This window comes from Pantoea sp. X-Soil-OKNW-713, from assembly GCF_059730685.1.
Genome location: NZ_AP035995.1, coordinates 3902356 through 4015629, shown reverse-complemented (window position 1 = coordinate 4015629; position 113274 = coordinate 3902356). Strand labels below are relative to the sequence as shown.

Annotated in this window: 114 protein-coding genes, 5 tRNA genes and 4 rRNA genes (2 of these 123 cut by a window edge); 81 read left to right on the top strand and 42 right to left on the bottom strand. The window is 53.8% G+C overall.

The genetic code is table 11. The features are described 5' to 3' along the window. The 18 genes from rplE to AC6I8R_RS18645 form a co-directional block, all read left to right on the top strand. Positions 1-400 carry the 3' portion of a 50S ribosomal protein L5 gene (gene rplE / locus AC6I8R_RS18730; protein WP_013510763.1) on the top strand. Its footprint begins 140 nt before the window's first position, so 400 of the gene's 540 nt are visible here — the last part of the coding sequence; its start codon lies off the left edge, out of view; it ends in the stop codon at positions 398-400. Positions 401-414: 14 nt separating this feature from the next. After that, positions 415-720 carry a 30S ribosomal protein S14 gene (gene rpsN / locus AC6I8R_RS18725; RefSeq protein WP_006120592.1) on the top strand — a complete coding sequence of 102 codons (306 nt, stop codon included), beginning with the start codon at positions 415-417 and terminating at the stop codon, positions 718-720. Between the two features lie 32 nt (positions 721-752). After that, positions 753-1145, top strand: a complete 393-nt coding sequence (gene rpsH / locus AC6I8R_RS18720) for a 30S ribosomal protein S8 (RefSeq protein ID WP_013510762.1) — start codon at positions 753-755, stop codon at positions 1143-1145. A gap of 12 nt (positions 1146-1157) precedes the next feature. Further along, positions 1158-1691, top strand: a complete 534-nt coding sequence (gene rplF, locus AC6I8R_RS18715; RefSeq protein WP_013510761.1) for a 50S ribosomal protein L6 — start codon at positions 1158-1160, stop codon at positions 1689-1691. Positions 1692-1700: 9 nt separating this feature from the next. Continuing rightward, positions 1701-2054, top strand: coding sequence for a 50S ribosomal protein L18 (gene rplR / locus AC6I8R_RS18710; protein ID WP_013510760.1), 354 nt, complete (start codon positions 1701-1703; stop codon positions 2052-2054). A 14-nt stretch (positions 2055-2068) separates the two neighbouring features. After that, on the top strand, positions 2069-2569 hold the full coding sequence (rpsE, locus tag AC6I8R_RS18705) for a 30S ribosomal protein S5 (protein WP_013510759.1): 501 nt from the start codon (positions 2069-2071) through the stop codon (positions 2567-2569). A gap of 5 nt (positions 2570-2574) precedes the next feature. Continuing rightward, complete coding sequence (rpmD, locus tag AC6I8R_RS18700) at positions 2575-2754, top strand: 50S ribosomal protein L30 (protein ID WP_021186404.1); 180 nt, start codon at positions 2575-2577, stop codon at positions 2752-2754. 3 nt (positions 2755-2757) lie between these two features. Continuing rightward, positions 2758-3192: a 50S ribosomal protein L15 gene (gene rplO, locus AC6I8R_RS18695; RefSeq protein ID WP_013510757.1), complete on the top strand. Its 435-nt coding sequence runs from the start codon at positions 2758-2760 to the stop codon at positions 3190-3192. 7 nt (positions 3193-3199) lie between these two features. Then, positions 3200-4531 (top strand): preprotein translocase subunit SecY, encoded by a 1332-nt coding sequence (gene secY, locus AC6I8R_RS18690; protein WP_013510756.1) that lies wholly within the window; start codon positions 3200-3202, stop codon positions 4529-4531. 32 nt (positions 4532-4563) lie between these two features. After that, positions 4564-4680, top strand: coding sequence for a 50S ribosomal protein L36 (gene rpmJ, locus AC6I8R_RS18685; protein ID WP_004160566.1), 117 nt, complete (start codon positions 4564-4566; stop codon positions 4678-4680). Positions 4681-4826: 146 nt separating this feature from the next. After that, positions 4827-5183 (top strand): 30S ribosomal protein S13, encoded by a 357-nt coding sequence (rpsM, locus tag AC6I8R_RS18680; protein ID WP_013510755.1) that lies wholly within the window; start codon positions 4827-4829, stop codon positions 5181-5183. A 16-nt stretch (positions 5184-5199) separates the two neighbouring features. Further along, complete coding sequence (rpsK, locus tag AC6I8R_RS18675) at positions 5200-5589, top strand: 30S ribosomal protein S11 (protein ID WP_004160563.1); 390 nt, start codon at positions 5200-5202, stop codon at positions 5587-5589. Between the two features lie 32 nt (positions 5590-5621). Then, positions 5622-6242: a 30S ribosomal protein S4 gene (gene rpsD / locus AC6I8R_RS18670; protein ID WP_013510754.1), complete on the top strand. Its 621-nt coding sequence runs from the start codon at positions 5622-5624 to the stop codon at positions 6240-6242. A gap of 25 nt (positions 6243-6267) precedes the next feature. Then, a complete protein-coding gene (locus AC6I8R_RS18665; RefSeq protein WP_007891688.1) occupies positions 6268-7257 on the top strand; it encodes a DNA-directed RNA polymerase subunit alpha in 990 nt (329 codons plus the stop codon). Between the two features lie 40 nt (positions 7258-7297). Next, positions 7298-7684 carry a 50S ribosomal protein L17 gene (gene rplQ / locus AC6I8R_RS18660; protein WP_003850180.1) on the top strand — a complete coding sequence of 129 codons (387 nt, stop codon included), beginning with the start codon at positions 7298-7300 and terminating at the stop codon, positions 7682-7684. A 112-nt stretch (positions 7685-7796) separates the two neighbouring features. Beyond that, positions 7797-8168, top strand: coding sequence for a DnaJ family domain-containing protein (locus tag AC6I8R_RS18655; protein ID WP_021186402.1), 372 nt, complete (start codon positions 7797-7799; stop codon positions 8166-8168). Position 8169: 1 nt separating this feature from the next. Further along, positions 8170-8613, top strand: a complete 444-nt coding sequence (gene zntR, locus AC6I8R_RS18650; protein WP_415173407.1) for a Zn(2+)-responsive transcriptional regulator — start codon at positions 8170-8172, stop codon at positions 8611-8613. Between the two features lie 43 nt (positions 8614-8656). After that, the gene (locus AC6I8R_RS18645; protein ID WP_208724287.1) at positions 8657-8857 is read left to right on the top strand and encodes an alternative ribosome-rescue factor A; all 201 of its coding nucleotides are present in this window, start codon (positions 8657-8659) and stop codon (positions 8855-8857) included. 37 nt (positions 8858-8894) lie between these two features. Here the strand turns inward: AC6I8R_RS18645 and mscL are convergent, their stop codons facing one another. From mscL to def, 5 genes are all read right to left on the bottom strand, one after another. Then, positions 8895-9305: a large-conductance mechanosensitive channel protein MscL gene (gene mscL / locus AC6I8R_RS18640; RefSeq protein ID WP_021186399.1), complete on the bottom strand. Its 411-nt coding sequence runs from the start codon at positions 9303-9305 to the stop codon at positions 8895-8897. 117 nt (positions 9306-9422) lie between these two features. Further along, positions 9423-10799, bottom strand: a complete 1377-nt coding sequence (trkA, locus tag AC6I8R_RS18635) for a Trk system potassium transporter TrkA (protein ID WP_021186398.1) — start codon at positions 10797-10799, stop codon at positions 9423-9425. A gap of 30 nt (positions 10800-10829) precedes the next feature. Continuing rightward, on the bottom strand, positions 10830-12116 hold the full coding sequence (rsmB, locus tag AC6I8R_RS18630; RefSeq protein ID WP_021186397.1) for a 16S rRNA (cytosine(967)-C(5))-methyltransferase RsmB: 1287 nt from the start codon (positions 12114-12116) through the stop codon (positions 10830-10832). Between the two features lie 48 nt (positions 12117-12164). Next, a complete protein-coding gene (fmt, locus tag AC6I8R_RS18625; RefSeq protein WP_021186396.1) occupies positions 12165-13109 on the bottom strand; it encodes a methionyl-tRNA formyltransferase in 945 nt (314 codons plus the stop codon). Positions 13110-13130: 21 nt separating this feature from the next. Further along, entirely contained in the window at positions 13131-13643 is a 513-nt protein-coding gene (gene def / locus AC6I8R_RS18620; protein ID WP_021186395.1) for a peptide deformylase, read from the bottom strand. Between the two features lie 117 nt (positions 13644-13760). Here def and dprA point away from each other — a divergent pair, with 117 nt between their 5' ends. From dprA to AC6I8R_RS18590, 6 genes are read left to right on the top strand one after another with little or no spacing between them, the layout of a single operon-like run. Further along, a complete protein-coding gene (dprA, locus tag AC6I8R_RS18615) occupies positions 13761-14885 on the top strand; it encodes a DNA-protecting protein DprA (protein ID WP_415173405.1) in 1125 nt (374 codons plus the stop codon). Beyond that, complete coding sequence (gene smg / locus AC6I8R_RS18610) at positions 14857-15330, top strand: DUF494 family protein Smg (protein WP_021186393.1); 474 nt, start codon at positions 14857-14859, stop codon at positions 15328-15330. Before dprA ends, smg begins: the two co-directional genes overlap by 29 nt. 24 nt (positions 15331-15354) lie before the next feature. After that, complete coding sequence (locus AC6I8R_RS18605; protein WP_415173404.1) at positions 15355-15900, top strand: DNA topoisomerase family protein; 546 nt, start codon at positions 15355-15357, stop codon at positions 15898-15900. A 5-nt stretch (positions 15901-15905) separates the two neighbouring features. Next, positions 15906-16481 (top strand): L-threonylcarbamoyladenylate synthase type 1 TsaC, encoded by a 576-nt coding sequence (gene tsaC / locus AC6I8R_RS18600; protein ID WP_415173409.1) that lies wholly within the window; start codon positions 15906-15908, stop codon positions 16479-16481. Positions 16482-16484: 3 nt separating this feature from the next. Next, complete coding sequence (gene aroE, locus AC6I8R_RS18595) at positions 16485-17303, top strand: shikimate dehydrogenase (protein ID WP_208724282.1); 819 nt, start codon at positions 16485-16487, stop codon at positions 17301-17303. After that, complete coding sequence (locus AC6I8R_RS18590; RefSeq protein WP_415173403.1) at positions 17300-17557, top strand: DUF1488 family protein; 258 nt, start codon at positions 17300-17302, stop codon at positions 17555-17557. The genes aroE and AC6I8R_RS18590 overlap by 4 nt, the downstream gene beginning before the upstream one ends. On the opposite strand, the gene AC6I8R_RS18585 is transcribed toward AC6I8R_RS18590, so the two are convergent. Then, positions 17524-18078 (bottom strand): gamma carbonic anhydrase family protein, encoded by a 555-nt coding sequence (locus tag AC6I8R_RS18585; protein ID WP_021186388.1) that lies wholly within the window; start codon positions 18076-18078, stop codon positions 17524-17526. The genes AC6I8R_RS18590 and AC6I8R_RS18585 overlap by 34 nt on opposite strands. Positions 18079-18544: 466 nt before the next feature. Here AC6I8R_RS18585 and AC6I8R_RS18580 point away from each other — a divergent pair. From AC6I8R_RS18580 to rrf (AC6I8R_RS18555), 6 genes are all read left to right on the top strand, one after another. Beyond that, a 16S ribosomal RNA gene (locus tag AC6I8R_RS18580) occupies positions 18545-20086 on the top strand. An 85-nt stretch (positions 20087-20171) separates the two neighbouring features. Next, a tRNA-Glu gene (locus AC6I8R_RS18575) sits at positions 20172-20247 on the top strand. A 215-nt stretch (positions 20248-20462) separates the two neighbouring features. Further along, a 23S ribosomal RNA gene (locus AC6I8R_RS18570) occupies positions 20463-23365 on the top strand. A 105-nt stretch (positions 23366-23470) separates the two neighbouring features. After that, positions 23471-23586 (top strand): 5S ribosomal RNA (gene rrf, locus AC6I8R_RS18565). 14 nt (positions 23587-23600) lie between these two features. Further along, positions 23601-23676 (top strand) — tRNA-Thr (locus AC6I8R_RS18560). A 33-nt stretch (positions 23677-23709) separates the two neighbouring features. Further along, positions 23710-23825 (top strand): 5S ribosomal RNA (gene rrf / locus AC6I8R_RS18555). The 16S, 23S and 5S rRNA genes sit together here with 2 tRNA genes alongside, the layout of an rRNA operon. Before the next feature lie 201 nt (positions 23826-24026). On the opposite strand, the gene AC6I8R_RS18550 is transcribed toward rrf (AC6I8R_RS18555), so the two are convergent. The 15 genes from AC6I8R_RS18550 to AC6I8R_RS18480 all read right to left on the bottom strand — a co-directional run bounded on the left by AC6I8R_RS18550 (position 24027) and on the right by AC6I8R_RS18480 (position 37362). Next, the gene (locus tag AC6I8R_RS18550) at positions 24027-24788 is read right to left on the bottom strand and encodes an amino acid ABC transporter ATP-binding protein (RefSeq protein WP_415173393.1); all 762 of its coding nucleotides are present in this window, start codon (positions 24786-24788) and stop codon (positions 24027-24029) included. Positions 24789-24796: 8 nt separating this feature from the next. Further along, positions 24797-25897, bottom strand: coding sequence for an amino acid ABC transporter permease (locus AC6I8R_RS18545; protein ID WP_021183609.1), 1101 nt, complete (start codon positions 25895-25897; stop codon positions 24797-24799). A 15-nt stretch (positions 25898-25912) separates the two neighbouring features. Then, entirely contained in the window at positions 25913-27091 is a 1179-nt protein-coding gene (locus tag AC6I8R_RS18540; RefSeq protein ID WP_021183608.1) for an amino acid ABC transporter permease, read from the bottom strand. 66 nt (positions 27092-27157) lie between these two features. Then, positions 27158-28183: an amino acid ABC transporter substrate-binding protein gene (locus AC6I8R_RS18535; protein ID WP_013510735.1), complete on the bottom strand. Its 1026-nt coding sequence runs from the start codon at positions 28181-28183 to the stop codon at positions 27158-27160. A 545-nt stretch (positions 28184-28728) separates the two neighbouring features. Next, positions 28729-29025, bottom strand: a complete 297-nt coding sequence (fis, locus tag AC6I8R_RS18530; protein ID WP_003855228.1) for a DNA-binding transcriptional regulator Fis — start codon at positions 29023-29025, stop codon at positions 28729-28731. 24 nt (positions 29026-29049) lie between these two features. Then, positions 29050-30015 (bottom strand): tRNA dihydrouridine synthase DusB, encoded by a 966-nt coding sequence (gene dusB / locus AC6I8R_RS18525; RefSeq protein WP_036625605.1) that lies wholly within the window; start codon positions 30013-30015, stop codon positions 29050-29052. A 293-nt stretch (positions 30016-30308) separates the two neighbouring features. Beyond that, positions 30309-31190 (bottom strand): 50S ribosomal protein L11 methyltransferase, encoded by an 882-nt coding sequence (prmA, locus tag AC6I8R_RS18520; protein WP_415173394.1) that lies wholly within the window; start codon positions 31188-31190, stop codon positions 30309-30311. 11 nt (positions 31191-31201) lie between these two features. Continuing rightward, positions 31202-32647, bottom strand: coding sequence for a sodium/pantothenate symporter (gene panF / locus AC6I8R_RS18515; RefSeq protein WP_021183605.1), 1446 nt, complete (start codon positions 32645-32647; stop codon positions 31202-31204). Next, on the bottom strand, positions 32637-32879 hold the full coding sequence (locus AC6I8R_RS18510; protein WP_021183604.1) for a YhdT family protein: 243 nt from the start codon (positions 32877-32879) through the stop codon (positions 32637-32639). Before AC6I8R_RS18510 ends, panF begins: the two co-directional genes overlap by 11 nt. Before the next feature lie 74 nt (positions 32880-32953). Then, a complete protein-coding gene (accC, locus tag AC6I8R_RS18505) occupies positions 32954-34300 on the bottom strand; it encodes an acetyl-CoA carboxylase biotin carboxylase subunit (protein WP_021183603.1) in 1347 nt (448 codons plus the stop codon). An 11-nt stretch (positions 34301-34311) separates the two neighbouring features. After that, positions 34312-34782 (bottom strand): acetyl-CoA carboxylase biotin carboxyl carrier protein, encoded by a 471-nt coding sequence (gene accB / locus AC6I8R_RS18500; RefSeq protein WP_021183602.1) that lies wholly within the window; start codon positions 34780-34782, stop codon positions 34312-34314. A 21-nt stretch (positions 34783-34803) separates the two neighbouring features. After that, the gene (gene aroQ / locus AC6I8R_RS18495) at positions 34804-35256 is read right to left on the bottom strand and encodes a type II 3-dehydroquinate dehydratase (protein WP_021183601.1); all 453 of its coding nucleotides are present in this window, start codon (positions 35254-35256) and stop codon (positions 34804-34806) included. A 232-nt stretch (positions 35257-35488) separates the two neighbouring features. Continuing rightward, positions 35489-36091 carry a protein-methionine-sulfoxide reductase heme-binding subunit MsrQ gene (gene msrQ, locus AC6I8R_RS18490; protein WP_021183600.1) on the bottom strand — a complete coding sequence of 201 codons (603 nt, stop codon included), beginning with the start codon at positions 36089-36091 and terminating at the stop codon, positions 35489-35491. After that, positions 36092-37096 (bottom strand): protein-methionine-sulfoxide reductase catalytic subunit MsrP, encoded by a 1005-nt coding sequence (gene msrP / locus AC6I8R_RS18485; RefSeq protein WP_415174784.1) that lies wholly within the window; start codon positions 37094-37096, stop codon positions 36092-36094. Positions 37097-37131: 35 nt separating this feature from the next. Further along, on the bottom strand, positions 37132-37362 hold the full coding sequence (locus AC6I8R_RS18480; RefSeq protein WP_497832683.1) for a hypothetical protein: 231 nt from the start codon (positions 37360-37362) through the stop codon (positions 37132-37134). A 29-nt stretch (positions 37363-37391) separates the two neighbouring features. On the opposite strand from AC6I8R_RS18480, the gene csrD reads away from it, so the two are divergent. From csrD to tldD, 8 genes are all read left to right on the top strand, one after another. Further along, positions 37392-39338, top strand: coding sequence for an RNase E specificity factor CsrD (gene csrD, locus AC6I8R_RS18475; protein ID WP_415174783.1), 1947 nt, complete (start codon positions 37392-37394; stop codon positions 39336-39338). 310 nt (positions 39339-39648) lie between these two features. Continuing rightward, positions 39649-40692, top strand: a complete 1044-nt coding sequence (gene mreB, locus AC6I8R_RS18470) for a rod shape-determining protein MreB (protein WP_003855260.1) — start codon at positions 39649-39651, stop codon at positions 40690-40692. Positions 40693-40887: 195 nt separating this feature from the next. Next, positions 40888-41913 (top strand): rod shape-determining protein MreC, encoded by a 1026-nt coding sequence (gene mreC / locus AC6I8R_RS18465; RefSeq protein WP_021183597.1) that lies wholly within the window; start codon positions 40888-40890, stop codon positions 41911-41913. Then, complete coding sequence (gene mreD, locus AC6I8R_RS18460) at positions 41910-42398, top strand: rod shape-determining protein MreD (RefSeq protein WP_013510723.1); 489 nt, start codon at positions 41910-41912, stop codon at positions 42396-42398. Before mreC ends, mreD begins: the two co-directional genes overlap by 4 nt. 8 nt (positions 42399-42406) lie before the next feature. Next, positions 42407-43000, top strand: a complete 594-nt coding sequence (locus AC6I8R_RS18455) for a Maf family protein (protein ID WP_497832682.1) — start codon at positions 42407-42409, stop codon at positions 42998-43000. Continuing rightward, positions 42990-44459, top strand: coding sequence for a ribonuclease G (rng, locus tag AC6I8R_RS18450; protein ID WP_021183595.1), 1470 nt, complete (start codon positions 42990-42992; stop codon positions 44457-44459). Before AC6I8R_RS18455 ends, rng begins: the two co-directional genes overlap by 11 nt. 166 nt (positions 44460-44625) lie before the next feature. After that, positions 44626-48441, top strand: coding sequence for an AsmA2 domain-containing protein YhdP (yhdP, locus tag AC6I8R_RS18445; protein ID WP_497832681.1), 3816 nt, complete (start codon positions 44626-44628; stop codon positions 48439-48441). A 65-nt stretch (positions 48442-48506) separates the two neighbouring features. Then, positions 48507-49952 carry a metalloprotease TldD gene (gene tldD / locus AC6I8R_RS18440; RefSeq protein ID WP_208724272.1) on the top strand — a complete coding sequence of 482 codons (1446 nt, stop codon included), beginning with the start codon at positions 48507-48509 and terminating at the stop codon, positions 49950-49952. Between the two features lie 99 nt (positions 49953-50051). Here the strand turns inward: tldD and aaeR are convergent, their stop codons facing one another. Beyond that, positions 50052-50969, bottom strand: a complete 918-nt coding sequence (gene aaeR, locus AC6I8R_RS18435; protein WP_036625599.1) for an HTH-type transcriptional activator AaeR — start codon at positions 50967-50969, stop codon at positions 50052-50054. Positions 50970-51238: 269 nt separating this feature from the next. Between aaeR and aaeX the strand changes: the two genes are divergently transcribed. The 4 genes from aaeX (at position 51239) to AC6I8R_RS18415 (ending at position 54799) form a co-directional block, all read left to right on the top strand. Further along, a complete protein-coding gene (aaeX, locus tag AC6I8R_RS18430) occupies positions 51239-51442 on the top strand; it encodes a p-hydroxybenzoic acid efflux pump operon protein AaeX (RefSeq protein WP_013510717.1) in 204 nt (67 codons plus the stop codon). A gap of 8 nt (positions 51443-51450) precedes the next feature. After that, entirely contained in the window at positions 51451-52380 is a 930-nt protein-coding gene (aaeA, locus tag AC6I8R_RS18425; protein ID WP_021183591.1) for a p-hydroxybenzoic acid efflux pump subunit AaeA, read from the top strand. A gap of 9 nt (positions 52381-52389) precedes the next feature. Next, positions 52390-54342 carry a p-hydroxybenzoic acid efflux pump subunit AaeB gene (gene aaeB, locus AC6I8R_RS18420; protein ID WP_415174780.1) on the top strand — a complete coding sequence of 651 codons (1953 nt, stop codon included), beginning with the start codon at positions 52390-52392 and terminating at the stop codon, positions 54340-54342. A 187-nt stretch (positions 54343-54529) separates the two neighbouring features. Next, positions 54530-54799 (top strand): barstar family protein, encoded by a 270-nt coding sequence (locus AC6I8R_RS18415; protein WP_036625663.1) that lies wholly within the window; start codon positions 54530-54532, stop codon positions 54797-54799. A gap of 57 nt (positions 54800-54856) precedes the next feature. Here the strand turns inward: AC6I8R_RS18415 and yhcN (AC6I8R_RS18410) are convergent, their stop codons facing one another. The 4 genes from yhcN (AC6I8R_RS18410) to argR form a co-directional block, all read right to left on the bottom strand. Beyond that, positions 54857-55120, bottom strand: a complete 264-nt coding sequence (yhcN, locus tag AC6I8R_RS18410; protein ID WP_013510713.1) for a peroxide/acid stress response protein YhcN — start codon at positions 55118-55120, stop codon at positions 54857-54859. A 103-nt stretch (positions 55121-55223) separates the two neighbouring features. Beyond that, positions 55224-55496, bottom strand: coding sequence for a YdgH/BhsA/McbA-like domain containing protein (locus tag AC6I8R_RS18405; RefSeq protein WP_013510712.1), 273 nt, complete (start codon positions 55494-55496; stop codon positions 55224-55226). Positions 55497-55585: 89 nt separating this feature from the next. After that, positions 55586-55849, bottom strand: coding sequence for a peroxide/acid stress response protein YhcN (gene yhcN, locus AC6I8R_RS18400; protein WP_021183588.1), 264 nt, complete (start codon positions 55847-55849; stop codon positions 55586-55588). A gap of 491 nt (positions 55850-56340) precedes the next feature. After that, on the bottom strand, positions 56341-56811 hold the full coding sequence (gene argR / locus AC6I8R_RS18395; RefSeq protein ID WP_013510710.1) for a transcriptional regulator ArgR: 471 nt from the start codon (positions 56809-56811) through the stop codon (positions 56341-56343). Positions 56812-57240: 429 nt separating this feature from the next. Here argR and mdh point away from each other — a divergent pair, with 429 nt between their 5' ends. Further along, a complete protein-coding gene (gene mdh, locus AC6I8R_RS18390) occupies positions 57241-58176 on the top strand; it encodes a malate dehydrogenase (RefSeq protein WP_021183586.1) in 936 nt (311 codons plus the stop codon). A gap of 35 nt (positions 58177-58211) precedes the next feature. On the opposite strand, the gene mscM is transcribed toward mdh, so the two are convergent. From mscM to rsgA, 3 genes are all read right to left on the bottom strand, one after another. Then, a complete protein-coding gene (gene mscM, locus AC6I8R_RS18385) occupies positions 58212-61553 on the bottom strand; it encodes a miniconductance mechanosensitive channel MscM (protein ID WP_497832680.1) in 3342 nt (1113 codons plus the stop codon). A gap of 14 nt (positions 61554-61567) precedes the next feature. Next, entirely contained in the window at positions 61568-62464 is an 897-nt protein-coding gene (gene asd / locus AC6I8R_RS18380) for an archaetidylserine decarboxylase (protein WP_021183584.1), read from the bottom strand. Between the two features lie 214 nt (positions 62465-62678). Next, positions 62679-63728, bottom strand: coding sequence for a small ribosomal subunit biogenesis GTPase RsgA (gene rsgA, locus AC6I8R_RS18375; RefSeq protein WP_021183583.1), 1050 nt, complete (start codon positions 63726-63728; stop codon positions 62679-62681). 102 nt (positions 63729-63830) lie between these two features. On the opposite strand from rsgA, the gene orn reads away from it, so the two are divergent. The 4 genes from orn (at position 63831) to AC6I8R_RS18355 (ending at position 64820) form a co-directional block, all read left to right on the top strand. Beyond that, positions 63831-64379: an oligoribonuclease gene (orn, locus tag AC6I8R_RS18370; RefSeq protein WP_021183582.1), complete on the top strand. Its 549-nt coding sequence runs from the start codon at positions 63831-63833 to the stop codon at positions 64377-64379. Positions 64380-64541: 162 nt separating this feature from the next. After that, a tRNA-Gly gene (locus tag AC6I8R_RS18365) sits at positions 64542-64617 on the top strand. Between the two features lie 26 nt (positions 64618-64643). Continuing rightward, a tRNA-Gly gene (locus AC6I8R_RS18360) sits at positions 64644-64719 on the top strand. Positions 64720-64744: 25 nt separating this feature from the next. Further along, positions 64745-64820: transfer RNA gene (locus AC6I8R_RS18355), tRNA-Gly, on the top strand. Positions 64821-65245: 425 nt separating this feature from the next. On the opposite strand, the gene queG is transcribed toward AC6I8R_RS18355, so the two are convergent. Continuing rightward, positions 65246-66385, bottom strand: coding sequence for a tRNA epoxyqueuosine(34) reductase QueG (gene queG / locus AC6I8R_RS18350; RefSeq protein ID WP_208724268.1), 1140 nt, complete (start codon positions 66383-66385; stop codon positions 65246-65248). Here queG and nnr point away from each other — a divergent pair. The 15 genes from nnr to AC6I8R_RS18275 all read left to right on the top strand — a co-directional run bounded on the left by nnr (position 66384) and on the right by AC6I8R_RS18275 (position 84333). Continuing rightward, positions 66384-67901, top strand: coding sequence for a bifunctional ADP-dependent NAD(P)H-hydrate dehydratase/NAD(P)H-hydrate epimerase (gene nnr / locus AC6I8R_RS18345; protein ID WP_415173825.1), 1518 nt, complete (start codon positions 66384-66386; stop codon positions 67899-67901). The genes queG and nnr overlap by 2 nt on opposite strands. Positions 67902-67904: 3 nt before the next feature. Further along, on the top strand, positions 67905-68381 hold the full coding sequence (gene tsaE / locus AC6I8R_RS18340) for a tRNA (adenosine(37)-N6)-threonylcarbamoyltransferase complex ATPase subunit type 1 TsaE (protein ID WP_021183578.1): 477 nt from the start codon (positions 67905-67907) through the stop codon (positions 68379-68381). After that, entirely contained in the window at positions 68378-70027 is a 1650-nt protein-coding gene (gene amiB, locus AC6I8R_RS18335) for an N-acetylmuramoyl-L-alanine amidase AmiB (RefSeq protein WP_021183577.1), read from the top strand. Before tsaE ends, amiB begins: the two co-directional genes overlap by 4 nt. Positions 70028-70070: 43 nt before the next feature. Further along, positions 70071-71912, top strand: coding sequence for a DNA mismatch repair endonuclease MutL (mutL, locus tag AC6I8R_RS18330; RefSeq protein ID WP_497832679.1), 1842 nt, complete (start codon positions 70071-70073; stop codon positions 71910-71912). Continuing rightward, complete coding sequence (miaA, locus tag AC6I8R_RS18325) at positions 71905-72855, top strand: tRNA (adenosine(37)-N6)-dimethylallyltransferase MiaA (RefSeq protein ID WP_208724263.1); 951 nt, start codon at positions 71905-71907, stop codon at positions 72853-72855. The genes mutL and miaA overlap by 8 nt, the downstream gene beginning before the upstream one ends. A gap of 102 nt (positions 72856-72957) precedes the next feature. Then, positions 72958-73269 carry an RNA chaperone Hfq gene (gene hfq, locus AC6I8R_RS18320; RefSeq protein ID WP_021183576.1) on the top strand — a complete coding sequence of 104 codons (312 nt, stop codon included), beginning with the start codon at positions 72958-72960 and terminating at the stop codon, positions 73267-73269. A gap of 80 nt (positions 73270-73349) precedes the next feature. Next, positions 73350-74630 (top strand): ribosome rescue GTPase HflX, encoded by a 1281-nt coding sequence (gene hflX, locus AC6I8R_RS18315; RefSeq protein WP_021183575.1) that lies wholly within the window; start codon positions 73350-73352, stop codon positions 74628-74630. Between the two features lie 80 nt (positions 74631-74710). Then, positions 74711-75952: an FtsH protease activity modulator HflK gene (gene hflK, locus AC6I8R_RS18310; protein WP_021183574.1), complete on the top strand. Its 1242-nt coding sequence runs from the start codon at positions 74711-74713 to the stop codon at positions 75950-75952. A 3-nt stretch (positions 75953-75955) separates the two neighbouring features. Continuing rightward, positions 75956-76960 carry a protease modulator HflC gene (gene hflC, locus AC6I8R_RS18305; protein ID WP_021183573.1) on the top strand — a complete coding sequence of 335 codons (1005 nt, stop codon included), beginning with the start codon at positions 75956-75958 and terminating at the stop codon, positions 76958-76960. Positions 76961-77018: 58 nt separating this feature from the next. Beyond that, positions 77019-77216, top strand: coding sequence for a DUF2065 domain-containing protein (locus AC6I8R_RS18300; protein ID WP_013510694.1), 198 nt, complete (start codon positions 77019-77021; stop codon positions 77214-77216). Positions 77217-77385: 169 nt separating this feature from the next. Beyond that, on the top strand, positions 77386-78684 hold the full coding sequence (locus AC6I8R_RS18295; protein WP_208724262.1) for an adenylosuccinate synthase: 1299 nt from the start codon (positions 77386-77388) through the stop codon (positions 78682-78684). 191 nt (positions 78685-78875) lie between these two features. Continuing rightward, positions 78876-79319 (top strand): nitric oxide-sensing transcriptional repressor NsrR, encoded by a 444-nt coding sequence (nsrR, locus tag AC6I8R_RS18290; protein WP_021183570.1) that lies wholly within the window; start codon positions 78876-78878, stop codon positions 79317-79319. Between the two features lie 16 nt (positions 79320-79335). Beyond that, the gene (gene rnr / locus AC6I8R_RS18285) at positions 79336-81774 is read left to right on the top strand and encodes a ribonuclease R (RefSeq protein WP_021183569.1); all 2439 of its coding nucleotides are present in this window, start codon (positions 79336-79338) and stop codon (positions 81772-81774) included. Positions 81775-81884: 110 nt separating this feature from the next. After that, positions 81885-82619: a 23S rRNA (guanosine(2251)-2'-O)-methyltransferase RlmB gene (gene rlmB, locus AC6I8R_RS18280; protein ID WP_021183568.1), complete on the top strand. Its 735-nt coding sequence runs from the start codon at positions 81885-81887 to the stop codon at positions 82617-82619. Positions 82620-82704: 85 nt separating this feature from the next. Then, positions 82705-84333 (top strand): isovaleryl-CoA dehydrogenase, encoded by a 1629-nt coding sequence (locus AC6I8R_RS18275; RefSeq protein WP_497832678.1) that lies wholly within the window; start codon positions 82705-82707, stop codon positions 84331-84333. Here the strand turns inward: AC6I8R_RS18275 and bsmA are convergent. Both bsmA and AC6I8R_RS18265 read right to left on the bottom strand, forming a co-directional pair. Then, positions 84307-84633 carry a biofilm peroxide resistance protein BsmA gene (bsmA, locus tag AC6I8R_RS18270; RefSeq protein ID WP_021183566.1) on the bottom strand — a complete coding sequence of 109 codons (327 nt, stop codon included), beginning with the start codon at positions 84631-84633 and terminating at the stop codon, positions 84307-84309. The two genes, AC6I8R_RS18275 and bsmA, sit on opposite strands and share 27 nt — an antisense overlap. Positions 84634-84688: 55 nt before the next feature. Further along, a complete protein-coding gene (locus AC6I8R_RS18265) occupies positions 84689-86620 on the bottom strand; it encodes a methyl-accepting chemotaxis protein (RefSeq protein WP_415173830.1) in 1932 nt (643 codons plus the stop codon). 161 nt (positions 86621-86781) lie between these two features. Between AC6I8R_RS18265 and yjfP the strand changes: the two genes are divergently transcribed. Then, positions 86782-87531 carry an esterase gene (yjfP, locus tag AC6I8R_RS18260; RefSeq protein WP_497832677.1) on the top strand — a complete coding sequence of 250 codons (750 nt, stop codon included), beginning with the start codon at positions 86782-86784 and terminating at the stop codon, positions 87529-87531. A 49-nt stretch (positions 87532-87580) separates the two neighbouring features. Here yjfP and AC6I8R_RS18255 read toward each other — a convergent pair whose 3' ends face one another. Beyond that, positions 87581-87787 carry a hypothetical protein gene (locus tag AC6I8R_RS18255; protein WP_021183563.1) on the bottom strand — a complete coding sequence of 69 codons (207 nt, stop codon included), beginning with the start codon at positions 87785-87787 and terminating at the stop codon, positions 87581-87583. Between the two features lie 388 nt (positions 87788-88175). Between AC6I8R_RS18255 and rpsF the strand changes: the two genes are divergently transcribed. Genes rpsF through rplI form a run of 4 tightly spaced genes read left to right on the top strand, consistent with a single transcriptional unit; the run spans position 88176 to position 89615 of the window. After that, on the top strand, positions 88176-88571 hold the full coding sequence (gene rpsF / locus AC6I8R_RS18250) for a 30S ribosomal protein S6 (protein ID WP_013510684.1): 396 nt from the start codon (positions 88176-88178) through the stop codon (positions 88569-88571). A 48-nt stretch (positions 88572-88619) separates the two neighbouring features. Next, positions 88620-88895, top strand: a complete 276-nt coding sequence (gene priB, locus AC6I8R_RS18245) for a primosomal replication protein N (protein WP_051337944.1) — start codon at positions 88620-88622, stop codon at positions 88893-88895. A gap of 4 nt (positions 88896-88899) precedes the next feature. Then, positions 88900-89127, top strand: coding sequence for a 30S ribosomal protein S18 (gene rpsR, locus AC6I8R_RS18240; RefSeq protein ID WP_000135199.1), 228 nt, complete (start codon positions 88900-88902; stop codon positions 89125-89127). A gap of 38 nt (positions 89128-89165) precedes the next feature. Further along, entirely contained in the window at positions 89166-89615 is a 450-nt protein-coding gene (gene rplI, locus AC6I8R_RS18235) for a 50S ribosomal protein L9 (protein WP_021183561.1), read from the top strand. A 46-nt stretch (positions 89616-89661) separates the two neighbouring features. Here the strand turns inward: rplI and AC6I8R_RS18230 are convergent, their stop codons facing one another. After that, positions 89662-90306, bottom strand: coding sequence for an OapA family protein (locus AC6I8R_RS18230; protein ID WP_021183560.1), 645 nt, complete (start codon positions 90304-90306; stop codon positions 89662-89664). A 216-nt stretch (positions 90307-90522) separates the two neighbouring features. Here AC6I8R_RS18230 and bamJ point away from each other — a divergent pair, with 216 nt between their 5' ends. After that, a complete protein-coding gene (bamJ, locus tag AC6I8R_RS18225) occupies positions 90523-91143 on the top strand; it encodes a BamJ family beta-barrel-assembly machinery protein (RefSeq protein WP_021183558.1) in 621 nt (206 codons plus the stop codon). Positions 91144-91180: 37 nt separating this feature from the next. Here the strand turns inward: bamJ and AC6I8R_RS18220 are convergent, their stop codons facing one another. After that, the gene (locus AC6I8R_RS18220; RefSeq protein WP_415175262.1) at positions 91181-93127 is read right to left on the bottom strand and encodes a bifunctional 2',3'-cyclic-nucleotide 2'-phosphodiesterase/3'-nucleotidase; all 1947 of its coding nucleotides are present in this window, start codon (positions 93125-93127) and stop codon (positions 91181-91183) included. Between the two features lie 283 nt (positions 93128-93410). Here AC6I8R_RS18220 and cysQ point away from each other — a divergent pair, with 283 nt between their 5' ends. Then, complete coding sequence (gene cysQ / locus AC6I8R_RS18215) at positions 93411-94157, top strand: 3'(2'),5'-bisphosphate nucleotidase CysQ (RefSeq protein WP_021183556.1); 747 nt, start codon at positions 93411-93413, stop codon at positions 94155-94157. Positions 94158-94224: 67 nt separating this feature from the next. Here cysQ and AC6I8R_RS18210 read toward each other — a convergent pair whose 3' ends face one another. Continuing rightward, the gene (locus AC6I8R_RS18210) at positions 94225-94779 is read right to left on the bottom strand and encodes a YtfJ family protein (protein WP_021183555.1); all 555 of its coding nucleotides are present in this window, start codon (positions 94777-94779) and stop codon (positions 94225-94227) included. A 318-nt stretch (positions 94780-95097) separates the two neighbouring features. On the opposite strand from AC6I8R_RS18210, the gene AC6I8R_RS18205 reads away from it, so the two are divergent. Then, complete coding sequence (locus AC6I8R_RS18205) at positions 95098-95304, top strand: DUF1107 domain-containing protein (protein WP_021183554.1); 207 nt, start codon at positions 95098-95100, stop codon at positions 95302-95304. A 46-nt stretch (positions 95305-95350) separates the two neighbouring features. On the opposite strand, the gene paeA is transcribed toward AC6I8R_RS18205, so the two are convergent. Continuing rightward, complete coding sequence (gene paeA / locus AC6I8R_RS18200) at positions 95351-96694, bottom strand: polyamine export protein PaeA (protein ID WP_021183553.1); 1344 nt, start codon at positions 96692-96694, stop codon at positions 95351-95353. Between the two features lie 451 nt (positions 96695-97145). Here paeA and tamA point away from each other — a divergent pair, with 451 nt between their 5' ends. From tamA to AC6I8R_RS18175, 5 genes are all read left to right on the top strand, one after another. Further along, the gene (gene tamA / locus AC6I8R_RS18195) at positions 97146-98885 is read left to right on the top strand and encodes an autotransporter assembly complex protein TamA (protein WP_021183552.1); all 1740 of its coding nucleotides are present in this window, start codon (positions 97146-97148) and stop codon (positions 98883-98885) included. Then, entirely contained in the window at positions 98882-102652 is a 3771-nt protein-coding gene (gene tamB / locus AC6I8R_RS18190) for an autotransporter assembly complex protein TamB (RefSeq protein ID WP_497832676.1), read from the top strand. The genes tamA and tamB overlap by 4 nt, the downstream gene beginning before the upstream one ends. 2 nt (positions 102653-102654) lie before the next feature. Further along, entirely contained in the window at positions 102655-103011 is a 357-nt protein-coding gene (locus AC6I8R_RS18185) for a gamma-glutamylcyclotransferase family protein (protein WP_036625570.1), read from the top strand. 93 nt (positions 103012-103104) lie between these two features. Then, positions 103105-103476 (top strand): glucosyltransferase domain-containing protein, encoded by a 372-nt coding sequence (locus AC6I8R_RS18180; protein WP_415175259.1) that lies wholly within the window; start codon positions 103105-103107, stop codon positions 103474-103476. Beyond that, positions 103395-103805, top strand: coding sequence for a hypothetical protein (locus AC6I8R_RS18175; RefSeq protein ID WP_415175265.1), 411 nt, complete (start codon positions 103395-103397; stop codon positions 103803-103805). Before AC6I8R_RS18180 ends, AC6I8R_RS18175 begins: the two co-directional genes overlap by 82 nt. Before the next feature lie 154 nt (positions 103806-103959). On the opposite strand, the gene ppa is transcribed toward AC6I8R_RS18175, so the two are convergent. The 3 genes from ppa to AC6I8R_RS18160 form a co-directional block, all read right to left on the bottom strand. Beyond that, positions 103960-104490 carry an inorganic diphosphatase gene (gene ppa / locus AC6I8R_RS18170; protein WP_021183548.1) on the bottom strand — a complete coding sequence of 177 codons (531 nt, stop codon included), beginning with the start codon at positions 104488-104490 and terminating at the stop codon, positions 103960-103962. A gap of 100 nt (positions 104491-104590) precedes the next feature. Beyond that, entirely contained in the window at positions 104591-105040 is a 450-nt protein-coding gene (locus AC6I8R_RS18165; RefSeq protein ID WP_021183547.1) for a DUF441 domain-containing protein, read from the bottom strand. Positions 105041-105110: 70 nt separating this feature from the next. Next, a complete protein-coding gene (locus AC6I8R_RS18160) occupies positions 105111-105524 on the bottom strand; it encodes a lysozyme inhibitor LprI family protein (RefSeq protein ID WP_415175258.1) in 414 nt (137 codons plus the stop codon). Positions 105525-105697: 173 nt separating this feature from the next. On the opposite strand from AC6I8R_RS18160, the gene AC6I8R_RS18155 reads away from it, so the two are divergent. Then, positions 105698-107257, top strand: coding sequence for a methyl-accepting chemotaxis protein (locus AC6I8R_RS18155; RefSeq protein WP_497832775.1), 1560 nt, complete (start codon positions 105698-105700; stop codon positions 107255-107257). Positions 107258-107327: 70 nt separating this feature from the next. Here AC6I8R_RS18155 and fbp read toward each other — a convergent pair whose 3' ends face one another. Beyond that, entirely contained in the window at positions 107328-108335 is a 1008-nt protein-coding gene (gene fbp / locus AC6I8R_RS18150) for a class 1 fructose-bisphosphatase (protein WP_021183544.1), read from the bottom strand. A 169-nt stretch (positions 108336-108504) separates the two neighbouring features. Here fbp and mpl point away from each other — a divergent pair, with 169 nt between their 5' ends. After that, positions 108505-109860, top strand: a complete 1356-nt coding sequence (gene mpl / locus AC6I8R_RS18145; protein ID WP_497829631.1) for a UDP-N-acetylmuramate:L-alanyl-gamma-D-glutamyl-meso-diaminopimelate ligase — start codon at positions 108505-108507, stop codon at positions 109858-109860. 79 nt (positions 109861-109939) lie between these two features. On the opposite strand, the gene yjgA is transcribed toward mpl, so the two are convergent. Further along, positions 109940-110485, bottom strand: coding sequence for a ribosome biogenesis factor YjgA (gene yjgA, locus AC6I8R_RS18140; RefSeq protein ID WP_021183542.1), 546 nt, complete (start codon positions 110483-110485; stop codon positions 109940-109942). Between the two features lie 115 nt (positions 110486-110600). Here yjgA and pmbA point away from each other — a divergent pair, with 115 nt between their 5' ends. The 4 genes from pmbA to AC6I8R_RS18120 all read left to right on the top strand — a co-directional run. Next, positions 110601-111941: a metalloprotease PmbA gene (gene pmbA / locus AC6I8R_RS18135; RefSeq protein WP_021183541.1), complete on the top strand. Its 1341-nt coding sequence runs from the start codon at positions 110601-110603 to the stop codon at positions 111939-111941. A 69-nt stretch (positions 111942-112010) separates the two neighbouring features. Then, positions 112011-112397, top strand: coding sequence for a cytochrome b562 (gene cybC / locus AC6I8R_RS18130; protein WP_021183540.1), 387 nt, complete (start codon positions 112011-112013; stop codon positions 112395-112397). Between the two features lie 254 nt (positions 112398-112651). Beyond that, a complete protein-coding gene (locus AC6I8R_RS18125; protein WP_021183539.1) occupies positions 112652-112984 on the top strand; it encodes a hypothetical protein in 333 nt (110 codons plus the stop codon). 19 nt (positions 112985-113003) lie between these two features. After that, on the top strand, positions 113004-113274 hold the 5' portion of the coding sequence (locus AC6I8R_RS18120; RefSeq protein ID WP_152521872.1) for an SFCGS family glycine-rich protein. 92 nt of this gene lie beyond the right edge of the window; the window shows 271 of its 363 coding nt (coding positions 1-271); its start codon is at positions 113004-113006; its stop codon lies beyond the right edge, outside the window.

Below are 113274 nucleotides of genomic sequence, written 5' to 3'. Positions count from 1 at the left end.
GAAACTGCTGGATAACGCAGCAGCTGACCTGGCAGCAATCTCCGGTCAAAAACCGCTGATCACCAAAGCACGCAAATCAGTTGCAGGCTTCAAAATCCGTCAGGGCTATCCGATCGGCTGTAAAGTAACTCTGCGCGGCGAGCGCATGTGGGAGTTCTTTGAGCGCCTGATCACTATTGCTGTACCGCGTATCCGTGACTTCCGTGGCCTGTCTGCGAAGTCTTTCGACGGTCGTGGTAACTACAGCATGGGCGTTCGTGAGCAGATCATCTTCCCAGAAATCGACTACGACAAAGTCGATCGCGTTCGTGGTTTGGATATTACCATTACCACTACTGCGAAATCTGATGATGAAGGCCGTGCTCTGCTGGCTGCCTTTGACTTCCCGTTCCGCAAGTAAGGTAGGGTTACTTCATGGCTAAGCAATCTATGAAAGCACGCGAAGTTAAGCGTGTGAAATTAGCAGACAAGTTCTTCGCAAAACGCGCTGAACTGAAAGCGATCATTTCTGATGTGAACGCTTCTGACGAAGATCGTTGGGATGCCGTTCTCAAGCTGCAGAGTCTGCCGCGTGATTCCAGCCCTTCACGTCAGCGTAACCGCTGCCGTCAAACAGGTCGTCCGCACGGTTTCCTGCGGAAGTTTGGGTTGAGCCGTATCAAGGTCCGTGAAGCCGCAATGCGCGGTGAAATCCCGGGTCTGAAAAAGGCAAGCTGGTAATTGTCACCATTTGAATCACGGGAGTAACACAGATGAGCATGCAAGATCCGATCGCGGATATGCTGACCCGTATCCGTAACGGTCAGGCCGCGAACAAAGTTGCGGTCTCTATGCCTTCCTCCAAGCTGAAAGTGGCAATTGCCAACGTGCTGAAGGAAGAAGGCTATATTCAAGATTTTAAAATCGAAGGCGACATCAAGCCGGAACTGGAACTGACTCTTAAGTATTTCCAGGGTAAAGCTGTTGTAGAAAACATTCAGCGTGTTAGCCGTCCAGGTCTGCGCATCTATAAGAAAAAAGATGAGCTGCCAAAAGTAATGGCTGGTCTGGGCATCGCTGTAATTTCTACATCTAAAGGTGTTATGACTGATCGTGCAGCGCGCCAGGCTGGTCTTGGTGGCGAAATTATCTGCTACGTAGCGTAATCGGAGGAAAACATGTCTCGTGTTGCAAAAGCACCTGTCGTTGTTCCTGCCGGCGTAGAGGTAAAACTCAACGGTCAGGAAATTTCGATCAAAGGTAAAAACGGCGAGCTGACTCGTACTATCAACCAAGCTGTTGAAGTTAAGCATGCAGACAACGCCCTGACTTTCGCTCCGCGCGAAGGTTATGCGGATGGTTGGGCACAGGCAGGTACTGCTCGTGCGCTGCTGAACGGCATGGTTATTGGTGTTACCGAAGGCTTCACCAAGAAGCTGCAATTGGTTGGTGTTGGTTATCGTGCAGCTGTAAAAGGCAACTCTGTGAGTCTGGCCCTGGGCTTCTCTCACCCTGTTGACCATGCACTGCCGGCTGGCATCACTGCCGAATGCCCAACTCAGACTGAAATCGTGCTGAAAGGCGCTGATAAGCAGCTGATTGGTCAGGTTGCAGCTGATCTGCGCGCCTACCGTCGTCCTGAGCCTTACAAAGGCAAGGGTGTTCGTTACGCCGACGAAGTCGTGCGTACCAAAGAGGCTAAGAAGAAGTAAGGTAACACTATGGATAAGAAATCTGCTCGTATCCGTCGTGCGACCCGTGCACGTCGCAAGCTCAAAGAGCTGGGTGCTACTCGCCTGGTGGTACATCGTACCCCGCGTCACATTTACGCACAGGTAATCGCCCCGAACGGTTCCGAAGTTCTGGTTGCTGCTTCTACTGTAGAAAAAGCTATCGCTGAACAACTGAAGTATACCGGTAACAAAGACGCCGCTGCAGCTGTAGGTAAAGCTCTGGCTGAGCGCGCTATCGAAAAAGGCATCAAAGATGTTTCTTTCGACCGTTCCGGTTTCCAATATCATGGTCGCGTCCAGGCACTGGCAGATGCTGCTCGTGAAGCTGGCCTTCAGTTCTAAGGTAGAGGTCTAAGATGGCACACATCGAGAAACAAGCTGGCGAACTGCAGGAAAAACTGATCGCGGTAAACCGTGTATCTAAAACTGTTAAAGGTGGTCGTATTTTCTCCTTCACAGCACTGACTGTGGTAGGTGATGGTAACGGTCGCGTCGGTTTTGGTTACGGTAAAGCGCGTGAAGTTCCAGCAGCGATCCAGAAAGCGATGGAAAAAGCCCGTCGCAATATGATTAACGTCGCGCTGACGCACGGCACCCTGCAGCACCCGGTTAAAGGTGCACACACGGGTTCTCGCGTGTTCATGCAGCCGGCTTCTGAAGGTACCGGTATCATCGCCGGCGGTGCAATGCGCGCCGTTCTGGAAGTCGCTGGAGTTCATAACGTTCTGGCTAAAGCGTATGGTTCCACCAACCCGATCAACGTGGTTCGTGCAACTATCGACGGCCTGGGCAACATGAAGTCTCCGGAAATGGTCGCTGCCAAGCGTGGTAAATCCGTTGAAGAAATTCTGGGGTAATCACGATGGCAAAGACTATTAAAATTACACAAACCCGTAGCTCAATCGGCCGCCTGCCTAAGCATAAAGCCACTCTGGTTGGCCTGGGTCTGCGTCGTATTGGTCACACCGTAGAGCGTGAAGACACGCCGGCAGTACGCGGTATGGTCAACGCGATTTCCTACATGCTGAAAGTGGAGGAGTAAGAGATGCGTTTAAACACTCTGTCTCCGGCCGAAGGGTCTAAACACGCTTCTAAGCGTCTGGGTCGTGGTATCGGTTCTGGCCTCGGTAAAACCGGCGGTCGTGGTCACAAAGGTCAGAAGTCTCGTTCTGGCGGTGGCGTACGTCGTGGTTTCGAGGGTGGTCAGATGCCTCTGTACCGTCGTCTGCCGAAATTCGGTTTCACCTCTCGCAAAGCAATGGTCACTGCAGAAGTTCGTCTGTCTGACCTGGCGAAAGTTGAAGGCGGTATTGTTGACCTGAACACGCTGAAAGCAGCAAACATCGTCGGTGTTCAGATTGAATTCGCGAAAGTGATTCTGTCTGGTGAAGTTTCTGCACCGGTAACGGTTCGTGGTCTGCGTGTCACCAAAGGTGCTCGTGCTGCAATCGAAGCTGCTGGCGGTAAAATCGAGGAATAAGTAGCAGATGGCTAAGCAACCGGGATTAGATTTTCAAAGTGCCAAAGGTGGCTTTGGTGAACTGAAGCGCAGACTCTTGTTTGTTATCGGTGCACTGATTGTCTTCCGTATTGGCTCTTTTATTCCGATCCCTGGTATCGATGCCACTGTACTTGCCAAACTGCTTGAGCAACAGCGTGGCACCATCATTGAAATGTTCAACATGTTCTCTGGTGGTGCTCTCAGTCGTGCCTCAATCTTCGCGCTGGGTATTATGCCGTATATTTCGGCCTCTATTATTATCCAGCTGCTAACGGTGGTTCATCCGGCGTTAGCGGAGATTAAGAAAGAAGGGGAGGCTGGCCGTCGTAAGATTAGCCAGTACACCCGTTATGGCACGCTGGTTCTGGCTGTATTCCAGTCGATCGGTATTGCTACCGGTCTGCCGAATATGCCTGGAATGCAGGGCCTGGTGATTAATCCGGGCTTTGCCTTCTACTTTACCGCTGTTGTAAGTCTGGTTACCGGGACAATGTTCCTGATGTGGCTGGGCGAACAGATTACTGAACGTGGTATCGGCAACGGTATTTCGATCATTATCTTCGCGGGTATTGTTGCGGGTCTCCCGCCGGCCATTGGCCATACCATCGAGCAAGCGCGGCAAGGCGACCTGCACTTCCTTCTGTTGCTGTTGGTTGCAGTTCTCGTATTTGCAGTGACCTTCTTCGTTGTTTTCGTAGAACGTGGTCAACGCCGCATTGTGGTGAACTACGCTAAGCGTCAGCAAGGTCGTCGTGTTTATGCTGCACAGAGCACACATTTACCGTTGAAAGTGAATATGGCAGGGGTTATCCCGGCAATCTTCGCTTCCAGCATTATCCTGTTCCCGGCGACGATAGCATCCTGGTTCGGGGGCGGTACCGGTTGGAACTGGCTGACAACAATTTCGCTGTATTTGCAGCCAGGACAGCCGCTTTATGTGCTACTCTATGCGACTGCAATCATCTTCTTCTGTTTCTTCTACACGGCGTTGGTTTTCAACCCGCGTGAAACAGCAGATAACCTGAAGAAGTCTGGTGCATTCGTACCGGGAATTCGTCCGGGAGAGCAAACGGCGAAGTATATCGATAAAGTAATGACACGTCTGACCTTAATCGGCGCACTGTATATTACTTTTATCTGCCTGATCCCGGAGTTCATGCGTGATGCCATGAAGGTTCCCTTCTACTTTGGCGGTACTTCACTGCTCATCGTAGTGGTTGTCATCATGGACTTTATGGCTCAAGTGCAAACTCTGATGATGTCAAGTCAGTACGAGTCTGCATTGAAGAAAGCTAACCTGAAAGGCTACGGCCGTTAATTCAGGCGCTTGAGAAGTTACGGAGAGTAAAAATGAAAGTTCGTGCTTCCGTCAAGAAATTATGTCGTAACTGCAAAATCATCCGTCGCGACGGTGTCGTACGTGTGATTTGCAGTGCCGAGCCTAAGCATAAACAGCGCCAAGGCTGATTTTCTCACATATTTTTCTTGCAAAGTCGGGTTGAGCTGGCTAGATTAGCCAGCCAATCTTTTGTATGTCGATGCGTTTCCATTTGAGTATCCTGAAAACGGGCTTTTCAGCATGGTTCGCATTTATTTAATTATAGGAGTGCATAGTGGCCCGTATAGCAGGCATTAACATTCCTGATCAAAAACACACCGTTATCGCATTAACTTCGATTTTCGGTATCGGCAAAACCCGTTCTAAAGCTATCTGTGCTGAAACGGGCATCGCTGAAAATGTTAAGATCAGTGAGCTGTCTGAAGAACAAATTGATCAGCTGCGTGATGCAGTTGCTAAATTCGTTGTAGAAGGTGATCTGCGCCGTGAAATCACCCTGAGCATCAAGCGTCTGATGGACCTTGGTTGCTACCGTGGTTTGCGCCATCGTCGTGGTCTGCCAGTACGCGGTCAGCGTACCAAGACCAACGCACGTACCCGTAAGGGTCCGCGTAAACCGATCAAGAAATAATCGGGGTGAGTAAATAATGGCAAAGGCACCAGTTCGTGCACGTAAACGTGTAAGAAAGCAAGTCTCAGATGGCGTGGCTCATGTCCATGCTTCTTTTAACAACACCATCGTTACCATTACTGATCGTCAGGGTAACGCACTGGGTTGGGCAACCGCCGGTGGTTCCGGTTTCCGCGGTTCACGTAAATCTACTCCGTTTGCTGCTCAGGTCGCTGCAGAGCGCTGTGCAGAAGCCGTGAAAGATTACGGTATTAAGAACCTGGAAGTTATGGTTAAGGGTCCGGGTCCGGGTCGCGAATCTACTATTCGTGCTCTGAACGCCGCTGGTTTCCGCATCACTAACATTACTGATGTGACTCCGATCCCTCACAACGGTTGTCGTCCGCCGAAAAAACGTCGCGTATAACGCCTCGTTTTTAGGATAGTTGGAGAAAGAAAATGGCAAGATATTTGGGTCCTAAGCTCAAGCTGAGCCGTCGTGAGGGCACTGACTTATTCCTTAAGTCTGGTGTTCGCGCGATCGATTCCAAGTGCAAAATTGAACAAGCCCCTGGTCAGCATGGTGCGCGTAAACCGCGTCTGTCTGATTACGGCGGTCAGTTACGTGAAAAACAGAAAGTTCGTCGTATCTACGGCGTGCTGGAGCGTCAGTTCCGTAACTACTATAAAGAAGCAGCGCGTCTGAAAGGCAACACCGGTGAAAACCTGTTAGCTCTGCTGGAAGGTCGTCTGGATAACGTAGTTTACCGTATGGGTTTTGGTGCCACTCGTGCAGAAGCACGTCAGCTGGTTAGCCACAAATCTATCCTGGTGAACGGCCGCGTTGTTAACATCGCTTCTTATCAGGTATCTCCGAATGATGTCGTAAGCATCCGTGAGAAAGCCAAAAAGCAATCTCGCGTGAAGGCCGCTCTGGAGCTGGCTGAGCAGCGTGAAAAGCCAACCTGGCTGGAAGTTGATGCGACTAAGATGGAAGGTGTGTTCAAGCGTATTCCTGAGCGTACTGATCTGTCTGCGGACATTAACGAACACCTGATCGTCGAGCTTTACTCTAAGTAAAGCTTAGTACCAAAGAGAGGACACAATGCAGGGTTCTGTGACAGAGTTTCTAAAACCGCGCCTGGTAGATATCGAGCAAGTGAGTTCGACGCACGCCAAGGTGACCCTTGAGCCGTTAGAGCGTGGCTTTGGCCATACTCTTGGCAACGCACTGCGCCGTATTCTGCTTTCTTCCATGCCGGGTTGCGCGGTGACCGAGGTTGAGATTGATGGCGTGCTCCACGAGTACTCCACCAAAGAGGGCGTACAGGAAGATATCCTGGAAATCCTGCTTAACCTGAAAGGGCTGGCGGTAAGAGTTCAGGGTAAAGATGAAGTCATCCTGACCCTGAATAAATCTGGCATTGGCCCTGTGACTGCAGCCGACATTACCCACGACGGTGATGTCGAAATCGTCAAGCCGCAGCATGTGATCTGCCACCTGACCGATGAAAACGCATCTATTAGCATGCGTATCAAAGTTCAACGTGGTCGTGGTTATGTGCCGGCTTCTGCCCGAATTCATTCGGAAGAAGATGAGCGCCCAATCGGCCGTCTGTTAGTAGACGCTTGCTACAGCCCTGTAGACCGTATCGCCTACAATGTTGAAGCTGCGCGTGTTGAACAGCGTACCGACCTGGACAAGCTGGTCATCGAAATGGAAACCAACGGCACAATCGATCCTGAAGAGGCGATTCGTCGTGCGGCAACCATCCTGGCAGAACAACTGGAAGCTTTCGTTGACTTACGTGATGTACGTCAGCCGGAAGTGAAAGAAGAGAAACCAGAATTCGATCCGATCCTGCTGCGCCCTGTTGACGATCTGGAATTGACTGTCCGCTCTGCTAACTGCCTTAAGGCAGAAGCTATCCACTACATCGGTGATCTGGTACAGCGTACCGAGGTTGAGCTGCTTAAAACGCCTAACCTGGGTAAAAAATCTCTTACCGAGATTAAAGACGTGCTGGCCTCTCGTGGTCTGTCTCTGGGCATGCGCCTGGAAAACTGGCCGCCGGCAAGCATCGCTGATGAATAACCCGATCACAGGTTAAGGTTTCACTGAGAAGGATAAGGTCATGCGCCATCGTAAGAGTGGTCGTCAACTGAACCGTAACAGCAGCCATCGTCAGGCTATGTTCCGCAACATGGCTGGTTCTCTGGTTCGTCATGAGATCATTAAGACGACTCTGCCGAAAGCCAAAGAGCTGCGTCGCGTAGTTGAGCCGCTGATTACTCTTGCCAAGACCGACAGCGTAGCTAATCGTCGTCTGGCATTCGCCCGCACTCGTGATAACGAGATCGTGGCAAAACTGTTTAACGAGCTGGGCCCGCGTTTCGCGAGCCGTGCCGGTGGTTACACTCGTATTCTGAAGTGTGGCTTCCGTGCTGGTGACAACGCTCCGATGGCATACATCGAGCTGGTTGATCGTCCAGAAGCTCAAGCAGAAGCTGCTGCAGAGTAATTTGCAGTAACGTAAAAAACCCGCTTCGGCGGGTTTTTTATTGCCTGCGGTTTCTTCCCATTTTCCCCCCTTCCGCTATGCTGATGGCAGTTATCCCTGTCAGGAGCACCTCATGTGGCTAATTGATCAACTCGCAGAACAACACATCCTTGCTGCTCAGGAAAAAGGCGAACTGAGCAATTTGCGTGGTGAGGGTGCACCATTGCAGTTGGAAGACGATAGCGCGATACCCGAAGAGCTGCGAATGGGATATCGGTTATTGAAAAATGCCGGTTTTTTACCGCCAGAGCTGGAAATGCGTCGCGAAGCTCTGGAAGTAAAAGATCTGCTTCGTGAGCTGGATCCTGACGATCATCAGGCCCGCGAGCTGTCGAAAAAACTGAGCTTACTGGAGCTAAAACTGCGCCAGGCAGGAATGAGTACTGCATTTCTGCATGGGGATTATTGTGAGGCGATTAAGCAGCATCTGAGGCAGGAGAAATAATATGTACCGTATCGGTCAGTTGGCGAAGATGGCTGATGTTACCCCTGACACCATCCGCTTTTATGAAAAACAACAAATGATGGATCATGAGGTACGCACTGAAGGTGGTTTCCGTTTGTATAGTGACGATGACTTGCAGCGCCTGCGCTTTATCCGTTACGGACGTCAGCTAGGTTTTAGCCTTGATGCTATTCGTGGATTGCTATCGATCCGTATCGATCCCGAACATCACACTTGCCAGGAGTCAAAAGCCATTGTGGCGAAGCGCCTTGATGAAGTCAGCACGATGATCGTTGAGTTACAAACGATCCAGCGTTCACTGCAACGCCTGTCTGAAACCTGCTGCGGTGATTTACATAGCAGCGCTTGCTGCTCAATTCTCGAAGCTCTCGAAAAAGGTGAAGAACCGCATCCGGAAATTTGTTGTGGCAAGGATTGTATTTAACGTGGATAAGCCTATAGTTGCGCTGTCAATCATTGGAGGAAATATGAGCCGTTATCAGCATCAAAAAGGGCAGATAAAAGACAACGCCATCGAGGCGTTACTACACGACCCGCTGTTTCGCCAGCGTATTGAGCAGAATCAGAAAGGGAAAGGCAGCTATCGGCGTAAAGACAAACACGCGAAGCGAGGTAACTGGGAGGCCAGTGGTAAGCAAAGAAGTTTACCACTGGCCTTCTGGTTTTAAGGATAAAAAAAACCGCCTGGTCAGGCGGTTTTCTCTATCAGATTTTGGTGTTTTGTTGCTTGAGCAGGTCACGAATTTCCGTCAGTAACAACTCTTCATTTGTTGGCTTCGGATCGGCTTTTTCAACTTCTTTCTTCTTGTACAATTTGTTCATCAGTTTGATGGCGATAAAAATAGCCAACGCGACGATAACGAAATCAAAAATACTCTGAATAAAAACACCATATTCCATGATCACGGCAGGCGCTGCACCTTCCGCTGGTTTTATGATCCACTTAAACTGTTTAAAATCGACCCCACCAATCAGTAACCCCAGCGGTGGCATAATAATATTCGCCACCAACGATGAAACAATCTTGCCAAACGCGGCACCGATAATTACACCGACTGCGAGGTCAACCACGTTGCCGCGCATCGCAAAATCACGAAACTCTTTGAAAAAACTCATTGTTATCTCCTTGCCTTGGCCAATGTCTAAAGTCTATCAAACCTTTTAACATTTGCCATGACAACAAAGGATTAAGTTGGATTATCACCGCGGGCAACAAAAGCCTGCCCGCAGCAATTAAAGGAAGAAGGGACTTGGCTGGAACAGGCGTTCCACATCGGGCACAAATTTCTTATCGGTCAGGAACATAATTACATGGTCCCCTTGCTCGATACGCACATTTGCATTGGCGATGATCACTTCATCACCGCGTACCACTGCGCCAATAATCGTACCCGGTGGCAATTTGATGTCTTCGATCAGACGTCCAACTACGCGTGAAGTGGTTTCTTCACCGTGAGCGATTGCTTCAATCGCTTCGGCAATCCCTCGACGTAATGAGGAAACACCGACAATGTCTGCTTTACGGACGTGCCCGAGCAATGCAGAAATGGTGGCTTGCTGTGGTGAGATGGCGATATCGATCACGCTGCCTTGCACCAGATCGACATAGGCACGACGCTGGATCAACACCATGACTTTTTTCGCCCCCATTTTTTTTGCCAGCATCGCTGACATGATGTTGGCTTCATCATCATTGGTGACAGCGATGAAGAGATCGATTTGATCGACATGCTCTTCCGCCAGTAACTCCTGATCGGAAGCATCACCGTAGAAAACGATCGTATCCTGAAGCTGCTCCGCCAGTTCTGCTGCACGCTGCGGATTTCGCTCAATCAGCTTAACGCTGTACTGTTTTTCCAGCCGTTGTGCCAGGCCAAAGCCGATGTTGCCGCCGCCGACCAGCATGATGCGTTTGTACGGTTTTTCCAGCCGCTGCATCTCACTCATCACGGCGCGAATATGCTGGCTGGCGGCGATAAAGAAGACTTCATCACCAGCTTCGACGATGGTCGAACCCTGCGGGCGAATGGGACGATCCTGACGAAAGATCGCCGCCACGCGCGTATCAATATGCGGCATATGCTCGCGCAGAATAGAAAGTGGGTTACCGACCAACGGGCCGCCGTAATACGCCTTCACCACTGCCAGGCTCACTTTTCCTTCGGCAAAATTAACCACCTGCAAAGCGCCGGGATATTGGATCAGACGGTAAATATTGTCGATTACCAGCTGCTCAGGCGAAATCAAATGATCGATAGGGACAGCTTCTGGCACGAACAACTTATCGGCATCGCGCAAATAGTCGGCAGCACGGATACGCGCAATACGATTGGGGGTATTGAATAATGAGTAAGCGATCTGACAAGCGATCATGTTGGTTTCGTCTGAGCTGGTAACCGCAACCAGCATATCAGCATCCTCAGCACCCGCTTCCCGCAGGATGCGCGGATGAGAACCATGACCGTGCACCACGCGCAGATCGAATTTGTCCTGCAACTGACGTAAACGCGTGGGATCACTATCCACCACGGTGATGTCATTGTTTTCCCCGACCAGGTTTTCCGCGAGGGTTCCGCCGACCTGGCCGGCGCCAAGGATTATAATTTTCATCGCTTTAAGCTCTTGTCAGATTGCGCCGTACTATTTTTTCATCAGCTTAGCGTAGAAGAAACCATCCCCGCCATCTGTCGCAGGAAACACCTGCCAGCCATTATCCTGACCTTGCGGCAGCGCTTCTGCAATGGCATCGGGATGTGCTGCCAGGAAAGCACTGATTTGCTGATGATTCTCTTCCGGCAGAACTGAACAGGTTGCATAAAGCAATGTGCCACCACGCTTCAGCCGAGGCCAGACTGCGTTGAGGATTTCCTGTTGCAGGCTGGCCAGCTCAGCGATATCACGATCGCGTCGCAGCCATTTGATATCGGGATGGCGGCGGATCACACCCGTTGCCGAGCAGGGTGCATCCAGCAGGATACGGTCAAATTGTTGCTCACCACACCAGTCAGCTGGCGTTCGCCCATCACCCTGACGCACATCCGCCTGCATGCCGAGACGTTGCAGGTTTTCTCTCACGCGCGTCAGACGTTGTTCATCAATATCGACGGCCAGCACGTTCGCCTGCGGCGCAATTTCAAGGATATGGGTGGTTTTGCCGCCAGGCGCAGCGCACAGGTCAAGAATCGATTCGCCATCTTGTGGTTCAAGCAGCAAAGCACAGCGTTGTGCGGATAAATCCTGTACCGTCACCCAACCCTGTTCGAAACCAGGCAGTTGGCCGACTGCGGTTGGCGCTTCCAGGCGAAGGGCATCCGGAGCATCTCCGGCGAAGGCATGTTTTTCGGTCGCTTCAAGCAGTGCTAACCAGGCATCACGGGCGTGATGTTGACGGTTGACGCGCAACCACATCGGTGGCCGCTGATTGTTGGCTTCGACAATCTGCTGCCATTGTTCGGGCCATGCGGTTTGTAAACGTTTGAGCAACCACCCCGGATGTAAATAACGTTGCGTACCCTGATCAACTTCTGCAACCAACGTTTCCTGCTGCCGTTGAAACTGGCGCAGCACACCATTCAGCAAGCCTTTCAGGTTTGCGCGTTTTAGCTCTTCCGCGCCAGCCACGGTTTCAGCCAGTGCGGCATGCGGAGGGACGCGGGTATAAAGCAACTGATACAGGCCGACCATGATCAGATAATGAAGAACACGCTGCTTACCTGTTAAAGGTCGCTCCATCAGCTTGCCAATCAATGCTTCGAGCTGCGGTAGGGTACGCATTACACCAAAGCAGAGTTCCTGTAGCAGCGCCCCGTCCTTATCGGACAGATTTTTCTGTGCGCCGGGCAAAATGGCGCTGAGCGATTCACCCTTATCCACTACGCGTTCAATTAATTGCGCGGCGAGGCTACGCAGGTTTGTGTTTTTTTTCATGCGATTCATTCATTAAACAAAAAGCCCGGTATTAACCGGGCTACGGGATCAGGCCAGAATGCTGCCAGGCGTGAACCATTCACGACGTGAGTTAAGCAGATCCTGTGCAGACATGGCTTTTTTACCGGCAGGTTGCAGCGAGAGCAGGTTCAGAACGCCGTCAGCGGTCGCAATCTGGATACCTTGCTTATCGGCATGGAGGATTTCGCCGGGCTGTTTTCCCTGATGCGGCAGTACACTGGCTTGCCAGACTTTCACCGGTTGATCATCAACCATGAAATAGCTCATCGGCCAGGGATTAAAGGCTCGAATGCAGCGTTCAAGTTGTGCGGCAGAAAGCGTCCAGTCGAGGCGAGCCTCTTCTTTGCTCAGTTTCTCTGCGTAGCTGACCAGCGCTTCATCCTGTTTCTCTGGTTGTGCGCTGCCATTTGCCAACTGCTCCAGCGTTTTGAGCATCCCTTCAGGACCGAGCTGAGCCAATTTGTCATACAGGGTGGCACTGGTGTCCTGCTCGGTAATCGGGCAGGCAAGTTTATGCAGCATATCACCGGTATCCAGGCCCACATCCATTTGCATGATGGTCACACCGGTTTCAGCATCGCCAGCCCAGAGTGAACGTTGAATTGGGGCGGCACCACGCCAGCGCGGCAGCAATGAGCCGTGGACGTTGATACAACCAAGGCGCGGCATATCCAGCACCGCCTTCGGTAAAATCAGGCCGTAAGCCACCACCACCATCACATCAGCCTGCAATGTGGCAACCAGTTGCTGGTTCTCTTCAGGTTTGAGTGACTTTGGTTGGAAAACCGGAACGTCATGCGCCAGCGCCAGCACTTTTACCGGGCTGGGAGTCAGTTTGTTGCCTCGTCCGGCAGGACGATCGGGCTGGGTAAACACGCCAACCACCTGATGCTCAGAAGCAAGCAGCGCGTCAAGATGACGCGCTGCAAAGTCAGGTGTACCGGCAAAGATGATTTTTAACGGTGCAGACACAGTTCAACCTTCTGTTTGCACTCAGGATGCGCGTGCATTCTGGCGTGCCAGTTTTTCCAGTTTCTGTTTGATGCGCTGACGTTTCAGCGGTGACAGATAATCAATAAACAGTTTGCCATCGAGGTGGTCGATTTCGTGCTGAATGCAGATTGCCAGCAAGCCGTCGGTTTCCAGTTCGAAAGTATTACCGTCACGATCCTGAGCACGGACTTTCACCCATTCAGCACGCGGGACGAAGGCACGTTGTTCCGGAATGGAGAGACAGCCCTCTTCAATACCGGTTTCGCCGCCTTTCTCCAGCAGCTCTGGGTTGATCAAAACCAGGCGTTCTTCACGGCTTTCTGACACATCAATCACGATAATGCGCTGATGAATATCCACCTGCGTTGCCGCCAGGCCGATGCCCTCTTCGGCGTACATTGTTTCAAACATGTCGTCGACGATACGCTGTATCCCGGCGTCTACGGTTTTTACCGGCGCCGCGATTTTGCGAAGGCGATCATCAGGGAAATGTAATACCTGCAAAACTGACATAAATATCCAGATCTGTATGCGTTAAAGAAAAGATTACTGCCTCATATTGTAGACTTTTTGAGGCATGATTGACAGCATTCCACCGCATCAAGGCACAGGTCGAACAGGGAGTGAGACATGGATAAAATTGAGTGGATGCTCAGGCTGGCTAATGTGAAAGGCCTCAGTGGCCATCAAATTCTTCGCCTGGCGAATATGCTGCATAGCGCCAGCCATGTGGATGATGATTTGCTGACGATGCAACGGCTAAACGAAACGCAGCGAAAACAATTTAATACACTCTGTCCACGACAACTCACGCGAACCCGGCGCTGGCTGGAAAATCCACAGCATCAGCTGCTTTCTGTTCTGGATAATACTTATCCCCCGGCATTGGCTGAAATCAGCCGTTTCCCACCCTTGTTATATGTGATGGGCAATGCCGCAGCCTTGCATACTCCGCAACTCGCCGTTGTCGGCAGTCGCCAATGCTCACATTATGGCAAGGAGTGGGGTGGTTGGTTTTCACAGCAGCTGGCGGCGAAGGGGTTAACCCTAACCAGTGGGCTGGCGCGGGGGATTGATGGCGTTGCACATCGTGCGGCGCTCAACGCCTCCGGCAAAACCGTCGCCGTGCTGGGAAGTGGGTTGAAGCACATTTATCCCAGAAACCATCAAAATTTGGCTCAGGAGATCATGAACAATGAAGGTGCCCTGGTCTCCGAATTCCCGTTGGATACGCCTCCTTATGCCACGAATTTTCCACGCCGCAATCGCATCATCAGTGGTTTGAGCATGGGGGTATTGGTGGTGGAAGCCTCCTTGAAAAGCGGCTCACTGGTTACGGCGCGCTATGCATTGGAACAAAATCGCAATGTCTATGCGTTACCCGGTTCCTTGGGGAGTGAAGGCAGTACAGGAACGCACTGGCTGATACAGCAAGGTGCATTGCTGGTCTCCCATCCTGATCAGATTCTCGACGATCTCCATTCGTCCCTTCACTGGCTCCCCCCAACTCAACCAGAAACAATATATTCACAAGACAGTGACGATGTTCCATTGCCATTTGCGGACGTGTTGGCTAACGTAGGTGATGAGGTTACACCTGTTGACGTCGTCGCTGAACGTGCCGGCCAACCTGTGCCAGTTATCTCAGCCCAGTTGCTGGAGCTGGAGTTAGCAGGATGGATCGCAGCTGTACCCGGCGGCTATGTCCGATTAAGGAGGGCATGCCATGTTCGACGTACTTATGTACTTGTTTGAGACCTATATCCATAACGAAGCCGAAATGCGCGTTGACCAGGATAAACTGACCGATGATTTAACCGATGCCGGTTTTCATCGTGAAGATATCTATAATGCGTTGAATTGGCTTGAGAGACTGGCTGATTACCAGGATGGCTTGGTTGCGCCGGTATTGCTGGCGAACGACCCGCTCTCAATGCGTATCTACACGGAAGAAGAGGGCCAGCGTTTAGATGCTGAATGCCGCGGTTTTATTCTGTTCCTGGAACAGATCCAGGTGCTGAATATGGAAACACGCGAAATGGTTATCGAACGAGTGATGGCACTCGATACCCTCGATTTTGATCTGGAAGATCTCAAATGGGTGGTGCTGATGGTGTTGTTCAACATCCCCGGATGTGAAAATGCCTACCAGCAGATGGAAGAACTGTTATTCGACGTCAATGAAGGTATGCTGCATTAATTTGCGATTAATGCATCGGGTTATATGAGTAAATCAGCACTTTTTACCGTGCGTAAACACGACCCATGCCCCGCTTGCGGGGCAGAATTAGTGATACGTGCCGGCAAACATGGCCCATTCCTTGGGTGCGTCAACTATCCAACCTGCGACTATATTCGCCCGCTGAAAAATCAGGGTGACGGTCATATTGTCAAAGTGCTGGAGGGACATGCCTGTCCACAATGTGGTGCTGATAAAGTACTGCGTCAGGGGCGGTTTGGTATGTTTGTTGGTTGTAGCCACTATCCTGAATGTGATTACACCGAAACGATCGATAAGCCTGATGAGACCGCGATCGCTTGCCCACAGTGTCAAAGTGGCAAGCTGGTGCAGCGCCGCTCGCGTTATGGCAAAACTTTTCATGCCTGTGATCGCTATCCCGACTGCCAGTTTGCCGTGAACGCGACGCCTGTTGAAGGTGTTTGCCCGCACTGTCAGTTCCCTTTATTAATTGAAAAGAAAACCGCGCAGGGCATGAAACGTTTCTGCGCCAGTAAGTGCTGCGGCAAACCCGTAGTGCAGGACAACTGATGACTATGACGCAACAACATGCTTTACCGGGCAGTGTCGATTTCTGTATTGAACAACTGCAACAGCAGGCGGTTATCGCTTATCCCACTGAGGCGGTCTTTGGTCTGGGGTGTGACCCGGATAGTGAAAGCGCGGTGATGTCACTGTTGGCATTGAAACAGCGCCCGGTTGAGAAAGGACTGATCCTGATTGCTGCTGACTATGCCCAGCTGGAACCGTATGTGGCCGATCAGGAGCTTTCGGTGGTGCAGCGTGAGCGTATGTTTGCCAGCTGGCCTGGGCCGGTGACTTATGTGGTTCCGGCGTCGCCACATACGCCACGTTGGTTAACCGGACGTTTTGACTCGTTGGCGATTCGTGTTAGTGATCACCCTGATGTACAGGCGCTGTGTCGGCGTTTTGGTAAACCACTGGTTTCAACCAGCGCCAATCTGTCCGGCGAGTCGCCTTGCCGCACCGCAGCTGAGGTCGCTCAGCAATTCGGCGCGGAATTTCCGGTGCTGGTGGGAGAAACCGGGGGCCGTCTTAATCCTTCAGAAATCCGCGATGTGATCAGCGGCGAACTTATCCGTCAGGGCTAATTTATGGACAACTTTGCCGTTTTTGGGAACCCAATCGCGCACAGCAAATCGCCTTTTATTCATCGTCTGTTCGCTGAGCAAACGGGTATCGATCACCGCTATGGCCGGATATGTGCGCCATTGGATGGGTTCCCACAGGCCATTAGCGAGTTCTTTGCATCAGGAGGGAAGGGCGCCAATGTGACCTTGCCTTTCAAAGAACAGGCGTGGGAGTTTGCGGATGAGCTCAGTGAGCGCGCTGCGCTTTCCGGCGCAGTCAATACGTTGAAGAAAGATGCGCAGGGGCAGATTATTGGTGATAACACCGATGGCATTGGTTTACTGAGCGATCTTGAACGACTGGACATGATCCGCCCTGGCGATCGTGTATTGCTGGTGGGAGCGGGTGGCGCGGCGCGTGGTGTCATTTTGCCTCTGCTTTCATTAGGTTGTTCACTCACGGTCACAAATAGAACGGTTGAAAAGGCAGAGTTGCTGGCAGAAATCTTCCGCCACAGCGGTGCCATCCATGCCTGTGGTTTCGAGGCACTGGCGGGGCAGTCATTCGATCTGATTGTGAACGCCACCTCCAGCGGAGTGGAGGGTAAAGTGCCGCCATTACCGGTTTCATTGATTTCTCACCATACTCGTTGCTATGACATGTTCTACCAACAAGGTCTGACGCCATTCTTGCTCTGGTGTCAGCAACACGGAGCGCAGCAACTCGCCGATGGGTTAGGCATGCTGGTGGGGCAGGCGGCGCATGCTTTTCAGTTGTGGCATGGTGTGATGCCAGAAATCGCGCCTGTCATTAAACAGTTAAAAGAAGCGATGCAGTCGTGAATCAGGCTATCCAGTTCCCTGATCGCGAAGAGTGGGATCAGGCGCGTCTGGCGATATGTTTCCCTGTACAGGTCAACGGTATGGGACTGATGTGTGCGATCTCGGCGGATGAACTGCATTACAGATTCGGCGAGGGGGAAGCGATGGCGCTGTTTAGCGCCAATCGCTGGGATCTGGAAGATGAAGCCGAACAGCTTATCCTGGATGATGAAGTCGATCCTCAAGGTTGGGTCTGGCTTTCCTGCGCAAGATAATCATTTTTCCAGCCAACATAGTTGTTTGCCGAGTAACGCAATCCCTCAATCTCGGCTTCATTCAGTGGCCGAATTTGCTTCACCGGGCTGCCTAAATAGAGGTAGCCACTTTCCAGGCGTTTTCCGGGGGGAACCAGGCTACCTGCCCCAATCATCACATCTTCTTCTACTATTACGCCGTCCAGCAGAATCGAACCCATGCCAACCAGAACACGATCACCAATGGTACAGCCATGCAACATGGCTTTATGGCCGACGGTAACGTCTTCTCCAATCACCAGCGGATAGCCTGTCGGGTTGCTGGCTGATTTATGCGTGACATGAAGTACGCTGCCATCCTGAATGTTGGTGCGCGCGCCAATGATCACCTGATTCACATCTCCGCGAATCGCGACCAGTGGCCAGATACTGACATCGTCTCCCATGATGACATCGCCGACCACAACGCTGCTTTTATCGATCATTACCCGATCGCCAATTTGTGGGTAGCTGCTTTTATAGGGACGTAAGGCTGTTGACATGATCTTTCTCCTTTTACTCATTTATCCCTAGCCTGAGCGCGATCAGGGCGGCAGACAAGCTGATTTTTGAGCGGATCGTTCGTGATCTCAGCAGAAAGGATGAAAACTCGCCACTCGAATAAAAAGATCGAAAAAAGGGGTTGTGCAAAAAATTCGGATCCCTATAATGCGCCTCCACTGACACGGCAAAGCGGCAACGCAGACGGTCAGCGAGGGACGAAGTGATTCATCCCGCCAGAGAAAAATCTCGAAAAAGAGATTGACTCTGAAGGAGGAAAGCGTAATATACGCCACCTCGCGACAGACGGTTAACCCGCTGTTCGCACTGCTCTTTAACAATTTATCAGACAATCTGTGTGGGCACTCGCAGGATTGATATCAAAAGTCTACGGACTTAAAAAATATCAAGTCTCAAGAGTGAACACGTAATTCATTACGAAGTTTAATTCTTTGAGCATCAAACTTTAAATTGAAGAGTTTGATCATGGCTCAGATTGAACGCTGGCGGCAGGCCTAACACATGCAAGTCGAACGGTAGCACAGAGGAGCTTGCTCCTTGGGTGACGAGTGGCGGACGGGTGAGTAATGTCTGGGGATCTGCCCGATGGAGGGGGATAACTACTGGAAACGGTAGCTAATACCGCATAACGTCGCAAGACCAAAGTGGGGGACCTTCGGGCCTCACACCATCGGATGAACCCAGATGGGATTAGCTAGTAGGTGGGGTAACGGCTCACCTAGGCGACGATCCCTAGCTGGTCTGAGAGGATGACCAGCCACACTGGAACTGAGACACGGTCCAGACTCCTACGGGAGGCAGCAGTGGGGAATATTGCACAATGGGCGCAAGCCTGATGCAGCCATGCCGCGTGTATGAAGAAGGCCTTCGGGTTGTAAAGTACTTTCAGCGGGGAGGAAGGGATGATGTTTAATACGCATCGTCATTGACGTTACCCGCAGAAGAAGCACCGGCTAACTCCGTGCCAGCAGCCGCGGTAATACGGAGGGTGCAAGCGTTAATCGGAATTACTGGGCGTAAAGCGCACGCAGGCGGTCTGTCAAGTCGGATGTGAAATCCCCGGGCTTAACCTGGGAACTGCATTCGAAACTGGCAGGCTAGAGTCTTGTAGAGGGGGGTAGAATTCCAGGTGTAGCGGTGAAATGCGTAGAGATCTGGAGGAATACCGGTGGCGAAGGCGGCCCCCTGGACAAAGACTGACGCTCAGGTGCGAAAGCGTGGGGAGCAAACAGGATTAGATACCCTGGTAGTCCACGCTGTAAACGATGTCGACTTGGAGGTTGTGCCCTTGAGGCGTGGCTTCCGGAGCTAACGCGTTAAGTCGACCGCCTGGGGAGTACGGCCGCAAGGTTAAAACTCAAATGAATTGACGGGGGCCCGCACAAGCGGTGGAGCATGTGGTTTAATTCGATGCAACGCGAAGAACCTTACCTGGCCTTGACATCCAGAGAATTTGGCAGAGATGCCTTAGTGCCTTCGGGAACTCTGAGACAGGTGCTGCATGGCTGTCGTCAGCTCGTGTTGTGAAATGTTGGGTTAAGTCCCGCAACGAGCGCAACCCTTATCCTTTGTTGCCAGCGATTCGGTCGGGAACTCAAAGGAGACTGCCGGTGATAAACCGGAGGAAGGTGGGGATGACGTCAAGTCATCATGGCCCTTACGGCCAGGGCTACACACGTGCTACAATGGCGCATACAAAGAGAAGCGACCTCGCGAGAGCAAGCGGACCTCATAAAGTGCGTCGTAGTCCGGATTGGAGTCTGCAACTCGACTCCATGAAGTCGGAATCGCTAGTAATCGTAGATCAGAATGCTACGGTGAATACGTTCCCGGGCCTTGTACACACCGCCCGTCACACCATGGGAGTGGGTTGCAAAAGAAGTAGGTAGCTTAACCTTCGGGAGGGCGCTTACCACTTTGTGATTCATGACTGGGGTGAAGTCGTAACAAGGTAACCGTAGGGGAACCTGCGGTTGGATCACCTCCTTACCTGAAGATACTTTCCTTCGAAGTGCTCACACAGATTGTCTGATAAAAGTCATGAGCAAGCCGTCTTGACGACGACACCCCCTGTGTCCCCTTCGTCTAGAGGCCCAGGACACCGCCCTTTCACGGCGGTAACAGGGGTTCGAATCCCCTAGGGGACGCCACTTGCTGGTAATGAGTGAAAGGCGTTACCCACGATACTTCAGAGTGTGCTGATTCAGCATGCTGCGAAGTATTTGCTCTTTAACAATCCGGAACAAGCTGAAAATTTGAAACGACACGTTGTTTCATTTCTCCGTAATAAGAAATGAAAACGATGTGTTCGAGTCTCTCAAATGCTTGCAGTCTGCATGCGTTGCAAAACGTCTGTGGGTTGTGAGGTTAAGCGACTAAGCGTACACGGTGGATGCCCTGGCAGTCAGAGGCGATGAAGGACGTGCTAATCTGCGAAAAGCGTCGGTAAGGTGATATGAACCGCAACAGCCGACGATGTCCGAATGGGGAAACCCAGTGCACTTGTGCACTATCGTTAACTGAATACATAGGTTAACGAGGCGAACCGGGGGAACTGAAACATCTAAGTACCCCGAGGAAAAGAAATCAACCGAGATTCCCCCAGTAGCGGCGAGCGAACGGGGAACAGCCCAGGACCTGAATCAGTTTGTGTGTTAATGGAAGCGTCTGGAAAGTCGCGCGATACAGGGTGACAGCCCCGTACATGAAAATGCACAGATTGTGAGTCCGATGAGTAGGGCGGGACACGTGGTATCCTGTCTGAATATGGGGGGACCATCCTCCAAGGCTAAATACTCCTGACTGACCGATAGTGAACCAGTACCGTGAGGGAAAGGCGAAAAGAACCCCGGCGAGGGGAGTGAAACAGAACCTGAAACCGTGTACGTACAAGCAGTGGGAGCCTACTTGTTAGGTGACTGCGTACCTTTTGTATAATGGGTCAGCGACTTATATTCTGTAGCAAGGTTAACCGTATAGGGGAGCCGCAGGGAAACCGAGTCTTAATTGGGCGTTAAGTTGCAGGGTATAGACCCGAAACCCGGTGATCTAGCCATGGGCAGGTTGAAGGTTGGGTAACACTAACTGGAGGACCGAACCGACTAATGTTGAAAAATTAGCGGATGACTTGTGGCTGGGGGTGAAAGGCCAATCAAACCGGGAGATAGCTGGTTCTCCCCGAAAGCTATTTAGGTAGCGCCTCGTGAATTCATCTCCGGGGGTAGAGCACTGTTTCGGCTAGGGGGCCATCCCGGCTTACCAACCCGATGCAAACTGCGAATACCGGAGAATGTTATCACGGGAGACACACGGCGGGTGCTAACGTCCGTCGTGAAGAGGGAAACAACCCAGACCGCCAGCTAAGGTCCCAAAGTCATGGTTAAGTGGGAAACGATGTGGGAAGGCCCAGACAGCCAGGATGTTGGCTTAGAAGCAGCCATCATTTAAAGAAAGCGTAATAGCTCACTGGTCGAGTCGGCCTGCGCGGAAGATGTAACGGGGCTAAACCATGCACCGAAGCTGCGGCAGCGACACTATGTGTTGTTGGGTAGGGGAGCGTTCTGTAAGCCGCTGAAGGTGGACTGTGAGGTCTGCTGGAGGTATCAGAAGTGCGAATGCTGACATAAGTAACGATAAAGCGGGTGAAAAGCCCGCTCGCCGGAAGACCAAGGGTTCCTGTCCAACGTTAATCGGGGCAGGGTGAGTCGACCCCTAAGGCGAGGCTGAAAAGCGTAGTCGATGGGAAACAGGTTAATATTCCTGTACTTGGTGTTACTGCGAAGGGGGGACGGAGAAGGCTAGGTTATCCGGGCGACGGTTGTCCCGGTTTAAGCGTGTAGGCTTGCATTCCAGGCAAATCCGGAATGCTTCAAGGCTGAGGCGTGATGACGAGTCACTACGGTGATGAAGTAACTGATGCCCTGCTTCCAGGAAAAGCCTCTAAGCTCCAGGTAACACGAAATCGTACCCCAAACCGACACAGGTGGTCAGGTAGAGAATACCAAGGCGCTTGAGAGAACTCGGGTGAAGGAACTAGGCAAAATGGTGCCGTAACTTCGGGAGAAGGCACGCTGTCATCAGGTGAAGTCCCTCGCGGATGGAGCCGAAGGCAGTCGAAGATACCAGCTGGCTGCAACTGTTTATTAAAAACACAGCACTGTGCAAACACGAAAGTGGACGTATACGGTGTGACGCCTGCCCGGTGCCGGAAGGTTAATTGATGGGGTTATCCGTAAGGAGAAGCTCTTGATCGAAGCCCCGGTAAACGGCGGCCGTAACTATAACGGTCCTAAGGTAGCGAAATTCCTTGTCGGGTAAGTTCCGACCTGCACGAATGGCGTAATGATGGCCAGGCTGTCTCCACCCGAGACTCAGTGAAATTGAAATCGCTGTGAAGATGCAGTGTACCCGCGGCAAGACGGAAAGACCCCGTGAACCTTTACTATAGCTTGACACTGAACATTGAGCCTTGATGTGTAGGATAGGTGGGAGGCTTTGAAGCGTGGACGCCAGTCTGCGTGGAGCCAACCTTGAAATACCACCCTTTAATGTTTGATGTTCTAACGTAGGCCCGTAATCCGGGCTGCGGACAGTGTCTGGTGGGTAGTTTGACTGGGGCGGTCTCCTCCCAAAGTGTAACGGAGGAGCACGAAGGTTGGCTAATCCTGGTCGGACATCAGGAGGTTAGTGCAATGGCATAAGCCAGCTTGACTGCGAGAGTGACGGCTCGAGCAGGTGCGAAAGCAGGTCATAGTGATCCGGTGGTTCTGAATGGAAGGGCCATCGCTCAACGGATAAAAGGTACTCCGGGGATAACAGGCTGATACCGCCCAAGAGTTCATATCGACGGCGGTGTTTGGCACCTCGATGTCGGCTCATCACATCCTGGGGCTGAAGTAGGTCCCAAGGGTACGGCTGTTCGCCGTTTAAAGTGGTACGCGAGCTGGGTTTAGAACGTCGTGAGACAGTTCGGTCCCTATCTGCCGTGGGCGCTGGAGAATTGAGGGGGGTTGCTCCTAGTACGAGAGGACCGGAGTGAACGCACCACTGGTGTTCGGGTTGTCATGCCAATGGCATTGCCCGGTAGCTAAGTGCGGAAAAGATAAGTGCTGAAAGCATCTAAGCACGAAACTTGCCCCGAGATGAGTTCTCCCTGACTCCTTGAGAGTCCTGAAGGGACGTTGAAGACGACGACGTTGATAGGCCGGATGTGTAAGTGCAGCGATGCATTGAGCTAACCGGTACTAATGACCCGTGAGGCTTAACCTTACAACGCCAGAGGCGTTTTGAGTTGAGAGACGCAAGAATTTTCAGCCTTGTTCGAACGGATTGATTCGTATGGCCTGCGAGGGCGGTACGGATAAACAGAATTTGCCTGGCGGCTGTAGCGCGGTGGTCCCACCTGACCCCATGCCGAACTCAGAAGTGAAACGCCGTAGCGCCGATGGTAGTGTGGGGTCTCCCCATGCGAGAGTAGGGAACTGCCAGGCATCAATTTAAGTGTGCTGATATGGCTCAGTTGGTAGAGCGCACCCTTGGTAAGGGTGAGGTCCCCAGTTCGACTCTGGGTATCAGCACCAGTTATGGCATGAGTTCGGATTCAAAAGAATTTGCCTGGCGGCTGTAGCGCGGTGGTCCCACCTGACCCCATGCCGAACTCAGAAGTGAAACGCCGTAGCGCCGATGGTAGTGTGGGGTCTCCCCATGCGAGAGTAGGGAACTGCCAGGCATCAATCAAGTGAAGAAGCCCTGAACGAAAGTTCAGGGCTTTTTTACGTCTGCAAATCCCGTAGCGGCGCGATTTATCGCGCGCTTTTCAGGCCACTGCACGTAAAAACCCGCGCGATAAATCGCGCCGCAACACCATCAGACAATAAAAAACCCCCTGCCGAAGCAGAGGGTTGGTAAAAAGCATCGCCAGATACTTCTCTTAATGAATAACCTGCGACAGGAATGCACGGGTACGTTCAGACTTAGGATTAGCAAAGAACTCTTGCGGTGGTGCCACCTCGACAATCTCACCACGGTCCATAAAGATCACCCGGTCAGCCACGGTGCGTGCAAAGCCCATCTCATGCGTCACGCACAGCATAGTCATGCCATCTTCTGCCAGACCAATCATGGTATCGAGTACTTCTTTCACCATTTCCGGATCAAGCGCAGAGGTAGGTTCATCAAACAGCATAATTTTGGGTTTCATGCAGAGTGAACGGGCAATGGCTACACGTTGCTGCTGACCACCGGACAGTTGCCCCGGAAATTTATGTGCATGTTCAGCAATACGTACGCGTTGCAGGTAATGCATCGCCAATTCTTCTGCCTCTTTCTTCGGCATTTTACGCACCCAAATCGGAGCCAGGGTGCAGTTCTGCAACACGGTCAGATGTGGGAAAAGGTTAAAGTGCTGGAATACCATGCCGACTTCGGTTCTTACACGCTCAATATTGCGCACATCGTCATTCAGATGGATGCCATCGACGACAATACGGCCCTGCTGATGTTCTTCCAGATGGTTGATACAGCGAATGGTAGTCGATTTTCCTGAACCTGACGGACCGCAGAGGACGATACGCTCACGCGGCTTCACCTCTAGGTTAATGTCTTTCAGCACATGGAATTGGCCGTACCATTTATTCACGTTTTCGAGCGTAATCATCATTGCGTCAGCAGAATTAGTCATAGATTGTGTCATGTAAAACCTCAGTGCGATTTACGCCCGGTGTGAAAGCGCTTCTCCAGATACTGGCTATAGCGCGACATGCTAAAACAGAAAATCCAGTAGACGAGGGCAGCAAAAACATAGCCTTCGGTCGACATCCCAAGCCATGTGGGGTCGACGGTTGCTTGCTGCACGCTACTGAAAAGATCAAACAGGCCGATGATGATCACCAGGCTGGTATCTTTAAATAACGCGATAATGGTGTTTACCAGGCCTGGAATGGTCAGTTTGAGCGCCTGCGGCAGAATCACCAGAATCTGTGTTTTCCAGTAACCCAACGCCAGTGATTCGGCGGCCTCATACTGTCCCTTGGGTAACGCTTGTAAGCCACCGCGTACCACTTCCGCTACATAGGCAGACTGGAACAAAATCACCCCGACTAATGCACGCACCAATTTGTCGATGGTGGTGCCTTCTGCCATAAACAGCGGCAGCATCACTGAGGACATAAACAGCACGGTAATCAGCGGCACGCCACGCCAAAACTCGATAAAAATCACCGAGAGAGTGCGTACAACTGGCATCTTCGAACGACGCCCCAGCGCCAGCAAAATACCCAAAGGCAGGGCACCGGCGATCCCGACCGACGCGATAATTAACGTCAGCGTCAAGCCACCCCACTGACGAGTTTCAACGCGGTCGAGGCCAAAATAGCCGCCATACATCAGAAACCAGACGATGATCGGATAGGCCACCGCCCAGCAGGCGATATAGCGGCCACGCTGTGGCATCGATTTGATGAACATCGGGATGATTGAAAGCAGGCCAATCACCAGCGCCAGGTTTATACGCCAGCGCAGCTCATGCGGGTACAACCCATACATAAACTGACCAAAGCGCGCATGGATAAACACCCAGCAGGCACCTTCTTTGGTACAGTCGGCACGGGTTGATCCAATCCAGTTGGCCTGGAAGACCAGCCAGTTCAGCGCGGGCGGAATCACGCTCCAGATAATCCAGAAGCAAAGCAGCGTCAGCAGCGTGTTAAACCAGCTGGAGAACAGGTTTTTACGTGCCCAAACCCAGGCTTTGCTGACGGGATTGGTTGGTACTGGCGGTGTTTCGTGTGTGGTAACAGACATAATAATCCCGTTCTCTTAACGCTCAACCAGCGCGATTTTGCGGTTGTAGAGGTTCATCAGCAGTGAAATGACCAGGCTGATGATCAGGTAGACCGCCATGGTGATCGCAATCGTCTCAATCGCTTGTCCCGTCTGATTCAGTACCGTACCGGCAAACAGCGACACCATATCCGGATAGCCGATAGCGGCCGCCAGTGAGGAGTTTTTCACGATGTTGAGATACTGGCTGGTCAGCGGTGGAATGATCACGCGCATGGCCTGGGGAATAATCACCTGGCGCATGGTGACGGGATTTGGCAAACCAAGCGAGCGGGCAGCTTCATTCTGTCCATGGGGTACCGATTGAATACCTGAACGAATCACTTCTGCGATAAACGAAGAGGTATAAATCGACAGCGCCAGCGTGAGCGAAGCCAGCTCAGGGATCATCACGAAGCCACCACGGAAGTTAAACCCGCGCAGTTCCGGCACATCCCAGTGCGTTGCCGCACCGAACATCGCATGAGCGATCAAGGGAAACAGAATGATCATCGCGCTGGCAATCGGCCAGGTACGGCGCAGTTGACCGGTTTTAAGCTGATGTTTGCGGTTAAAGCGGAACAGTCCCACGCTGACTGCAATCGCCAGCATCAACGCGATAACAAATGGCCAGGTGCCGGGCGCATAGGTCGGCCAGGGGATATAAAGCCCACGATTGCTGACAAATGCCAGATCGAAGGCGTTCAATGCCTGGCGTGGGCCGGGTAGATTACGCAGCACCGCAAAGTACCAGAAGAAGATTTGCAGCAGCGGCGGAATATTACGGAACGTCTCGATATAGATCGTAGAGAGCCTGCGCAGCAGCCAGTTATCTGACAAACGCGCGAGACCGATAAAAAATCCGAGAATAGAAGCGAAGATAATACAGAGTGCGGAAACCAGCAGGGTGTTGGTTAACCCCACCATAAACACGCGCGCGTAAGTATCTCCCTCGGTGTAATCAATCAGATGCTGGACGATACCGAAACCGGCACTACGTTCCAGAAAGCCGAAACCCGATGTGATGCCACGATTGGCCAGGTTGATCACTGTATTGTGGATGAGATATCCCACTACAGCGAGCACGGCCACAATCGCGACGATCTGGTAAAGCCAGGCGCGAACCGTAGGATTACCGAACGAAAAATCCCTTTTTACGGTTGGGCGTTGTGACATGTTGAAACCTCAGTGAAGAAAACGCATTGGGCACCGCAGGGTGCGGTGCCCGACTGGAAGGCAGAATTAACGTACCGGCGGAGCGTACTGGATACCGCCCTGATTCCAGAGCGCATTTTGACCACGCGCGATTTTCAGAGCACTGTCTTTACCGACGTTGCGGTCAAAGCTTTCCTGGTAGTTACCCACCTGTTTGATGATGTTGAATGCCCACTTGTTGTCGAGCTTCAGGTCTTTGCCGAAGTCGCCTTCAGCGCCCAGCAGGTGAGCCATGTCCGGGTTAGACGGTTTGGCTGCCAGCTGATCAACGTTTTTAGAGTTGATACCCATCTCTTCCGCATTCAGCATGGCGTACAGTGACCATTTAACGATGGTGAACCAGTCATCATCACCACGACGTACTACCGGGCCCAGCGGCTCTTTGGAAATCACTTCCGGCAGAACGATAAATTCGTCTGGTTTGCCCAGCTTGATACGCAGCGCATACAGCTGAGACTGGTCAGAAGCCAGGGTGTCACAACGACCGCTGTCGAGTGCTTTCGCTGACTCATCAGAACGGTCGAAAGTCACAGGGGTGTACTGCATGTTGTTGGCTTTGAAGTAATCCGCCACGTTCAGCTCGGTATCAGTACCGGCCTGGATACATACGGTGGCGCCATCCAGCTCTTTAGCGCTTTTGAGACCGGCTTTTTTATGGGTCAGGAAGCCGATACCGTCGTAGTAGTTCACGCCTGCGAACAGGAAGCCCATGCCGCCATCGCGTGATGAAGTCCAGGTGGTGTTACGGGACAGAATGTCCACTTCACCTGATTGCAGTGCGGTGAAACGCTCTTTTGCTGTCAGCGGGGTGTATTTCACCTTGCTGGCATCACCAAATACGGCAGCCGCAGCGGCGCGGCAGACGTCAACGTCGATACCGGTGAATTTGCCGCTGGCATCGGCATAAGAGAAGCCAGGCAGGCCATCACTGATACCGCACTGAACAAACCCTTTCTTCTTAATTGCATCCAACGTGGTGCCTGCATGCGCTTGCTGAGCAACAGCGAACAGAGAAGCTGCAGCGACCAGGGTGGAGAGCATCATCTTTTTCATAAAGCATCCTGTGTGGCGAAATCGTGTTGTTATGTGGTTGTGTTGCACACTTTTAAGTGCGCTTTTCCTGTCTGTGGCGGTCAGCCATTCCAGACTCTGCAAAGCTGATGCCAGGTTTGCAGAATCCTGAATTCATTAGAAAGATCTCTTCATAACCTGAAGCATTCAGAAAGTTCCGACTACTATCGCGCACCAAAAGGAAGCAAAGCGAGTCGCCTCGATCACAAACAGTGCAAAAAGTTTCACTATATGGAAGCAGTGTGAGCGGGAACGCAGGACAAAATGTATGAATTTGCACGTTTGCGGCTGGAGCGGTTCAGGATCACAGAGAAACAGGGCTGGCGGGCAGAGATGCAGAGAAAAGTCGAGGAGAACTGAGCCAAAATGGGACATTGAGCGAAGGGGTTTCGCCGTGGAATATCACTGGAGCAATTGCAACTAATGTTACCATTATGGTGACAATTGTTTCATGCGTTGTTAATGGCGGGAAACAGAAACAAAAACGCCAGCCCGAGGGCTGGCGTTATCGCAGCAACAAACTGAAATCAGTTCATGCCGTATTTTTTCAGCTTCTTACGCAGAGTACCACGGTTGATACCCATCATCAGAGCTGCACGGGTCTGGTTGCCACGGGTGTACTGCATCACCATGTCCAACAGAGGCTGCTCGACTTCAGCCAGTACCAGTTCATACAGGTCACTAACATCCTGACCGTTCAGTTGAGCAAAATAGTTCTTCAGTGCCTGTTTAACCGAATCACGCAGAGGCTTTTGCGTCACCTGATCCTGTGAGTTAACGGTAGAAACGGTCAGTACGTCAGAATTTACGCGTTGTTCGAACATAGTTCTTTCAGCTCTTTATTTCGTTTACGCAAGATTTTCGAAGTATGCCTCCAACGCCTCCAGCTGTTCGCTGGCATCCTCAATGGCGTTGAATGTGCGCCGAAACTGGTCATCAGGGGCATTTTCCTGCAAATACCAGGAAACATGTTTTCGGGCAATACGGTATCCCTTGCGCTGACCGTAAAAGTCGTGCAGCTCCCGTATGTGTCCAATCAGCATATGCTTCACTTCAGCCAGCGGCTTCGGTGCCAGCAGCTCCCCTGTGTCCAGATAATGCTGGATTTCCCGGAAGATCCACGGTCTTCCCTGAGCAGCGCGACCGATCATCAGAGCATCGGCTCCTGTATAATCGAGCACTGCTCTGGCTTTATGCGGGTCAGTAATGTCTCCATTCGCGATAACCGGAATGGAAACGCTCTGCTTAACTGTCCGAATGCTGTCGTATTCAGCTTGCCCTTCAAACAAACAGGCGCGAGTGCGTCCATGAATGGTGAGGGCCTGAATGCCACAGCGTTCAGCCAATTGGGCAATCTCTACACAATTACGATTTTCTTTGTCCCAGCCAGTGCGAATCTTCAGCGTAACGGGTACATCAACTGCATTTACTACCGCGGTGAGAATAGACTCAACCAGTTGCGGATGTTGCAGCAGCGCAGAACCCGCCATCTTACGATTCACTTTCTTCGCCGGGCAGCCCATGTTGATGTCAATGACCTGCGCGCCTGACGCCACATTAATGCGCGCGGCAGCCGCCATTTCATCGGGATCACAACCGGCTATTTGCACGGCACGAATACCGGGCTCGTCACTATGCACCATACGCAAACGGGACTTGTCACTGGCCCATACTTCCGGGTTTGATGACAACATCTCGGAGACTGTCATGCCAGCGCCGTTCTCGTAACACAAGGTGCGGAATGGCTTGTCGGTAACCCCGGCCATAGGCGCAGCGATGAGTCGATTACGAAGCTGATAATGTCCAATGCGCATGAAAAAGAAGTGACCCTAACTGTTCGCAAGGCGGCGTATATTACGCATTTTTTCACGAAGATGAAAGGCCAAACTTTGAACAATTAGCAGGTAAAAATCAAGGAAATCGGACCGATCAGTAACAACTATAAGAAATACCTATATTATTCAGGTAATTAAAAAAATACGCTGAAATTGTGAACAAAAGTTTTTCTGAAAACTTGAGCCAAATCACAACATAAAAAACGCCACATCACCGGATTCGCAAGAGATGTGGCGGGGAGTCAAGAGTGAATGGTGCTAATTATGCGGTATTAGCGACGTACACCGGTGATGCGACACCACTCTTCTTTTTCGGCCACCGGGTCGAGAACAAAACGCTCGGTATAGGCTTCACACACGCTTTCCGCCTGGCTGGCCAGCACGCCTGATAAGCCGAGATGTCCACCGGCTTTTGGCAATACGCTAATCAACGGTGCCAGCTCACGCAGCGGGCCGGCAAGGATATTGGCGACCACCACGTCGGCCTGCAAGTTCTCTGGCTGCTGGTGAGGTAAGTACAGGGACAGGCGGTCGGCGACGCCATTGCGTTCAGCATTATCACGGCTGGCCTGAATCGCCTGCGGATCGATATCAATACCGATCGCCTGGGCTGCACCCAGTTTCAGGGCCGCGATAGCCAGAATGCCGGAGCCACAGCCGAAATCGATCACGGTTTTGCCCTGCAAGTCGAGACCATCCAGCCAGCTCAGGCACAATGAGGTGGTTGGGTGTGTCCCGGTGCCAAATGCCAGGCCGGGATCCAGCATCACGTTGACGGCGTTTGGATCCGGCACTTCACGCCAGCTCGGACAAATCCATAAACGTTCACCGAAGCGCATGGGGTGGAAGTTATCCATCCATTCGCGTTCCCAGTCTTTGTCTTCGATCTGTTCGATTTTATGGCGGAAACCCTGGCCGAGCAGCGGATGCTGGCTTAACTCTGCAACCACGTCGCTCATGTCAGTTTCGGCATCAAACAGGCCAATCACATCGGTATCGCCCCATAAAAGCGTTTCGCCCGGCAGCGGTTCGTAAACCGGGTTATCGTGGGTATCCTGAAAAGTGACGGATACTGCGCCGCTCTCCATCAGTGCATCACTCAGAGTCTCGGCGTGCTCACCAGAGCTGTTAATTTTAATTTGAATCCACGGCATAGCGTTTCTCTTTATTCCAGGGCCGCGTCAGGTTGGTCAGACGCGGTGCCAAACAGATTACCGACCAGAAAGGCCAGCAGGCTAAGGATTAGTGAAGGAACGATAGGGTGGAAGCCCCACAGCTCCAGTTTCAGGCTGGCGAGCAGCGTGTAGCATGCGGCGCCAACCACCATGCCGCTAATCGCACCGGCAGCGTTAGCGCGTTGCCAATACAGACCGAGCACCAGCGGCCACAGGAACACCGCTTCCAGGCCGCCGAAGGCCAGCAGGTTCAGCCAGATGATCATATCCGGCGGGTTCCATGCTGCCAGCAGCAGCAGGATGCCCAGCACAAAGGTAATGGTGCCGGAGAGCAGACGCAGACGCGCCTCATTCTCGCTGTGCTGCGGCGCAATGCGCAGATACAGATCCTTGATCAGGGTAGCGGAGGATTGCAGCAGCTGCGCGTTAATGGTCGACATGATCGCCGCCATTGGCGCAGCAAGAAAGATCCCAGCGGCCATAGGCGGTAAAACGGTGATCATCAGTGTTGGGATCACACGATCGGGAACGGTAAGATCCGGGATGATCGCCCGACCCAGCGCGCCAGCCAGATGCATGCCCAGCATCAGGATCACCACGACAATGGTGCCGAGGATAATACCGCGATGCATCGCTTTGCTGTCTTTATACGAGATACAGCGCACGGCGGTATGCGGCAGACCAATCACACCAAAGCACACCAGCACGGCAAACGAACTCAGGAAGGTGGGGGTGATGACATTACCCACCCCTTCTGGTGATACCAACTGTGGATCGATGGTGCGCAGTTTCGTGACGGCCGTCTCCAGCCCACCGGCCTGATGAATAACGGCAAACAGCAACAGGAAGGTGCCAATCAGCATCACCAGCCCCTGCATCGCGTCATTCAATACGCTGGCTCGGAAGCCCCCGACGGCGGTGTAGAGTGCGATGGTGCCACCAAAAATCAGCAGTCCGGTGTCGTAAGGAATGCCCGCAGCGGTTTCCAGCAGGCGTGCGCCACCAATAAACTGCACCGTCATCGCACCGATAAACGCCGTCAGCAGGCTCAGGCTGGCCAGCCAAATCAGCAGCGGGCTGCGGTAGCGCCCATATAACATGTCATTGAGCGTCACGGCATTGTAGCGGCGCGCCAGAATGGCAAATTTCTTTCCCAGTACGCCGAGCGACAGCCACACGGCAGGCACCTGAATCATTGCCAGCAGCACCCAGCCCAACCCATATTTGTAGGCTGCACCCGGCCCGCCAATAAAGGAACTGGCGCTGATGTAGGTAGCGGTGATGGTCATTGCCAGCACAAAGCCGCCCATCGAACGGTTGCCGAGGAAATATTCGGTGAGGAAGTTACCCTCGCGCTGCTTGCGCATGGCAAAAACCGACAATCCGGCGATCAACACCAGATAGGCCAGCAGGGGAAGAATGATTTCACTTTCCATCGTTGTCCTCCAGTGACATATCGCGGAAAACCACCCGCACCATCAGCCAGCACAACGCAATAAACAGCACAGGGGCAAACAGGCAGGAGAGTTCAAACCAGCGTGGCAACCCGGTGATACCGGTGGCATCGCCACCCAGCCAGGCGGAAAGCCCCCACACGGCGAGATACGCCAGCGCCAGATACAACGCCCAGCGCGCCTCTTTATTCGCTTGCACAAAACGCCAATCCATCATGCAACCTCAAAGGCAACAAAAATGAAAAAGGCCGGTTTAACCGGCCTCAAAGGATCTCTGCGCTGCAAGAATTACTCTTGCAGGCCGAGTTTTTTCTCCAGATAGTGGATATTGGTTCCACCCTGCTGGAAGTTTTCGTCGGACATGATTTTCATCTGCAGTTCGACGTTGGTCTTGATACCGTCGATGATCAGCTCCGCCAGCGCATTCTTCATGCGCGCAATCGCCACGTCACGGTTTTCACCGTAGGTGATCAGCTTGCCGATCATGGAGTCGTAGTACGGCGGCACGCTGTAACCGGCATAGATATGCGATTCCCAGCGCACACCGAAACCACCCGGCGCGTGGAAGCGCGTGATCTTGCCCGGACTCGGCAGGAAGGTGTTCGGGTCTTCGGCGTTGATACGGCATTCCACCGCATGACCGCGGATCACCACATCTTCCTGACGGATGGACAGCGGCTGACCGGCAGCAATGCGCAGCTGTTCTTTGATCAGATCAACACCGGTGATCATCTCAGTGACCGGGTGTTCTACCTGAATACGGGTGTTCATCTCGATAAAGTAGAACTCGCCGTTTTCGAACAGGAACTCAAAGGTACCCGCGCCACGGTAGCCGATATCGACACAGGCTTTGGCACAGCGGTCGCCGATAAAGCTACGCAGTTCCGGGGTGATACCCGGTGCCGGCGCTTCTTCCACCACTTTCTGGTGACGACGCTGCATCGAGCAGTCGCGCTCCGCCAGATAGATGGCGTTGCCCTGACCGTCGGCCATCACCTGGATTTCGATATGACGCGGATTCTCGAGATATTTCTCCATGTACACCATGTCGTTGTTGAAAGCCGCTTTGGCTTCCGCTTTCGTCATGTTGATGGACTGCTCAAGATCCTTGTCGCTGCGCACCACGCGCATACCACGACCACCGCCGCCACCGGAGGCTTTGATGATCACCGGGTAGCCGATGCGTTTGGCGAAGGCACGGTTTTTCTCCATGTCTTCCGTCAGTGGACCGTCAGAACCCGGTACGGTCGGTACACCCGCTTTTTTCATCGCGGTGATCGCCGATACCTTGTCACCCATCAGGCGGATGGTGTCGGCTTTCGGACCGATAAAGATAAAGCCGGAGCGTTCGACCTGCTCGGCAAAATCGGCGTTCTCAGACAGGAAGCCATATCCCGGATGGATCGCGACCGCGCCGGTGATTTCGGCGGCGGAGATCAGGGCCGGAATATTGAGGTAACTTTTGACCGACTGCGCCGGACCGATGCAGACGGTTTCGTCAGCCAGCAGTACGTGCTTCAGGTCGCGGTCTGCCGTGGAGTGAACCGCCACAGTCTTGATGCCCAGCTCTTTACAGGCACGCAGAATGCGCAGCGCGATCTCACCGCGGTTAGCAATGACAATTTTATCCAGCATGGTTCGCCTCGTTATTCGATGACAACCAGCGGCTCGTCAAATTCAACCGGCTGGCCACTTTCCACCAGAATCGCTTTCACCACGCCGGATTTATCGGCTTCGATCTGGTTCATCATTTTCATCGCTTCAACGATGCACAGGGTGTCGCCGACGTTAACTTTCTGGCCGACTTCGATAAAGGCTTTCGCATCCGGGCTCGGGGTACGATAGAAGGTGCCGACCATCGGTGAACGCACGATGTGACCAGTGATTTCTGGTTTGGCAGCTTCAGCGGCTACTGGGGCAGCAGCTGGGGCAACAGCAGCGGCCAGAGGAGCCATCTGCGGTGCAGGTGCAGCATAAGCCTGCTGCATAACAGGATAACCGACATTGGCAGGTGAACGGCTGATGCGAACGGACTCTTCGCCCTCAGAGATTTCCAGCTCAGCGATGCCGGACTCTTCAACCAGTTCGATCAGTTTCTTAATTTTACGAATATCCATGAGTGTGGTTCCGTACTCTGTTTAATTGGAATGTGTCAGGCGTTTGACCGCCGTTTGTAAAGCCCACGAGTATCCATCAACGCCAAGTCCACAAATGACGCCGGCAGATACATCGGAAAGATAGGAGTGATGGCGGAACGGTTCGCGGGCATGCACGTTCGTGAGATGCACCTCGATAAAAGGAATGCTCACCGCCAGCAGGGCATCACGCAGCGCGACGCTGGTATGCGTGAACGCGGCAGGATTGATGATGATGTAATCCACATTGCCTCTGGCCTCATGGATACGATCAATCAACTGAAACTCCGCGTTCGATTGCAGATGACTCAATTTCACATGGTGCTGATCGGCCTGTTGCGTCAGATCGCTGACAATTTGCGCCAGTGTCGTGTGACCATACTTCTCAGGCTCGCGCGTACCCAGTAAATTCAGGTTGGGTCCGTTCAAAAGCAGTATGTGAAATTTGTGCGCCATCTTGCTGCTATCTCCTGCAATTATTCAGGCATCGCGTAAAATACCGCGACATTCTTGCTTTGTCACTCTTCGAAGTGAAAAAGAAGACGTGTCTTGCAATAAAGCCGGGCATTATATCCGTTTCGTCGCAATTCGCAGCAAAATACTGGTCTTATCTGCGAAGATGATCGGATGCGGCCTGAAGGCCACACCTTTTAACAGAAATTGCAGCCGGAAGACAACCTTGCAGGAATTATCTGGACAGGAGTTTTCGCAACTTATTGTAACGCCAGGCTAACAGCAGTAGCGCCAGCAGGGCATAGATCAACGGCTGTGGTGACAGGACTTTAACAGACCAAAGATAGTGAATGGGGGCGAGGATCGCCACCAGATAGATACCATTATGCAGCGTTTGCCAGCGCCGTCCCAGTTTGCGTTGGGCGCGTTGGAAGGAGGTGACGGCCAATGCGAACAGGATCACCCAGCAGATAATCCCCAAGGTCAGATAGGGACGGGAAACCAGTTCGCTGCCGAGTAATCGCAGATTATCGACGCCAAGTTCCAGCAGGTAGTAGCTCGTCAGGTGCAGACAGGCCCAGGCAAAGCACCACAAACCCAGCAGGCGGCGGGTACGAATCAGCAGCGGTTGTTTGGCATAGCGGGTTAACGGGCTGACCAGCAAGGTCGCCAGCAACAACTTAAGCGCCATTCTGCCGGTAAAATGTTGGATATCTTTGGCCGGATCGGCACTTAACCAACCCTGATTAGCGGCGAAAAACAACCAGACGAACGGTAAAAAAGCCGCCAGGTGCAGCACCACTTTAAGCCAGGTGATATGACGTAATGTCAGACGCACTCAATAGTTCTCCCGTAAATCCAACCCGTGATACAACGAAGCGACCTCTTTGGCATAACCGTTAAACAGCAGCGTTGGTTGCCGTTCTACCTTCAAAATACCTCCCGGACCGATAAAACGCTCGGTGGCTTGTGACCAGCGCGGATGGTCAACATGCGGGTTAACGTTGGCATAGAAACCATATTCATTTGCGGCGATCTGGTTCCAGGTGGTGGGCGGCTGATCGTGCGTCAGGGTAATTTTGACAATCGACTTGATGCCTTTGAAACCATACTTCCACGGTACCGTCAGGCGGATTGGGGCACCATTTTGCGGAGGTAACGCTTTGCCATACACGCCGGTGCTGAGCAGAGTGAGCGGATGCATGGCTTCATCCATACGTAGCCCCTCAACATAGGGATAATCCAGTCCACCGCCAATAAAGCGGTCTTTCTGACCGGGCATTTGATCCGGGGCATATAACGTCTGGAACGCAACAAAACGGGCGTTGCTGGTGGGTTCTGCCAGTTTCAGCAGCTTGTTCAGCTCAAATCCCACCCAGGGGATCACCATTGACCAGGCCTCTACGCAGCGCATGCGATATATCCGCTGCTCCATCGCAAAACGTTTGAAGATGTCATCCATATCCAGCGTGATCGGTTTGGCGACTTCACCTTCAATACGTAACTGCCAGGGATCGGTTTTTAATGTCCCGGCATTGGCCGCCGGATCGGCCTTATCCAGGCCAAATTCGTAGAAATTATTGTAGCCTGCGACTTTATCGAATGGCGTTAACGGCAAATCGGCCTGCCAGGCGGGCGGTTTACTAAATTGCAACGCTTTACCGGCCGGGGCTGCGGGGCGATCGTTACCTTTAAACCAACTCAGGACATCGGCCTGGGCGCCGCCCGGCAGGCTGGCAGCAACGGCACCTAATCCGAGCGCTTTCAGCACCTGACGACGCTGCATATTAAAGATGCTTTCTGGCGTGACATCAGCTTCAGAAAGGGAATGCTTTGTCTTCATGGAATTCTCCGGCTGCATAAATAAAGCAAGCATGATCAAACCCTGCGCAGCCTGCCAGTAAGTGCGGAAAAATGTGAAATTTCCTGGTTGCGCTTATCTTGAGAATAGGACGAAAAAAATCCGGTGAAAGTCAGGTGGACGATGTTTGTCGTTATACTCGCCTTTGTCTGCACCGCGATCTCGGCGGAACGCTGTTTCAGACGGTGATTTATGCTATTTTGCTCAGGTTTGCGCCAGTGAGGCTCGTGCAGACGGTTCTTTTCCATTCATAACCGCAGTGATTACAGGCACAGGGATGCGATTAACCACGAAGTTTTCTGCGTTTATTACATTATTAAGCTTACTGGCGATGTTACTGATGCTGGTCGGCTGCGCTTTTAGTTTTATCTGGCTATCACAGCAGCGCGTTGAAACCCGCGTACAAACGCTGGCTACCGAAGTCGACAAAGCCCTGCTCACCCAGTCGCCCCAGGATCTGACGCAATGGCTGACGCGTCTGATGCCGGTTATCAATGCTGAACAACTCGAATTACACAGCGGTGACCGCACGTTGTTTCGCCTGGCTCGCCATGAAAACCCGATGCTGGAGGATGAGCCAAACCGCTTTATTCAGTTTGATCTGCCGCTGGTGCACTCATCCGGACTGTCGCTGCGCGTTGTGGTACTGGACCCGGCCAAAACCTGGTTTCGTTCTTTCACGGGTGCCTACACCTTGATCGTTATTTTTAGCGTGGTGCTGATCATGGCCTCGCTGTTGGTGATGACGCATCGCTGGCTGAACCGTCACTGGCGCAATATGGAGCGGTTGGAAGCGCGCTCGGAACGTATTCTGGCGGGCGATCGTCAGTCGCGCGTTGGAGAGGAGTCGGAATGGCCGCCCAAAGCCAGCCACGCCATTGATCTGCTGCTACATGATTTACGCGAAGCAGGCGAACAGCGACTGCGTATCGACACTTTAATTCGCACCTTTGCCGCGCAGGATTCCCGTACCGGTCTGAATAATCGATTGTTCTTCGACAACCAACTGGCGACCCTGTTAGAAGATCAGGAAGATGTCGGCACGCATGGCGTGGTGATGATGGTACGTTTGCCCGATCTCGAAACGCATCATGAAACCCTCGGTCCGGCACTGGCTGAAGAGTATCTTTTTGACCTGATTAACATGTTGTCGACCTTTGTGCTGCGTTATCCGGGCGCCTTGCTGGCGCGCTATTTCCGCAGCGACTTCGCGGTGCTGCTGCCGCATCGCACCCTGAAAGAAGCAAACAGTATTGCCGATCAACTGATCAATGCGGTGGATTCATTGCCACCGATGCGCATGCTGGATCGCGATGATCTCATCCATATTGGTATCAGCGCCTGGCGCAGCGGGCAAAGCGTGCCGCAGGTGATGGAAAATGTTGAAATGGCGACCCGTCGTGCGGCGTTGCAAGGGGGGAACAGCTGGTCAATTGGCGAGGGCAACCCTCTGGAGATGGGACGTGGCAGCGTGCGCTGGCGCACCTTGCTGGAGAACACCCAGAGCCGTGGTGGACCACGTCTGTATCAGAAGCCCGCCGTGTTGTTGGACGGTAAAGTCCATCACCGCGAGATGCTGGCTCGCGTCTTTGATGGTGATAAAGAAGTGGTGTCGGCGGAGTTCATGCCGTTGGTACAGCAACTGGGCATGGCTGAAAGCTGGGACCGTCAGATGGTGACCCGTATCGCCGCGTTATCAGAGGTGTGGCCCGATGAAACGCTGGCGTTGCCGGTGAATATTGATTCACTGGTGCAGCGTTCTTTTCAGCGCTGGTTGCAAAAACTTTTACTCCAGTGCAGTAAATCGCAAAGAAAACGCTTTTTATTTGAACTTGCCGAGGCGGATGTTTGTCAACACATCAACCGTTTAGTGCCGGTTTTCAAAATGCTCAGTGCGTTTGGTTGTCGCATCGCCGTCAACCAGGCGGGGTTAACGGTAGTAAGCAGCGCCTACATCAAGCAATTTCCCGTTGAGTTAATCAAACTGGACCCCGGTCTGGTGCGCAATATTGAACGACGTACGGAAAATCAGCTTTTTGTGCAAAGCCTGTTGGAGGTGTGTAAGTCCACGCCGACTCAGGTATTTGCGGCTGGCGTACGTACGCGTGCGGAGTGGCAAACGCTGGCGGGGCTTGGCGTATCCGGCGGGCAGGGCGATTTCTTTGCGCCGTCGCTGCCGGTGAACAGTAACGTGAAAAAGCATTCGCAACGTTACCGGATATAGTCCTGCTAAGCCTGATAACGACGCTGATAGTTGTTTCCAGGTGTAAACGTGAAGTTTCTCGATCTCCAGCACGATGGGAAATGTTAGATTTTATGTCCAGAATCGCCCGTGCTGGCTGGGCGAATAGCCGTAAAAGCGGCGGCTTAGCGCCGTTTATCGTTAGCTAACCGTGGCATACAATGCTGTAAAATTTAGCTAGCACATTTTTTCACCGAAGCGGAACGTTTTTGCGCCTTGTAGCGGCTTCGCGTGGTTGGTAAAGTAGGCGGATTTTATTTTCCGCCCCCAGCTTGCAGGATTATCCCTTAGTATGTTTAAAAAATTTCGTGGCATGTTTTCCAATGACTTGTCCATTGACCTGGGTACCGCGAATACCCTGATTTACGTAAAAGGACAAGGCATCGTGCTAAACGAGCCTTCCGTGGTTGCCATTCGTCAGGATCGTGCCGGCTCCCCAAAGAGCGTAGCCGCCGTTGGTCATGACGCTAAACAGATGCTTGGTCGTACACCAGGCAATATCGCCGCTATTCGTCCGATGAAAGACGGCGTTATCGCTGACTTCTTCGTGACCGAAAAAATGCTCCAGCACTTTATCAAGCAAGTGCATAGCAACAGTTTTATGCGCCCCAGCCCACGCGTGCTGGTGTGTGTGCCGGTGGGTGCAACCCAGGTTGAACGCCGTGCCATCCGTGAATCTGCGCAGGGCGCAGGTGCTCGCGAAGTATTCCTGATTGAAGAACCGATGGCAGCTGCGATTGGTGCCGGTTTGCCGGTATCTGAAGCAACCGGTTCGATGGTGGTTGATATCGGTGGTGGTACCACTGAAGTGGCCGTCATCTCGCTGAACGGTGTGGTCTACTCCTCTTCAGTACGTATTGGTGGTGACCGCTTCGATGAAGCTATCATTAATTATGTACGCCGCAACTACGGCTCGCTGATCGGTGAAGCGACCGCTGAGCGTATCAAGCATGAGATTGGTTCTGCGTATCCGGGTGACGAAGTGCGCGAAATCGAAGTGCGCGGGCGTAACCTGGCTGAAGGTGTGCCTCGCGGCTTTACGCTGAACTCCAATGAAATCCTGGAAGCGTTGCAGGAACCACTGACCGGCATCGTGAGCGCGGTAATGGTGGCACTGGAGCAGTGCCCGCCAGAACTGGCTTCCGACATTTCCGAGCGCGGTATGGTGCTGACGGGTGGTGGCGCGTTGCTGCGTAACCTCGATCGCCTGCTGATGGAAGAAACCGGTATTCCGGTGGTCGTGGCCGAAGATCCACTGACCTGCGTAGCGCGTGGTGGTGGTAAAGCGTTGGAAATGATCGACATGCACGGCGGCGATTTGTTCAGCGAGGAGTAAATCCTCATCGGCTGTGACCCTGGTCAAATTGCGCAGGGAATTAGCGCCTGACCCCTTATTCAGGCTGTGGGAACGCACGTAATCAGCGTACCTGCAATTTGAAGAAAGGGGATATGACTATGATGCGTCCAGCCATGGAGGCGCAGGTCTTAACACCCGCGCTTCTTCCCTGATGTCGAGGAACACGCAGATTTTATGAAGCCGATTTTTAGCAGGGGGCCATCCCTGCAGTTGCGCCTTTTTCTGGCAGTCATTGTGGCGATCGCGATTATTATCGCTGATAGTCGCGTGGGCTCTTTTTCCCAGATCCGCAACTACCTGGACACCTCGGTCAGTCCCTTTTACTTCCTGGCAAACGGGCCAAGAGAGCTGCTTGACGGCGTCTCTGCCACGCTGGCATCTCGCCAGCAGTTGGAGCAGGAAAACAAAGCACTGCGCCGTGAACTCTTCCTGAAGAACAGCGACCTGCTCATGCTGGGGCAATACAAGCAGGAAAACGCGCGTCTGCGCGAGCTGCTTGGCTCACCGCTGCGTCAGGATGAACACAAAATGGTGACGCAGGTGATCTCCACTGGCACCGATCCCTACACCGATCAGGTGGTTATCGACAAGGGCAGCGTAAACGGCGTTTACGAAGGCCAGCCGGTGATCAGCGATAAAGGTGTTGTCGGACAGGTGGTGGCGGTAGGTCAGGTGACCAGCCGTGTGCTGCTGATCTGTGATGCTTCCCATGCGCTGCCTATTCAGGTGCTGCGTAATGATATCCGCGTGATTGCGGCCGGTAACGGCTGTAATGAAGACCTGCAACTCGAACATTTACCGGGCAACATCGACATTCGTGTGGGTGATGTGCTGGTGACCTCGGGCTTGGGTGGTCGCTTCCCGGAAGGTTATCCGGTGGGTGTGGTGTCATCGGTGAAAGTGGATACGCAGCGTGCGTACACCATTATCCAGGCCCATCCAACGGCGGGCTTACAGCGTCTGCGCTATCTGCTGCTGCTGTGGGGTGCCGATCGTAACGGCGATATGCCAATGGCGCCGGATGAAGTGCATCGTGTCGCTAATGAACGTTTAATGCAGATGATGCCGCAGGTGTTACCGCCCGCCGGTGAAATGGGGCCACCTGCACCAGCCAGTCAACAAATGGGACCACCCGCACCTGCCAATAGTGGCAGTAGTTCGCAGGTAACACCGGCGAACTCGCGTGGAGGCCAGCCTTGAGTAGCTATCGCAGCCAGGGCCGATGGGTTATCTGGCTGTCCTTTCTGATTGCCCTTATCCTGCAAATCATGCCCTGGCCCGAACAAATCTACATGTTCCGGCCATCATGGTTGTTGCTGATCCTGATCTATTGGGTACTGGCGCTGCCACATCGGGTGAATGTGGGCACTGGCTTCGTGCTGGGTGCCATCATGGACCTGGTGGCAGGCTCAACGCTGGGCGTACGTGCGCTGGCGTTGAGTATCATCGCCTATCTGGTAGCCTTTAAATTCCAGCTTTTCCGTAACTTAGCGTTGTGGCAGCAGGCATTAATGGTTATGGTGCTATCGCTGGCGGTGGATGTTATTGTTTTCTGGGCGGAATTTTTGGTGATCAATGTCTCCTTTCGTCCGGAAATCTTCTGGAGTAGCGTTGTCGACGGCATTCTCTGGCCCTGGCTATTCTTATTAATGAGAAAGATTCGCCGTCAGTTCGCTGTTCAGTAAGGAAAACTATGATAACCCTGTACCTGGCTTCCGGTTCACCGCGTCGACGTGAGCTGTTGACGCAGCTTGGCCTGCAATTTGAACGTCTGATCACGGATGTGGAAGAGCAGCGTCAGCCTGAAGAGGCTGCTGAAACTTATGTCTGCCGTCTGGCGCGTGATAAAGCTTCGGCTGGTGTGAAGGTTGCCCCGCAGGATCTGCCGGTATTGGGTGCTGACACCATCGTGGTTTTGAATGGCGAAGTGCTGGAAAAACCACGCGATGCCGACCATGCTCAGCACATGCTGAGTAAGCTTTCCGGGCAGACACATCAGGTTATGACCGCAGTGGCGTTGGCCGATCGTCAGCGACAGCTGGATTGCCTGGTTGTTACAGACGTGACTTTCCGCAAGATCACGGCAGAAGAAATTGCGCACTATATCGCCAGTGGCGAACCGATGGATAAAGCCGGCGCTTACGGGATACAGGGCATTGGCGGAAACTTTGTCCGCAAAATTAATGGAAGCTATCACGCAGTGGTGGGTTTACCGCTGGTTGAGACCGGAGAGTTGCTCAGCAATTTCCAGTCGCTGCGTGCGCTAAGGGGACAAGATGACGGCTGAACTGCTGGTAAATGTGACACCCTCTGAAACGCGCGTCGCCTATATTGATGGCGGCATTTTGCAGGAAATCCACATCGAGCGCGAAGCGCGCCGTGGCATTGTGGGCAACATCTATAAAGGACGCGTCAGCCGTGTGCTACCCGGCATGCAGGCGGCGTTTGTCGACATTGGCCTTGATAAGGCTGCCTTTCTGCACGCTTCCGATATCATGCCGCACACCGAATGTGTTGCCGGTGATGAGCAGAAGAATTTCAGCGTACGCGATATTGCCGAACTGGTGCGCCAGGGGCAGGACCTGATGGTGCAGGTGGTCAAAGATCCGCTTGGCACCAAAGGCGCACGCCTGACCACCGACATTACCCTGCCATCGCGTTATCTGGTATTTATGCCGGGAGCCTCACACGTTGGCGTTTCTCAGCGAATTGAAAGCGAAGCGGAGCGCGAACGCCTGAAAGCGGTGGTGGCCGCCTATTGTGATGATCTTGGTGGCTTTATCATCCGTACTGCTGCTGAAGGCATTGGCGAGGAGGAATTGGCGCAGGATGCTGCATTCCTCAAGCGTTTGTGGACCAAAGTCAGTGAACGCAAAAAGCGTAACCAGACCCGTTGCCTGCTGTATGGCGAACTGGCGCTGGCGCAGCGTGTGTTGCGAGATTTCGCCGGGGCCGCGTTGGACCGCATCCGCGTAGACTCGCGTCTGACCTGCGATCTGTTGGTGGAATTCACCGGTGAATATATCCCGGAGATGGCCAGCAAGCTGGAGCTGTATAGTGGCAAGCAACCCATCTTTGATCTCTACGATGTGGAGAATGAGATCCAGCGTTCGCTTGATCGCAAAGTTGAATTGAAGTCCGGCGGTTATCTGATCATCGATCAAACCGAAGCCATGACCACCATCGATATCAATACCGGTGCGTTTGTCGGCCATCGCAATCTGGACGAAACCATTTTCAACACCAATATCGAAGCGACACAGGCAATTGCTCGTCAGCTACGGTTGCGCAATCTTGGCGGCATTATCATCATCGATTTCATCGATATGAGTAACGATGACCATCGCCGCCGGGTGTTGCATTCGCTGGAAAGCGCGTTGAGTAAAGATCGGGTTAAAACCGGGATCAACGGTTTCTCAGCGCTTGGGCTGGTTGAGATGACACGAAAACGCACGCGCGAAAGTATCGAGCATGTGCTGTGTGCTGATTGTCCGGTGTGCAAAGGACGCGGCACGCTGAAAACGGTGGAAACTGTTTGCTACGAGATCATGCGTGAGATCGTGCGTGTCCACCATGCCTACGATTCAGACCGTTTCCTGGTGTACGTGTCACCGGCGGTGGGGGAAGCGCTGAAGAGCGATGAATCACATGCGTTAGCCGAAGTTGAGATCTTCGTCGGCAAACAGGTGAAAGTCCATGTTGAGCCGCTCTACACGCAGGAGCAGTTTGACGTGGTGATGATGTAATTTTCTTGTTAATGCTGGCCTTGCACGACGTTTTGTCATGGAATCGGGCTAAAAATACCCCCTTTTTTGGGTTAACATGCGCTTTCGTCCCGATTGTTCCGCACTGATAACGGTCAGGGCATGAGAGGTATCGATCCGTAATCCGGCGGAAGACAAGGAGAGGTGTGTGAGGCGGTTGCCGAGGATTTTGTTACTGCTGCTCGCCACAATCATCGTTATTGTGGCGCTGCTGGTCAGCGGGCTGCGCCTCGTCATGCCGCATCTCAACAGCTACCGCAGCGACATTTTGCAAGCCGTATCGCGCGTTACTGGCGTGCCGGTACAGGCCAGTGAGTTGCAGGGCCGGTGGGAAAACTTCGGCCCTACGTTACAGATCCGCGATCTGCACATTGCCCTGAAAGATCAGGGGCAAATGCATATTGGTCGGGTCAACCTGGCGCTGAATATCTGGCAGTCGTTGCTTCAGGGGCGCTGGCAGTTTCGTGATCTCACCTTCTGGCAGATGCGCCTTGAACTCAATCGCCAACTCCTGACCAGCGATGAACAGAAAAACAGCTTCAAACCCACGCAAATCAACGAACTTTTCCTGCGGCAGTTTGACCACTTCGACCTGCGTGACAGCAGTATCCGTTTTCTCACGCCCTCCGGACAACACGCCGAGCTGGCGATCCCTCGCCTGACCTGGTTGAACGAAAAAACGCGCCACCGTGCGGAAGGGGAAGTGAGCCTGTCCAGTTTTACCGGGCAGCATGGCGTGGTACAGGTACGTCTTGACCTCAGCGATAATAATGGCTTGCTGGATACCGGGCGCATCTGGATGCAGGCGGATGACGTGGATGTGCGCCCGTGGATTGGCCGCTGGCTGCGTGATAACACCAGCCTCGAAAGTGCACGTTTCAGCCTTGCCGCGTGGGTAAACCTGCGTGATGGCGATGTCTATGCTGGCGATTTGCTGTTACGTCAGGGCGGGGCGCGCTGGCGTGGCGAGCAGGGCGATCATCAGTTGCAGGTGGACGGCTTAACGGCCCATCTGTCGCGCTTCCAGAATGGCTGGATGTTGTCCGTACCACAAACCCGCCTCAGCACCGATGGCATCGCCTGGGCACCGGGACATTTCTCGCTGCTGTGGAGACCGGAAGATAAACAGTTGCTTGGGGCGAATAACGCGCCGGAAATCCGCGTGCGTGCCACCCAACTGGATCTGCAACGTCTGGCACCGCTGGTGCCGCTGTTCCAGCCCCTCTCTCCGGCGATGTTTGATAACTGGCGGGCGCTACAGCCGCAGGGTCAGATTGAAGCGCTGGCGCTGGATATTCCGTTGCAGCAGCCGGAGCAAACCCGCCTTCAGGCCAAATGGCGAGATTTAAGCTGGCAGCACTGGGAGCTGTTACCGGGCATCAGCAATCTGAGCGGCAGCGCCAGCGGTAGCCTGAGTAATGGCATGCTGGATGTCGCGATGGGGCAGGCAGAAGTGCCCTACGGTGACATGTTCCAGGCTCCGCTACAAATTCAGCAGGTTACCGGCAAGCTTAACTGGCGACATGATGACAATGGCCTGACACTGGATGGCCATCAACTGGACGTGAAAGCGCGTTCGCTATGGGCGCGCGGGGATTTTCTTTACCAGCAAAATCTCGGCAAAGCCCCGCGTCTCGATATCCTGGCGGGTATTCGTGTTACCGATGCCGGTGATGCCTGGCGTTATTTCCCGGAACCGCTGATGGGCCACGGCCTGACCCACTATCTCAGCGATGCCATTAAAGGCGGTCAGGTGGATAACGCCACCTTGCTGTTTGCCGGCGATCCGACACTCTTCCCGTTTAAGCATAACGACGGCATGTTTGAGGTGTGGGTGCCGTTACGTCAGGCTACCTATCAATTCCAGCCCGGCTGGCCGGCAATCAATAATCTCGACATTAACCTCGACTTCGTCAATGACGGCCTGTGGATGAAGGCCGAACAGGCGAAACTGGGAGAGGTGGACGCCCGCAATATCAGCGCGATCATCCCGGATTACCTGAAAGAGAAGCTGATTATTGACGGCGATCTGAGTGGTGAGGGCAAGCAGATTGCCGATTATTTCGAGCAAACGCCGCTCAAACCCACGCTGGGGGCCGCCCTGCAACAATTGCAGATTAAAGGCAACACCCGCGGCCATCTCAATCTCGACATCCCGCTGGATGGCGAGCTGGTTCATGCCAGCGGTAATGTGGTGATGAACAATAACAGCTTGCACATCAAACCGTTGAATACCACGCTGAACAACCTGACCGGGCGCTTCCGTTATAACAATGGCAACCTGGAAAGCGAGGAGATGCAGGCGAACTGGTTCGGGCAGCCGGTGGGCGTCAGCTTCAGTACCCAGGAGAACCCGGACAACTTTGGCGTCAACGTTAAGCTGCTGGGCGACTGGCAGCTGGCGAAGCTGAAGATGCTGCCCGCGACAGTCACCAGCCAATTAAGCGGCAACCTGGCGTGGCAGGGGAATGTCGATATCACTCTGCCGCATAAAGGTGGGGCCAGCTACAAGGTTGATCTGAGTGGTGATGGCAAAGATGTAAGCAGTCACTTACCTGCTCCGCTGGATAAGAAAGCGGGAGCGGCGATGCCGGTGACAATCTCCGCCAATGGTAATCTCAACGGATTCGAACTGAGTGGTAGCGTGCTGGGAAATCATCGCTTTAACAGCCGCTGGCTGCTGGAACCTCAATTGCGGGTCGATCGTGGTATCTGGCTCAACGATACAAAAACCACACCGAAGCTGCCGGAAAATCGCGGCATGGTGCTGAATTTGCCGGAAATTAACGGTGAAGCCTGGATGGGATTGCTGGCAGGCGCGGGTGGCTCGCGCAATGCGCAGGGGGAAACCAGTGTCGGTGGTGCGTTGCTGCCGGGTGATGTCACGTTGCATACACCGGCGCTGACCCTGGCGGGCCAGCAGTGGCATGATGTCAATGCGACGGTGACTCAGGGGCCGACCGGTAACACCCAGGTGCAGTTGGATAGCCGCGAAGCACGCGGTAGTCTGGTGACTGCGCAAAATGCTCCGTGGCAGCTGGCGCTGAGTTACCTCTATTACAATCCGGAATGGGCAGGAAAAGAAGGTGAAACATCATCACCTTTCAGTGACAACACCACAATTAACTTCTCTGGCTGGCCAGCCCTGCAATTGCGCTGCCAGGAGTGCTGGCTGCGCGGGCAGAAATTTGGCCATATGCAGGCGCTGCTGCAACCGCGTGGCGATACGTTAGCACTTACTAACGGTTCGGTTGACACCGGTAGCTCGAAGCTGAGTATCAATGGTGAGTGGGTGAATAAACCGGGTGAGCAGCGTACTTCTCTGAAAGGGACGCTGAGTGGCAAAAACATTAACGATGCCACCAACTGGTTTGGCGTGAACACCCCGCTGCGTGATGCGCCTTTTAAAGTCGACTACGATTTGCACTGGCGTTCTGCGCCGTGGCAACCTTCAGAACCGACGCTGAGTGGCACGCTGAAATCCCATTTTGGTAAAGGTCAAATCGCCGATGTGAATACCGGCCGTGCCGGACAGTTGCTGCGTTTGATGAGTTTTGATGCGTTACTGCGTAAGTTGCGTTTTGATTTCAGCGACACCTTCAGTCAGGGCTTCTTTTTTGACTCGATCAACGGCACCGCATGGATTGAAAATGGCGTGATGCATACCGATAACTTGCTGGTGGATGGTCTTGAAGCGGATATCGCCATGCAGGGTAAAGTGGACCTGGTGAAACGCGAGATTGATATGGAAGCGGTGGTGGCACCCGAGATCTCTGCCTCCGTGGGCGTCGCAACCGCGTTTGTGATCAACCCGGTGGTCGGCGCGGCGGTATTTGCCGCCAGTAAAGTGCTGGGACCACTGTGGAGTAAAATTTCGCTATTGCGTTACCACATCAGCGGCCCTCTGGATAAGCCGGAAATCAATGAAGTGCTACGCAAACCGCGCGAAAACGACAAGAAGTGAATTTGACGCCGTCGGGGAATTGCCGCAGGCTATGAAATATCTGAGCGTAAAATGAGTGAGAAACGATGACTCTGAATCTGGTAAGTGAGCAGTTGCTAACTGCGAACAGCATTAATCAGCAGGACCTTTTTTCCCTGTTAGGGCAGCTTTCAGAACGTCGTCTGGACTATGCCGATCTCTATTTTCAGTCCAGTTTCCACGAATCCTGGGTGCTGGAAGACAAAATCATTAAAGACGGCTCGTATCATATCGATCAGGGCGTCGGCGTTCGCGCGGTCAGCGGTGAGAAAACCGGTTTCGCCTATGCTGACCAGATCACCCTGAATGCCTTGCGCCAGTCGGCTGAAGCCGCACGCAGCATCGTACGCGAGCAGGGCAATGGCAAAGCCCATACCCTTTCGGCTGTGATCAACCGCTCGCTGTACGCACCGGTCAATCCGCTGGATAGCCTGACGCGTGAAGACAAAATCGCCCTGTTGCATCGCGTGGATAAAGTGGCGCGCGCCGCTGATCCTCGCGTCCAGGAAGTGAATGCCAGCCTGACCGGGGTTTATGAGCAGGTGCTGGTGGCAGCGACCGATGGCACGCTGGCCGCTGATGTGCGTCCGTTGGTTCGTCTGTCGATCAGCGTTCAGGTGGAAGATCAGGGTAAACGTGAACGCGGCTCCAGCGGTGGCGGCGCGCGTACCGGTTATGAATTCTTCCTCGCCGATGAAAGCGGTGATGTGCGTGCAGATGCCTGGGCGCGTGAGGCGGTGCGGATGGCGCTGGTGAACCTCTCGGCGGTTGCTGCTCCGGCAGGGACGCTGCCGGTGGTACTGGGCGCTGGCTGGCCGGGCGTGTTGCTGCACGAAGCGGTTGGACACGGTCTTGAAGGCGACTTTAACCGCCGTGCCACCTCGGTGTTCAGCGGGAAAATGGGCCAGTTGGTGGCGTCTGAACTTTGTACTGTGGTCGATGATGGCACCATCGAGGGCTTGCGTGGTTCGCTGGCGGTGGACGATGAAGGCGTACCGGGACAGTACAACGTGTTGATTGAAAACGGTGTGCTGAAGGGTTACATGCAGGACAAGCTCAATGCGCGTCTGATGGGCGTCAACCCTACCGGCAATGGTCGTCGTGAATCTTATGCGCACCTGCCGATGCCGCGTATGACCAACACCTATATGCTGGCGGGGAAATCCACGCCGCAGGACATTATCGCAAGCGTAGAATATGGCCTGTACGCGCCGAACTTTGGTGGCGGCCAGGTGGATATCACCTCCGGTAAGTTTGTGTTCTCAACATCGGAAGCCTATCTGATTGAGAACGGTAAAGTGACCAAACCGGTAAAAGGTGCCACGCTGATTGGCTCCGGTATTGAAGCCATGCAGCAGATTTCCATGGTGGGTAACGACCTGGCATTGGATAAAGGCGTTGGCGTTTGTGGTAAAGAAGGCCAGAGCGTGCCGGTGGGCGTGGGGCAGCCGACACTGAAGCTGGATAAACTCACGGTCGGCGGAACCGCCTGATTCAAGCACTGAACCGTAGCGGCGCGATTTATCGCGCCCTTTTGACCTTTACGATGGCAAAAAAACGCGCGATAAATCGCGCCGCGACAGTACTTATGCTCAGTTTTTACGGTGCTGCTGATACTGGCGCGCTACCCGTTTGAAATACTCGGTCAGATAGTCGATACACACCTGCACTTTCAGCGGCAGCTTATCTTTTTCGGTGTACAGCGCATAAACCGGTCTGGGGGCCGACTGATACTGTGAAAACAGGATATCGATCTCACCGGTGTTGATCTCGTTTATCACCCACATCAGTGGGACATAGGCGATACCGCACCCGGCTTTCAGCCAACGGATCAGCGTTAGCGAATCATTGGTCACGAAACGTCCCTGCGGCGTCAGACGCGTGACCAGCCCTTCCGGCGCAATCAACTCGAAGGTATTATCCGGGCGCACGCTATATTCCAGCCACGAAAAATTATCGATCTCGCCAGGCTTTTCCGGCGTGCCGTGCTGTGCCAGATAGCTTTTGGCCGCGCATACCACCATCGGCATCGCGCCCAGGCGACGCGAGAACAGATTGGAATCCTGCAACTCACCGACGCGGATCACCAGATCCAGCCCGTTAGCAATCAAATCCGGTGCCGGAATGCCGGTGACTAAATTGACGCTCAAACCCGGATATTCACGTAACATATCGCTGGTCATATCAGCGAGGACATTTTGCGCCATTGTCGACGAGCTGCCGATACGTAAAATACCAATGGGCGTGTTGTTGAAGGCATACAGTTGTTCGTGGACCTGCATCGCCTCTGCCAGCATGCGGCGGCAGCCCTGATAATAAATTCTGCCCGCTTCGGTCAGGCCAATGCTTCGGGTGCTGCGATTCAGCAGCTTGACCTGGAGCTCATCTTCCAGTTTCGCGACTATCTGGCTAATCGACGAAACGCTAAGATGAAGCTGACGTGCCGCGGCGGTGAAGGATCCTAATTCAACCACTTTGGCGAAGATGGACATGCCTTTAAGTCGTTCCATTGTTTACTCTGGCTAAAAAGTGATTTAGCTCACAATATGTAGATAACGTATAGTCAAGCGCGTTACTATACGCACGCTGGGTCATTTCACCGCACCTTAACACGGCAGTGAATCTGCCTGTGTTTGTCAGATGATACGCTATGATTAGCTCAAACGGCCTGAATGTTGCCATCAGTCTACCCGTCATCCCATTATCATCAACCCCTTGTGCCATGTGGCATGCGGGCAGGTATCGGTGCAATCCGGCAAGGTCGAACTAAGGAACCGAAATGAGTGTGCTTCCGGTATTTGTCGTATTTGGGCTGTCTTTCCCGCCCATCTTCATTGAACTCATAGTTTCGCTGGCGCTGTTCTGGCTGGTGAAACGCGTGCTGACGCCCAGCGGATTGTACGATCTGGTTTGGCATCCGGCACTTTTTAACACAGCGCTTTATTGCTGTGTGTTTTACCTTGTATCCCGTTTATTCGTCTGAGGTTTTAAGTGAAAGCGCTAATAAGAAAAATCGCGCGCTACGCGATTACTCTCCTGCTGGTTGTCGTCGCTATCGTGATCATCTTCCGCGCCTGGGTGTTCTACACCGAATCCCCGTGGACGCGTGATGCTAAATTCTCTGCCGATGTCGTGGCGATCTCTCCGGATGTGACCGGCTTGATCACCGAGGTGCCGGTCCGTGATAACCAACTGGTGAAGAAGGGCGATACCCTGTTTGTGGTTGACCGCCCCCGTTACCAGAAGGCGCTGGATGAAGCACAGGCCGATGTCGAGTATTACCAGGCTGTCGCCAACGAAAAACGTCGTGAAGCGGCGCGCCGTAACCAACTCGGCACCAGCGCGATGTCGCGTGAAGCCATTGACCAGGCCAACAACGATCTGACCACCACCGAGCATCAGCTGGCGAAAGCTATTGCGACGCGCGATCTGGCGGCCATCGACCTGGATCGTACCACCATCAAGGCACCGTCTGACGGTTGGGTGACCAACCTTAACGTCTATGAAGGCGAGTTTATTACCCGTGGTTCAGTGGCGGTGGCTCTGGTGCAGCAGCATACGTTCTACGTGCTGGCCTATATGGAAGAAACCAAGCTGGATGGCGTACGCCCGGGCTTCCGTGCGGAAATCACCCCGCTGGGTAGCAATACCGTGCTGCGTGGCACCGTCGACAGCATCGCAGCCGGTGTTACCGACAGCAGCAGCACCAATGACAGCAAAGGCATGGCCACTGTTGATTCCAATCTGGAGTGGGTGCGTCTGGCGCAGCGTGTACCAGTGCGTATTCATCTCGACGATCAGCCTGGCAATCGCTTCCCGGCTGGCACCACCGCTACCGTGGTGATTACCGGTGAGAAGGATCGTAAGACGCAAGCTTCACCGATGAGCAAATTGTTTAATCGCCTGCGTGAGTTTGGTTAAGAGGGCGATATGATTGAGTTCCTGCGTTTCCCGGTGAAGCTGACGTTTGCGCTGGTAGCGGCGCTGATTATCGGCTTTCACTTCAATCTGGAAACGCCGCGCTGGGCGGTGATGACCGCCGGGATTGTGGCGGGTGGCACCGCCTTTGTCGCCGGAGGTGATCCCTACTCCGGCGCGCTGCGCTATCGCGGCATCCTGCGTATTATCGGGACCTTTATTGGTAGCGCGGCAGCTCTGACCATCATGATCGCCACGGTGCGTGCCCCGGTAGTGATGCTGCTGTTATGTTGCCTGTGGGCCGGCTTCTGCGTCTGGCTCTCCTCGCTGATTAAAGTTGAAAACTCCTACGCCCTGGGTCTGGCAGGCTACACCGCGCTGATTATCGTCGTCACCGCCGATGCCAGTGGTGGGCTGACGCTGGCTCCGCAGTTTGCGGTTGAGCGTTGTAGCGAAATCGTGCTGGGTATTTTGTGTGCCATTCTGGCGGATATGATTTTCTCGCCCCGTTCGATTAAAAAAGTGATCGATCAGGAAGTGGATTCGCTGCTGGTGGCACACTACAAACTGCTGCAACTTTGTGTCGCGCACGGCGATAAAGAAGAAGTCGACAAAGCCTGGAGCGCGCTGGTGCGCCGCACCACGGCGCTGAACACCATGCGCAGCCAGTTGATGATGGAATCCTCGCGTTGGAAAAACAGCAGCCGTCGTCTGCAAATGCTGAATACTTTATCCCTGACCTTGATTACGCAGGCCGCTGAAACCTTCCTGATCCAGAATTCCCGCCCGGACTACATTCCGCCCCAGTATCGATTGCTGATCGAGAAAGAGGTCAAAAGCGTTGATGACGTGCACAAGCGCATGAAAATCATGCGCCGGGTAATTGGCGTCAGCAGTAAATCCACACCGCTGACCTTAGCCAGCTGGGTGGGAGCAGCAACCGAGTACTTGTTGCTGATTAATGGCGTCAGGAGCAACAGCCGTATCACCACGCTGGAAGACGGTATTCTGCAACGTGAAGTGGTGATTCAGGCGCGTTCTGCCGAAACTCACCATGCAATGATTAACGGCGTACGTACGTTTGCGGCGACGGCGATTGGCTCACTTTTCTGGTTGTACACCGGTTGGACCTCTGGCAGTGGCTGTATGGTGATGCTGGCGGTAATCACCGCACTGGCGATGCGTACCCCTAATCCATTGATGATGGCAAAAGACTTCCTCTACGGTATGACGGTCGCAGTGCCGCTGGGTGCGCTCTACTTTATCTACGTCCTGCCTGCAACCCAGCAAAGTATGCTGCTGCTTTGCATCGCGATTGGTCTGCTGGGCTTTATTGGCGGCATCTTCGTCCAGCGTCGCCAACTGGGAACGTTAGGTGCCCTGATTGGTACCATCAACGTGCTGGTACTGGATAACCCGATGAAGTTCGAGTTCAACGTGTTTCTCGACAACGTGTTGGGCCAGGTGATTGGATGTTTTGTGGCGATGATGGTGATTCTGCTGATTCGTGACAAATCTAAGGCGCGTACCGGACGTAAGTTGCTGAATCGCTTTATGTATGCGGCGGTGGCGGCGATGACCACCAATCAGGCGCGTCGTCGCGAGAATCACTTACCAGCGCTGTATCAGCAACTGTTTCTGCTGCTCAATCTGTTCCCCGGCGATATCAATAAATACCGTATCGCGCTGACGCTGATTATCGGCCATCAACGCTTACGCAATGCCGAGGTGCCGATCAATGCAGATCTCTCCGCCTATCACCGCCAGCTGCGATCCACTGCTGACCAGGTGATCTCGACGCGTAGCGATGATAAACGACGTGTCTATTTTGAGCAGTTGTTACGCGAGCTGGATGTCTATCAGGAGAAACTCCAGCACTATGCGGCACCGAGCAGCGTAACGGAGCCGGTAAAACGTTTAGCCAACATGCTGAGTAAGTACCAGAACACCTTGATTCAAATCTGAAACCAGCCACCGCGTGATGCGGTGGCTCACTCTCACAAAACCCACCGGTAATGCCATCTATACTTTCCTGACGGGATGCAAACTGTCAGGGGGGAAGGAGGGCATCCACACCCCCGCAGCAACACAAACATATCAACGCAGGCTACCCGGTTTAATGGGCAGTGGTACAGAAAAGAGAGTCGTCATGATGAGAATCGAACGTTTTGATTTCGATGAAATCGTCGATCAGGCGCACTTCTTCCGCCAGTTCAGTGACCGTTTTGCGCTGGCGGATCTGGCGATTACTGATTTGGACGATCTCTGGGAAGTGGTGACAGGCGAGCAAATGCCGTTACCGCTGGAGATTGAGTTTATTCACTTAGGGTCAGGACAGAAGCGTCGCTATGGGGCGTTGATTTTGCTGTTTGATGAAGCAGAAGAGGAGCTGGATGGCCAGCTCCGCTTTAATGTGAAGTAACGCAAAAAGGGCCCCGGCGAGCGGGGCCAAAGGGTTCGTCAAGCAGTTGACGAGGAATTACTTATACAGTTCAGCAGTGATGTGATAGTTGTCGCCGGTGCGGGCTTCAATCACTTTATAGGCGCTGGCACCCTGTTCATCGGCTTTCTGCGACAGCTGAGCACGATAATCCATTGGTGCACCGGCAGTACCACTGATGGTCACTGTCCCCGCAGGCTGCATATTCTGAGCCTGTTCCGCCGTGACCAGTTGTGCCGCAGAGGCACCGAAGGTCAACAGTGAGAGCAGGCTAGCGGTTGCGATGGTTGCTTTGATTTTCATTGTTCGTCTCCTCATTACAATCAACAACCTGCGGTGGTAAGTGGGTAGCGGGTCGTCGATTCATATCCAGGCGCCGTTTGGGCGCCGGATAATCATTTATCGATTATTTGTACAGTTCAGCAGTGACGTGGTAGGTGTCATTCTGATTGTTTTCAATGATGCGATAGTGGCTGGCACCCTGAGCATCGGCTTTGGCGGACAGTTCCTGACGGATGTTGTTCTGGTCGCCATCACGGCCACTCACGCTGATGGTTTGGTTCAGCGGTTGCAGATTCATGGTGTCTGCCTGCTCATTGGTAATCAGGCTTGCTGCGCTGGCACCGAAAGAAAGAACGGAAGCCAGGCTCAGCACTGCGATAGATAATTTAGTTTTCATGATTCACTCTCCTGAATTTGGGTCAGCAACCTGAGCGCAATCGCGTCTCAAATGGGTTGCCTTTCACATTGCGTCTTGTTTCGGCGAACTTATTTATAAAGTTCAGCAGTCGCGTGGTAGGTGTTGTCATTACGCGCTTCGATCACGCGATAAGCTTTAGCACCTTGCTGGTCTGCTTTTTCGCTCAGTTGCTGATGGATATCCATCGGCGAACCAGCCGTGCCGCTGACACTGATGGTGCCGGCCGGTTGCAGATTCATTGCCTGATCAGCATTAATAGAATCTGCGGCGAAAGCGCCAAATGACAGGGCAGATAGAATGCTCATGGTTGCGATAGTAGTTTTAACTTTCATGATTATTTCCTCGTCTTCTGTTTTTTCTCTTTTTGTTTGGTGTGATTTGCATCACGAAAAGAAGTATAGATCTAATCACTCATGAAATTAATATTCTGCTAATAATGTTTGGTTGTTATTCTTTGTCCTTATGACAACTTTTAATAACTGAGTGTTATAAAAACCGCCTGGTTTCTGCACAACACCTGTTAATTACATGTAAAAACAATGACCTATGTCATTTTATCTTTCTGTGCGAAATATTACGGTTGATCCAGCTGGCTGATACGCTGCGAGTGGGGTATATGGCTGATGTTGATATGTAAAGCAGTGTAAAATAGCGCGAAAGGTTAAGCGGGATAAAAGGTCCTACCAATTGTCACAGGGCGTGAGAACGGACGAGAATATACTTAATGTATTGTTTCTTGAGGATTTTGCTTCAAGCGTGACGGCGGGTAAAGGGAATGGCCGAGTTGTTACCGGCAGGTAATCTGCCGGTAGCGGGCAGGGTTTTATAGCTCTTGTTCGAATAACATCAGCACAGCGTCATGGAGCTGTTTCACGGTAAAAGCACGCGCGGGGGTAATAAAGATGGTGTCATCACCGGCGATAGTGCCGAGAATGCCTTCGGCTTTACCCAGCGAATCCAGCAAACGGGCGATGAGCTGCGCTGCGCCGGGGCTGGTGTGAATCACCACCAGAGCATCGTTGTAGTCGATATCCAGCACTAAATTTTTCAGCGGGCTGGTCGTGGTCGGTACACCCAGTTCGGCTGGCAGGCAGTAAACCATCTCCATTTTTGCGTTGCGCGTGCGCACCGCGCCAAACTTAGTAAGCATACGAGAAACTTTTGACTGATTGATGTTCTCGAAGCCGTCTTCCTGTAACGCCTGCACAATTTCACCCTGAGAGCTGAATTTCTCTTCTTTCAAGAGGGCTTTGAACGCCTTAACCAGGTCGTCTTGTTTAGATGGGTTTCGCATAGGTTACCAATAAAAAGAGGGATGCGTTGGGCAACAAGCCCATGCAGATAAATGATTATGCATTTAAATGAATTTTTATGCAATAAACAGGTGAGAGGTTCGCCGGGATAAGCTGCGAGGGCGGCGATCATAACAGAGATTTACCGCTACGCCAAAATCGCGGCGTGGCGCGCAAAAGCGAAGGTTGCAATGTTGTTATATTATTGAAGTGGTAACAACAAAATGACTGATCATTGCCGACCCCTGTCTTCTGGCTGCGACCTATGATCATTCAGGCGACTTCTGAAGTGTGGATGTCTCGGGAGCCGTATTGCGGCGTCAGTGTTAATAGCGCGACGGGTATTGTCGCTATCGCCTGAGAAGTTGATTAAACTCGTAACCCGATGGAAACCCGGCAGATCTCTGCCCCACCTTAATAAGGAGTCCAGGATGAAAGTTGCCGTTCTCGGTGCCGCTGGTGGTATTGGCCAGGCGCTAGCACTGTTGCTTAAGACCCAATTACCCGCAGGTTCAGCCCTTTCGCTTTATGACATCGCCCCGGTTACGCCGGGTGTGGCTGTGGATCTCAGCCATATTCCTACCGCAGTGAAAGTTGAGGGTTTTAGTGGTGAAGATGCCACGCCCGCACTGAAGGGAGCCGATGTGGTGCTGATTTCCGCCGGAGTGGCACGTAAACCCGGCATGGACCGCGCCGACCTCTTTAACGTTAACGCAGGCATTGTTCGTAACCTGATTGAGCAGGTGGCGAGCACTGCACCCAAGGCCTTAATTGGCGTGATCACTAACCCGGTTAACACCACGGTGGCGATTGCGGCAGAGGTGCTAAAGAAAGCGGGTGTGTATGACAAAAACCGGCTGTTTGGCGTAACTACCCTGGATATTATCCGCGGCAACACCTTTGTTGCGGCGTTAAAAGGCAAACAACCCGGCGAGATCGACGTACCCGTGGTCGGGGGGCATTCTGGCGTCACCATTCTGCCGCTGCTGTCGCAGGTCAAAGGCGTTAGCTTTAGTGAGCAGGAAGTGTTGGATCTCACCAAACGTATCCAAAACGCCGGTACGGAAGTGGTGGAAGCCAAAGCCGGTGGCGGCTCAGCGACCCTGTCAATGGGTCAGGCTGCGGCACGTTTCGGCCTGTCGCTGGTACGCGCCATGCAAGGGGAAGCGAACGTGGTCGAATGTGCTTATGTGGAAGGGGATGGCGAATACGCGCGTTTCTTCTCGCAGCCACTGTTGTTGGGCAAAACCGGTATCGTGGAGCGCCGTCCACTCGGACCGCTCAGCGCCTTTGAGCAACAGGCGTTAACCGGCATGCTGGATACGCTGAAGAAAGATATCGCTCAGGGCGAAGAGTTTGTGAAATAAACTGACCAGGTGCGCATCCACTGCGCACCTCATTTTTACAATCCACCCGACTTATAATTACGTGCCGCTGGTGTGCCATTGCTGGCCGGGCTTTTCTTGCCCAGGGTTTCCATACGAACCTGGAAAGGCGGGAAGGGCATTTCGATACCGTGCTCGGCAAAACCATGCAAAATCAGCTGATGCAGTTCATGGCGTAGCGGCATGCGGTGGCCCATTTCGGCGGCGTAGACTCGCAGTTCAAACAACTGGATACCTTGTTGCAGATCGACAAGGAACACGTCCGGGGGCGGCGTATCCAGTACATAGGTACAGCGTTCGGCCGCTTGTTTCAGGATCAAGGTCACTTCATCGCTATTCACCCCAGCCGGTGCCGGAATAGTCAGCACCACACGCGTCACCGAATCGGAAAGCGACCAGTTAACGAACTGCTCGGTAATAAACGCCTTATTCGGCACGATAATCTCTTTGCGATCCCAGTCGGTGATGGTGGTCGCACGGGTATTGATGCGGGTGATACTCCCGGTGAGATCGCGGATGGTGACGGTATCGCCGATACGAATCGGCTTCTCGAACAGGATAATCAGGCCAGAAATGAAGTTGGCGAAAATCTCCTGTAAACCGAAGCCCAGACCAACACCCAGCGCGGCGACCAGCCATTGCAGCTTCGCCCATTCAATGCCAATCATCGAGAAGCCAATCAGTCCGCCAATCAGCATCAGGATATATTTGGTCACCGTGGTGATGGCGTAGCCGGTACCTGGCGTCAGGCTCAGGTGCTGCAACAGCGCCAGCTCCAGCAGCGCAGGCATATTGCGCACCAACTGGGTGGTAATAATCAGCACCAGAATGGCGATCAGTATCGAACCGAGGGTAATTGGCTGGATGCTTTCCACCCCCTGCACCGTGGTGCTGACATCCCACAGGCGGATATTTTCGAGGAAACCGAACGCCGAGTGAATCTCCGACCACAACACAATCACCGACACCAGGGCAATCAGGGTCAGAATCGAACGAACCAGGCGCAGCGACTGGGCGCTGATAGCATCCAGATCGATGATGGGTTCATCCGCTTCCACTCCCACGCCCTCAATGCTGGTGGCAGGCTGCTCTTTATCCTCTTCACTGCGCGCACGGTTGGCCAGCATCTCTGCACGACGCTGGCGGGCGCGGTCAAAGGCGATACGGCGGCGTTGGATTAACATCCAGCGGCGAACAATATGGTAAATCACCAGCAGGAAGAACCAGATGCCGACGGAAGTTTCCAGGCGTGCCAGCAGTGCCTGCGCAGTCGCCAGATAGCCAATGCAGGAGGCGAGGGCCGCAACCAGTGGAATGGCGATCATCAGGTTCCACAAAATGCGGTTGATAAAGTTATCGCCGTTGCCTTCTTTATCCAGGTACAGCGGGATGCCGGCGCGCTTCAGGCTGACGGTCACGATGCTTAATGCACCGCAAATCAGGATGAAGCACAGCCTGCCGAGCGTCGAGGAGAACTCACGATCTTCCAGGTTGGCAAAAGCGATCAACAGCATGATTAACGGCACAATCAGGCCAACGGTAAGCGAGTAATAACGCATTGCGCGTGCCACGCGCGCCTGAGGCCAGCGGAAATGCACGACAAACAGGCCATTGGGGCGGGCAAAAGAGGCGCTGATCATAAACGCCCACAGCAGAGGCAGCGTGGCGGTGATGCCATCGCCAATTGCTACCGCTATCGGGTAGGGCCAGGCTTCCTGCAAACCATAGCCGAGAGCCGCCCATAACACCGGAATCGGCACGGCGACCAGAATCGACCAGAACACCGTGCGCATTGTCAGGCCAAAGTGATCCTGTGTCACCTTGCCCACTTTGCTGGCGGCTCGTGCCAGAAAAGCATGATAGTGGCGGCGTGAACTGATGCTGAACCCAACCAGCAGCACGGCTCCCAGAATCGGTAGCACCGTTTCCTTGCTGGTAAACATCATCGCCAGTGCTTTGCCTAACTGGCCCAGCGTATCAAGTGATAACAGCCGTGCCAGGGCTTGTGCGGTATCCACCGGAAAGCTCAGGTCAACCGCGCTGACATCAGCGGTCCAGAACAGATAACGATGGGTGGCATCGCGCACTTCCGTCAGTGCATCCTGTAGCTGGGTATTGGAAACTTTGAGTTTGGTGATTTCCAGAATCAGCGTATCGCAGCCGGAAATTAAGGAGTTAAGCAACTCGCGCTGAGTTTTCAGCTGAGCTTCCAGAATGCGGCTCTGTTCACTGGTGAAAGGCGTGCCATCATCCTGCTTCTCTTTGCGTAATACCTGCTGACGCTCCAGCAAATCCTCATAACGGAGCCGTTGTACGCGCAACTGGCCCATTTCGTTGTCGATCTGCTGTGATTTGGGCATATCCGGCAGACGCGCCACCTGCGCGCGCAAGGCCTCGCCCAACAGGTTCGATGCGCCCAGCCATTGCGATTGCTCACGCAGGGTGCTCAGTGCCTGACGAACTTGCAACGTCTGATTGGTCGCCAGGCGTTGCTGCGAGGCGACCAAATCCATGCGTTGTGCCTGCTGATTAAGGTCAGCAGACAGCTCACGGTTAACCCGGAATTGTTCGCTAATGGCGCTGGGCAAATCGCCGCTGTTTTCCGCCAGTTGCTCGGTACGTTCCAGTGCCTGTTCAGCCTCACGCTGGCGCTGATTGTTCAACTGATTGCGCAGCGCTTGCAGGTAATTATCCAGTTGTGAGGCCTGACGTTGATGCACTTCGGCACGCATGCGCGCCAATTCCTGACGGTTATTGGCGGAGAGTTGCGCCAGTTCCAGTTCATCCACACGCGCTTTGTTGGCGGCGTTCTCCGCCTGACGTGCATAGATCTGGGCCTGTTCCTGCGGGGTGGTGGCGGTTGACGCGCCCTGCACGCGGCGGTCGCTCTCCGTCATGGCCCGGCGCGCCTCGGTCTGCTGCTGCGGCAACTGCGACAGCGAATCGCTGATTTCGCGTGCGCGATCCTGCTCCTGCTGTGCCTGACGTCCTTCTTCCAGTAACTGACTGCTGACCTGCAAAATCTCCTGATCCAGTTCGGTGCTGCTCATATTGTTGCGCACCGTTTTGCTGCTCTCAGTGGTCATGCTGGCGAGTTGCTGTCGCAGTTCTCGCGCCAGACGGGGGAAGTCGTCAATTACCTGCTGATATTGCTTTGCCCGCTCCAGCGAATCATCGCGTTCAGCAAGGAAATTGAGTGCCGTTTCCAGTGTCTGAATTTGTTCGGTTTGGGCAGGGGAGCTTTTGGCGGATTTGACGGCATCCAGCTCCTGTTTCAGGTCACTGGCTTGCGGCACGGTGGCCGCAAAAACAGGGCTGCCGAGCCACAAACTCAGCAGCAGGATAAGAAAGGCACGCACAGGGAGTTGTCCTGTTAGTCGGCGAGCGGGGTGGTTTCACCCTGCTGCGGCAGCGCGATAGCCAGCGGCTGACCAAGACGGGTTTTGCTCTCCGCTTCCAGGCTCTCTGCCAGTTTGACGCGCTTCGGGGCAAACAGGTTGATGACGGTGGAACCCAGCTTGAAGCGTCCCATTTCCTGGCCTTTCAGCAGCACCACTGCGCCATCATGATCGGCTGCCGGGTAGTGCCAGCGTTTGATTACCCCTTCGCGTGGCGGCGTGATGGTACCGGCCCAAACGGTTTCGATACTTCCCACGATGGTTGCACCAACCAGAATCTGTACCATCGGACCATGATCGGTATCGAACACACAAATCACGCGCTCGTTACGTGCAAACAGGTTTGGAATGTTACGCGCGGTCAGAGGGTTGACGGAGTAAAGGTCGCCTGGCACGTAAATCATTTCGCGCAGGATACCGTTACACGGCATATGTACCCGGTGATAATCACGCGGGGCGAGGTAAGTGGTGACAAACTCACCGTCCTGGAACTGTTCCGCCAGTGCATCATTACCCGCCAGCAGTGCCTGCAACGAGTAGTAATGGCCTTTGGCCTGGAAAATCTGATCCCCTTCGATGCGACCTAACTGACTGATGGCACCATCGGCAGGCAGAGCCAGCAGCGTGGCATCGGGATCGATCGGGCGAGCCCCCTCTTTTAACGGGCGCACGAAGAAATCATTAAAGGTGCGATAGCTGGCGGTGTCTGGCTTGCTGGCTTCCGCCATATCCACTTTGTAGTACCAGACAAAAATATCGATGACCGCTTTGGTCAGCCAGCCACCACGACGACTGGCACCCCAACCGGCAAGTTCGGTCAGTCCTTTCTTAGGCAGAATATGATTCAGGCCGAGCTTAAAACGATCAAACACCTTAGCCTCCTGGCTTTATTACACATCGTTTATACAAAAGGGGGCGGATTGTAGCAGCGCCCCGGTCAGTTGGCGAATGTGCCGTTGTATACCCTTCATCCTTCAAACGGCAGGTGCGTTGGCTGGGCTCGCTGACCCCACTTACCTGAGTAAGCTCCTGGGGATTCACTCGTTTGCCGCCTTCCTGCCGTTCGAATGATTTTGGGTATAACCGTTAATCCTCGCTGGCGGAAAAGTTTTTACGCGTTTTTACTTGCGCCATGCTTTCCAGAATTCGGTGGTAGTTATCGAAGCGAGAAGCATCGATGATGCCGTTCTCTACCGCTTCACGAATAGCACAGCCGGGATCATTGCCGTGCTTGCAGTCGCGAAACTTGCAACTGCCAAGAAACTCACGGAATTCGACAAATCCACGGGTGATTTGTTCCGGCTCCAGGTGCCATAAACCAAATTCGCGTACACCCGGCGAATCAATCACATCGCCGCCGTGCGGGAAATGGTACAAGCGTGCGGCGGTGGTGGTGTGCTGGCCAAGACCTGAAACATCTGACACGTCGTTAGTCAGGATCTCATCACCCGCGACATCGAGGCCCAGCAGCGCATTCAGCAGGCTGGATTTACCGACACCGGACTGCCCGGCAAAGATGCTGATACGTCCGGTTAACGCGGCTTCCAGCTCATCGAGGCCGTTTTTGGCGCGGCTGGACACCATCAGGACGCGATAACCAATGTGGCGGTAAATCGCCATCTGTTCATCAACAAAAGCACGCGCTTCATCGTCCAGCAGATCGGTTTTGTTCAATACCAGCAGCGGCTCGATCCCCAGGGTTTCACTGGCGACCAGATAACGATCGATGATGTTAAGTGACAACTCAGGCAGGATCGCCGACACGATAATGATCTGATCGATATTGGCGGCGATCGGTTTGACGCCGTCGTAGAAGTCGGGGCGCGTCAATACGCTGGTACGATCGTATACCGCTTCGACGATCCCTTTGCCGCCGTTCTCATTGGCCGCACGCCAGACCACGCGATCGCCGGTAACCAGCGATCGAATGGTGCGACGAATATTGCAGCGATGCACCTCGCCTGCGCTGTCTTCAACGTCTGCGTGCATGCCGAAGCGGCTGATCACTACGCCATCGGTTGGCTCCCCAAACAGGCTATCATCCGGTTCCGGCTTTTCGCTCCGTTGCTTCAGACGACGCTCATGGTTCGCGCTTACGCGACGTTGTTGACCCTTCGACAGTTTATTTTTGCTCACGCATCCTCTCACGCTTTCGCCAGGCTTCGCCCCGCTGGGCAAAACGTCTATGATACACCTTAATTTAGTGTAATGACGACTTTGGCAACGGGCGGAAAATGCATGACAGCTGGAAATGAAAATAATCTGATTTGGATCGACCTCGAAATGACCGGGCTGGATCCAGAACGCGATCGCATCATTGAGATCGCTACGCTGGTAACGGATGCCAATCTGAATATTCTGGCGGAAGGGCCGGTGATGGCGGTACATCAGTCCGATGCGCAGTTGGCGCTGATGGATGACTGGAATGTGCGTACCCATACCAACAGCGGTCTGGTGGATCGCGTGAAGGCCAGCCAGTTTGACGATCGTGCCGCAGAACTGGCGACTATCGAATTTTTGCAACAGTGGGTGCCTGCTAATACCTCGCCGATTTGTGGCAACAGCATCGGTCAGGATCGTCGCTTCCTGTTCAAATATATGCCGGAGCTGGAGGCTTATTTCCACTACCGTTATCTCGATGTCAGTACCCTGAAAGAGTTGGCGCGTCGCTGGAAGCCAGACATCCTGCCAGGCTTCAAAAAAAGCGGCAGCCATCAGGCATTGGATGATATCCGCGAGTCCGTGGCGGAACTGGCGTATTACCGCGAGCATTTTTTGCAGCTTTAATCGCCTTCGGGTGCGCAGGAAAACAGCAGGTTGCTGAATTAATCGGCAAACGCGCAGAAAGCGCAAAATTTTGCTTTCAGGCTCTTGCGATGGAAAGGATTTCTCGTATAATGCGCACCCCGTACCGATGAAGAATTTCGGTGCGGCCAGAACCAAGATGATGCGGGAATAGCTCAGTTGGTAGAGCACGACCTTGCCAAGGTCGGGGTCGCGAGTTCGAGTCTCGTTTCCCGCTCCAAAATTTGGTTCAGCAGTACCTCCTATGCGGGAATAGCTCAGTTGGTAGAGCACGACCTTGCCAAGGTCGGGGTCGCGAGTTCGAGTCTCGTTTCCCGCTCCAAAATTTGTATAGCAGTACCTCCTACGCGGGAATAGCTCAGTTGGTAGAGCACGACCTTGCCAAGGTCGGGGTCGCGAGTTCGAGTCTCGTTTCCCGCTCCAGTTTTGAATATTCATTTAAGTTATTTGTCTTCGGTCACGAGCAAAACTAAAACTGTGGCAGCCAAACCGTTTTCTGGAAAGTTTGCGCAATGCTGCAAAGTCAAAAATTGATGAACTGACGACAGTCGCTGCCTTGATCGGCCAGCAGGTTATCCACAATCTGCCCGGTGCATTCAGACGGCGTTTTACCCTATATGCAAAACCGTTTTGAACAGAGTTATCCACAGGCTCTGGACGATTGCTTATATCCTAATGTATGTATAAATGTTTACGATAAATTTATAATTTATTGATTTTAATCTATTTTTTCATGTTTCAGACTGTTGTTAAACTTACTGGACGATATAACGGGGCATCCCGCTAATCGGCCTGATAATTTTATTCACAGCATGTGGAAAAGGATTTTATCCTGCAAATTTGTTCAATCACGCATCACGCGCCAGACCTTTTTCAATCGCTCGTACCAGACGCAATTTCTGTGCAGGCTGGACCTCAACTTTAAGAGCGGCACGCTTCTCGCGCTGTTGAGCCAGCGCCCAATCGATATGCTCATCCAGCAAGGGGTGCTCTCCTGAACGCTGTTGCAACACGGCGATATTTTCTTCTGACCAGGGCGCATTGCCCAATGCCACCGCTACGTTACGCAACCAACGCAGATGTCCAATACGGCGAATGGCCGACCCTTCAGTCACGCGCAAAAATTTTGCTTCATCCCACATAAACAGCGTGGTGAGCGGTGGTGCATGCAGCACGGCACGCGGTGAAAAATCGTCTTCGTCGGTGAGTTGCCCATAGCGGTTCCACGGACAAATCAACTGGCAATCGTCGCAACCATAGATACGGTTACCGATCAGCGGGCGAAACTCTTCCGGGATGGCACCTTCCAGTTCAATGGTCAGGTAAGAGATACAACGTCGCGCATCCACGGTGTACGGCTCGACAATCGCTGATGTCGGGCAGATGGTCATACAGGCGACACAACGGCCACACTGTTCTTCCTGCGGGGTATCTACTGGCAACGGCAAGTCGATCAGCAACTCGCCGAGGAAAAACCACGAACCCGCTTCACGGTTGAGAATCAGTGAATGTTTGCCGGTCCAGCCCAGGCCTGCTTTGGCAGCCAGTGGACGTTCCAGCAGCGGGGCGGAATCAACAAATGGGCGGAAATTCAGTTCTCCACACTGCTCCTGAATCTTTTCCCCGAGCTTTTTCAGTCGATTGCGTAATACTTTGTGATAATCGCGGCCCAGCGCATAGCGGCTGACATAACCCAGTTGCGGATTTTTCAGCGTGCTGGCGAAGGCTGCTTTGGCTGGCAGGTAATTCATACGAACGCTGATCACCCGCAATGTGCCGGGTAGTAACTCATGGGGACGCGCACGCATCATGCCATGACGCGCCATCCACTCCATCTCGCCGTGGTATTGTTTATCCAGCCACGCCTGCAACCTGGGTTCTTCAAGGCTGAGATCGGTATCGCAAATACCGACTTGCTGGAAGCCGAGTTCGCGCCCCCAGAGTTTAATCTGTTGAGCAAGCTGTTGAAGATCGAGAGGGTATGACATGAGAAACCAGGAATTGAACGCTAACACGCGCAGTTTATCACACTCTGTCTGGCCTGCGCAGGCGATAGGAAAACTGGAACGCGATGCCGCCGACAGCCTGGGACTGACTCTGTATGAACTGATGCAGCGCGCCGGGCAGGCCAGCTATGAACTGGCAAGTCGCTTATGGCCTCAAGCCAGCCACTGGTTGGTTCTCTGCGGGCACGGCAACAACGGCGGCGATGGATATGTGGTGGCGCGGCTGGCGCAAGCGGCAGGCATCACGGTCACGCTGCTGGCGTGTGAAGGCAGCAAACCGCTACCGGAAGAAGCGCAGCAAGCGCGCGAAGCATGGCTGGCGGCAGGCGGAGTGATTCATGCAGCCGATGCCTGCTGGCCGGAACAGGTTGAGGTGATCATTGATGCTCTGCTCGGCACCGGGCTGAACCGTGCGCCTGCTGCACCTTATGACCATCTGATTACGCTCGCCAATGCTCATGCGGCACCGGTGCTGGCAATCGACATGCCTTCAGGGCTGGCGGCAGCCAACGGTACGGCGCCGGGGGCAACTATGCTGGCCGCGCATACCTTAAGCATGATTGTGTTGAAACCCGGACAACTCACCGGCAAAGCGCGTGATTATATCGGGCAATTGCATGTCGATGAGCTGGGGCTGTCGGCCTTTCTTGCGGGTAACCCGGCACCGATGCAGCGTGTTGATGCTCAGGACCTCTCTCGTTGGCTGAAGCCGCGCAAAGCCACCTCGCATAAGGGCGATCATGGTCGTTTACTGGTGGTTGGCGGGGATCGGGGAACGGCGGGCGCGATTCGCATGACGGCAGAAGCAGCATTGCGTGCCGGGGCAGGGCTTGTGCGCGTACTGACGCATGAAGATAATATCGCGCCAATACTGACCGCCCGACCGGAACTGATGGTGGATGCGCTGGTCGAAGAACGGCTACAGCAGGCGTTGGAATGGGCGGATGTGATTGCCATTGGCCCAGGCTTGGGCCAGGGCGATTGGGGTAAACAGGCGCTGAAAACGGTTGTAGCCTGCGAAAAGCCGATGCTCTGGGATGCGGATGCGCTCAACCTGCTGGCAATCAATGCGGATTACCGTCAGAATCGCATCATTACGCCGCATCCCGGCGAAGCGGCGCGTCTGCTGGGCGTCAAGACCAGCGAAATTGAGAGCGACCGCATCCATGCCGCCCAGACATTGGTCAAACGCTACGGCGGCGTCGTGGTGTTGAAAGGGGCGGGTACGGTGATCGCTGATGACCAGGGAGACCTGGTCATTGCCGATGTTGGCAATGCCGGTATGGCCTCTGGCGGTATGGGCGATATATTAAGCGGCATTATTGCCGCGCTGATGGGCCAAAAACTGGCCCTGTTTAATGCGGCCTGTGCAGGCTGCGTGGCGCATGGTGCAGCAGCGGACGCCGTTGCCCGCCAGCGCGGTACACGCGGTATGCTGGCCACTGATTTGTTCGAGCTGCTGTGGCAGTTTGTTAATCCAGAGATGATCCAACAATAAAGAATGAAGACCTGTGTTATTTCTTTGCCCGATGAAGCGGCAACTCTTGAACTTGGCGCGCAGCTGGCTCGCGTATGCAACAGCGCGCTGGTGATTTATTTATATGGCGATTTGGGCGCGGGTAAAACGACATTCAGTCGTGGTTTTTTGCAGGCGCTGGGCCATCAGGGCAATGTTAAAAGCCCGACTTATACGTTGGTCGAACCCTATACGCTGGATAGCCGTACGTTATACCACTTCGACCTGTATCGTTTGGCCGATCCGGAAGAACTGGAGTTTATGGGAATTCGCGACTATTTCAGCGGCGATGCCATTTGCCTGGTTGAATGGCCACAGCAGGGTGCGGGTGTCTTACCTGAACCGGACCTGGCGCTGACATTGCGTTACGTTGACAATGCGCGTGAAGCAGAACTCCAGGCAGTTTCAGCGCAGGGCGAAACCCTGTTGCAACAGTTCCAGCAGTGCAGGGATCAGGCATGATGTCACGGATGAAAATGGCGTTGCTGGCGCTGCTCTGTCTGTTCTCCACCTCGGCGCTGGCCGCCACATTAGCCGATATCAAAGTCGATAACGGTGACAGTCAGGCGACGGTCACCCTGAGCTTTAATGGCCAGCCTGTGTATGGTTTCTTTCCGTTGCACAACCCCGATCGCGTGGTACTGGATATCCGCCAGAGCGGCAATATTCAGGGATTGCCGCTGACGTTCAGCGGCGAAAATATCGTTAAGCGTATCCGTAACAGTAAGCCACAAGATAAGCAGAGCATTCGTCTGGTATTTGAATTAACCCAGGCTGCGCGTACCCGCGCAACGACTCAGCGTGATGGCAATCAGTATCGCGTGGTGTTCACCATTCGCGGTACGCAAACGGCGAAACGCAATGCGGCACCGGTCAGCTCGGTGCGCGAAACCACGAGCAGCAGTCAGGGAAATCCGTTTAACGCTAACCCGGTAACCACGGTCAGCAGCAGTAATACCACCATCCGTCCCGGTGGCGCGGTGAGTCGTAACGAACCGGTGATTGTCGCGATTGATGCCGGTCACGGCGGCCAGGACCCCGGTGCGACCGGGCAGCGTGGTTTGCATGAGAAAAATGTCACCATCGCCATCGCACGTAAATTGAAAGCATTGATGGATCAGGACCCGATGTTTAAACCGGTCCTGACGCGTACCGGTGACTACTTTATCTCGGTGATGGGCCGCTCTGACGTTGCGCGCAAAGAAAACGCCAACCTGCTGGTATCCATTCACGCCGATGCGGCACCCAGCCACTCAGCAACCGGCGCCTCGGTGTGGGTGCTATCCAACCGTCGCGCGAACAGCGAAATGGCAAACTGGCTGGAACAGAAAGAGAAACAATCAGAACTGCTGGGCGGCGCAGGCGATCTGCTGGCGAATACCCAGGCCGATCCCTATCTGAGCCAGGCGGTATTGGATCTGCAATTCGGCCATTCGCAGCGCGTTGGCTATGATGTGGCGGTGAAGGTGTTGCAGCAGTTGCGTGGCATCACGCCGTTGCATAAACGTCTGCCTGAGCATGCCAGCCTCGGCGTATTACGTTCACCGGATATCCCTTCTTTATTGGTCGAAACCGGCTTTATCAGTAATTTGACTGAGGAGCGGCTGCTGGGCAGTAGCGCTTATCAGGAGAAGATTGCCCAGTCGATTTATAAAGGGTTACGTAATTACTTCCTGGCGCACCCGTTGCAATCGGTCCCCAGGGAAGAAAACCGCCCGCTGGATAACGCGCCAGTGGTAAGCGTCGCCAGTAATCCGGCGACAGGCACGGTGCAATATACGGGTGCGACACAACGCCATACCGTGACGCGTGGTGAAACCTTGTCAGGTATCGCCGCAAAATACGGTGTCAGTATGGCAACGCTGCGCGAGATGAACAGCCTGAAACGTGATGTGGTTTGGGTTGGGCAACGCCTGAAGGTGCCGGCGAAATCGACCGTCACCGCAAGTGCCTCGCGTGGTCCGGTTCGCCATAAGGTAGTGCGCGGTGACTCGTTAACCGCAATTGCCGCCCATTATGGCGTTAGCCCCAATGCCATCATGCAGGCCAATAATATGAAGTCCTCTAACGTGATGTTGGGGCAAACTCTGAAAATCCCGCAATCCTGATTGCTGGCCCCTGGTGGGCCAGCCAGCTACAAGGATCACCACCATGCCTATACAGATTTTACCGCCACAGCTGGCAAACCAGATCGCCGCAGGCGAAGTGGTGGAGCGTCCGGCATCGGTGGTGAAAGAGCTGGTGGAAAACAGCCTCGATGCCGGGGCCACGCGTATCGATGTGGACATCGAAAAGGGCGGCGCAAAGTTAATCCGCATTCGTGATAACGGTTGTGGGATAGCTAAAGATGAACTGGCGATGGCACTGGCGCGACATGCAACCAGCAAAATTGCCTCGCTGGACGATCTCGAAGCCATTGTCAGCCTGGGCTTCCGTGGCGAAGCGCTCGCCAGTATCAGTTCGGTGTCCCGCCTGACGCTCACTTCACGTACCGAAGAGCAAACCGAAGCCTGGCAGGCCTACGCCGAAGGGCGGGATATGGCGGTCACGGTTAAACCGGCGGCACATCCGGTTGGCACCACGCTGGAAGTCCTCGACCTGTTTTACAACACCCCGGCCCGCCGCAAATTCATGCGTACGGAGAAAACCGAGTTTACCCACATTGATGAAGTGATTCGTCGCATTGCGCTGGCGCGTTTCGATGTGGCGATCTCGCTCAGCCATAACGGTAAGTTGATGCGCCAGTACCGTGGTGTGACTCAGGATGCACAGCGTGAGCGCCGACTTGGGGCGATTTGCGGCACCACCTTTATGCAGCATGCGCTGAGGATTGACTGGCAGCATGATGATTTGGCCCTGCGCGGCTGGGTGGCTGATCCGGCCGGTTCACGTCAGGTGACGGACCTGCAATATTGCTACGTCAATGGCCGTATGATGCGCGATAAGCTGATCAATCACGCCATTCGCCAGGCCTATCAAACCCAGTTAGGTGATGAGCAGCAACCGGCTTACGTGCTTTATCTGGAAATTGATCCGCACCAGGTGGATGTTAACGTTCATCCGGCCAAGCACGAAGTCCGTTTTCACCAGTCACGTCTGGTCCATGATTTTATCTGGCAAGGGGTGATGAGCGCCTTACAGGCCAGCCGTGCTGCTGAATTGCCGATTGCACACGCAGAAGAACCTGCGCCACAGTGGCAGCCGGAGAACCGGCAGGCGGCGGGCGGAAATCATTTTTCCCAGCCAGCGGCAACGCCACGTCGCTCAGGCGCGGCGGGCGGTGGCTGGCAGTCGCAAGAGCCAGGCTATAGCACGCGTGAAGGGGCGGCCTATCAGAAACTGATACAAACGCCGGTCAGCGTGCCGACGCCGGCAAAAGCGCCATCCGTCCCGGCCCCCGTGCCTAAACCCGCAAGCGAAACACCGCTTGCGGCTCATGTGCAAAGCTTTGGGCGGGTACTGAGCGTAGTTCGTCAATGTTATGCCTTGCTGGAGCGTGGCGATACGCTGCAATTACTCTCTTTACCGGTGGCCGCGCGTTGGCTAAAACAGGCCCAGTTGCAACCTGGAGAAGAAGGGCTGAAACCACAGCCGTTACTGATCCCTGTCAGGCTGAAAGTCGCGGCAGAGGAGATGGCGGTAATTGGCCGACAAGCGGCATTGTTAACGGCGATGGGCATTGATTTACAACGGGAAGGGCAGCATGTGACGCTCCGCGCGGTGCCTTTACCGTTACGCACACAAAATTTACAAATCTTGATTCCAGAACTGTTAGGCTATCTCGCCCGGCAGCAAGAGGTTTCTGCGTTCGCACTGGCCCAGTGGCTGGCCCGTCGTGACAATGCAGAAGCCCCGCACTGGAATCACTCGCAGGCGATTACGTTGCTGGCGGAGCTGGAACGGCTATGCCCGCAACTGTTAAAGTCGCCGCCTTCTGGCCTGTTACAGGCCGTTGAGATTGAGAGCGCGATTAACGCGTTGAAGCATGAGTGAACTGAACCAGGCTAGCCGGCCTAAGGCAATTTTTTTGATGGGCCCGACTGCCTCCGGTAAGACGGCGCTGGCAATTTCGTTGCGTCAGCATCTTCCGGTGGAACTTATTAGCGTTGACTCTGCCTTAATCTATCGCGGGATGGATATTGGCACGGCGAAGCCGTCCGAAGAGGAGTTAGCGCAGGCCCCCCATCGCTTGCTGGACATTCGCGACCCGGCGGAGGCGTATTCCGCTGCCGAGTTTCGTCGTGATGCGTTGGCAGAAATGGCGGAAATCACCCAAAGGGGTAAGATTCCGTTGCTTGTTGGTGGAACCATGCTCTACTTCAAGGCGTTGCTTGAAGGATTGTCGCCGCTGCCCTCGGCCGATCCGGACGTGCGTCAGCGGATAGAGCAAATGGCGGCGGAGAAAGGTTGGGATGCCTTGCACCGTCAGCTGTGTGAAATCGATCCGGTCGCCGGTGGTCGTATTCATCCGAATGATCCGCAGAGACTTTCGCGAGCACTGGAAGTTTTTTTTATTTCGGGTAAAACTTTAACGGAACTGACAAAAACATCCGGTGAAGCGTTACCCTACGACGTGTATCAGTTCGCAATCGCTCCGGCGAATCGCGAATTGCTACATCAACGCATTGCGTTGCGTTACAACCAGATGCTGGCGTCAGGGTTTGAAGCGGAGGCTCGCGCTCTGTTTGCACGAGGTGATTTGCATACGGATATGCCTTCCATTCGCTGTGTTGGTTATCGTCAAATGTGGTCTTACCTCACTGGCGAAATCGATTACAACGAAATGGTTTATCGGGGAATTTGCGCAACCCGGCAGCTCGCGAAACGCCAGATGACCTGGTTACGTGGCTGGCCTGACGTGCACTGGTTAGACAGTGACGAGCCAGATTTAGCGCGTAATGCGGTGCTTCAGGTTGTTAGTGCGAAGCAGGGATGATTGTGTACAATTGATCCGTTATCGTGCGCAAATTTTTTACGCAGTTTTTCTGAACCACGGTTCAAAAAGTAACAAACAACAAGCATATAAGGAAAAGATAGAATGGCTAAGGGGCAATCATTACAAGACCCGTTTTTGAACGCACTGCGTCGTGAACGTGTACCGGTTTCGATCTATTTGGTGAATGGTATTAAGCTGCAAGGGCAGATTGAATCCTTCGATCAGTTCGTTATTTTGTTGAAAAACACAGTTAGCCAGATGGTGTATAAGCACGCCATCTCTACGGTGGTTCCTTCTCGTCCGGTATCGCACCATAGCAACAATGCGGGCGGCGGAAGCAGTAACTACCACCACGGCGGAAGCAACCAGGCCGCTCAGTCGCAGCCACAACAAGACGGCGATAACGCAGAATAATTTTTGTGTTGCCGTGAAGCCAGGGCTGGAGAGCGCGAACGTTTTCCCGTCCTGGTTATTTATTTTAGCGAGGTTATAGCTTGTTTGACCGTTATGATGCCGGTGAGCAGGCCGTACTGGTACACATCTGGTTCTCCCAAGACAAAGAGCTGGAAGATTTGCAGGAGTTTGAAACTCTTGTCTCTTCTGCGGGCGTCGAAGCGCTGCAGGTTATTACTGGCAGCCGTAAAGCGCCACATCCCAAATATTTTGTCGGTGAAGGAAAGGCAGTTGAAATTGCCGATGCGGTGAAAGCGAGTGGAGCATCGGTCGTTTTATTCGATCATGCCTTATCCCCTGCTCAGGAACGAAATCTTGAGCGGCTGTGCGAATGTCGCGTTGTCGATCGCACCGGCTTAATTCTCGATATTTTTGCTCAGCGCGCCCGTACCCATGAGGGTAAATTGCAGGTCGAGCTGGCACAGCTACGCCATCTGGCAACGCGTCTGGTTCGTGGCTGGACGCACCTTGAGCGCCAGAAAGGCGGTATCGGTTTGCGTGGTCCGGGTGAAACCCAGCTGGAAACGGACCGTCGTTTGCTGCGCAACCGTATCAGTCTGATCCTTTCCCGTCTTGAGCGCGTGGAAAAACAGCGTGAACAGGGACGACAGGCGCGCGCTAAAGCCGATGTGCCAACCGTTTCGTTGGTGGGATACACCAACGCCGGTAAATCCACCCTGTTCAACGCCATCACGTCAGCGGATGTTTATGCTGCGGATCAGCTGTTTGCGACGCTGGATCCGACCTTACGCCGTCTTAATGTGGCGGATGTGGGGGAAGTGGTGCTGGCAGATACGGTAGGTTTTATTCGTCACCTGCCTCACGATTTGGTGGCGGCGTTTAAGGCAACATTGCAGGAAACGCGTCAGGCCACCTTACTGATGCATGTGATTGATGCGGCTGATTTACGCGTCAATGACAACATCGAGGCAGTTAATGAAGTGTTGGCAGAGATTGAGGCCGATGAAATCCCTTCCCTGCTGATCATGAACAAAATCGATATGCTGGATGGTTTCGAACCGCGTATCGACCGTGATGAAGAGAACAAACCGATTCGCGTCTGGCTTTCCGCGCAGACCGGTGTCGGTCTGCCATTATTATGGCAGGCACTATCAGAACGTCTGGCGGGTGAAATTGCGCAGTATGATCTGCGTTTACCACCGGAAGCCGGACGTCTGCGCAGTCGTTTTTACCAGTTACAGGCGATTGAGAAAGAGTGGAATGAAGATGATGGCAGTGTAGGTTTACACGTACGAATGCCGATTGTGGACTGGCGTCGTTTATGTAAACAAGAGCCGTCGCTAGCCAGTTATATTGTTTGACCGTTGCCCAACTCATTTACCGGAACAGCCTGTACATCGGCTGTAAGGTAAAACGTAAATACAATAAATGGAGTAGAGACATGGCGTGGAATCAGCCCGGTAATAACGGACAGGACCGCGACCCGTGGGGAAGCAGCAATAATCAAGGCGGCAACTCTGGGGGAAACAAAGGAGGTCGCGATCAGGGACCACCTGATCTGGATGATATCTTCCGTAAACTGAGTAAAAAACTCGGTGGACTGGGCGGTGGCAAACAGAGTGACAACAACGGCCAGCGCAGCGGTGGTAGCGGTGGCAAATTGGTTGGCATCGTTGCCGCTGCGGCAGTGATCATCTGGGCGGCCAGCGGGTTCTACACCATTAAAGAAGCGGAGCGCGGCGTCGTCACCCGTTTCGGCAAATTCAGCCATCTGGTTGAGCCTGGTCTCAACTGGAAACCTACTTTTATCGACCATGTCCAAGCCGTCAACGTGGAGGCGGTGCGTGAACTCGCCGCTTCTGGCGTGATGCTGACGTCGGATGAAAACGTGGTGCGCGTGGAAATGAACGTGCAGTATCGCGTGACCGATCCGGAGCGTTATCTGTTTGCCGTGACCAGTGCTGACGATAGCCTGCGCCAGGCAACTGACAGCGCGCTGCGTGGCGTGATTGGTCGTTCCACTATGGATCGTATCCTGACGGAAGGCCGTACCGTGGTGCGTAGCGATACCCAGCGTGAAATAGACGAAACCATCCGTCCATACAACATGGGTATCACGCTGCTCGATGTGAACTTCCAGGCAGCACGTCCACCGGAAGAGGTGAAAGCCTCATTTGATGATGCGATTGCCGCGCGTGAAAACCGCGAGCAGTACGTACGTGAAGCAGAAGCTTATGCTAACGAAGTACAGCCGCGCGCGAATGGTCAGGCACAGCGTATCCTTGAAGAGGCGCGCGCTTACAAAGAGCGTACCGTGCTGGAAGCGCAGGGTGAAGTGGCGCGTTTTGCTCGCATGTTGCCGGAATATAAAGCCGCTCCGCAAATCACCAGAGAGCGTCTCTACATCGAAAGTATGGAACGCGTGCTCAGCCATACCCGCAAAGTGCTGGTTAACGATCGTGGCAACAACCTGATGGTCCTGCCGCTGGATCAGCTGATGCGTGGCGCTCAGGCAGCCCCAGGCCAGCCTGGCCAGAAAAATACCGATTTGATGAAGCTGCCGCCGGTTTCAGATAGCAGCGCCAGCAATAGCGACACTTCATCGTACAGTCCGAGCAGCATCATGGATCAGCGTCGCGCTAATGCGCTGCGTAACGATACCCAGCGTATGGGGAGGGAATAATCGATGCGTAAGCCAATTATCGCCGTAATTATCGTAGTGCTGGTGGTGCTTTACGCGTCACTGTTCGTGGTACAGGAAGGTCAGCGCGGTATCGTGTTGCGTTTCGGCAAGGTTCTGCGTGACAGCGAAAACAAACCGCTGGTGTACGCGCCGGGTCTGCATTTCAAGATCCCGTTTATTGAAACCGTGAAATCGCTGGACGCACGTATTCAGACGATGGACAACCAGGCAGATCGTTTTGTCACCAAAGAGAAAAAAGATCTGATTGTTGATTCCTACATCAAATGGCGTATCAGCGATTTCAGCCGTTACTACCTGGCAACGGGTGGTGGTGACGTTTCGCAGGCTGAAGTGCTGCTGAAACGTAAATTCAGCGACCGTCTGCGTTCTGAAATGGGACGTCTGGACGTGAAAGACATCGTGACTGACTCCCGTGGTCGTTTGACCACTGATGTTCGCGATGCGCTGAACACCGGTAGCGCGGGCAACGATGACGAAGTTCAGACGCCAGCGGCCGACGACGCGATTGCCAACGCGGCAGCACGCGTGGAGCGTGAAACCAACAGCAATGAACCGGCACCGAACCCGAACAGTATGGCGGCGCTGGGTATTGAGGTGGTCGACGTACGCATTAAGCAGATCAACCTGCCGACAGAAGTGTCTGACGCTATTTACAACCGTATGCGCGCTGAGCGTGAAGCGGTTGCGCGTAGTCAGCGTTCACAAGGCCAGGAAGAGGCGGAAAAATTGCGTGCTCAGGCGGATTATCAGGTAACCCGTACGCTGGCTGAAGCGCAGCGTCAGGCGTTGATCACCCGCGGTGAAGGGGATGCTGAAGCGGCGAAACTGTTTGCTGATGCATTCAGTCAGGATCCGGATTTCTACGCCTTTATCCGCAGCCTGCGTGCTTACGAGAACAGCTTTGCGGATAATCAGGATATTCTGGTTTTAAGCCCGGATAGCGATTTCTTCCGTTATATGAAGGCCCCCTCTAACGCCACGCGTTAATAACTGATATAAATTTAAGGCCGACAATGATGTCGGCCTTTTTTTTGGGGAAAGAATGATGAACACAACCATCTGGATGGCACTGGCTTTGGTGCTGGTTCTGGAAGGGCTGGGACCGATGTTTTTACCGCGTATCTGGCGGCGTATGATTCTGGCAATGGCACAGATGCCGGATCGTTTGTTACATCGGTTTGGTGGTGGACTGGTGGTTGCTGGTGTGGTGATTTATTACATGGTTAGCGTCCATGCGAGCTAAAAATGCGCGTTCTGACTGAGCGGCATTGTGTCTCGTAGTCAATTTTCCCCCAAGATGTTGTATCGATCAAAACTCAGGCAAAAAACCACGCAATCGTATGCTAAAAGAGCTGAAAGTGAGAAAATCAGGTGGTAGAATCCATTTTTAAGCAATCGGTGATTTTGAAAAAATGGGTAAGAACGTCGTCGTACTGGGCACCCAATGGGGTGACGAAGGTAAAGGTAAGATCGTAGACCTTCTCACAGAGCGCGCGAAATACGTCGTGCGCTATCAAGGTGGTCACAATGCGGGCCACACGCTTGTCATCAACGGTGAAAAAACCGTCCTCCACTTAATTCCATCTGGTATTCTGCGTGATAACGTAACCAGCATCATTGGTAACGGCGTTGTTCTGTCGCCTGAAGCGCTGATGAAAGAGATGAAAGGCCTTGAGGAGCGCGGTGTACCGGTACGTGAACGTCTGCTGCTGTCTGAAGCTTGCCCGTTAATTCTGCAATACCATGTTGCAATGGATAAAGCGCGTGAAACTGCGCGCGGTGCCAAAGCTATCGGTACTACCGGTCGTGGTATCGGCCCGGCGTATGAAGATAAAGTTGCACGCCGTGGTCTGCGCGTTGGCGACCTTTTCAACAAAGAAACCTTCGCCGCCAAGCTGAAAGAAGTGGTTGATTACTACAACTTCCAGTTGGTGCACTACTACAAAGAAGAAGCCGTTGATTACGACAAAGTGCTGAATGATGTGATGGCGGTTGCCGACATCCTGACCAGCATGGTGGTTGACGTGTCTGAACTGCTGGATACTGCGCGTCAGCGTGGCGATCTGATCATGTTCGAAGGTGCCCAGGGCACGCTGCTGGATATCGACCACGGTACTTATCCCTACGTGACTTCATCGAACACCACCGCAGGTGGCGTGGCAACCGGCTCAGGTATTGGTCCGCGTTATGTGGATTATGTGCTGGGTATCGTGAAAGCTTACTCAACGCGTGTGGGTGCAGGTCCGTTCCCGACTGAGCTGTTTGAGGAAACGGGTGAATTCCTGTGCCAGAAAGGTCACGAGTACGGTGCCACTACCGGTCGCCGTCGTCGTACCGGCTGGCTCGATGCGGTTGCTGTACGTCGTGCTGTACAGATCAACTCATTGTCAGGTTTCTGCATGACCAAACTGGACGTGCTGGATGGCCTGAAAGAAGTGAAAATTTGTGTGGCTTATCGCATGCCAGATGGTCGCGAAGTCACCACTACGCCGCTGGCTGCTGAAGGCTGGGAAGGTATTGAGCCGATTTACGAATCAATGCCGGGCTGGAGTGAAAACACCTTTGGCGTGAAAACGCTGGAAGGTCTGCCGCAAGCCGCGCGTGATTACATTAAACGTGTGGAAGAGGTAACCGGTGTGCCGATAGATATTATTTCTACTGGCCCTGACCGTGAAGAAACGATGATTTTGCGCCATCCATTCGACGCATAATTCCCTCAGGCCGGACTCTGTCCGGCCTCTGTTTATCTGCTCTTTGACTCCGCTCACACCATTTTTTCTTGCAAATATCGATAGTTGCCTGAAAAAAACGCACCGGCCTTCACACACTGGTTTATCATCATAATTAAACACCACGCCCGCTGGCGCATAACAATAACATCTGATGATTTACTGAGGTAAATGTGCAGCTTACAAGTTTTACTGATTATGGTCTGCGCGCTCTGATTTACATGGCGACGTTGCCGGAAGGCAGACAGACCAACATTACCGAAGTGACCGATACCTACGGGGTGTCGCGTAATCACATGGTCAAAATCATCAACCAACTCAGTCGGGCCGGGTTTGTGGCCGCAACGCGCGGTAAAAACGGCGGAATTCGTTTAGGCATGGACCCGGAAAAAATTGTCATTGGCGACGTTGTAAGAAAAATGGAGCCATTACAATTGGTTAATTGTAGTGAATGTTCGATTACGCCAGCCTGTCGCTTGCGTAAAGCCTTGAACGATGCGGTCCAGTTATTTCTGAAAGAACTGGATAACTACACCCTGGCCGATCTCGTCAAAGGTAACGACCCTTTGTACCAAATTTTATTGTCCGAACCGCCGGTGGCAATCCATCAAAAATGACATCGGAGGAACCGTAATGTCAAAAGACCCTTTTCAGGACAGAGAAGCTGAAAAATATGAAAACCCGATTCCAAGTCGGGAATTTATCCTCGCGCTATTAGAAAAGCGTGAAAAACCTGCCAACCGCGAGGACATCGCGCAGGAACTTAACATCACCAGCGAGGAGCAGCTGGAAGCGTTGCGTCGTCGTCTGCGTGCGATGGAACGTGATGGTCAACTGGTATTTACCCGCCGTCAATGTTACGCCCTGCCAGAACGTCTCGATCTGCTACGCGGTAAAGTCATTGGCCACCGTGATGGCTATGGTTTCCTGCGTGTGGAAGGACAGAAAGATGATTTCTATCTCTCCGCAGAGCAGTTGAAATTGTGTCTGCACGGCGACGTGATTCTGGCACAACCTGGCGGTGCGGATCGTAAAGGCCGCCGCGAGGCACGCGTGGTGCGGGTACTGGAACCGCGCAACAGCCAGATTGTTGGTCGTTACTTTACCGATGCCGGTACGGGGTTTGTGGTGCCGGACGACAGCCGCCTGAGCTTTGATATCCTGATCCCGCAGGACCAGACGCTGAATGCGCGTATGGGATCCGTGGTGGTGGTGGAGATCACCCAGCGCCCAACACGTCGTACCAAGGCATTGGGTAAAGTCACCGAAGTGCTCGGTGACAACATGGGAACCGGTCTGGCCGTTGATATGGCGCTGCGCACCCATGAAATCCCCCATGTTTGGCCGGAAGCGGTAGAAAAGCAGATCGCTCAACTGAAAGAAGAAGTACCAGAAGCGGCGAAGAAAGGCCGTGTCGATTTGCGCCAACTGCCGTTGGTCACCATTGATGGTGAAGATGCACGCGATTTCGACGATGCGGTCTACTGCGAGAAAAAACGCGGTGGCGGCTGGCGCTTATGGGTAGCGATTGCCGATGTCAGCTATTACGTGCGCCCGGGCACCGCGCTGGACAACGAAGCGCACCAGCGCGGCACGTCGGTCTATTTCCCGTCCCAGGTGGTCCCGATGCTGCCGGAAGTGCTGTCGAATGGTCTGTGTTCACTGAATCCGCAGGTCGATCGCCTGTGTATGGTGTGTGAAATGACCATCTCCGCCAGCGGTAAGCTCACAGGTTACAAACACTATGAAGCGGTGATGAATTCACACGCACGTCTGACCTACACCAAAGTGTGGAACATTCTGCAAGGTAACCCGGAGCTGCGTGAGCAATATGCTCCGCTGGTGAAGCATCTTGAAGAGTTGCATCGAATGTACCAGGTGCTGGAAAAGGCGCGTGAACAGCGTGGCGGCATCTCGTTTGAAACCGAAGAAGCCAAATTTATCTTCAACGCCGATCGCCGCATTGAACGTGTCGAGCGCACGGTCCGTAACGATGCGCACAAGCTGATTGAAGAGTGCATGATCCTCGCTAACATCGCTTCGGCGCGCTTTGTAGAGAAGAACGAAGAACCCGCGTTGTTCCGCGATCACGATCGTCCCAGTGATGACAGCATCACCAGTTTCCGTACCGTGCTCAACGAACTGGGTCTGAGCCTGCCGGGTGGCAGCAAACCGCAGCCGATCGATTATGCCGAGTTGCTGACGCAAATCGCCGATCGACCGGACGCAGAAATGCTGCAAACCATGCTGCTGCGTTCGATGAAACAAGCGGTGTACGACCCGGAAAACCGCGGCCACTTTGGCCTCGCGCTGGCGTCGTATGCACACTTTACTTCGCCGATTCGCCGCTACCCGGATCTGCTGCTGCATCGCGCTATCAAGTATCTGCTGGCGAAAGAGCAGGGTGAAGAGAAGGGCAACACCACGGCTACCGGCGGTTATCACTACGACATGCAGCAGATGCTGCAACTCGGTCAGCATTGCTCGATGACTGAGCGCCGTGCTGACGAAGCCACCCGTGACGTCGCCGACTGGCTGAAATGCGACTTTATGCAGGATCAGGTGGGTAACGTCTTTAACGGTGTGATCTCCAGTGTGACCGGTTTCGGTTTCTTCGTGCGTCTCAACGATTTGTTTATCGATGGTCTGGTGCATGTGTCATCGCTGGATAATGATTACTATCGTTTCGATCCGGTGGGCCAACGCCTGATCGGCGAGTCCGGCGGACGTACTTATCGTCTCGGTGACGCGGTAGAAGTACGGGTTGAAGCGGTGCATATGGATGAACGCAAAATCGACTTCGCGCTGATTTCCAGCAAGCGTGTGCCGCGTGGTGAGGGCAAAACCGTCCGTGAGCGCGAGAAGCGTGGCGGCAAACCTCCGGCGAAGCGTCGCCGTGACGCCGGTAAAAGCGTGAATTTCGAGCCGGATGAGGCTTTCCGCAGTGGCAAGAAAAAACCAGCCAAAGCGAAAAGCGAGAAAAAAAGCAAAAAAGTCTCCGAAAAAACCCGTAAAATCGCCGCCGCCACAAAAGCGAAGCGTGCGGCGAAGAAGAAAACCAGCGAAGCCTGATGCCATAAAGTTCCGGCACATTTCGTAGCGGTGCGATTTAGCGCGCAGATTTTACAAAGCGCGCAATGAATTGCGCCGCTACTGTTCGACATCCAACCTTGAGCTAAGTAATGAGTGAAATAATTTTTGGTATCCATGCCGTGCAGGCGTTGCTGGAGCGTGACCCCCAGCGTTTTCAGGAAGTCTTTATCCTCAAAGGCCGTGACGATCGTCGCCTGCAACCGCTGATCGCGGCATTGGAAGCTCAGGGAATTGCCGTGCAAGTCGCGAACCGCCAGTGGCTCGATAGTCAGGCAGAAGGCGGGGTACATCAGGGTATCGTGGCGCGCGTGAAGCCGGGTAAAAATTATCAGGAAGGGGATCTCCCGGATCTGCTGGAATCCATCGAGAATCCGTTCCTGTTGATCCTTGATGGTGTTACCGATCCGCATAACCTCGGTGCCTGCCTGCGCAGTGCCGATGCGGCTGGTGTACACGCGGTGATCGTGCCAAAAGATCGCTCGGCGCAACTGAATGCGACGGCGAAGAAAGTGGCTTGTGGTGCCGCAGAAAACGTCCCGTTGATTCGTGTCACCAACCTGGCGCGCACCATGCGTCTGCTCCAGGAATATCAGATCTGGATCGTCGGTACCGCCGGTGAAGCCGATCATACGCTGTATCAGAGCAAGCTGCCGGCGTCCCTGGCGCTGGTGATGGGTGCGGAAGGTGAGGGCATGCGCCGTCTGACCCGTGAACATTGCGATGAACTGATCAGCATTCCGATGGCGGGCAGTGTCTCCTCCCTCAACGTCTCGGTAGCCACCGGCATTTGCCTGTTTGAGGCCGTGCGCCAACGTCAGGCGTGATCCCCGCCGCAAATTAGTTTCTGTGCCAGGCATAACTGCGCGTCGTCCTCATACTTAGTGTGACGGGTAAGCGCGAGGAGCCGTTATGACCTGGACCACTCACAACGTTTTCAATCAACCTCAGCCACTGAGCAACAGCAACCTGTTCACCCGCGATCTGCCGTTATGCGAAGCTGTCGCGCGTGAAGGTGCCAGCTGGGATCGAGAGTGGCTGGCCTCTGTGGGCCTGCAACTCGGCAGTGCCGAATCACTCGAACTGGGGCGACTGGCCAATGCCCAGCCACCGGAATTGGTGCGCTATGACGCGCGCGGCGAACGACTGGATGAGGTGCGTTTTCATCCTGCCTGGCATCTGTTGATGCAGGGATTATGTGCCAGCCGCCTGCATAATCTGAGCTGGCAACCCGATGTACAACCCAATGCGATGGTCGCGCGCGCCGCACGTTTTATTTTGCACGCGCAGGTGGAAGCGGGCTCTCTTTGTCCGGTGACCATGACCCATGCCGCCATCCCGCTGCTGCAAAACTATCTACCCGAACCCTACGCCGACTGGCGCGATGCGTTACTGAGCGACCGTTATGATGCGCATCATCAACCCGGTAATAAAAAGCGCGGTTTGCTGATTGGCATGGGGATGACCGAGAAGCAGGGCGGCACTGATGTGCTCAGCAACAGCACACGCGCGGAACCGCTGGGAGGGCGTGGGCCAGGTGAGGCTTATCGTATCGTCGGGCATAAATGGTTTTTCTCGGTGCCGCAAAGCGATGCGCACCTGATCTTGGCACAGACCGCGGGTGGTCTGAGCTGCTTTTTCCTGCCGCGCCTGTTACCGGATGGCGAGCGTAACGCCATTCGGCTTGAACGTCTGAAAGACAAACTCGGCAACCGTTCCAATGCCAGCTGCGAAGTGGAATTCCAGGACGCCATCGGCTGGTTAATGGGCGAAGAGGGCGAAGGCATCCGTCTGATTCTGAAGATGGGAGGAATGACGCGTTTCGATTGCGCGCTTGGCAGTCACGGGCTGATGCGTCGCGCCTTCTCCATCGCCCTGCATCATGCGCAACAACGCCAGGTGATGGGCAAAAATCTCAGCGATCAGCCCCTGATGCGCACGGTGCTGGCACAGCAGGCGCTCCAGCTAGAGGGACAAACAGCCCTGCTGCTGCGTCTGGCTCGTGCCTGGTCAACCCCGGTCAGCGAGCATGAGCGCCTCTATGCGCGGCTGTTCACCCCCGCAGCCAAGTATGTTATTTGCCAGGCCGGGATACCCTTTGTGGCCGAAGCTATGGAGGTGCTCGGCGGCATTGGTTATTGCGAAGAAAGCGAACTGCCACGCCTGTATCGTGAGATGCCGGTCAACAGCATCTGGGAAGGCTCCGGCAATGTGATGTGCCTGGATGTGCTACGGGTTCTGAATCGGCAATCCGATATGCTGGCGATGATCAGTGACGAACTGGAGACAGTCAAAGGCTGCAACCGTCATTTCGACCGTCGCTGGCGGCAACTGCGTTTGCGTCTCGGCAATGTGCAGGAGGGGCAAGCGCGCGCGGTCACGACGGAATTGTTGCAACTGGCCACGGCGGCCATCCTGCTCAAAGTGGCTGAACCGCCACTGGCCGATGGCTGGTGTCAGCAGTTTCTCGATACGCGCGGGCAGCGGCCATTAAGCCACGATCTTAACTCGCGGTTACTGCTGCGAGCCTGTTCCGGTTGAGGGGCCATAAAGGATGGCGGTGGCGTACCAGAAACCGGGCAAAACCGTCTCATCCAGCATCAAAACCTGATAATACGTCGCACCCAACTGATTCGCTCTGGCGGCGATAGCGCGCTGGGCATCATCCGGCGAGCCGCGCACCTGAGCGCTGATGGTACCGAGTTTGGGCAGGCCGTAGCTCTGCGCTCGATTAATTTCCTGAGCATGTGTGGTGGGTGGCGGTGGCGCTTTGGGAGTTGGCGTCAGTGCCGAGCAGCCGCTCAACAGCAGGCTGAAGGCCAGAAATAACGAAACGCGCATGGTAGCTCCGGTTCAGGGAAGATGGCTCAAGTGTATGCCATCTTCCCGTGCCGCATTATGACTTGAGATGAAAAATACTCACCAACTGGGTCAGATGATGGCCCTGCTGACTCAGGCTTTGGGCTGTGGCCTCAGATTCAGTCACCAGATCGCTGTTCTGATGGGTAGCCTGGCTGATGTGGTTCATCGCCAGATTCACCTGACCAATGCCTGCGGCCTGTTCCTGTGCGGCAACATTGATCTCACCCATCAGGGCTTTTACCTGCGTGATATGTTCCACAATGTGTTGCATGGCATCACGCGTCTGCTCAGACAGGGCATGACCTTCCGCTACCTTACTGATGGAGCTGGTGATCAGTCCGTCAATCTCTTTGGCTGCCTGGGCGCTGCGCTGCGCCAGTGCGCGAACTTCCGCCGCCACCACGGCGAAGCCTTTACCATGCTCACCGGCTCGTGCCGCTTCTACCGCCGCATTCAGTGCCAGGATATTGGTCTGGAACGCGATAGATTCAATCACATGGGTGATATCGGCGATGCTTTGTGAGGCGACGCGTATTTCGGTCATGGTGCTGACCGAACGTGATACGGTTTTGCCACCCTGGGACACGGTCTGGTCAGTCTCACCCACCAATACCAGCGCCTGGCGCACGTTGGCCGCAGTTTGCGCTACGGTTGCGCCAAACTGTTCCATGCTGGCGGAGGTTTGTTCCACGCTGCTGGCCTGGCGACCAATCTGTTCGCTGATGTTCTGGCTGCTGGCGGCAATATTGTCGGTGCCCTGGCTGATCTGCTGTGCAGTCTGGCGCACCTGACCGACGATCTGCTCCAGGCCATCACCAATGCCGTTAATCGCCGCCACTAACTGGCCAATTTCATCATGGCGAGTCGAGTCGAGATGCGCCTGGAGATTCCCTGCCGCATACTCCTCGGCTAAATGGATCACCTGATGAAGCGGGCGGGTGATGGCCCGGCGGCTGTACCACATAAAGCCGATGGCAAAGGCAATCACCAACGCCAGACCTATAGCGATAAACAGGTTACGGCTTTGGGTAATCGGAGCCAGCAGGCTGGCCTGGCTGACTTCCCCGGCAATAATCCAGTTCCAGCCCGGCAACTGCTGCCAGGCCAGAAGTTTGGTTTCACCGTCCAGCGGAATGGCGACCAGACCTTTTGGCTCATTCAGCAATTGTTGCTGTGTCGACGCACTCCACAGCGGCAATTTGCCTTCGCGCTGGCTATCAAACAGATATTGTCCCTGAGTGGCACCGGCTGCACCGTTCAGCACAAAGAAGCGCCCGCTGTCGCCGAGATGGCGGGCCAGCACTTTTTCGCGCATCAGCGCGTACTGTTTATCGATTTGTACCCCGACGAACAGGATGCCGATCACCGCACCGCTGTCATCGGTGACGGGCTGATATTGCGTGATGTAACGGTGACCAAACAAGGTAGCCAGGCCACGATAAACGTTGCCCTGATTGACGTTACGCCAGGCGGCACTGCTGCGGTCCAGTCGCGTACCGATCGCACGGTTGCCGTCTTCCTTCTTCAGCGACGTTGCGATACGGACATAATCATCACCGTCACGCACGAAAACAGTCGACACGGCACCGGTACGATCGAGGAAATCATCCACCGCAATCTGGTCAAGGTTGAGGGTTTTCAGCCCGGCACGCAGGGTCGGCGTGCTGATGTCACCCACCTGGATGCGGGCGCTTTCATCGCGACTAAAGCGCTTCGGCAGAAAACTCTGAAACAATCGGGTGTAATTCGCCACCTCGGCAGAGAGGGTGGTATTAAACATGGTGGCCATCTCGCTGATGCCCTGCACCTGATTTTGCATATCGTCAGTCGCCAGTTGCTCCAGCTGGCGAGCGGCGTTGTGGCTCAGGGTCAGGGTCAGGGTCAGCAGTACCACGGCTACGCTTAAAGACGTCAGTACAGACAGCTTGATGCCGAGACCCATTGCGCTGAGAGAGAGACGCTTCATAAAGTACCTATGTTGATGTGGATGAAGGGATACAAGATCAACGGCAAATTGGGCAAAAAGTTTAGGGTGGAAATTATTCGCACAAAAATGTGAAGTGACTCGCGTTTTGAAGTGCAGGGTTTACACTTGAGCAGGTGATAATCATTCTCAACGGAGGCGACATGATTGAACTGGCGACGGAAACGCTGGCAGGAATCCAGTGTATCCATGCGGCACCCGCGGGACAGCGCCAGGCGCGTTTACCGACCGTGCTGTTTTATCATGGCTTCACCTCGTCGAAAGAGGTGTACAGCTACTTTGCGGTTGCCCTGGCACAAGCGGGGTTTCGTGTGGTGATGCCGGATGCGGATATGCATGGTGCGCGTTATAACGGCGATACCGAAACCCGCATGACGCATTTCTGGGAGATTCTCAGACAAAACATTGACGAATTGCCGCTATTGGAAGCGGCACTGCGGGAAAAAGACTGGATTGCGGAAGAACGCTTTGCTGTGGCGGGGGCGTCGATGGGCGGGATGACGGCGCTGGGGGCAATGGCACGTTATCCGCAGATCCACAGCGTCGCCTGCATGATGGGGTCGGGCTACTTTATGCAACTGAGCCATACGCTGTTTCCACCGCTGGTGGCGCGCACGCCGGAGCAAAAAGAAACTTTTGCCGCACGTCTGGCACCGCTGGCCCCTTATGATCCCAGCCAGCACCTAGAAAAACTGGCGAACCGACCTCTGTTGTTATGGCATGGCGAAGCTGATGAAGTGGTGCCGTTTGCCGAAACGGTGCGGCTGGAGAAGGCATTACGTGAAGCGCAACTCGACGGCAAGTTAACCTTTCTGTCGGAGAAGCAGATTGGGCACAAAATCACCCCTTCAGCGTTGTGCGCGCTGGTGAGTTTTTTCAAACATCATCTGTGAAATGAATTCGGGCTGGCAATCCACCGCCAGCCCGTTACGACACACCGGACTACAATTGAGACGATAACCGTTCAGCCGCGCTGCTATTGGCGCCGGTGTGGTTATCACTGGGTGCGCCCAGCCGGTTGACGTAGACAGGGCCTGATGCCGCTTGGCTGCTGTTGCTTCGCATCTGCTGCGCATAATCAGTAGTGCTGGCAACCGCGGGAGTAGACAGGAAGAGACCCAGTAAAGCAGCGATAACGAAAGTTTTCATAATCGACTCCTCACTACAGGGAATTCACTCTCAGACGCCGACGACAAGCCGAACCGTTGCGCCCATAAATAGTTTAGTTCTTCACCAAATTGCTGCCAGCCAGGCCTGTTGAACCTGTTGTTCAGCCTTTTTCTCGTCACACCGCTTAACCCACTGAATTACCATCGTTAGCACAAAATGACGCCTTGCCTGGCACGTAGCACGCCATTTGATGAATTGTGCGCTTGAGTTTAGCGGGCAACGTCAGTATGATTACGCGTCAATTTTTCAGCTGCATTCAGAGGTGTGTTTCATTTATCGGATGAATCACAACCTATAACGTTCCTTGCTTCCGTGGGCCGCAGCTGACCCTGACAGGAGGCTGAATAATCCGTAAGGAGCAATTTCGATGCGTCATTACGAAATCGTATTTATGGTCCATCCTGACCAGAGCGAACAGGTTCCGGGCATGATCGAGCGTTACACTGGTGCTATCACTGGTGCTCAGGGCACGATCCACCGTCTGGAAGACTGGGGCCGCCGTCAGCTGGCTTACCCGATCAACAAACTGCACAAAGCACACTACGTTCTGCTGAACGTAGAAGCGCCGCAGGAAGTGATTGACGAGCTGGAAACTAACTTCCGCTTCAACGACGCCGTTATCCGCAGCATGGTTATGCGCGTTAAGCACGCGGTAACTGAAGCATCTCCGATGGTTAAAGCGAAAGACGAGCGTCGTGAACGCCGTGAAGATTTCGCTAACGAAGCGGCAGATGACTCAGATGCTGGGGATTCTGAAGAGTAATCCAACGTGACGACCAATCGACTGCGCCTCTCTGGCACTGTGTGCAAGATGCCGGTTCGAAAAGTCAGTCCGTCAGGAATTCCTCACTGCCAGTTCGTGCTTGAGCACCGTTCCATGCAGGAGGAAGCCGGGTTTCACCGGCAAGCCTGGTGTCAGATGCCGGTGATTATCAGCGGCAGCGCCCATCAGGCGATTACTCAACATATAACGGTCGGCACGCAACTCATTCTCGAAGGTTTTATTAGCTGCCATCAGGCACGCAACGGCCAGAGTAGAATTGTGTTACATGCCGAGCAGATTGAATTGATAGATTCTGGAGACTAGCCAAATGGCACGTTATTTCCGTCGTCGCAAATTCTGCCGCTTCACTGCGGAAGGCGTTCAAGAGATCGATTACAAAGATATCGCTACGCTGAAAAACTACATCACCGAAAGCGGTAAGATCGTACCGAGCCGTATCACCGGTACTCGCGCTAAATACCAGCGTCAGCTGGCTCGTGCTATCAAGCGCGCGCGTTACCTGTCCCTGCTGCCGTACACTGATCGTCATCAGTAATCGGCCGCCGTCAACCACGACTTTAAGAGGATAAGGTAATGCAAGTTATTCTGCTTGATAAAGTAGTAAACCTGGGTAACCTGGGTGACCTGGTAAACGTTGCAGCGGGTTACGCACGTAACTTCCTGTTCCCGCAGCAGAAAGCGGTACCAGCTACCAAGAAAAATCTGGAGCAATTCGAAGCTCGTCGCGCTGAACTGGAAGCCAAACTGGCTGAAGTTCTGGCAGCTGCTAACGCGCGCGCTGAGAAAATCAATGCTCTGGGCAGCGTTACCGTTGCGTCTAAAGCAGGCGACGAAGGTAAACTGTTCGGTTCCATCGGTACTCGCGACATCGCTGACGCTGTAACTGCAGCTGGCGTTGAAGTGTCTAAGAGCGAAGTTCGTCTGCCGAACGGCGTTCTGCGCACCGTTGGTGAGCACGAAGTTGACTTCCAGGTTCACGGCGATGTGTTCGCGAAACTGGTTGTGAATGTCGTTGCTGAGTAATTTTACTCGGTAATGCGGAAAAGCCGGCCTTGTGCCGGCTTTTTTGTTATTGCGCGCGGATAAAGCTGCCGTCTGGCTGACGGGTAAACAGCACCGGTCCGTTGCCGCTGTCCACGGTTAATCCTGTCACCACACCCTGGGCATTCTGACGAATTTTCACCTGCTGACCACTTTGCAACGCACTTAGCGGTTGATCGTTGCCTTCCACTCGTGCCATCGCAAACACATCATTCACCGGTAAATTGTTATCGCGAAATAGCTGCGCCAGCGTCTGGCCGGAGGCAACGGTATAGGTGTGCCACTCACCCTGTGAATCAGCGGTTGGTGTGCTCTTGTTGTCATAAATCTCCGCCTGCATCGGTACTTCTTTGGGAGCGCTTTCGCTGACCGGGCGTTCCACCGGATACTGCGGCGTGCTGCTGGGCCACAGAAAGGCTAACAGGATGACCAGCAGCGCAATCACGATACCGCGACGGTGCAGCGCGGGCAGGGGATCCATCCAGCGAACATTGTCCAGCAGATGCCAGACGCGGTGCAGACCGCCAACAAAGCGGGAAGGGGTAGCAGAAGCCATTCGTGAAACCTCCTCACTGGCGGCCTGGCGTTTACCTTGCGGCAGCCAACGTTGCAACCAGGGTAAAAAAGTACGCGGTGCGCGCGTCCTGCGACGTCGTGGGGCGATCTGGCCCATGTATTCTCTCTTATCTCGACGGAGGAAAGGCTCATCCTCTCCTCTAGTGTAGTATGGGCAATGTGGGCACGAAGTGCCTGCCAGCATTGAAAAATTTGACGTCTGTATTGTTTCTCTTTCCCTGAGAAATGTCATCTGTGATGCGCGAGATTTTACGCCAGCGGCCTGCGCTGTTATGCTGCCGTTTCTATTTTTCTCCGGGATTAAGGAAACAAGATGACAACCCCTTCATTCGACAGCGTCGAAGCACAAGCAAGTTACGGTATCGGTTTACAGGTAGGCCAGCAGCTGCTGGAGTCCGGACTGCAAGGTTTGCAGCCGGAAGCGCTGCTCGCGGGCCTGCGCGACGCGCTGGAAGGGAATTCACCGGCAGTTCCGGTTGATGTGGTTCACCGCGCCCTGCGCGAAGTACACGAGCGTGCTGAAGGCGTGCGTCGTGAGCGCGTACAGGCGATGGCGGCAGAAGGTCAGAAGTTCCTTGAGCAGAACGCACAGCGTGAAGGCGTAAGCAGCACCGAATCAGGTCTGCAATTCAGCGTGATCAAACAGGGTGATGGGGCTATCCCGTCTCGTCAGGACCGCGTGCGTGTGCACTACACCGGTAAGCTGATTGACGGCACCGTGTTTGATAGCTCTGTGGCGCGTGGCGAACCGGCAGAATTCCCGGTAAGCGGCGTGATTGCCGGCTGGATTGAGGCCCTGACCCTGATGCCGGTTGGTTCCAAATGGGAACTGGTTATCCCTCATAACATCGCCTACGGTGAGCGTGGCGCGGGTGCCTCCATCCCGCCTTTCAGCACCCTGATCTTTGAAGTAGAGCTGCTGGAAATCCTGTAAGGCTCAGGCAGGGCGGCGATTTGCCGCCCGCCATCCCTCACTGCTGTTGTAAATTTACCTGCCAAATCGCAAAACCAATCTCGTCACTTCCTACCGCTTTCATCGGATAATCCGCGTGTTGCTGGATAAAGCCGGTAGCTTTCGCGCCAGGTGCGGTTTCGAAACGGATATCTAACGGCGTAGAAGTATGAATCGCTGCCAGACGCCAGTTATGATCCGCCTGCGGTTTCACCTCGCCATGCGCTTTGGTTTCGCTGCTGATATAAGCCGCTACCACCGAGCGGTTCTCATCGGGCGAAGCAAACGCCACGAACTTATCTCCTGTCCCCGCAAATTTGCCGCCGTAAGCGCGATAGTTATTGGTTGCCACCAGGAATGTCATGCCAGGATCAATGGGTTTGCCCTGCCAGGTGAGATCCTTAATACGTGAGGCATCTTTATTGATCAGCTGACATTCGTTGTCGTAGCGCGCCGGTTGGGTGACATCAATCTGGTACTGCACGCCGTCAATGACATCAAAGTTATAGGTGCGAAAATCCCAGTTGATCAGCGATTGTGGTTTAGCGCTGTGTGGATCGATCTGGTTAAACTGCCCGGCAGAGCACTCCAGCCACTCCTTCACCTGCGCCCCGCTGACCTTCATTACCACCAGGGTGTTGGGATAGAGATAGAGGTCTGCGGCATTGCGGAAGGTCAGATTGCCTTTCTCCACTTCCACGTAGCTGGCCGGATCGTTTTTGCGACCACCCGCTTTGAAAGGGGCCGCCGCACTCAGTACCGGCAAGCGGCTAAGATCGGGATCGCCCTGAATAAAATGTTCAACATAGGCACGCTGGGCGTTATTGACGATCTGCACCGTAGGATCGTCCTGTACCAGCGAGAGATAGCTGTACATCACATCAGCGGATTTGCCGATCGGTTTGGCGACAAAGGCGCGCGTAGCACGATGATCCTGTGCCAGTACTTTCACCAACCCGGCGTCCTCAGCAGCCAGTGATTTTTTGGTCACACTGTCATAAATCGGACGCGCCTCGGCTTTGCCCTGCTTCACCTGCCAGTGACCGCTGGCGTTATCCAACACCAGATCGACTACACCGAGGTGATCGCCCCACATGCCAGGCATCACAGCAGGCACGCCATTCAGCGTCCCCTGTGCAATGTCTGCACCTTTAATGGCGGCAAAATCTTTACTCGGGAACACCGCATGCGCATGCCCAAACATGATGGCATCAATGCCTGGAACCTGGCTGAGGTAATAAACCGAGTTTTCCGCCAGGGCGTGATACGGCTCACTGCTTAAACCGGAATGTGGGATAGCGATGATTATTTCAGCACCTTTTGTACGCATTTCCGGCACATAACGCTTCGCTGTTTCCGTGATGTCATCAACGCGAACTTTTCCCTGTAGATTGTTGCGATCCCAGATCATAATCTGCGGCGGAACGAAGCCGATGTAACCGATTTTTAACTTTTGTGGCTTCCCGTCGCGGTCAGTGACGGTAGTTTCTTTAATAAGATAAGGGGTAAACAGCGGTTTTCCGCTTTTCAGGTCAATAATGTTGGCGTTCACATAAGGAAAACGCGCGCCCGCCAGCGCTTTTTTCAAATAAGGCAGGCCATAATTAAATTCGTGGTTGCCGAGATTACCAACGCTGTAATCCAGCGTATTAAGCGCTTTGTACACCGGATGGACTTCGCCGGGTTTCAACCCTTTCGCTGCCATGTAATCACCGAGCGGGCTGCCCTGAATGATGTCGCCATTGTCCACCAGCACGCTATTTTTGACCTGCGAACGCGCCTGATGAATCAGCGTGGCGGTACGTACCAGGCCAAACTTTTCTGTTGGGGTGTCTTTGTAATAGTCAAAGTCCATCATATTGCTGTGCAGATCGGTGGTTTCCAGAATGCGCAAATCCACCGTTGCGGCCTGTGCCAGAGCGGCTGAAAGGCCGAATGTCAGTAACGCCATGCTCACTTTGAACATGTTGCCTCCTTGTTGCTGTCCAATTGGCCTCTCAAAATAATGTAAAAAGGTGACAAATTGTCAGATGAAAACGTGATGTGCTTCAGGGTTTTGCCATGTGGCTGTACCGATGCCACAGAGCATCAGGTCACAGATGACGGCATGCGTTGAACTATGATATTGATATTAAAATAGATTGCGCTCGCCCCGGCGTGTGCCTCGGGTAACACGGGTCGCCTGCTAAAATGGATACAGGTTTACCGTTGGCAGCGAGTAAGCAGAATCAGCAGAAAAGAGGTGAAGTATGTTAGAGCAAATTTGCCAGCTGGCTCGTGAGGCGGGCGATGCAATTATGCAGGTTTACAACGGCGTACAGCCGATGGATATCGAACGCAAGGCTGACGACTCTCCGGTCACGGCAGCTGATCTCGCCGCGCATAAAGTCATTGTGAGCGGGCTGAATAGCCTGACGCCTGACGTACCGGTGTTGTCAGAGGAAGATCCACCAGGCTGGGAAATCCGTCAGCACTGGCAGCGTTACTGGCTGGTCGATCCGCTGGACGGCACCAAAGAGTTTATCAAGCGTAATGGCGAGTTCACGGTAAATATCGCCCTGATTGAAAAAGGAAAACCCGTGCTGGGTGTGGTGTATGCGCCCGCCATCGGCGTGCTTTATTCCGCTGCGGAAGGCAAAGCCTGGAAAGAAGAGGGGGGCAACAAAACCCAGGTGCATGTGCGCGATGCACGCCCACCGCTGGTGGTGATCAGCCGTTCCCATTTCGATAAGGATGAGGAGCTGAAAGAGTATTTGCAGCAGTTGGGCGAACATCAGACGACGGCCATCGGCTCATCACTAAAATTCTGCCTGGTAGCCGAGGGGAAAGCCCAACTCTACCCGCGCTTTGGACCAACTAACATTTGGGATACCGGTGCCGGGCACGCCGTCGCGATCGCCGCAGGCGCGCATGTGCATGACTGGACCGGCAAAACCCTTGACTATGCTCCGCGTGAGTCGTTCCTCAATCCCGGCTTTCGCGTGTCGCTGTTTTGATCCGCAAACCGTAACGGCGCAATAGATCGCGCCGTTGAAGGTCCAGGGCGCGCGATAAATCGCGCCGCTACTTCAGCAGTTGATGTAACAGCGTCATCACCTGCTGTACTTCTTGTTGCGTCAGTGCACCATCTTTGGCGAACTGCACATGCCCGCTCTTATCCAGCACCACCACCGCTGAACCGCCACTTTCCAGTTGCCAGGCTTTACGCGCGTTGCCGTTGCTATCGACGATAAATTGCGACCACGGATATTGCTGCTTATTACTTTCGATGCTGCTACGTACAAACATACCGGTGCCTGGAATGGCATCGTCAGTATTGACCACGGTGGTGGTCTGGTAGCGGTCATGTGGCAGACCGGCGGCTTTAATGGCTTCAACCAATGCCGCATTTTGTTCTTTAGCTGATGATCGCCCGGCAATATGCTGGATGACCCGCACTTTGCCGATGAGCTGCGCGCTATTCCACGGGCGATAACTAAATTTATCCTGCTGCCAGAGCAATTCTCCTTTGTCATTGATACCGACCGCAGGTACGCGCTCCCCCTGTTTGAACAGGTGTGCCGCAGCGAGATTAGGTAAAAGTAGCGCCAGTGCAAACACCAGATGTGGCAATCGCATGAAAGTTGCTCCTGAGTGATCAGACCAGTTGGTCATGTTCCTGCAATAATAAGCGTGGATGATGCGCCCTGTCGCGGCGAGTTCACAGCTTTGTAACCAACGCCACAATTCCTTAATGTCCGAAGGTTTATACTGGATTGTGTGACCGTGATAACAGAGTGTTCTGTAATGATGTGTCAATTCAGTAAAAAATTCATTTTTTCGGAACATCCGCAACGCAGGATGTTCTATAGTTTAGGCCTTATTTGCGCTTCATGGGTTCGTACCGATTTTGGCAACGGCGAAGCGTTTTACATCTGTACAGGAGTTAAGAACAGCATGAAGATCTTCCAGCGTTATAATCCGCTGCAAATTGCGAAATACGTAAAAACGCTATTTAAAGGAAGGTTGTACATCAAGGACGTTGGCGCATTCGAATTCGATAAAGGGAAGGTGCTTATCCCGCGTGTCAAAGACGTGCAGCACTTAAGCGTGATGTCCGAAATCAATCGCCATGTGCTGCGGCTACAAGCCGAGTACAATTAAGCAGAAGAAAGGGCGCCGATGGCGCCCTGAATTTTTTATCGCGTGGTTACGATGAGGGATTTTCAGCATCAGCGGCGGCGTTTTTCGCCACATTCAGCACCGGCGGGCGTTCATCAATACGCGTTACCAGCAACTGGTCGATGCGATAGCTGTCGATATCCACCACTTCAAACTTATAACCCGCAAATTTCACAAAATCAGTACGTTTCGGGATCTTGCGCAGCATATACATCATAAAGCCGCCGATGGTTTCATAGTTGCCCGACTGTGGGAACTCATCGATATGCAGCACGCGCATCACGTCATCAATCGGCGTACCGCCTTCTACCAGCCACGAATTCTCATCACGCGCCACAATCTGTTCTTCCAGCCCCTGGCCGACCAGATCGCCCATCAGGGTAGTCATCACATCATTCAGCGTGATAATACCGACCACCAGCGCGTATTCGTTCATGATCACCGCAAAATCTTCACCGGCGGTTTTAAAACTTTCCAGTGCTTCGGATAACGTCAGCGTATCCGGCACAATCAACGCCGAGCGAATTTGCACGCCGCTGTTCAGCGTCATGCTTTGATTACCCAGTACGCGCAGCAGTAACTCTTTGGAATCGACATAACCGACAATATGGTCAATATCGCCATCGCAGACGAGGAATTTGGAGTGCGGGTGCTCGGCGATTTTCGCTTTCAGGCTGCTTTCGTCTTCGTGCAGATCAAACCAGACGATATTTTCACGCGACGTCATGGAAGAAGGCACGGTGCGTGATTCCAGCTCGAACACATTCTCAATCAGCTCATGTTCCTGCTTACGCAGCACCCCGGCCAGTGCACCGGCTTCCACCACGGCGTAGATGTCATCGGAGGTGATGTCGTCCTTACGCACCATCGGCAGGTTAAAAATACGGAAGAAGACGTTCGCGAGTCCGTTAAACAGCCATACCAACGGGCGGAACACCAGCAGGCAGAAGCGCATCGGATTGATGATACGCAGCGCAATGGCTTCCGGCGCGATCATGCCAACCCGTTTCGGGGTTAAATCGGCAAACAGAATGAACATGCTGGTGACGATGGTGAAGGAGCAAATAAAGCTCAGTTGATCGGCCAGCTCTGGCGAGACAAAACGGGTAAACAGCGAGTTAAAAGCGGGGGAGAAGGCCGCATCGCCGACGATACCACCGAGGATCGCCACCGCGTTCAGGCCAATCTGCACCACGGTAAAGAACATACCCGGCGTCTCCTGCATCTTCAGGACACGCTGAGCATTAATATTTCCTTCATCGGCCAGCAGCTTAAGCTTGATCTTGCGGGCAGCCGCCAGCGAGATTTCCGACAGAGAAAAAAAGGCACTGATAATAATCAGTAAAAGAATGACAAGTAAGCTATCGAGCATAAAAGGTCCGTTGGGTTAATCACTTGTCATTTTTGGCCTGGGCAGCTCAGAAAGGGCGTACATCCGGTACTTACCAGTCAAACAGGGCTATCCGTGCCAAAAATGTCTGCGCCAATTCGACAAGTCAGTAAACGTCGGGGCAGAAATGAAAGCAGGCGATGCCTGCCGGACGGTGATTATAGCAGCAGCGCTCATCATGCCGCCAGCGGAGACGTAACAGCGCTTAAGATTAGTCTGAGTGCTTGTCAAGAACCCGCAGAAGCGCCGCTTCGTTGTTGTATCGCTCCGGTCATTTGCCGACAATAGACACGATTTGGCTTAATTGCCGTTTTTACGCAGCTGTTCGGGGAAAAGAGCGGCTATGCTGATGGGTATGCCTGCACGGGTTTTACCCGCGAAACAAAAAAATGCCCCTGCGGAATAGGGGCAGGCATTATTAACAGGAGTAAGCGTGCCACGATTTCATATTTATTGCATGGCCAGCCTGTTGCTGGTCGCACCTGCCCTTCATGCGGCCAAGGTGCGATTGCAGCTGGAAGGCTTATCCGGGGATTTAGAGAAAAACGTCAGGGCGCGCCTCTCCACCATTGGTAGCGACGAGGTTTCCAACGACGGTCGTTTCCGCGCGCGCGTTGCCGTAGCGGTTAAAGAGGGGCTACGCGCCCTGGGTTACTATGAGCCTCAGATTGATTTCGAATCGCGTCCGGCACCGCCGCAGGGGGGACGCCCGGTATTAATCGCGCGCGTCACGGCCGGAGAGCCCGTCAAGATTGGCGGCAGTACCATCGTGGTGGAAGGTGCCGCGAAAAACGACCCCGACTACAAAGCCTGGGTTAAGCAGGGCACCCCGAAGGTGGGTACTCAGCTCAATCATGGTGATTACGACAAATTTAAAAGCGGTTTCTCCAGCCTGGCGCTGCGTAATGGTTATTTCGACGGTGACTTTAAGCAGAGCCAGCTTGGCGTGTCAGTGGAGCGTCGTGAGGCGTTTTGGAACATCGATTATGACAGCGGCCCACGTTATCGCTTTGGTGATGTAACTTTTCAGGGATCGCAGATTAATGAAGCCTATCTGCGCAATCTGGTGCCGTTTAAAGAGGGCGATCCCTACAGCTCGCGCGATTTGGCAGAACTAAACCGCCGTCTCTCCGCCACAGGGTGGTTCAACTCGGTCGTGGTGGCACCCGAATTTGATAAAGGGCGACAAACCAAAGTGTTGCCGCTCAATGCCGTTGTTTCTCCGCGCACGGAAAACACCATCGAAACCGGTATCGGTTACTCCACCGATGTCGGGCCGCGTCTGAAAGGCACCTGGAAAAAGCCGTGGATTAATGACAGCGGCCATAGCCTGACCACCAGCGCCTATATTTCCGCGCCGGAACAGCAGCTCGATCTCAGCTATAAAGTCCCGCTGCTGAAAAGCCCGCTGGAACAATATTATACCTTCTCCGGTGGGGTAAAACGCACCGACCTGAACGACACCAAAGCTGACACCACCACGCTTGGCGTGTCACGTAACTGGGACAGCAGCAGCGGCTGGCAAAGAGCCGTCAACCTGCGCTGGAGTCTTGACCACTTTACCCAGGGTAGCGTCACCAACACCACCATGCTGCTGTATCCCGGCGTCAGCCTTAGCCGTACCCGTTCGCGTGGTGGCCTGATGCCAAACTGGGGCGATTCGCAGCGCTATTCAGCAGATGTGTCGGATACCACCTGGGGTTCAGATGTCGACTTCCTGATCTTACAGGCGCAAAACGTCTGGATTCGCACGTTGGGTGAGAAGAATCGCTTTGTGCTACGCGGCAATCTTGGCTGGATTGAAACCAACGATTTTGAAAAAGTCCCGCCCGACTTACGCTTCTTCGCCGGGGGTGACCGCAGCATTCGCGGTTACAAATATCAGGGAATTTCACCGCGCGATGACAACGGTAAGCTGACCGGTGCCTCGAAACTGGCGACCGGCTCCGTCGAATATCAGTACAACGTCACCGGAAAATGGTGGGGAGCGGTGTTCATCGACTCCGGCGAAGCGGTGAACGATATCAAACAAAGCAACTTTAAAACCGGCGCGGGCTTTGGCGTGCGCTGGGCCTCTCCGGTCGGGCCAATCAAACTCGATATCGCTCGTCCGATTGGTGATGACGAGGAGCATGGATTGCAATTTTATATCGGACTGGGGCCTGAACTATGAAGCTGTGGAAAAAGGTCCTGATTGGTTTTGGTATTTTTCTGCTGCTGATTTTCGGCAGCGTGGCGTTTCTGATTGGCACCACACCGGGTTTGCATCTGTTGTTGAAAGGGGCCGATCGCTGGGTGCCGGGATTATCCATCAACAAAGTCGAAGGTGGCTGGCGCGATCTGACGCTCAGTGGCGTGAAGTATGAAATGCCGGGCGTCAGCGTGGATGCCGGACGCTTCCATCTGGCGCTCAACCTGAATTGTCTGCTGCACTCATCGGTGTGTGTCGATGACATCGCGTTGCAGGATGTCAGCGTGGTGGTAGATAGTAAGAAAATGGCACCGGCCAGTGCGCCTGCGCCGGAGCCGGAGAGCGGGACGACCAATCTCAGCACCCCCTATCCGATCACCCTCAGCAAAGTCGGTCTGCATAACATCAATGTCAAAGTGGATGACACGGCGATTTCGCTGCTGGATTTCACCACCGGCCTGCACTGGCAGGAGCGTGCGCTGACACTGACACCAACCCATATTGAAAGCCTGCTGATTGCGCTACCTAAAGTAGCCAAAGTCGTCGATGAGCAGGTGGTGCAGCCGAAAGTTCAGCAACCGCAGCCGGAAGAGAAACCGCTGGGCGAGACGCTACAGGCGATGTTTGCTCAACCGCTACTGCCTGCGTTACCGGACTTTGCACTGCCGCTGGATATCACCGTACAGGAGCTGAGCGGTAAACAACTGCGACTGACCGGCGATACCGATGTCACCATCAACAGCCTGCTGCTGAAAGCCCAGACGAACGATCGCCATCTGCAACTGGAAACCTTCGATGTGGATTCCACGCAGGGGCGGGTCAACGCCAGCGGTGAGGCCACTCTGGCCGATAACTGGCCGGTCAATTTTGCGCTCAACGGTGCGGTGAATCTCGACCCGATTAAAGGGGAGAAGATCAAACTGAACCTGAGCGGCGCGCTGCGTGATGAGTTAAAGCTGGCGCTTAATCTCTCTGGCCCGGTGCAGGCGCAGTTAGATGCTGCCGCCCAGCCTGCGGTGGTGGGGCTGCCGTTGTCACTGAAACTTACCAGCCCGCAACTGCGCTGGCCACTGACCGGCCCGGTGCAGTATCAGGCGGATAAGCTGGATTATCAGTTTAAAGGCAAAGCCACCGATTACGTGATGTCATTGCGTACGGCGGTGAAAGGAGAAGGTGTCCCACCTGCTGACATCTCACTCGACGGCAAAGGCAATGTACAGCAGTTCAATCTCGACAAGCTGCGGGTGGCGGCGTTGCAGGGCAATATCGACCTGACCGCTCTGGTGGACTGGAGCAAAGCGATCAGCTGGCACAGTGAACTGACGCTATCCGGCATCAACACCGCCAAACAATACCCGGAGTGGCCAGCGAAGCTGGATGGCAAAATCGCCACACGCGGTAGCCTGTACGGCGGCAGTTGGCAGCTGAGCGTGCCGCAGCTACAGCTGAAAGGGAATGTGAAAAATAATGCGGTCAGCGCCGATGGTTCTCTCACCGGCAACAGTTACAACCAGTGGAAAATCCCCGGAATCAATCTGGTGCTGGGACGTAACCATGTTGATGTCAAAGGCGAACTGGGGGATGCACTGAATCTGGACGCCGTCATTGATGCGCCGCACCTCGACAATGCGCTGCCAGGGTTGGGCGGTGTGGTGAAAGGCAACATCAAGGCACGCGGAACGCTTAAGGCACCGCAGGTGCTGGCTGACCTTACTGCTACCGGCTTGCGCTGGCAGGCGTTGAGCATTGCGCGTGTTGCGTTGCAGGGAGACGTGAAATCCAGCGACCAGGTGGCGGGTAAACTGCAACTGCGCGTTGAGCAACTGAAGCAGGATACGCTGGCGATCAATCTGCTGACGCTCAATGCTGACGGCAACGAAAAGCAGCATCAGTTGAAACTGAACGTGCAGGGTGAGCCGGTTTCCGGTCAGCTGGCGCTCAACGGCAGCTTTGACCGCAAAACGCAGCACTGGCAGGGGACGTTGAACAATACCCGCTTCGACACCCCGGTAGGCGAGTGGCGTCTGACGCGGGCGATGGCGATTGATTATCTCAACAGCAAACAAACCGCGACTATCGGGCCACACTGCTGGCAAAACCCGAATGCGCAGGTGTGCGTGCCGGAGCCGATTGAAGCGGGTGCCAGTGGTCACGCCCATGTGGTGCTGAGTCGTTTTGATTTAGCGATGATCAAACCTTTCCTCACAGATGAAACTAAGCTGACCGGCGTATTCAGCGGCGATGCACGCGTGAACTGGACGGCCGACGGCGCACTGCCGACCGGCACCGTTGCACTGAAGGGCAATGGCGTGAAAGTCGAACAGGATGTGCAGGGTAATACCCTGCCGATTGCTTTCGACACCCTGAACCTCAATGCCGCCATGCACAACGGTCGTGCTCAGCTCGACTGGCTAATTCGCATTGTGAATAACGGGCAGTTAAGTGGCGATGTGCAAATCGCTGACCCCGAGAAACGTCGTCAGCTATCGGGTAACGTCAACATCAGCAATATTTCGTTGGCGATGTTCAACCCGGCATTGATGCAGGGCGAGAAGATCAAGGGCAATCTCAACAGCGCCCTTCGGCTCGGCGGCAATCTGCAACAGCCGCAGGTGTTCGGCCAGTTGGCGTTGAGTGGCGTGGACGTTGAAGCCAGTTTTATGCCGGTTGACCTCACCGCGGCTAACCTCAACATGGTATTTAACGGGATGAGTTCGACCCTCAATGGCTTGATTCAGACCGCCCAGGGCAATATCAACCTTAACGGCAATGCTGACTGGAGCCAGCTCGATAACTGGCGTGCGCGCATTGCTGCGCAGGGCAGCCGGGTACGCGTCACCGTACCGCCAATGGTGCGTATGGATGTGTCGCCAGACCTGGTGTTTGAAGCGACGCCAGCAGCTTTCAATCTTGATGGCCGGGTGGATATTCCCTGGGCGCGCATCACCGTGCAGGAAGTGCCGGAAAGTGCAACTGGCGTGTCCTCGGACGAAGTGATGCTGGACCAGAATCTGAAACCGATTCAGCCGAAAACCACCGCCATCCCGATCAACAGCAATCTGGTTATCCACGTCGGAAACGATGTACGTTTGTCAGCCTTCGGCCTGAAAGCGAAGCTGAATGGCGACCTGAAGCTGGTGCAGGATAAAACCGGTCTTGGTCTGAACGGCCAGATTAATATCCCGGACGGTCGGTTCCGTGCTTACGGTCAGGATCTGATTGTACGCAAAGGCGAGTTGCAATTCGCCGGACCGCCTGATCAGCCTTATCTGAACCTCGAAGCTATCCGCAACCCGGAATCGACTGAGGATGATGTCACCGCCGGGATTCGCGTGACCGGGTTAGCCGATGAACCTAAAGTTGAAATCTTCTCTGACCCGGCGATGTCGCAGCAGGAGGCGCTTTCTTATCTGTTGCGTGGTCAGGGACTCGATGCCAACGGCGACAGCAATGCACTAACTTCTGCGTTAATTGGCCTGGGGGTTGCACAAAGTGGGCAGGTTATGGGTAAAATCGGGGAGACATTTGGCGTCAGTAACCTTGCGCTTGATACCACCGGTGTTGGCGACAGCCAGCAGGTGCAGGTAAGTGGTTATGTGTTGCCGGGTCTGCAAGTAAAATACGGTGTTGGCATATTTGATTCACTGGCGACCTTAACCTTGCGTTATCGCCTGATGCCCAAACTCTATTTGGAAGCCGTGTCTGGCGTTGATCAGGCACTGGATTTGCTCTATCAGTTTGAGTTTTAGCAATGCGAATAATTGTCTACGGCAGTTTACGGCGCAAACAAGGAAACAGTCACTGGATGACGAATGCGCAATGGCTTGGTGACCATCAGATTGAAGGGTTTGAACTCTACAATCTGGGTCACTACCCGGGCGTGGTTGAAGGGGAGGGAAGCGTCTATTGCGAAGTCTATCGCATCGACGCCAGCACCCTGGGCGAGCTGGATGCTTTGCGCACCAGGAATGGCGAATATAAACGCCAATTGATCCAGACGCCTTATGGCAGCGCCTGGCTTTACGTTTATCAGCGCTCAATCAAAGGACTTACTCGTATCCCGAGCGGTGACTGGTTGCAGCGCGAGGATCTGCCAAAGGATGAGTAACCTGAAGGGTTAACAGTTATTAAAAAGGGTCATGTCGTACATGGCCCTTTTTTACAGTTCAGACCGGGCAGATAGACAAGCGATTGGTCTGGTGTGGTGAGTCATCCCGTTCACAGGGTTGGTGCATTAGCGACCCTGAGCTTTTTTGCAAACCCTTATCTTGCGGAAGTTTTCTCCTACCGTTTTGATGTATTGACACTAAGTTGTGCCCTGGCGTTAAGTTTAGTGTGGGTGCTTTTGCCGCCTTTAAACAGAATCGTTCGTTTTGTTACTGGCATTGCTAGCATTATCGCAATTTATAGCCTTTATCAGATTGCCGTGAATGTTGCGGTGATGATGGCCCTGGTGGTGACGTTCAGGCAAATAATAAAGACGGTAAAGGAATGGCGGTGCTGGTCGCCATTCTTATCCTGGCTGTTATCTCCGCCGCAGTTATTGCGCTGCGTTATATCAGAGCCGGGATGAAGCATTCACGCATAGCAATCGGTTTATTAGCACTGTTATTACCCCTGGTTGCGTTTGTGATGATTGCCGGTAACTTGTTGTTTTTGGAAAATGCGCTGCTCGTCCCGCGCGCTTTGCTTTCAATCAGTGGATTTATGTTGTTTAGCGCCACGTTGATGGCATGGGCATTCCGAGGGAAAATGAGTTTTGTTTTCGCTGTTATGGCCGAGCCGTTGCTTTACGCCGTGACCAGTATTTATGTTTACGGTAACGCGATCAAACAGCAGGATAATATTAATCAGGGTGTCGTTTATCAGTTGAAAAATGATACCGCGACGCTCGCTGATTAAAACTTTTATATGCAGTTTGTTGGGACATCACCTCGTGCCAGGTGTATAAAAATTCATTACGTTGCAGGGTTGCCAGCGTTAGGCAGGACAGACGAAAAAAAACAGGCCCGAAAATCGGGCCTGTTTACAGGATGTCTTCCGCTCGCTTTACAGATTATTTCTTCTGTGCGCGCTCGAAAGAGGAAATGATCTCAGCTTTGGCGGCTTCTGCGTTGTCCCAGCCGTCAACTTTCACCCATTTGCCTTTTTCCAGATCTTTGTAGTGCTCGAAGAAGTGGGTGATCTGCGCACGCAGCAGTTCCGGCAGGTCGTTCACATCTTTGATGTGATCGTACTCTTTGCTCAGTTTGGTGTGCGGAACCGCAACCAGTTTGGCATCTTCACCGGATTCGTCGGTCATTTTCAACACGCCAACCGGACGGCAACGGATAACGGAGCCCGGCTCCAGCGGATACGGGGTCGGCACCAGTACGTCAACCGGGTCACCATCCAGAGACAGGGTGTTGTTGATGTAACCGTAGTTGCACGGATAGAACATGGCGGTAGACATAAAACGGTCTACAAACAGGGCGCCAGACTCTTTGTCTACTTCATATTTGATCGGATCGGCATTGGCCGGGATCTCGATGATGACATAGATATCTTCTGGCAGATCTTTACCTGCGGGCACCTGGTTCAAACTCATCTGGCTTTCCTTCATTAGTCGTAAGTTGAGTGTCGGCTATTATAGCCAACTGACTCCGAAAGTATGCCCTCTTTTTGGCGTTTCGGAATGGTCCAGCCGGTTACTTCGCTGCGACAAACAGCGAGACAATGCCCGCAGCAATCAATGGTCCGACCGGAACGCCCCGGAAGAACGCCACACCAATCACCGTCCCAATCAATAAGCCGCCAATCACCGAGGGTTGCGCGCTCATAAAGTGCACGCCGCGCCCCCCTAACCATGCCACAAACACCCCGACCAGAATCGCCACAATCGATTGCCAGTTGGCAAAAGATTTAATCAACGAAGACGCTGGCAGCGACCCACTGGCCAGCGGTGCCATGACCGCCACAGTCAAAATAATAATCCCGAGTTGAATTCCCTGTTTTTCGACATAAGGGAAGAACTGCGCCAGCGGGGTAATTTTAATCGCCAACAGAATCAGAATGGAGATGGTGACGGCGTTGTTGTGGACGAAATAACTCAGAACGGCGAGGCAAATCAGAATGATGGTCGAGGCATAAGCAGCCATGATTTCTCCCTGAGAATTGATGGGGCGTTGACAATTGCCAACGCGAAGCGGTTTTTACCGCCCCCATTTATCAACAATCATCGGGATTCGCGCAACTGCCTTTGTTAATAGATTGCAGCATCAGTGCTTGATTGCGTACCAAATCGACCCCTTGTGCACCAACCGAAAGCATCGCCATAGTGCCCTGATTGGCGGAAAAGTAGCTCTTGCTGGCATCAAGCCAGCTATCACGATAAGCCAGCCAGGCACGCTGGGCGTTTTTTAGTTTGGCTTTAGGTGCACCAGTTAATTTTTTCATCATTTGGTTGTACTGGTTGTTCATCTCCTGATCCCACGCCTTATTAGCCGCGTCATAACATTGAGACATCCCGACAGTACTGGATTCGCTGTTCAGACAACGTTGCAATTTCTGATCGATGGGATTGTCCTGTGCGCCCGCATAACCACTCAGCAACAGACAGGCAACCGGGAGCCATTTTTTCATTCTGGAATTCCTCAATCGGGGTTGGGGTAACGTTAGCATTATTGAAGATCAGGTGATCATCAGTAGATTGACCATCAACAATGGTTAAAGTTTAGCGAGGTGACTGCCGATAACTTATCCGTTTTAGGGCTGCTGGATTTCTGCCTTTTTCTACACACACGGGTACTAACATGATCAAAAATTTATCAGTACGGACCGGTCTACTCACACTACTCGCCTTTATGACATTGCTGCTGTTGGCGGTCAGCACCCTGGGGATTTACGCCATCAATGCCGGCAATCAGTCGCTGGATGTGATCAATCGTATTCAGGGCATTGAACTCAATAGCCTGTATCAAAGCAACGCTGATCTGATGCGCGCTCGCGCCAGTGGTGCGCTGGCGGTGCGCAAAATCGAAATTGGCCTGCTGGATGAGGGGGCCGCAGTGACCAAACAGGCCCAGGCTGATGTTGTCACCTCGCAAAAGCATCTGAAGGATTTTGTCGATGCAGGCACCGTGACGGCCCAGGGCAAAATCCTGGCTGATGCGGTGGCAGCCAGCTTTGGCGCTTATCTGCAACAAGGGATTGCGCCGATGATGGATGCGCTGCAAAAGCAGTATACCGATGAATATTACACGGTACTGGAAGGCAATCTCTCCACTCTGGCGGCCAACTACGCCAAAGCGGTGAACGATTTCAGCTTGTACGCCGATCAAGTCTCTGCTGATCGCCTGGCGAAGGCGGCGCGTAATGAAACGCAGATGAAAATCCTGATTGGCATTGCTATGGTGCTGACGGTGGTGTTGATCGTACTGGCGTGGCAGATCCTGCGTCGTCTGTTGCTGACACCGCTGGAAAGTGCGATTGGCCATCTGCAACGGGTAGCTGAAGGGGATCTGTCACAAACTCTGCCCGAAACCACCCACAATGAGCTGGGACGCCTGAATCAGGCGCTGGCGGTGATGCAGTTGGCCCTGCGTGATTCCGTCAGCCAGGTGCGCGAAGCCAGCCTGCAAATTGATGTCGGCAGCCGTGAGCTGGCGGCCGGGACGGTGCACCTTTCCCAGCGTACTGAGGAGTCGGCAGCGTCGCTGGAGCAAACTGCTGCCAGCATGGAGCAGCTCACCGCCACGGTACGACTCAACGCCAGCAATGCCCAGCAGGCGCATCAATTGGCGAACAGCGTTTCTGACACCGCCGATCGTGGCGCGGAAGTGGTGTGCTATGTCATTGAGAAGATGCAGGAGATCACCCACAGCTCCGATCGCATCGCCGATATTCTCAGCGTGATCGATGGCATCGCATTCCAGACCAACATTCTGGCCCTGAACGCGTCAGTGGAAGCGGCCCGCGCCGGTGAACAGGGGCGTGGTTTCGCCGTGGTGGCAAATGAGGTGCGTACCCTGGCGGGACGCAGTGCCACCGCCGCGAAGGAGATTCGTGAGCTGATCAGCGACTCGCAAACCCGTGTCAAAGAGGGCAGCGTCATGGCGACGCAGGCGGGTGAAACGATGGATGAGATCTCCAGTGAGGTGATGCGCGTGACCACGCTGATGAAGGAGATTTCGGTTTCCTCTGAAGAGCAGAGTCGCGGTATTGAGCAGGTCAATCAGGCGGTGACGCAAATGGACGAGGTGGCGCAGCAGAATGCGGCGTTGGTGGAGGAAGCCAGTGCGGCCACCCAATCGCTCGAAGCGCAATCGCAACAATTGCAGGAGTCGATGGCGCAGTTTCGGATAGCCACGGCATAAATTTGTAGCGGCGCGATTCATCGCACGCCTTTAAACCTGCGCGATAAATCGCGCCGCTACATGCTAGCAATCAGCCCTGGTGATCATCCGGGAACTCGCGCAGGAAGCGCTCGACGTCATCCACCATCGCGTCATTACCGCAGAAGAACGGGCAGCGCTGGTGCAGGGTTTCTGGTTGAATATCGAGAATACGTTGTTTACCGTCGCTGGCTTTACCGCCTGCCTGCTCGGCAAGGAACGCCATTGGGTTGCATTCGTACAGCAAACGCAGCTTACCTTTCGGGTGGCTGGCGGTGCTTGGGTAGAGATAAATTCCGCCTTTCAACAAGTTACGGTGGAAATCTGCCACCAGTGAACCGATGTAGCGTGAGGTATAAGGACGTTTAGTCGCAATATCCTCTTCCTGGCAGAACTTCAGATATTTTTTCACGCCCTGCGGGAAGCGAATGTAGTTTCCTTCGTTGATGGAGTAGGTATAGCCCTTCTCCGGGAAGGTCATACGTTCGTGGCTCAGGCAGAATACCCCAAGTGACGGATCGTAAGTAAAGGCGTGAACGCCAACCCCGGTGGTGTACACCATCATGGTAGACGAACCGTAGACCACGTAACCTGCGGCAACCTGCTTGTGACCCGGCTGCATAAAGTCAGCTTCGGTAACCGGTGTTCCCGGCGGTGAAACACGGTGGTAGATGGAGAAGATTGTGCCAACGGAAACGTTAACGTCGATGTTGGAAGAACCGTCGAGTGGGTCCATCAGCACCACGTATTTACCGTGCTCAACGCCTTCAAAGATGACGAACTCATCTTCTTCTTCAGAGGCGATACCAGCCACAATGCCGCGCGCTTTCAGTGCCGCTTTCAGCTTTTCGTTCGCGAACAGGTCCAGCTTCATCTGCTGTTCACCCTGGACGTTTTCCACGCCACTGGCGCCAAGAATATCCACCAGACCCGCTTTGTTGATGTCGCGGTGGATAATTTTAGCTCCCAGCTTGATGGCTGAAATCAGCGCCGTCAGTTCACCTGTGGCGTGAGGAAAGTCGTGTTGCTTCTCGACGATAAATTCGCCTAACGTTTTCATAACACATTCCCTGAATCTACGATGGAGTGGCAGCCACTGTAACAAACTGCCAACGTATGCGTACGCAGTTTAGCCGATTGAACTTCAAAAACCATAGGCCAAATCCGTTTCTTCCACTTGCACTCGGGGTTAAACTGAGCGCCGGACTTATGAGTAATGGAACAAATTTATGCGTATTCACATCCTTGGGATTTGTGGCACTTTCATGGGCGGCCTGGCGATGCTGGCCCGCTCGCTGGGCCACCAGGTGACCGGCTCTGACGCCAATGTCTATCCGCCAATGAGCACCTTGCTGGAGCAGCAAGGCATTGAATTAACGGAAGGTTATGATGCCAGCCAGCTCGATCCTGCACCCGATATGGTGATCATTGGTAACGCCATGACACGCGGAAATCCCTGTGTGGAAGCAGTGCTGGAACGCAACATTCCCTACCTCTCTGGTCCACAGTGGCTGCACGATTTTGTGCTGCGTGACCGTTGGGTGCTGGCAGTGGCCGGTACTCACGGCAAAACCACGACAGCCGGCATGGCGGCGTGGATTCTGGAGGCTTGTGGCCTTGAACCTGGCTTCATTATTGGTGGTGTGCCGGGAAATTTCGATGTATCAGCAAAATTAGGAAAAAGCCCGTTCTTCGTTATCGAAGCGGATGAGTATGACAGCGCCTTTTTCGACAAACGCTCCAAGTTTGTTCATTACTGCCCGCGCACGCTGATTCTTAACAATCTGGAGTTCGATCATGCGGATATCTTTGACGATCTGCGGGCGATCCAGAAACAGTTCCATCATCTGATCCGTATCGTACCGGGCCAGGGGAAGATCCTGCTGCCGGAACACGATCACAACCTGAAGCAGGTGATGGCGATGGGGTGCTGGAGCGAACAGGAAACGGTGGGCGACAACGGCCACTGGCAGGCGAAAAAACTGACGCCGGATGCCTCACGCTGGGAAGTCTGGCTCGATGGTGCCAAAGTGGCGGAAGTGAGCTGGGGCCTGGTGGGCGAACACAACATGCATAACGGTCTGATGGCGATAGCCGCCGCGCGTCATGTCGGTGTGAAACCCGAAGATGCGGGCGAAGCGCTGGGGCGCTTTATCAACGCGCGCCGTCGTCTGGAATTGCGTGGTGAAGTGAATGCCATCAAGGTCTATGACGATTTTGCTCATCACCCCACGGCAATTCTGGCTACCCTGGCTGCGCTGCGTAGCAAAGTCGGCGGCACGGCACGTATTCTGGCGGTGCTGGAGCCGCGCTCCAATACTATGAAGATGGGCGTCAGTAAGAATGAACTGGCTCCGTCACTGGGGCGTGCGGATGAGGTGTTCTTGTTCCAGCCACACCATATTCCGTGGCAGGTGTCGGACGTGGCTGATGCCTGTATCCAGCCTGCGCACTGGAGCGCGGATATCGATACGCTGGTGGAGATGGTGGCGAAGGTGGCACAGCCGGGCGATAACATCCTCGTGATGAGCAACGGCGGGTTTGGTGGGATCCATCAGAAACTGCTGGAGAGGCTGGGTCGTTAATCCGTAACGGCGCGATTTATCGTGTCTTTTTTTGTAGCGGCGCGATTTATCGCGCCGCTACGGTTCAGCAGTTTGAAGCTTATTGTGCTTCAGCCAGCTCACGCAAATACTGGAAAATCTGACGCGCGGATTTCGGTGGCTTGTTACCGGCTTTCTCTTTCTGCGCATTACGGATCATACTGCGCAGTTGCTGGCGATCCGCCTGCGGATAGAGGTTGATCACCTCGGCCATCACATCATCACCTTGCTCAATCAGACGATCGCGTAAGTTTTCCAGTTTATGGAACAGCGCAACCTGCTGGTTGTGGCGGTTTTTCAGCTTATCCAGTGCCTGGCGGATCGGATCTTCATCGCGCGCGCGCAGCATTTTGCCGATCAGCTGCAACTGGCGGCGGCGACCTTCTTTCTTAATACGCTGCGCCAGTTCAATCGCGGCACGTAAATCTTCGTCGAGTGGAATTTTATCGAGGGAGTTTTTCCCCAGATCAACTAACTCGGCACCCAGGCGCTTCAGCTCCTCGGCATCGCGTTTAATTTCGCTTTTACTGACCCAGATAATCTCTTCGTCTTCTTCTTCCTGATTATCCGGCACATCATCGAGCCAGTCTTCGGGCTGCTTGGTCATCTCTTGGCTCCCTAAAAAAAGAGGCTAATCCTACCAGTTTATCGGGTGACTGCGAAATTGTTCTCTGAGTCTGATAGACTCAAAACATTCATACATAAGATTAGACGGCAGGTCGATGAACGTATCTACTCAGGTTGCAGAACAACGTAAAGTGTTGGAACAGGCTGTCGCACAGGCGCTGGAACTGGCGAAAGCCAGCACCGATGGCGCAGAAGTGGCGGTGACCAAAACCACCGGTATCGGTGTCAGTACCCGCTACGGTGAAGTGGAAAACGTCGAATTTAACAGCGATGGCGCACTCGGCATCACCGTTTATCATCAGAATCGCAAAGGCAGTGCTTCCTCGACCGACCTCAGCCCGGATGCCATCAAACGCACCGTGCAGGCGGCGATCGATATTGCCCGCTACACCTCAAGCGATCCCAATGCTGGCCCGGCGGATCGCGATTTGCTGGCGTTCGAGGCACCGGATCTCGATCTCTACCATCCGTGGGAGATCGATGCCGATCGCGCCATTGAGCTGGCCGCGCAGGCGGAACAGGCTGCGCTCCAGGCTGACAAGCGTATCACCAACACCGAAGGCGGCAGCTTCAACAGCCACGTCGGTATCAAAGTTTTTGGCAACAGTCATGGCATGTTGCAAAGCTACTGCTCCAGCCGCCACTCGCTCTCCAGTTGCGTGATTGCCGAGCAGAACGGCGAGATGGAACGTGATTACGCCTACACCATTGGCCGTGATATCAACGATCTGCAAAGCGCGGATTGGGTCGGTGCTGAATGCGCGCGTCGCGTGCTGTCACGCCTGGCGCCACGCAAACTCTCCACCATGCAAGCGCCAGTGATTTTCGCCCCGGAAGTGGCAACCGGATTGTTTGGCCATCTGGTGGGAGCCATCAGCGGCAGCAGCGTCTACCGTAAATCCACCTTCCTGCTGGATGCGTTGGGCACGCAGATCCTGCCGGAATGGCTGACCATCGAAGAGAAACCGCATTTGCTGAAAGGGCTGGCCTCAACGCCGTTCGACAGCGAAGGGGTACGCACTCAGGCGCGTGACATTATCAAAAATGGCGTGCTGCAAAACTGGCTGTTGACCAGCTACTCCGCGCGCAAACTCGGTCTGCAAAGCACCGGCCATGCGGGCGGTATCCACAACTGGCGCATTGCCGGTCAGGGCCACAGCTTCGCAGATTTGCTGAAGCAGATGGGGCGTGGCCTGGTGGTGACCGAGCTGATGGGGCAGGGTGTGAGCGCCATTACCGGTGACTATTCACGCGGTGCTGCCGGTTACTGGGTGGAGAACGGTGAGATCCAGTACCCGGTGAGCGAAATCACCATCGCCGGCAACCTGAAGGATATGTGGCGTAATATGGTCACTGTCGGCAACGATATTGAAACCCGCAGCAACATCCAGTGTGGATCGGTGCTGCTACCGGAGATGAAGATCGCCGGTCAATAATGACATCGCTTCCTGAAGGCAGCCCGCAAGGCTGCCTTTTTTGTCAGTAAAATAAAAAAGGAATAAACGATGCGTAAGCATGTGATTGCAATGTTGTCTCTGTCGTTGTTGTTCTCCAGTGCCAGCTTATATGCGGCTGACCTGGAAAAAGATATGGATACCCTCAAAGATGGCCTGAGCACGGTTAAAAAAACTGATGATGCGCAGGAGATGCAAACCGCACTGGGCAAGATGCGCCAGGCGGCGGAGGATGCCAAAAAATCCACGCCGGAAAAGCTGGAAGGTCAGCCTGCTGATAGCGCCCAGATCAAGGATTTTCATGCCGGACTGGATTCATTGATCGCCCAGATTGATGTGGTCGACCAACTGGCGAAAGCCAACAAACTGGACGAAGCCAAAACCGAAGCGAAGAAACTGGAAGATATTCGCAACGCCAACCATAAGAAATTCCGCTGATAGTCAGGCCAGCTAATTGGCTGGCCTTATTTCCCTGGTCATATCTGACTGCCTGAATGCGTTAAATCCATCATTCTGTGTAAAACGTGATGCGTTTTGCATTATTCGTGCGTCCTGCGATCTGGCGCACAGTTGCTCGCATGATTTCCACTTTGAGGTGGAAAAGATGCGTCTCCACAGCCAACAGCGAACAGCGTAATTTCTTCTCAACGCGAATTAACTGTCATTGTCCGCTGTAAACAGGAGTGAGCCAGGTGAGTAGTGAAGCTGTTCCGCTGAAACAAAGCACGCCGGAAGCGATTCAGGCGCTGGCGGATAACGTGATGATGCAGATTGCCGCGCTGTATGCCGCGCACCACATTGAACCCAATGCGGTGCAGCAGCAGATGCTGGCCTCACATGTGCGAGCAATGGCCTCGCGCTCCCTGACCGGTGAAGCGTTACCGGAAGTGGAAGCGGAGCTGTTTGAGGACATCTCGCCCGAGACCATGGCGCTGGCGCAGCAGGTGGTGGATCTGTTTGGCAACCTGCCACGCGAAGAGGCGTGGTTGCTGTCCGTCCACATTGAAGTAGCAAGATCGAATTAAGTCAGCAATCAAAGAGGAATTGAACATGGTAACGGTAGTCATTGGTGATCGTTTGGGTAAAGGGCAAAAAGTCGCGGCTGGCGTAGAGAAAGCCGGTGGGCGTGCCGTGGTGGTGCCGGGTGTAGCGGCAGATATGAAGCTGGGTGACGTCATGAAGGCAGAAAATGCGGATTTCGGCATCTCCTTCTGCGGCAGCGGCGGTGCGGGGGCAATTACCGCGCAGAACAAATATGGCTACAAATCGAAGCACGGTATGCGTTCGATTGATGAAGGCGTCACGGCGATTAACG

Bases quoted from the DNA above. Each gene is read 5' to 3' on its own strand.
- cysQ (WP_021183556.1), top strand. From the start codon at position 93,411: ATGTTAGAGCAAATTTGCCAGCTGGCTCGTGAGGCGGGCGATGCAATT.
- AC6I8R_RS18645 (WP_208724287.1), top strand. From the start codon at position 8,657: ATGAGCCGTTATCAGCATCAAAAAGGGCAGATAAAAGACAACGCCATC.
- rng (WP_021183595.1), top strand. From the start codon at position 42,990: ATGACGGCTGAACTGCTGGTAAATGTGACACCCTCTGAAACGCGCGTC.
- AC6I8R_RS18295 (WP_208724262.1), top strand. From the start codon at position 77,386: ATGGGTAAGAACGTCGTCGTACTGGGCACCCAATGGGGTGACGAAGGT.
- tsaC (WP_415173409.1), top strand. From the start codon at position 15,906: ATGACGCAACAACATGCTTTACCGGGCAGTGTCGATTTCTGTATTGAA.
- rplI (WP_021183561.1), top strand. From the start codon at position 89,166: ATGCAAGTTATTCTGCTTGATAAAGTAGTAAACCTGGGTAACCTGGGT.
- msrP (WP_415174784.1), bottom strand. From the start codon at position 37,096: ATGAAGACAAAGCATTCCCTTTCTGAAGCTGATGTCACGCCAGAAAGC.
- trkA (WP_021186398.1), bottom strand. From the start codon at position 10,799: ATGAAAATTATAATCCTTGGCGCCGGCCAGGTCGGCGGAACCCTCGCG.
- queG (WP_208724268.1), bottom strand. From the start codon at position 66,385: ATGTCATACCCTCTCGATCTTCAACAGCTTGCTCAACAGATTAAACTC.
- AC6I8R_RS18605 (WP_415173404.1), top strand. From the start codon at position 15,355: ATGAGTAAATCAGCACTTTTTACCGTGCGTAAACACGACCCATGCCCC.
- zntR (WP_415173407.1), top strand. From the start codon at position 8,170: ATGTACCGTATCGGTCAGTTGGCGAAGATGGCTGATGTTACCCCTGAC.
- rplF (WP_013510761.1), top strand. From the start codon at position 1,158: ATGTCTCGTGTTGCAAAAGCACCTGTCGTTGTTCCTGCCGGCGTAGAG.
- accB (WP_021183602.1), bottom strand. From the start codon at position 34,782: ATGGATATTCGTAAAATTAAGAAACTGATCGAACTGGTTGAAGAGTCC.
- rpmJ (WP_004160566.1), top strand. From the start codon at position 4,564: ATGAAAGTTCGTGCTTCCGTCAAGAAATTATGTCGTAACTGCAAAATC.
- fbp (WP_021183544.1), bottom strand. From the start codon at position 108,335: ATGAAAACGTTAGGCGAATTTATCGTCGAGAAGCAACACGACTTTCCT.
- AC6I8R_RS18550 (WP_415173393.1), bottom strand. From the start codon at position 24,788: ATGACACAATCTATGACTAATTCTGCTGACGCAATGATGATTACGCTC.
- rpsN (WP_006120592.1), top strand. From the start codon at position 415: ATGGCTAAGCAATCTATGAAAGCACGCGAAGTTAAGCGTGTGAAATTA.
- dusB (WP_036625605.1), bottom strand. From the start codon at position 30,015: ATGCGCATTGGACATTATCAGCTTCGTAATCGACTCATCGCTGCGCCT.
- hflK (WP_021183574.1), top strand. From the start codon at position 74,711: ATGGCGTGGAATCAGCCCGGTAATAACGGACAGGACCGCGACCCGTGG.
- dprA (WP_415173405.1), top strand. From the start codon at position 13,761: ATGGATAAAATTGAGTGGATGCTCAGGCTGGCTAATGTGAAAGGCCTC.
- AC6I8R_RS18185 (WP_036625570.1), top strand. From the start codon at position 102,655: ATGCGAATAATTGTCTACGGCAGTTTACGGCGCAAACAAGGAAACAGT.
- AC6I8R_RS18480 (WP_497832683.1), bottom strand. From the start codon at position 37,362: ATGGAAAAGAACCGTCTGCACGAGCCTCACTGGCGCAAACCTGAGCAA.
- AC6I8R_RS18255 (WP_021183563.1), bottom strand. From the start codon at position 87,787: ATGAAAACTTTCGTTATCGCTGCTTTACTGGGTCTCTTCCTGTCTACT.
- fis (WP_003855228.1), bottom strand. From the start codon at position 29,025: ATGTTCGAACAACGCGTAAATTCTGACGTACTGACCGTTTCTACCGTT.
- yhcN (WP_021183588.1), bottom strand. From the start codon at position 55,849: ATGAAAGTTAAAACTACTATCGCAACCATGAGCATTCTATCTGCCCTG.
- rpsD (WP_013510754.1), top strand. From the start codon at position 5,622: ATGGCAAGATATTTGGGTCCTAAGCTCAAGCTGAGCCGTCGTGAGGGC.
- mscL (WP_021186399.1), bottom strand. From the start codon at position 9,305: ATGAGTTTTTTCAAAGAGTTTCGTGATTTTGCGATGCGCGGCAACGTG.
- mreB (WP_003855260.1), top strand. From the start codon at position 39,649: ATGTTTAAAAAATTTCGTGGCATGTTTTCCAATGACTTGTCCATTGAC.
- ppa (WP_021183548.1), bottom strand. From the start codon at position 104,490: ATGAGTTTGAACCAGGTGCCCGCAGGTAAAGATCTGCCAGAAGATATC.
- accC (WP_021183603.1), bottom strand. From the start codon at position 34,300: ATGCTGGATAAAATTGTCATTGCTAACCGCGGTGAGATCGCGCTGCGC.
- aaeX (WP_013510717.1), top strand. From the start codon at position 51,239: ATGAGTGTGCTTCCGGTATTTGTCGTATTTGGGCTGTCTTTCCCGCCC.
- hflC (WP_021183573.1), top strand. From the start codon at position 75,956: ATGCGTAAGCCAATTATCGCCGTAATTATCGTAGTGCTGGTGGTGCTT.
- yjfP (WP_497832677.1), top strand. From the start codon at position 86,782: ATGATTGAACTGGCGACGGAAACGCTGGCAGGAATCCAGTGTATCCAT.
- hfq (WP_021183576.1), top strand. From the start codon at position 72,958: ATGGCTAAGGGGCAATCATTACAAGACCCGTTTTTGAACGCACTGCGT.
- orn (WP_021183582.1), top strand. From the start codon at position 63,831: ATGACAGCTGGAAATGAAAATAATCTGATTTGGATCGACCTCGAAATG.
- AC6I8R_RS18205 (WP_021183554.1), top strand. From the start codon at position 95,098: ATGAAGATCTTCCAGCGTTATAATCCGCTGCAAATTGCGAAATACGTA.
- rplO (WP_013510757.1), top strand. From the start codon at position 2,758: ATGCGTTTAAACACTCTGTCTCCGGCCGAAGGGTCTAAACACGCTTCT.
- AC6I8R_RS18665 (WP_007891688.1), top strand. From the start codon at position 6,268: ATGCAGGGTTCTGTGACAGAGTTTCTAAAACCGCGCCTGGTAGATATC.
- rsmB (WP_021186397.1), bottom strand. From the start codon at position 12,116: ATGAAAAAAAACACAAACCTGCGTAGCCTCGCCGCGCAATTAATTGAA.
- mutL (WP_497832679.1), top strand. From the start codon at position 70,071: ATGCCTATACAGATTTTACCGCCACAGCTGGCAAACCAGATCGCCGCA.
- rplQ (WP_003850180.1), top strand. From the start codon at position 7,298: ATGCGCCATCGTAAGAGTGGTCGTCAACTGAACCGTAACAGCAGCCAT.
- def (WP_021186395.1), bottom strand. From the start codon at position 13,643: ATGTCAGTTTTGCAGGTATTACATTTCCCTGATGATCGCCTTCGCAAA.
- AC6I8R_RS18210 (WP_021183555.1), bottom strand. From the start codon at position 94,779: ATGCGATTGCCACATCTGGTGTTTGCACTGGCGCTACTTTTACCTAAT.
- rpsE (WP_013510759.1), top strand. From the start codon at position 2,069: ATGGCACACATCGAGAAACAAGCTGGCGAACTGCAGGAAAAACTGATC.
- yhcN (WP_013510713.1), bottom strand. From the start codon at position 55,120: ATGAAAATCAAAGCAACCATCGCAACCGCTAGCCTGCTCTCACTGTTG.
- rplR (WP_013510760.1), top strand. From the start codon at position 1,701: ATGGATAAGAAATCTGCTCGTATCCGTCGTGCGACCCGTGCACGTCGC.
- csrD (WP_415174783.1), top strand. From the start codon at position 37,392: ATGCGATTAACCACGAAGTTTTCTGCGTTTATTACATTATTAAGCTTA.
- AC6I8R_RS18535 (WP_013510735.1), bottom strand. From the start codon at position 28,183: ATGAAAAAGATGATGCTCTCCACCCTGGTCGCTGCAGCTTCTCTGTTC.
- priB (WP_051337944.1), top strand. From the start codon at position 88,620: ATGCCGGTTCGAAAAGTCAGTCCGTCAGGAATTCCTCACTGCCAGTTC.
- tsaE (WP_021183578.1), top strand. From the start codon at position 67,905: ATGAAGACCTGTGTTATTTCTTTGCCCGATGAAGCGGCAACTCTTGAA.
- amiB (WP_021183577.1), top strand. From the start codon at position 68,378: ATGATGTCACGGATGAAAATGGCGTTGCTGGCGCTGCTCTGTCTGTTC.
- AC6I8R_RS18165 (WP_021183547.1), bottom strand. From the start codon at position 105,040: ATGGCTGCTTATGCCTCGACCATCATTCTGATTTGCCTCGCCGTTCTG.
- tamB (WP_497832676.1), top strand. From the start codon at position 98,882: ATGAAGCTGTGGAAAAAGGTCCTGATTGGTTTTGGTATTTTTCTGCTG.
- nnr (WP_415173825.1), top strand. From the start codon at position 66,384: ATGAGAAACCAGGAATTGAACGCTAACACGCGCAGTTTATCACACTCT.
- AC6I8R_RS18510 (WP_021183604.1), bottom strand. From the start codon at position 32,879: ATGGATTGGCGTTTTGTGCAAGCGAATAAAGAGGCGCGCTGGGCGTTG.
- AC6I8R_RS18160 (WP_415175258.1), bottom strand. From the start codon at position 105,524: ATGAAAAAATGGCTCCCGGTTGCCTGTCTGTTGCTGAGTGGTTATGCG.
- AC6I8R_RS18455 (WP_497832682.1), top strand. From the start codon at position 42,407: ATGATAACCCTGTACCTGGCTTCCGGTTCACCGCGTCGACGTGAGCTG.
- rlmB (WP_021183568.1), top strand. From the start codon at position 81,885: ATGAGTGAAATAATTTTTGGTATCCATGCCGTGCAGGCGTTGCTGGAG.
- aroQ (WP_021183601.1), bottom strand. From the start codon at position 35,256: ATGGCGCACAAATTTCACATACTGCTTTTGAACGGACCCAACCTGAAT.
- cybC (WP_021183540.1), top strand. From the start codon at position 112,011: ATGCGTAAGCATGTGATTGCAATGTTGTCTCTGTCGTTGTTGTTCTCC.
- tldD (WP_208724272.1), top strand. From the start codon at position 48,507: ATGACTCTGAATCTGGTAAGTGAGCAGTTGCTAACTGCGAACAGCATT.
- AC6I8R_RS18175 (WP_415175265.1), top strand. From the start codon at position 103,395: ATGGCGGTGCTGGTCGCCATTCTTATCCTGGCTGTTATCTCCGCCGCA.
- panF (WP_021183605.1), bottom strand. From the start codon at position 32,647: ATGGAAAGTGAAATCATTCTTCCCCTGCTGGCCTATCTGGTGTTGATC.
- bsmA (WP_021183566.1), bottom strand. From the start codon at position 84,633: ATGCGCGTTTCGTTATTTCTGGCCTTCAGCCTGCTGTTGAGCGGCTGC.
- rpsR (WP_000135199.1), top strand. From the start codon at position 88,900: ATGGCACGTTATTTCCGTCGTCGCAAATTCTGCCGCTTCACTGCGGAA.
- secY (WP_013510756.1), top strand. From the start codon at position 3,200: ATGGCTAAGCAACCGGGATTAGATTTTCAAAGTGCCAAAGGTGGCTTT.
- pmbA (WP_021183541.1), top strand. From the start codon at position 110,601: ATGAACGTATCTACTCAGGTTGCAGAACAACGTAAAGTGTTGGAACAG.
- AC6I8R_RS18265 (WP_415173830.1), bottom strand. From the start codon at position 86,620: ATGAAGCGTCTCTCTCTCAGCGCAATGGGTCTCGGCATCAAGCTGTCT.
- AC6I8R_RS18405 (WP_013510712.1), bottom strand. From the start codon at position 55,496: ATGAAAACTAAATTATCTATCGCAGTGCTGAGCCTGGCTTCCGTTCTT.
- rpsH (WP_013510762.1), top strand. From the start codon at position 753: ATGAGCATGCAAGATCCGATCGCGGATATGCTGACCCGTATCCGTAAC.
- AC6I8R_RS18415 (WP_036625663.1), top strand. From the start codon at position 54,530: ATGAGAATCGAACGTTTTGATTTCGATGAAATCGTCGATCAGGCGCAC.
- rnr (WP_021183569.1), top strand. From the start codon at position 79,336: ATGTCAAAAGACCCTTTTCAGGACAGAGAAGCTGAAAAATATGAAAAC.
- AC6I8R_RS18220 (WP_415175262.1), bottom strand. From the start codon at position 93,127: ATGTTCAAAGTGAGCATGGCGTTACTGACATTCGGCCTTTCAGCCGCT.
- AC6I8R_RS18230 (WP_021183560.1), bottom strand. From the start codon at position 90,306: ATGGGCCAGATCGCCCCACGACGTCGCAGGACGCGCGCACCGCGTACT.
- aaeB (WP_415174780.1), top strand. From the start codon at position 52,390: ATGATTGAGTTCCTGCGTTTCCCGGTGAAGCTGACGTTTGCGCTGGTA.
- aaeR (WP_036625599.1), bottom strand. From the start codon at position 50,969: ATGGAACGACTTAAAGGCATGTCCATCTTCGCCAAAGTGGTTGAATTA.
- AC6I8R_RS18540 (WP_021183608.1), bottom strand. From the start codon at position 27,091: ATGTCACAACGCCCAACCGTAAAAAGGGATTTTTCGTTCGGTAATCCT.
- rpsK (WP_004160563.1), top strand. From the start codon at position 5,200: ATGGCAAAGGCACCAGTTCGTGCACGTAAACGTGTAAGAAAGCAAGTC.
- AC6I8R_RS18275 (WP_497832678.1), top strand. From the start codon at position 82,705: ATGACCTGGACCACTCACAACGTTTTCAATCAACCTCAGCCACTGAGC.
- AC6I8R_RS18655 (WP_021186402.1), top strand. From the start codon at position 7,797: ATGTGGCTAATTGATCAACTCGCAGAACAACACATCCTTGCTGCTCAG.
- aroE (WP_208724282.1), top strand. From the start codon at position 16,485: ATGGACAACTTTGCCGTTTTTGGGAACCCAATCGCGCACAGCAAATCG.
- AC6I8R_RS18545 (WP_021183609.1), bottom strand. From the start codon at position 25,897: ATGTCTGTTACCACACACGAAACACCGCCAGTACCAACCAATCCCGTC.
- mreC (WP_021183597.1), top strand. From the start codon at position 40,888: ATGAAGCCGATTTTTAGCAGGGGGCCATCCCTGCAGTTGCGCCTTTTT.
- rpmD (WP_021186404.1), top strand. From the start codon at position 2,575: ATGGCAAAGACTATTAAAATTACACAAACCCGTAGCTCAATCGGCCGC.
- smg (WP_021186393.1), top strand. From the start codon at position 14,857: ATGTTCGACGTACTTATGTACTTGTTTGAGACCTATATCCATAACGAA.
- AC6I8R_RS18300 (WP_013510694.1), top strand. From the start codon at position 77,019: ATGAACACAACCATCTGGATGGCACTGGCTTTGGTGCTGGTTCTGGAA.
- prmA (WP_415173394.1), bottom strand. From the start codon at position 31,190: ATGCCGTGGATTCAAATTAAAATTAACAGCTCTGGTGAGCACGCCGAG.
- paeA (WP_021183553.1), bottom strand. From the start codon at position 96,694: ATGCTCGATAGCTTACTTGTCATTCTTTTACTGATTATTATCAGTGCC.
- AC6I8R_RS18585 (WP_021186388.1), bottom strand. From the start codon at position 18,078: ATGTCAACAGCCTTACGTCCCTATAAAAGCAGCTACCCACAAATTGGC.
- yjgA (WP_021183542.1), bottom strand. From the start codon at position 110,485: ATGACCAAGCAGCCCGAAGACTGGCTCGATGATGTGCCGGATAATCAG.
- argR (WP_013510710.1), bottom strand. From the start codon at position 56,811: ATGCGAAACCCATCTAAACAAGACGACCTGGTTAAGGCGTTCAAAGCC.
- miaA (WP_208724263.1), top strand. From the start codon at position 71,905: ATGAGTGAACTGAACCAGGCTAGCCGGCCTAAGGCAATTTTTTTGATG.
- mpl (WP_497829631.1), top strand. From the start codon at position 108,505: ATGCGTATTCACATCCTTGGGATTTGTGGCACTTTCATGGGCGGCCTG.
- bamJ (WP_021183558.1), top strand. From the start codon at position 90,523: ATGACAACCCCTTCATTCGACAGCGTCGAAGCACAAGCAAGTTACGGT.
- rpsF (WP_013510684.1), top strand. From the start codon at position 88,176: ATGCGTCATTACGAAATCGTATTTATGGTCCATCCTGACCAGAGCGAA.
- mdh (WP_021183586.1), top strand. From the start codon at position 57,241: ATGAAAGTTGCCGTTCTCGGTGCCGCTGGTGGTATTGGCCAGGCGCTA.